Genomic DNA, 111,202 nt, shown 5'->3' with positions numbered 1-111,202 from the left:
GACACCGATCGAGCGGCTCAAGGCGGCGGTCGCCGCATCGCAGGCCGAGCTTGCCGCGGCAGGGCTCGGCCCGCTTCCCGCCGATTTCACGCTGCCGCACGTGGAAGGCCAGCTCGTCGTCAAGCTCGCCGACGCCGCGATGCCGGCGGCGCAGACGCAGGCGCTGATGCAGAGCGTCGGCGCGACGCTGGTCGGCTCGACGGTCGCGCTCGGCGTCCAGCTCTGGCAGTTCGACGGCGTGTCGATCGAGGATGCGGCCGCCCGGCTGACCGCAAGCGGGCAGGTCGCCTACGCCAACCCCAATTACATCGCGCACGCGGCGGACGTGGCGGTCACGCCCGACGATCCGCGCTACGTCCAGCAATACGGCCCCGACCAGATCGACGCGCCGGAGGCATGGGCCTTTGGTACCGGCAGCGCCAAGGTCGTCGTCGCCGACATCGACAGCGGCATGGACATGACCCATCCCGACCTCGCCGGCAATTTGTGGACGAACCCGGGCGAGATCGCGGGAAACGGCAAGGACGACGACGGCAACGGCTATGTCGACGACATCCACGGCTGGGATTTCGTCAATGGCGACAACGATCCCAGCGACGATTACTTCCACGGCACTCATACGGCCGGCACGATCGGCGCGGTCGGCGACAACGGGATCGGCGTCGCGGGCGTGAACTGGGACGTGTCGCTGATGCCGCTCAAGTTCATCGACGCGAACAATTTCGGCACCAGCTTCGATGCGACCCGGGCGGTCGAATATGCGACGATGATGGGCGTCCAGGTCACCAACAACAGCTACGGCGTCGGGCCCGACACCGGGCTGCGCGACGCGATCGCCGCCGGCGGGCTGTTCGTCGCCGCCGCGGGGAACAACGGCAGCGACAACGACGTCCGCGGCTTCTACCCGGCGAGCTTCAAGCTCGACAACATCATCGCCGTGGCGGCGGTGGACGGCTACCAGCGGCTCGCCGATTTCTCGAACTACGGGCTGACCTCGGTCGATCTGGCCGCGCCGGGCGTGAACATCATGAGCACCTATCCGGTCTGGGACGGCTCCTACGGCTCCGCCTACGGCACCTCGATGGCAACGCCGCACGTCGCGGGCGCGGTCGCGCTGCTGATGTCGCTCGCGCCCGATCTGTCGCTTGCCGAGATCAAGGCGGCGCTGCTCGCCGGCGTCACGCCGCTCGCCTCGCTCCAGGGCAAGGTGCTGACCGGCGGCGAACTCAGCATCATGGGCGCGCTCGACGCCATCGCCAGCGCGTCGCGGACCGTCGCGGTCGGGGCTGGCGAGACGGTGACCGTCGACTTTGCCGCTCACGGCGCCGCGACGCGGGGCGGCGACGCGATCATGGGATACGATCTGGCCGAACGGATCACCGGGTTGCGCGGGAGCGACGTCCTGGGCGGCGGGGCGGGCGACGACATTCTGGTCGGCGGCGCCGGCGACGATCGGCTGACGGGCGGGGGCGGCGCGGACACCTTCGTCTTCTCCGCCGCGAGCGGGGCCGACATGATCGTCGACTTCCGCGCGGGTCAGGGCGACCGCATCCTGATCCGCGAGGCGGGCGCGCCGACCTTCGACGATCTCGCGATCGGCGACGACGGGCAGGGCGGCGCCATCGTCGCGTTCGGATCGTCGCGGATCGACGTGGCGGGCGTCAGCCCGGACGCGCTCGGGCCGGACGACTTCGTGTTCGTCGACCGAGCGGGGCCGCTGTTCGCGCCGGACGCCGGGTTCTCGCACCTGCCGCTCGCCTGACCCCGCCGTGGCGGCGATCAGCGGTGCTGACCACCGTCGACCGGAATCACCGCGCCCGTGACGAAGCTCGCACGCGGGCTGAGCAGGAAGGCCGCCATCGCGCCGATCTCCTCGGGCGCGCCGAAGCGCCTCAGCGGCACCTCGCGCCGGATCCAGCGCAGCCAGTTCTCCGCGCGCGGCGCGCCGTCTCGGGTCCGCTCCTCCCAGTCGCCGCCGGGGAACAGGATGTTTCCCGGCGCGATCGTGTTGACCCGCACACCGCTGGGTCCGGCGATCACCGCCAATTCTTTCGCCATGTGGTTCATCGCCGCCTTGGCGGTGCCGTAGGTGAGCGGTGTGCCCTTCGCCGCCAGCCCGGCGATCGAGCTGATCATCAGCAGCGCGCCCTCGCCGCGCGGGACCATCCGCCGCAGCGCCGCGCGGGCGAGGAAGAATGCGGAATCGAGATTCTGCGCGAACGCCCCGCGCCAGGTCGCGTCGTCGATCTCGAACCCCGGGGGGGTCGGATACAGGCCGACGTTGGCGACCGCGCCGTCGATCGGCCCCAGCGCCTCCTCGGCCCAGACGAGGGCGCGCTCGACCGCGGCGGCGTCGGTCATGTCGCCGGCTTGCGCCGCCACGTTCGCCGCGCCGAACCGCGCCGCCAGGTCGGCGCGGGCCGTCTCGAGTCCCTCCGCGCCGCGCGCGGTGATCGCGACCCTAGCCCCCTCGGCAAGGCACGCCTCGACGATGCCCCGCCCGATGCCCCGGCTGCCGCCCGCGACGAACACGACCTTGCCCGCCAGTTCCAGATCCATCCTCTCACCTCACGATCGATCGCGTCCGCGCTCGTGTCGGCGACCCGCGTCGCCGCGGCAAGCGTGCCGGTGCCCATCTAAAACGATCGCTTGAGCGACGCGAGAGAAGTCGACAGGATGCGCGCGACCGTGGGAATCGCCCCGGCCAGGAGAGACGACGATGGAAGCTGCCGTGGCGGTCCGCCCTACTCCCGCCAATCCGCCCTTCCGGCGCCTGCCGCAGAAGGGTCCCGACGTCACCGTCGACCGCCGTGCCGACGGCAGCATCCTGATCCGCTCGAACCACTCGCTCGGCCCCACCGCACGCTCGATCGCGCACCTCTTCGCCGAGCGCGCGGCCGACCATCCCGAACGCCCGTTCCTCATGCAACGTGAGCCGGGGCACGGTCCCTGGCGCGGCGTCACCTACGGCGAGGCGAAGCGCGCGGCCGACGGAATCGCGCAGTGGCTGCTCGACCGCGGGATGGGCGCGGACGACAGCGTGCTGATCCTGTCGGCCAATTCGATCGAGCAGGCGCTGCTGATGCTGGGCTGCTATACCGCGGGCGTCCCCGCCGCACCGATCAGCCCGGCGTACAGCCTGGTCTCGACCGATCACGCCAAGCTCAAGCACGCCTTCGCGACGGTGCGGCCGAGGGTCGTGTTCGCGCAGGAAGCCGGGCCGTTCGCGCGCGCCTTCGTGACGCTCCGCGCGCTCGATCCCGACCTTGCGCTCGTCACCGTCGATGGCGGTGACGCAACGACCCGCTTCGCCGATCTGACCGCGACCGAGCCGACCGCCGCCATCGCCGAGCGCCGCGATACGATCGGGCATGCGACCGTCGCCAAATACCTCTTCACCTCCGGCTCGACGGGCATGCCCAAGGGCGTCCCGCAGACCCACGGCATGATGGTCCACGTCATCGCCGGGCAGGAGGGACTGCGCGACGACGCCGGCGAGGAGCGCGTCCCTCCGACGTCGCTCGACTGGATGCCGTGGAGTCACATCTCGGCGGGCAACATCCACTTCAACGGCAACCTGCATGCCGGCGGCACGCTCTACCTCGACGAGGGGAAGCCAGTGCCGGGGCTGTTCGAGACGACGATCAAGAACCTCTACGAGGTCTCGCCGACCGGGTTCGGCTCGGCGCCGGTCGCCTACGCGATGCTCGCGGACGCGATGGAGCGCGATCCCCGCCTCCGCGCCAGCTTCTTCCGCAACCTCAACTCGATGGGCTACGGTGGCGCGACGCTGTCGAACGACCTGTACGAGCGGATGCAGGCGCTCGCGATCGCCGAGACGGGCGAGCGGCTGCCGTTCCTCACCATGTACGGCGCGACCGAGACGCAAGGAATAACGGTCGTCCATTGGGCGACCGAGCGGGTCGGGTTGATCGGGCTGCCGCTGCCGGGAACGACGCTCAAGCTGGTCCCCTCGGGCGACAAGCTGGAGGTCCGGGTCAAGGGACCGACCGTGACGACCGGTTACCACGGCGATCCCGAGCGGACCGCCGCCGCCTTCGACGAGGAGGGGTTCTACAAGCTCGGCGACGCGGCGCGCTTCCTCGATCCCGACCGGCCCGAGGAGGGTCTCGTGTTCGATGGCCGCGTGACGGAGGACTTCAAGCTCTCGAGCGGGACCTGGGTCTCGGTCGGCACGCTGCGCCCCGACGTCGTCGCCGCCTGTTCGCCCTACCTCCACGATGCGGTGATCGCGGGGCAGGACAAGCCCTTCGTCGGCGTGCTCGCCTGGCCGTCGCCGACGGCGCTCCAGACCCTCGCGCAAGCGGCGCCGGGGAGCGATCCGATCGAGACGCTCACCGCACTGGTCGCCGAGCAGCTGCGGGCGTTCAACGCTTCCGCAGGAGGCGGATCGCGGCGGGTGCGGCGGTTGGTGATCCTGCGCGATCCGCCGTCGATCGACGCGGGCGAGATCACTGACAAGGGCTACGTCAACCAGCGCGCCGCGCTCACCGCGCGCGCCGCGCTGGTCGACAGCCTCTACGCCGAACCACTTGCCGACGGCGTGGTCGACCTGGGGGACGACTGAGGCGGGCTGACCTCGGCCGGCGCGCGGACGAGGGCCGACGTACCGTCCGACGCGAACGTCTGTTGCGAGCGCCGATTTCGTCGGATTGGTTCGCCGGCCACAATCGACGCCGTCGCGGGCAAGCGATTTTCGATGGTGGCGAGGGCGCGCCCGACGGCTATGGGCCGCCACCTTCGTCACCGCTGTCTTGGAGGGCGCGATGCGTTTCATCACCTATTCCGCCGACGGCGCGGAGGGTGTCGGGCTTCGGACCGAGAGAGGGTACCGGGGGGCCTCCGTAGCGACGCTCGGGGCGGACCTGAAGGCGTGTCTCGCGGAGCCCGATGCGCTCGCCGCCTTGGCGCGGACGCTCGCCACGGCGCCGGTGCTCGACGAGTCGGCGATCACGCTTCTCCCGCCGGTGCCGCGTCCCGACAAGATCCTGTGCGTCGGGCTGAACTACGCCCATCATTCGGCGGAAAGCGGGTTCACGCCGCCCGATTATCCGACCGTGTTCGCTCGGTTCGCGACGAGCCTGGTCGGCGCGGGAGCGCCGATCGTCCGCCCGAACGCTTCGGAGATGTTCGACTATGAGGCGGAACTCGTGGTCGTGATCGGCCGCGGCGGACGCCGCATCGCCAGGGCGGACGCGCTGGCGCATGTCGCCGGCTATGCGCTGGGCAACGACGGCTCGATCCGCGACTATCAGCGCAAGTCGCCGCAATGGACGATGGGGAAGACCTGGGACGCGAGCGGCGCGTTCGGCCCCGAACTGGTCACCCCCGACGAGCTTCCGGAAGGCTGTCGCGGGCTGCGGCTCACCACGCGCGTCAACGGCGTCGAACTCCAGAACGGATCGACCGATGACATGATCTTCGACGTGCCGACGCTGATCGCGACCCTTTCCGAGGTGATGACGCTGGCGCCCGGCGACATTATCTTCTCGGGTACTCCCGCCGGGGTCGGCGCGGCGCGTACCCCGCCGGTCTGGCTGAAGCCGGGCGACGAATGCGTCGTCGAGTTGGAGCGACTCGGCCGTCTCGCCAATCCGGTCGTCCAGGAAGGCGCGTGAGCGGCTAGACGACCTCGTCGATCAGGATCGCGCGGAAATCGTTGACGTTGGTCAGCGTCGGCCCGGTGACGACCAGATCGCCGAGCGCTGCGAAGAGCGAATAGGCGTCGTTACGGCGCAGGAACGCTTCCGGATCGAGACCGAGCCTTTCCGCCCGTGCGAGCGAGGTCGGGTCCATCGTCGCCCCGGCATTGTCCTCGGTCCCGTCGATCCCATCGCTGTCGGCGGCGATCGCGTGAACTCCCGCTGCGCCCCGGAGCGCGACCGTCAGCGCGAGCAGGAACTCGGCGTTGCGTCCGCCGCGGCCGTCGCCCCGCACGGTTACGCTGGTCTCTCCTCCGGACAGGATCGCGCACGGCGGCGCGATCGGGCCCTCGCCCGCCAGGATGCGACGGGCGAGCGCCGCCTGCTCCGCTCCGACCGCCGCCGCCTCGCCCTCGATCGCGTCGCCGAGGATCAGCGGCATGTACCCCGCGGTCCGCGCCACCGACGCCGCCGCCGCGAGCGCGACCGCCGCATTGGCGACGATGCGGACGTCGGCGTCGGGCAACGCGCCGGGTTTGGGCGTCTCGCTTTCGGGGTTCGCCAGCCACGCGGCGATGCTGGCGGGAGGCTGGATCGCAGATCGCGACAGGATCGCCATCGCGTCCTCGCGCGTGGTCGGATCGGCGACGGTCGGACCGGAGGCGATCGTCGCCGGATCGTCGCCGGGCACGTCGGAGATGGCCAGCGTCACCAGCCGGGCGGGCCGCGCGGCGAGCGCCAGCCGGCCGCCCTTGATCCGCGAGACGTGCTTGCGGACGCAGTTGATCTCGCCGATCGCGGCTCCGGAGCGCAGCAGCGCCCGCGCCAACGCCTGCTCCTCGGCCAGGGTGACACCGGGCGGCGGCGCGGGCAGCAACGCCGACCCCCCGCCCGACAGCAGGCAGAGCACGAGATCGTCGGCGGTCAGCCCCGACACCGCCTCGAGCATCGCCGCGGTCGCGGCGACGCCGGCGGCGTCCGGCACCGGATGCGCGGCCTCGAGCACGCGGATGCGTCGGCACGGCGCGCGATGGCCGTAGCAGGTGACGACGAGGCCGGAGAGCTCTCCCGGCCAATGTGCCTCGACCGCCTGCGCCATCGCCGCCGCCGCCTTGCCCGCCCCGATCACGACGGTCCGCCCGCGAGGCGGCGAGGGAAGGTGCGGCGGGACCCGGCGGGAGGGGCGCGCGGCATCGACGGCGGCGGCGAACAGATCGAGCAGGAGTCCGCGCGCCGTCGGGTCCGCGGCGGTCATGGTCCGCTCAGTCCGCGGCGGCGTGCGCGGCGCCGTTCGCCGCGGGACGACGGGTGAACCAGACGATCAGCGTCAGCGCGCCCGAGAGCACCGCCGACAGCGCGAACAGGTCGGTCGAGGCGAGCAGATACGCCTGCCCGACGAGCTGACGGGTCACCGCGGCCGCCGCCTGGGTCGAGGTCATGCCCAACGCCTCGAGCTGCTGGCGCGCCATCTGGAACGGCATGCCGCTGCCCACCGCCTCCGCCAGCCGTCCCTGGTGCAGCGCCTCGCGCCGGTCCCAGGCGGTGGTGATGATCGAGGCCGCGAACGAGCCGGCGACGATGCGGGTGAAGTTCGACATGCCGGTCGCCGACGGCAACCGCTGCGGCGCGATACCGTCCAGCGAGATGGTGAGCATCGACAGGAAGAAGGTGCTCATCGCGACCCCCTGCACCATCAGCGGCAGCGTGAAGTCCCAGGCGCTCGCGGTGGCGGTGTAGCCCGCACGCATCCAATAGGAGACGGCGAAGCTCGCGAAGGCGACGGTCGCCAGGATACGCGCATCGATCTTGCCGGAGAGACGCGCGACGAACGGGGTGAGCAGCACCGCCACGATCCCGCTCGGCGCCGCGATCAGCCCGGCCCAGGTCGCGGTGTAGCCGACCTGGGTCTGGAGCCAGAGCGGGAGCAGCAGGATGTTGGCGAAGAACACCGCATAGCCGAGGCAGAAGGCGACCGAGCCGATCGCGAAATTGCGGTTCTTGAAGAGCGTCAGATCGACCGCGGGGTGCTCGTCGGTCAACTCCCAGATCACCCAGGCGACGAAGCCGATCGCGGCGATCACGGACATGACCACGATCGTCGTGTCGTTGAACCAGTCGGCATTCTTGCCGAGATCGAGCATCATCTGGAGCGAACCGACCCACAGGACGAGCAACCCCAGCCCGACGGTGTCGATCGGCAGCTTCCGCGTCGGCGTCTCGCGCGACTTGAGGCCGTTCCAGCAGATCAGCGCGACGAAGATGCCGAAGGGCACGTTGATCAGGAAGATCCAGCTCCAATGGTAATTGTCGCTGATGTAACCGCCCAGGATCGGCCCCATGATCGGCGCGACCAGCGTCGTCATCGACCAGATGCCCAGCGCCGTCGCGCGCTTGTCGGACGGAAAGACCGAGATCAGCAGCGCCTGGCTGCCCGGCATGATCGGCCCCGCCACCGCGCCCTGGAGGATGCGGAAGGCGATCAGCGAGGGCAGGCTCCACGCGATCCCGCACAGGAACGAGGCGACGGTGAACAGCGCCACCGCGACGCAGAAGGTGCGCACCACGCCGAACCGGCCCATCAGCCAGCCGGTCAGCGGCACGAACACGCCGTTGGCGACCGCGAAGGCGGTGACGATCCAGGTCGAATTGTCGCTCGATACGCCCAGATTGCCGGCGATCGTCGGCAGCGAGACGTTGGCGATGGTGGTGTCGAGCACCATCATGAAGGTGCCGAGCGCCAGCGCGAAGGCGATCAGCGCGAGCCGGCCGCCGGTGAGAGGGGCGGGGCCAGCGGGCGCGGACGCCATCAGCGGTTCGCCGAGACGATCTGGCGAATCCGCGCCTCCACCTGCGGATCGAGCGCCGGCGGCAGCGTGCCGGAATAGGGCGCGGCGGCGGTCTCGCCCAGGCGCGCGCCGCCGGTGTTCGCGGTGTCGACCGTCGCCTTGACCGAGAGGCCGATGCGCAGCGGGTGGCTGGCGAGCTCCTTCGGATCGAGCGCGATGCGGACGGGCACGCGCTGGACGATCTTGATCCAGTTGCCGCTGGCGTTCTGCGGCGGCAACAGCGCGAAGGCATTGCCGCTGCCCGCACCGACCCCGACGACGCGGCCGTGGAAGACGGTGTCGTCGCCATAGGTGTCGGCGATGACGGTGGCGGGCTGGCCGATCCGCAGGTCCTTCAGCTGGGTCTCGCGGAAGTTCGCGTCGACCCAGGCGCGGCCGAGCGGGACGACCGCCATCAGCGGGGTGCCCGCCGCGATCTGCTGGCCGAGCTGGACGGTACGCTGCGCCACGACGCCGTCGACCGGCGCGACGATGTGCATGTGGCTGCGGACGATCGCCGCGCGGCGATAGGCGGCGGTGGCGGCGAGCACCGCCGGGTTGGTGTCGACGCTGGTGCCGCCGACCGTGGTGCGCGCCTGCGCCTGCTGCTCGCGCGCGAGCGCGAGATTGGCGCGGGCCACCTTCACCTGATCGGCGGCGTGGCTGAGCTCCTCGCCCGAGACCGCACCCTCGGCCGCGGCGCCGCGGCGGCGGCGAAGGTCATCCTCGGCGCGGGCGAGCTCGGCTTGCGCCTGGACGATCGTCGCGGACCCTTGGGTCACGCGGGTGAAGTCGGCGCGCGTGGCGCGGACGGCCTTCGCCAGATCGGCCTCCGCGGCGGCGAGGTTGACGTCGACGGTGGCGGGATCGAGGTCGATCAGCGGCTGCCCGGCCTTCACCGTCTGGGTGTTGTCGGCGTGGAGCGCCAGCACGGTGCCGGGATCGCGCGCGGTGATCGCGACGACGTCGCCGGCGACATAGGCGTCGTCGGTCTCCTGCTCGGGCTTGGCGAGCAGGAAGGTGAAGACCGCCCAGACGATCAGCCCGATCGCGACGACGACGCCCAGGACCAGGAAGGCGCGGCGGCGGGCGCGCGGCTTTCCAGTGACCGGCGGCGGCGCGGTCTCGCGCGGCTGGACGGTCGCTTGCGGATCGGCGGGCGTATCGGTCATGGGTTCGCGTCCTGGGGAGCGGAGAAGCCGCCGCCGAGCGCCAGCGCCAGCTGGACGCGGGCGAGCGCGGCGTCGAACTGGAGGTTGGCGAGCGTCAGCTGCGCGTCGAGCAGGCGAATGTCGGTGTCGACGAGGTCGAGCCGCGATTCGAGCCCGGAGCGGACGCGGACGCCGTTGAGCCGGCTCGTCTCGGAAAAGCCGCGCACGACCTCGCCCGCCTGCGCCTGCTGCGCGCCGAGCGTCTGGACCGAGGCGACCGCATCCGCGCCCTCGCGCGCGGCGGTGACGACGATCCGGTCATAGTCCGCGATCGCCGCGTCCTGCACCGCGGTTGCGGCGACGAGGTCGGCGCGGAGGCGACCGTGGTCGAAGATCGGCAGGTGGAGCGCGCCGCCGCTGCCGACCTGGGCCGCGTCGAGGTTGAAGAAATTGCCGACGCCGATCGCCTGGAGCCCCACGGTCGCGATCAGATTGACGTTGGGGTAGTAAGCGCGGCGCGCGACCTGTCGACCCGCCGCCGCCGCCGCGATCCGCGCCTGCGCTGCGGCCACGTCGGCGCGGCGGGCGAGCAGGTCGGCGGGGAGCACGTGCGGCAACGCGAGCGCATCGAGCCGCAGCGCGGTCGGCCGGATCGCGGCGGCATAGTCCGCGCCGTGCCCCGCCAGCGCCGCAAGCGCGTTGGCGGCGAGCGCCCGCTGCCCCGTCGCGCGTTCCGCCGCCTGGCGCGCCTGGGCGAGCAAAGTCTGCGCCGCGGTCGCGTCGAGTTTCGAGGCGAGCTGGTTACGAATGCGGACGTTCACGAGGCGCAGCGAGCCTTCGCGCGTGGCGATCGACGCGCGTGCGATCGTCGCCTGGCGCTCGGCCCGGGCCATGTCGAGGTACGATTGGACCACCGCGCCGGCGAGCATCAGCTTCGCCGCCTCGACGTCGAGCCCCGCTGCCTGCGCCGAGGCGCGCGCGCCCTCGATCGCGGCGCGCTGGCGGCCGAACAGGTCGAGGTTCCAGCTGAGGTTGGCAGCGCCGGTGCCGATGTACCGCACGGTTCCCGCATAGGGCGGCGGAATCGTGTAGCGGCCCGACAGGCGTGCGACCTGCGAGTCGGCGTCGAGCGTGACGTTCGGACCGTCGTCGGCACGGCGCTGGCGGAGTGCCGCCTCCGCCTGGCGGACGCGCGCGGTGGCGGCTTCGAGCGTCGGGCTGCCGGCGAGCGCATCTGCGACGAGGCGGTCGAGCTGGGGGTCGCCGAACGCGCGCCACCATTCGCGATCGACCTGCGGGACGACCGGACCGGTCAAGCCGAGCTCGGCGGCGGGCTTGGGGGTCAGCACCGGTCGGATGTCGGGGGCGCAGCCGGCGAGGAGCGCGGCGAGCAGGAGGATGAGCTTCACGCAGCGGTCTCCACCAGATCGGCCTCGATGCGGGTGCGCAGCCTCGTCAGGTTGCCGAGCAGCTGGTGGACGTCCGCTTCGGGCCAGCCTTCGAGCCAGGCGTTCCAGCGCGCGGTGACCTGCTCCTTGCAGCGCATCGCGACGGCGCGTCCCTCGTCGGTCAGCTCGAGGTCGACGCAGCGGCGGTCGTCGGTGTTGCGGGTGCGGGTGAGCAGGCCCTTGCCCTCCAGCGTGTCGAGCAGCCGGGTGACCGCTCCCTTGTCGTAGGCGAGGTCGCGGGCGACCTCGATCCCGGTCGTGGGTCCGTGCACGTGGATGAACACCAACGCCGACCAGTGGATCATGCTGATCCCCTCGGCCGCGAAGATCGGTTCGAGCGCCGCGACCTGCGCCTGGTAGAACCGGCGCGAGAGATAGCCGATCGACGACTCGGGTGTGAAAGGGACGGAGTCGTAGAAGGTCATACGGTTGATCTGGCAACCGTTGCCAAGGCAGTCAAGTGCGGAACCGTTTCGCCGCCGTGCCGTTGCTCGAAACAGTTGCGTGATCCGCACTTAGGAGATGTTCATGACCAGATCGCTGATTGCGCTTGCCGCCGCGCTCGCGTTCGCTGGACCGGCCGTCGCTCAGACGACCGCGCCCAACCCGGCCGACCGGCCGAGCACGCCGCTGCCCTACGATCCCGGGCACGACAGCAACACGCCCCGCAGCAACGCCATCGCCGCGGAGAGCGCCCCCGGCGTCGCCGACGCCAACAACGCGGTCGCCGCGCAAACCTCGCCCAGCGCGATCGACCCGGTCCAGGCGACCAAGGACCGGATGGCGTACCGCGCGGCGATGCGCGCCCGCCACCGCGAGATCGCGACCGACGCCGCGATCCAGGAGCAGCGCGAGGGCGCCTACGCCCAGGCGATGGCCGACTGGCGCGCCCAGGTCGCCGCGTGCGAGCGCGGGCATACCCGCGCATGCAAGCTGCCGACGCCCGACCCGCAGGCTTACATGGGCGAGTGAGCTAGGATTCCGGGCTGTTCGGCGAGATCGCCGGCAGCGCCGTGACCGGCTCGTGGGGGTCCTGCGGCTGCTGCCCGGCGGGCGGCGAGGAGGTCTCCGGCGTCTCCGACGTGCCGGCGCTCGACCCTTTGGAGGCCGCGTTGCCGTTCACGGCGTCGGTCTTCTGGTTGAGCGCTTCGCGCTGCTGGCCCGCAGACTGATCCATGAGCGCCTTCATGCCGAGGAACGAGCACAAGTTGGCGTACCGGAGGATCACCGTCTGTGCGCTGGCGTAATCAGAGGGCACCTTCGCGGTCCCCTGGAGCGAGGTCGCGCGGTAATTGTCCTGCGCGGCGAAGACGAGCGCCTGAACGTTGCTGAGATCGGGCGAAATCACGAACGAGTCGTCGTAGTTGCGCCATGCCGAATCGGCCAGGCCGACCGCGGCGGCCATGCCGGTGACGACGTTTTCTCCGGCGTTCGCAAGCCCCAGTACCGTCGAGACGGCAGTGCCCACGTCGTTCGTCAGCGTCCGCCCGAACCGGCGGCGGCGATACGCCTCGTCGGTCTTCGTGAAGAAGCGGGAACAGTAGATGTCCGACAGGGCGAAGCCCGCGGCGATGTAGCGGCGGATCGCGGCGCTCCCGGAAGCGTCTCGAGACGGAGTGGCTGTCGCATCGGCCGAAGGAAGGGCTCTGGCATCGGCCGGGATCGTCGGGTCCGCCCATAACACGCCGGTGGGGGAGTGCGCTTCCGACAGGACACGGTACAATGGGCCCACCACCTGGTCGAGCGGCGGCTCCTTGCCCTTGGGTGCGCCCGGCGTCGCGAAGACCGGATACGGGTTCTTGGGCGTCCCCAATGCAGCGTTGAGATCGAGCGAGGTGCAGCCCGAAAGCAGGGCAAGAGCGGTCCAAGCCGGCAGTTTGTGCATGTCTGTTCCCCCCGGAGGCGGTCCTCCACCGCCGGGGAGAAGATTACGCCCGAAGGAACCGCGCGGAAGGAGAAGCCGCCGTTCCGGCGACTTACCCCTCCGTTTCGGTGCGAACTTCGGTCAGGCGCTGTAGTACATGTCGTATTCGACCGGGCTCGGCGTCATCTCCCACCGCGCCACGTCGGCCCAGAGCAGTTCGACATAGGCCTCGATCTGGTCCTTGGTGAAGACGTCTCCCTTCAGCAGGAAGTCGTGGTCGGCCGTCAGGCTGTCGAGCGCCTCGCGCAGGCTCGCGCAGACGGTCGGGACCTCGGCGAGTTCGGCCGGGGGCAGATCGTACAGGTTCTTGTCCATCGCCTCACCCGGGTGGATGCGGTTCTGGATGCCGTCGAGCCCGGCCATCATCAGCGCGGCATAGGCGAGGTAGGGGTTCGCCATCGCATCGGGGAAGCGGACCTCGACGCGCTTGCTCTTCGGCCCGGTGCCATAGGGAATGCGGCACGAGGCGGAGCGGTTGCGCGCCGAATAGGCGAGCAGCACCGGCGCCTCGTACCCCGGCACCAGTCGCTTGTAGCTGTTGGTCGTGGGGTTGGTGAAGGCGTTGATCGCCTTGGCGTGCTTGATGATGCCGCCGATGAAGTAGAGGCACATGTCGCTGAGGCCCGCATAGCCGTTGCCCGCGAACGAAGGCTCCTTCCCGTTCCAGATCGAGAAGTGCGTGTGCATCCCCGAGCCGTTGTCCTCCTTGATCGGCTTGGGCATGAACGTCGCCGACTTGCCGTAGGCATGCGCGACCTGGTGCACGACGTATTTGTAGATCTGCATCCGGTCGGCGGTGGTGGTCAGCGTGCCGAAGGTGAGACCGAGCTCGTGCTGCGCGGCGGCGACCTCGTGGTGGTGCTTGTCGCAGGGAAGGCCCATCTCGATCATCGTCGAGACCATCTCGCCGCGGATGTCGACCGCCGAGTCGACCGGCGCGACCGGGAAGTAGCCGCCCTTGGCGCGCGGACGGTGGGCGAGGTTGCCGCCTTCGTATTCGCGGCCGGTGTTGGTCGGCAGCTCGATGTCGTCGATCTTGAAATAGGACTGGTTGTACGACGTGTCGAAGCGGACGTCGTCGAACATGAAGAACTCGGCTTCCGGCCCGACATAGACGGTGTCGCCGATCCCGGTCTCCTTCAGATACGCCTCGGCGCGCTTGGCGGTGGTGCGCGGGTCGCGGGCGTAGCCTTCGCCGGTCGAGGGTTCGACGATGTCGCAGAACACGATCAGCATCGGCGTCGCCGAGAAGGGGTCGGTATAGACCGCGTCGAGATCGGGCTTGAGCACCATGTCGCTCTCGTTGATCGCCTTCCACCCGGCGATCGAGGAGCCGTCGAACATGATGCCGTCGGTGAACTCGTCCTCGCCCATCAGCGACGCGACCATCGTCAGGTGCTGCCACTTGCCCTTGGGGTCGGTGAAGCGGAGGTCGATCCACTCGATCTCCTCGGACTCGATCTTCTTCAGAACGTCTGCGGCCGTGTTCGCCATGATGATATCCCTAGCTTGAAACTGTCGTCGGATCGGGCATGCGCCGTCAGATCGCGTCCTCGTCGCGTTCGCCGGTGCGGATGCGGAGCGCGGTCTCGACCGGGATCACGAAGATCTTGCCGTCGCCGATCCGCCCGGTCTGCGCCGCCTGCGCGATCGCCTCGACCACGCGGGAGGCGAGCGCGTCTTCGACGACGACCTCGAGCTTCACCTTGGGAAGGAAATCGACGACATATTCGGCGCCCCGATACAGCTCGGTATGGCCCTTCTGCCGTCCGAATCCCTTGGCCTCGGTGACGGTGATCCCCGACACTCCGACCTCGTGGAGCGCCTCCTTGACCTCATCGAGCTTGAACGGCTTGATGATCGCTTCGATCTTCTTCACGCCTGAACGCCCACCCCGGATGAACCCCTCGCCCCGTGCGGAGGACTTGCACCGAACGTGCCAGCCGCCGGCCAAGAGGGCAAGCGGAGTCCGGCGGCGTTAACTCCTGCCTAACGTTTGAGCAGTTGCCGTCTTTGGCGGCATCACCGCACCCCGGTCGGCGCCGGGACCTTGGCCGGGCCGTGTTCGCCCGTGTCGCCGGCGAGATGGGTCTTGGCCCAGTTCGCCTCGTCGATAACGTAGAGCCGGATCAGCTGCGCCTGCTCGGGAGTGAGCACCTTGGCGAAGCTGACCATGCCGTTCGCCTTGAGTGCACCGTCGATCAGGATCGACTTCCAGGCGCTCGCGTCGCCGAGCGTTCCCGAGCGCTGGAGGTTGGGCAGTACGCCGCCGCCCGCCGCGCTCGCGCCGTGGCAGACCTGGCAGTAGCGGCCGAACAGCGCCTGGCCCTGCGCGACCTGCGCGGGCGTAGCAGTCGAGGCGGGGATCTGCGAGGGCGTCTGGTCCTGCGCGGGAGAAGGCGGCAACTTCGCCGCGCCGCCGAGTTTGAAGACGAGCAGGCGGGGGACGTTCGGCACGTCGCGCGACGCACCCATCGCATAGCCGAGCGACAGCGGCAGCGCGCCGCCGCGACCGGCGAGGACCGCGATGTACTGGACGCCGTTCACGCGGTAGGTCGCCGCCCCCGCCATCACCCCGGTGCCGGTGGGATAGGCGAACAGCTGCTTGCCGGTGTCGGCGGCATAGGCGCGGAACTCGCCCATGGCAGTGCCCTGGAAGACGAGGTTGCCCGCGGTCGTCATCGTCCCGCCGTTCCACGGCGTCGGGTATTTGACCGTCCAGCGCGGCTTGTTCGCGACCGGGTCCCAGGCGACGAGCATCCCGGTCGCGCCTGCGGTCGCCGCCTTGATGATCGCGGGGTCACGCGGATACATCAGGGCGCCCAGGTTCTCGCCGACGTTGAAGCCGATCGGCTTGGCCTGGTTGAGCGGATCGCTAGCCGCCAGATATCCCGCGCCGACGATCTGCGCGGGGACGAAGGCGAGACCGACCTTGGGGTTGAAGCTCATCGGCTGCCAATTGTGCGCGGCGATCGCGCTCGGCACCGCGAGGAAGGGCTTGCCGGTCTTGTAGTAGCGTGCGGCGGGGTTCTCGATCGGCCGCCCGTTCGCGTCGTAGCCGGTCGCCCAGTTGACGCCGGGGATGAATTGGCCGGCGTTGATCAGCTTCCCGTTGGTACGGTCGACGACGTAGAAAAAACCGTTCTTGGGCGCCTGCATCAGCACCTTGCGCTGTTGGCCGCCGATTGTGAGCGTCGCGAGATTGATCGGCTGGGTCGCGGTGAAGTCCCAGGTTTCGCCGGGGGTCTCCTGATAGTGCCAGAGGTACTGACCCGTCTCGGGCTTGAGCGCGACAATTGACGACAGGAACAAGTTGTCGCCCCGCCCTTCGCTCCGCAGTCCGTGGTTCCAGGGCGAGCCGTTGCCGACGCCGAGGTAGAGCTGGTCGAGCTCGGCGTCGTAGACGATCGAGTCCCACACCGTGCCGCCGCCGCCCGACTGTTTCCACTGGCCGTTGGCCGACCAGGTCGGCGAAACCTTGGCCATCGCCGCGTCGCTCGCCTCATTGTCCTTCGCGCCGGTCGGGTTGGGGACGGTGTAGAAGCGCCACTTCTTCGCGCCCGTCGCTGCGTCATAGGCGGTGACGTAGCCGCGCACCCCGAACTCCGCGCCGCCGTTGCCGATCACCACCATGTCCTTCACCACGCGCGGGGCGCCGGTGATCGTGTAGGGCTTGGAGTTGTCGGTGGTCTGGACCGACCAGTCCTGCTTGCCCGTGCCTGCGTCGAGCGCGATCAGCCGGCCGTCGAGCGTGCCGACATAGACCCGGCCCTTCCACACCGCGACGCCGCGGTTGACGACGTCGCAGCAGGCCTGGACGCCCTTCTCCTTGTCGACGGCGGGATCGAACTCCCAGAGTTTCTTGCCCGTGGTCGCGTCGTAGGCGAACACCTTGGACCAGGGGCCGGTGACGAACATCTGCCCGTCGACGATCACGGGGGTCGCCTCCTGCCCGCGCGCATCGGGTAGGTCGGCGAACCAGGCGAGGCCGAGCTTGGCAACGTTGCCGGCGTTGACCTGATCGAGCGGGGAGTAGCGCTGCTCGGCGTAGTTGAAGCCGGTCATCGCCCAGTCGTCGCCGTCGCCGCCGGTCGTCAGCAGCGCCGCGTCGACCTTGGCCGCGCCGGTCGCGCCGGCCTTGTCGTCGCCCGCGACCTTGACGGTGCATCCGGCCAGCAGAGCCGCCGCCAGCAGCACGGAACCGATCCGCATCCCCAACCCTCCTCGTCGTCCCGCCATCGGGATCGGCGCGGATCGTGGCGCAGAACGGGGAGGGAGGGAAGGGGGTAAGTCGGTGGGCTTAGCCGGAGGGTCGGCCGGGTCGACGATCGTTTGCCTCTCCTGCAAGGTAAGGTGGCGCAAAGCGCCGGAGGGGTGTCGCGGTTAGAGAGGACGCTGCCCTCACTCCTCGTGACACCCCTCCGTCAGCCTTCGGCTGCCACCTTCCCTTGCAGGGGAGGCAAACGGTTACCCGAGCGCCGCCTGCTTCTCTTCGGCCTGGCGGTCGAGCTCGGCGCGGCTCTTCTTCTCAGCCGCGGTCTTGAGCTGGCCGCAGGCGGCGTCGATGTCGCGGCCGCGCGGGGTGCGGACGGGAGCGGAGATGCCGGCCTCGAACACGATGTTCGAGAACGCCCGCACCCGCTCCGGCGTCGAGCATTCGTAGGGGGCGCCCGGCCAGGGATTGAACGGAATCAGATTGACCTTGGCGGGGAGGCGGTACTTGCGGAGCAGCCGCACCAGCTCGCGCGCGTCGTCGTCGCTATCGTTCTTGTCGCGCAGCATGACGTATTCGAACGTGATCCGCCGCGCGTTGTTCGCGCCGGGATAGTCGGCACACGCCTGGAGCAACTCCTCGATCCCGTATTTTCGGTTCAAGGGCACGATCTCGTCGCGCACCTCCTTCGTCACCGCGTGGAGCGAGACGGCGAGATTGACCCCGATCTCCTCGCCCGCGCGCGGCATCATCGGGACGACACCCGAGGTCGAGAGCGTGATCCGGCGCTTCGACAGCGCGAGCCCGTCGCCGTCCATCACGATCTTGAGCGCGTCGCGGACCGCATCGAAATTGTAGAGCGGCTCGCCCATCCCCATCATCACGATGTTGGTGAGCAGCCGCCCCTCGGGCTGCGACGGCCATTCGCCGAGCGCGTCGCGCGCGAGCATCACCTGGCCGACGATCTCGCCCGCGGTCAGGTTGCGGACGAGGCGCATCGTCCCGGTGTGGCAGAAGCGGCAGTTGAGCGTGCAGCCGACCTGGCTCGACACGCACAAGGTGCCCCGATCGGCGTCGGGGATGAACACCATCTCGTAATCCTGCGCGTCGGGTGAGCGGAGCAGCCACTTGCGGGTGCCGTCCGACGACACCTGCGCCTCGATCACCTCCGGCCGCGCGATGACGAACCGCTCCGCGAGCCACGGCTGCATCGTCTTGGCGATGTCGGTCATCAACGCGAAGTCGGTGACGCCGCGGTTATAGATCCAGTGCCACAGCTGCTTGGCGCGCAGCTTGGCCTGACGAGGGTCGAGCCCGGCCTGGGCGAGCGCGTCGCGCAGTTCGTCCTTCGACCGCCCGAGCAGATCGACCCGCCCGTCGGCCCGCGTCGGCGTCGCACGCGCGACCGGCACGGGATCGATGTGCCCGGGAATGGGCATGAGGGCGGCCGAAGCTGTCTGCATGGCGTCCACATAGCGGGAAAGCGCGCCGATTTCCAGCGGGCGAGCAGGCCCGTGCGAGTCGATGCGGATCGAACCACGATGGGGGCGAATGCGATTGCGCTCGGCCGCGGGAACGATATCGACGACGGTCGGGCGCGAGACGCGGTGGACGAGCCGGCCCGACACCGTCCGCCTCGAGGCCGAAGTCCGCGTCGTCGGCATCGTTCGCCACGTCGTCAAACCCGGTAAGAGCGGGACCTTCAAACGCGTGCCCGAGCCGCTCAACGACACCACCTTTCGCCAGGTGGTGCTCCATGACGGTAAGACCCTGATGTGGGAGTTCACCAACGTGCCCACCGCTCAGATCGCCACCGACCCGAACCTGACGATCTACAGCAACATCGATGGGGCGAGCTTCACCGTCTACGACGAGACGACCGGGGCGGTGCTGGACCATGGCGGCGGACGCGAGGCGCGGCTCTCGATCACGACACCGCACACCGTCAGGGTCGTCTTCCACCCGGTGATCGTCGGCGGCGACAAGCCCGTCGCGCTCAAGGCTGCGGAGGCGACCGGCGTCCGGCTCGGATCGGACACGAGGATCGTCGGCAGCTACCTGCCCTAGTTCTGTTCAAGGAGGAACATCGGTGTCTCAAGAAGACGATCAGAAGGTCATCGACCTCGTCTCGAGGCTGATCGCGGAAGGCAAGGCCTTTTCGATCGCGACCGACCGGGACGATTCGATTGTGGATCCTGCCGGTTTCGATGCGGATGAGTCCCGGATTGGTCCGGGCGACGGTGACTGCGTCGAATGGGCTTACGTACCGGGACGCGGGCTGGTCTGCACAAAGCACGCCGGCTAGTCCGACCGCGGCCCACACCCCAACATCGCGGCGTCCACCGCGGTCGCCGCGCCGGTCAGAGCATAGGTGTCGGCGAACGCGCGGCCTCGCGCGCTGACGGTCGAGACGCTCATGCTGCGCCCACCGCGCATCGCCGCCACGATCGCACGGTCGGTCGCCGCGTCCGGGGACCAGGCGGCTCCCGTATCGGCCGACAGGGTGAAGCGGCGTTCGCCGATCGCGAGCGTCACCGGCGCCAGCGGGGAGCGGAGCGCGGAAAGGCGGATGAACACCGCGGCGCGGCGCTCCCGCCCGAAGCGTGCGGCGACGCTGGCGAAGGGCGCGCGCCCGCTCGCTCCGGCCTCGACGGGCGCGGAGATCGCATAGCAGCGCCCGCCGTCGTCGAATGCGCCCCACCGCCCCCACACCCCGATCGCGGCCTTCGCCGCGAGCGCGAGCGCGAGGCTCACGCGGGAGCGTGTCCGGTCCCGAGGTGGACGACCGTCTCCACCCCGCGCGCGATCATCGTCACCGTGCCCTGCGGGTGGCCGGGGAGGACCGGCGCGCCGCAGGGGTCCACCGGCGCGCCGGTCATCACCGCGCGCAATACCCGGCTGGAGATGCCGTGCATCAGGACCAGCCGGTCGCCGTCATCGTCGGCGGTGTCGGCGAGCCACGCGGAGACCCGCGCCGCGATCGCGTCGTAAGGCTCGCCGTCAGGCGCGGAGCGGAGCAATCCGCGCTCGTCCACCACCGGGCCGACCTCCGCGACGACGTCGGCGTAATAGCGCCCGCCCCAGCTGCCCATGCCGATCTCGGTCAGCCGCGGGTCGGTCCGTGCCTCGTGCCAGTCGAGCTCGAGATGCTCGGCGACGATCGCCAGCGTCTGGAGCGCGCGGCCCGCGGGGGAGGACCACATCGTCAGCGCCGGCTTCGCGCCGAGCGCCTCGCGCAGCGCGCGTCCCATCTCGTCCGCCTGGGCGAAGCCGGCGCGGGTCAGCGGGGTGTGCGGGGCGTCGCCCTGGAGCCGTCGGGCGGCGTTGAACACGGTCTCGCCGTGGCGCGCGATGAAGTCGCGCCCCGGCCTCTCGACCAGCGGTCTCGGGGTTGGAAGCATCGGGCGCGACTTCAACCCCGTGTGGCGCAAAAGCAACGGAAAACCGCGTTTATCCGCGGTTCATGCAACCTCGCCGCGCGCCACCCATTTGGCGATCCCCGGCCGTGGCCCCCTTCGGCCGGTGAGTTGAACGGAGTGATACTATGCGTGCTTACCTTCTCGCCGCCGTTTCGGCCGTCGCTTTCGCCACCCCCGCGCTCGCGCAGGATGCGCCGGTCGACGGCCCCTTCAATGGCCCGCGCGTCGGCGCCATCCTGGGCTATGACGCGCTCCAGCCCGGTAGCACCGAGGACTCGGACATCCGCGGCGACAACCAGACCGCGGACGGCCTCGTCTATGGCGGCGACGTCGGCTACGATGTCCAGCGCGGACGGATCGTGTTCGGCATCGAGGGCGAGGTGACCGGCTCCACGGCCAAGGTCAACAACAGCCCCGTCGATCCGAACAGCTTCGGCTACGGTCGCGTCAAGGCGGGTCGCGACCTTTATGCCGGCGCGCGCGTCGGCGCGCTGCTGACCCCGACGACCTTGCTCTACGCCAAGGGCGGCTACACCAACGGCCGGCTCGACCTGAACCGCAACGATACGATCAACGACTTCGACCGGCACTTCAACCTCGACGGCTATCGTGTCGGCGCGGGCGTCGAGGAGGCGATCGGCAGCAAGGCGTACATCAAGGCCGAGTATCGCTACTCGAACTACGGCGATGCCCGGCTCGAGTACGCCAACGGCGCGAACACCGACAATTTCTCGGTGGACACCGATCGCCATCAGGTGGTCGTCGGCGCCGGCGTCCGCTTCTAAGCGGGACCGCCGCGGCGAAAAGAGGGGCGGGGCGCTTGCCCCGCCCCTTTTTCTTTGGCTAGGACTCCGCGCCTTGGTTTGCCCCTGGTGCGAGTCCGGTGGGCCGGGGGGACTGACATGAAGGCGACGATCGAACGCGCGACGCTCCTGAAGGGGCTGAGCCACGTCCAGTCGGTGGTGGAGCGACGCAACACCATCCCGATCCTGTCGAACGTGCTGCTGGAGGCGACCGCCGAGGGCGCGCTCCGGATGATGGCGACCGACCTCGATCTCCAGATCAACGAGAGCGTCGCCGCCGCGGTCGACCAGGCGGGCGCGACCACCGTCTCCGCCCACACCTTGTTCGACATCGCGCGCAAGCTGCCCGAGGGCGCGCAGGTCTCGCTGACCGCCGCCGAAGGACGGATGGCGATCGTCGCGGGCCGCGCGCGCTTCTCGCTCGGCACGCTGCCGCGTGACGACTTCCCGGTGATCGCCGAGGGCGAGCTGCCGGTGAGCTTCGAGATGCCGGCGGAGACGCTGAAGCAGATCATCGACAAGACCCGCTTCGCGATCTCGACCGAGGAGACGCGCTATTATCTGAACGGCATCTACCTCCACGTCTCCGACGAGGGTGGCGCGCCGGTGCTGAAGGCGGCGGCGACCGACGGCCACCGGCTCGCGCGCGTGACGATGCCGCGCCCTGACGGCGCCGAGGCGATGCCGGGGGTGATCGTGCCGAGGAAGTGCATCGCCGAGCTGCGCAAGCTCCTCGACGAGGTCGACGGATCGGTCGGGGTGTCGCTCAGCACGACCAAGATCCGTTTCGACCTGGGACAGGCGATCCTCACCTCCAAGCTGATCGACGGCACCTTTCCCGATTACAGTCGCGTCATTCCGACCGGCAACGACAAGATCCTGAAACTCGATCCGGGCAGCTTCATGGAGGGCGTCGACCGCGTCTCGACGATCGCGACCGAGAAGACCCGCGCGGTCAAGATGGCGCTCGACCGCGACAAGATCACGCTCTCGGTGACGAGCCCGGAGAACGGGACGGCCGCCGAGGAGGTCCCCGGCGACTACACCTCCGCGCCGTTCGAGATCGGGTTCAACAGCCGCTACTTGATGGACATCCTGGGCCAGATCGACGGCGACGTGGTCGAGGTCCATCTCGCCGACGCCGCCGCCCCGACGCTGATCCGCGAGAACGACAAGGCGGTCGCGCTCTACGTGCTGATGCCGATGCGGGTGTGATGGCCGGCTATTGACACCGTTGTAAGTTAAGCGATATCGACACTCCTGTCAGCAAGGAGTCGTCCGATGTCCGCCAAACTCCCCCCGTTTCCGGGTACCGACGGCCGCCGCGACTGGCGGACCGCGTTCGATGCGATCGGCAAACTATTGTCGAACGGCGACGACACGACGCAGGTGTTCCGGATCATGCGCGCGCTCAACGTCGGCAACGCGCCGATGAACTACGCGCGGTTGATCGCGAGCGAGGAGGGCGGGCGGATCGCCTATGACCGGGTCGAGCTGGCCGAGCGCTTCACCGATCCCGCGTTCGTCGCGAGCTTCGCGCCAGGTACGGTCGGCGCGGCGTACCGGCACTTCCTCGAGTCTACGGGCTATTCGGCGGACGGGCTGGTCGCGGTGTCGAAGCTGGAGCCCGACGAGAAGGACTTCGCTCATCCCTACGCCTGGTTCGGGCGGCGCGTGCGCGACACGCATGACATCTGGCACGTGCTGACCGGGTATCAGGCAGACGAGAGCCTGGGCGAGGCGTGTCTGGTGGCGTTCAGCTACGCGCAGGTCGGCGGGCTCGGCTGGGCGTTCATCGCGTCGGCGGCATCGCTCAAGAGCCTCAAGGTCACCCGCGGCCGCCTCTTCGCGAAGGCGGTGTGGGAGGGGTATCGCCACGGCAAGGCGGCCAAATGGATCTCGGGCGAGGATTACCTCAGGCTCCTCCACGAGCCGATCGACGCCGCCCGCGCGCGGCTCGGCATCCGCGAGCCCGTCCGGTACCGGCGCGCGCAGCAGGAGCTCGGGCCGGAGCTGGCCTCGTACCTGAGCGAGCGGCGCGAGGCGGCTGTCGATCGCGCGCCGGAGCGGCTCGCCGCCTGACCCCGCGCCCGCTAGGACGGGCGCGATGCTCACGCGCCTGGTCCTGACCGACGTCCGCAACCACGCCGCGCTGACGCTCGCGCCCGGGCCGGGGTTCGTGGCGCTGACCGGGCCGAACGGCGCGGGCAAGACCAACGTGCTCGAAGCGATCTCGCTGCTCGCGCCCGGTCGCGGGCTGCGCCGTGCCGCCCTGTCCGAGATCGCGCGCGAGGGCGGCGCGGGGGGCTTCGGGGTCGCCGCGACGCTCGGCGACGCGACCGAGCTTGCGACCGGGGCGCTCGCGGCCGCGCCGGAGCGGCGGGTGGTGCGGATCAACGCCGCGGCCGCCAGCAGCAGCGCGCTGGCCGAGCGGGTATCGGTGCTGTGGCTCACCCCTGCGATGGACCGGCTGTTCGTCGAGCCGGCATCCGACCGACGTCGCTTCCTCGACCGGCTGACCTTGGCCCTGACCCCCGGCCATGCCGCTGCGGCGACGCGCTACGAAGCGGCGATGCGGACCCGCAACACGCTTCTCGCCGAGGACGCGCCCGACCGCGGCTGGCTCGCCGCGACCGAGCGACAGATGGCGGAGCATGGCGCGTCGCTCGACGCCGCCCGGCGCGACACCGTCGCGGCACTCGCCGAGCGCCTGGCGAGGGAGGGCGGCGACCTGCCGCGTGCAGCGATCGCGCTCGCGGGATGGCAGGGCGATGCGGCGACGCTGGAACGCAGCCTTAGCGCCGGCCGCGCCCGCGACGCCGCCGCGGGGCGGACGTTGGAGGGGCCGCACCGGCAGGACCTGATCGTGACGCACCGTGACAAGGGACGCGCCGCCGCACTCGCCTCCACGGGCGAGCAGAAGGCGCTGCTGCTCGGACTCATCCTCGCTCATGCCGGATTGGTGACGGAGCGCACCGGCGCCCCGCCGGTGCTGCTGCTCGACGAAGTGGCCGCGCATCTCGATCCCGCGCGCCGCGCGGCGCTGTTCGCGCGGCTGGCCGGGCGGGGGCAGGTGTGGATGACGGGGACCGAGCCGGCGCTCTTCGCCGACGCGCCGGGCGCGCAGCAGGTGGCGCTCGGCTGAACCTCGGCTGTCGGCTCCGCCCATCGCGCGTTCAGTGCGACTCGTCCAGGTCGGGTGCGTTGGACGAGAAAGAACAGAGGAGCTTGATCGATGAAGACCTTTCTAGCCGCGGGCCTGGCGCTCGCTTCGATCGCGACGCCTGCGCTGGCGCAGGGTCCTTGGGACTGGAGCGGCGGTCGCCCGGGTGGACGCGAGTTCCGGCTGGTCGGCGGCGGGGTCCGCCTGCTGATCCCCGAGCTCCGCGCGACCAATCGCGGCCGCGCGTTCGTGATGCGCAATTTCGATCGCAACCGCGACGGCGTGGTTCAGCCGCGTGAGGCCGAGATGGCCAACCGCGCCTTCCTTCAGATCGCCGGTCCGCGCCGCGACCGGTTCGAGTGGGACGGCTACGACCGTGGCTATGCGCGGCCCGATGCCCCCATGCCGCCGCGTGACGGGCCGCGCTGGGATCGCCGCGCGATGCGCGATTACGGCTTTCGCCAGACCCCGCGCGGCGCGACCATGACGATGTCCGACGAAGTGCTGTTCGCGACCGATTCGGCGACCTTGCGCCCCGGCGCCCGCGACAAGCTCCAGCCGCTCGCCGACTATCTGCGCGACAATCCCGGCGTGCGGGTCTCGATCGACGGCTACACCGACTCGCGGGGGAGCGACGCGCACAACCAGGATCTGTCGCAGCGCCGCGCCGACGCGGTGCGGACGGCGTTCGACGAGATGGGCGTGACCCGCGCGCGGTTCAGCGTGACCGGCCACGGCGAGGCCGATCCGGTCGCGCCGAACGATACGGCCGCCAACATGCAGCGCAACCGGCGGGTCGAAGTGACTCTGCTCGGCCAGCGGGCGGATGCGTTCCGCGGCGAATGAAGCCATGGGCTGGTGGGGTTACGCCTCCACCAGCCCCATCAACCGAGTCATCGCGTCGGCGAAGTCCTCCTTGAAGTCCTGCACGACCTGCGCCGCAGGGCGGATCTGGTCGACGAGGCCGACGCCCTGGCCGACGAAATAGGTCACTAGCTCGCGGGCCGCCGGGTCGCCGCCTTCCGCCGCGCGTTCGGCGGCGCGGATCGCGCTTTCGCTGAGCAGGCTCTGGTAGGGCATCGGCATTGCTCCGGGGCTTTCGGGGGCGTCCCATGCCTCCGTCCAGGCCGAGCGGAGCTGACGCGACGGCTTGCCGGTGCGACTGCGCGAACGGACGGTGTCGCGCGACGTGGCGGCGACCATTTTCTCGCGGAACACCGGCGAGCACTCGCTTTCGGGCGTGGCGAGCCAGACCGAGCCGGTCCACGCGCCGTCCGCTCCCATCGTCATCGCCGCCGCCATCTGCGCCCCGGTCATGATCCCGCCCGCCGCCAGCACGGGGGCGCGGCCCTGGGCGGCGCGAACGACCTCGGGGATCAAGACCATCGTCGACACTTCGCCGCAATGGCCTCCAGCCTCCGAGCCTTGCGCCACGAGGATGTCGACCCCGGCATCGAGCTGACGCAGCGCATGTTCCTTCGCGCCTACCAGGGCGGCCACCGGGACGCCGCGCTCGCGCCCCATCGCGATCATCGCCGGCGGCGGAACGCCGAGGGCGTTGGCGATCAACTTGATCGGATGGCGGAACGCCACGTCGAGCATCGCCAGGGCGAGATTGGGATCGAACGGCGCCGCGGCATCGTGCTCCGGCTCGGGCGGGATCATGACGTGGTGGCGCCGCGCGAGATCGGCGACGAACGCACGGTGCTCGGCCGGGACGTTCGCCGCGAGCGAACGGCGGGTCACGTCTTTCGCGCCGCCGGTGGCGAGGTTCTCGGGGATCAGGACGTCGAGACCGTAAGGCTTGCCGTCGACATGCGCGTCGATCCAGGCGAGCTCGGTCTCGAGGCTCTCGAGCGTGTGCCCTGTCGCGCCGAGCACCCCGAAACCGCCGGCGCGACTGACGGCGGCGACGACATCGCGGCAATGGCTGAAGGCGAGGAGAGGAAAATCGATCCCCAGCATCGCGCAGATCGGCGTTTTCATGGTCCTCTCCCCTTTTGCGGGGAGGTTATGCGCGCAAATCCGCCGGTGTCGAGCCGTTCACCGGCTCGCGAGGAAGGTGTCGAGCGACGGCCGCTGCGTCTTGTTCGCCGCCGCCGTTTCCTGCGCGTCGCCGATCGGCGCCATGTCGCCCTCGACATAGGGGAGGTCGGTCACTTCCACGGTCGCCCCCAGCTCGGTCGCGGCGTAGAGCTTCTTGGCGAATTCCGTCGGAACGCGGATGCAGCCGTGCGACGCGGGAAAGCCGGGGTTCCTGCCCGCGTGGATCGCGATCCCGTCCCAGGTCAGTCGCTGCATGAAGGGCATCGGCGCGCCGTCGTAGAGGTTGGAGCGGTTCATCTCCTTCTTCTGGAGGATGGCGAACACGCCCACCGGTGTGTCCTTGCCGTCCTTGCCCGTCGACACGGTCGAGACCGCGACGAGGGTATCGCCGCGATAGACATAGGCCCGCTGGTCGGGGATCGAGACGCGGATGCTGACGGGGCCGAGCGACTCGTCGTCCCCCCATAGGTAACGACCGGGGGCGAGCGTGGCCGCGGCCTGCGCCAGCGACGCCGAAGCGCTTGCGCCGCCGTCGGCGCGGGCGAAGGCGGGCGTCGTGGCGAACAGCATCAGGACGCCGCTAAGCGCGGCGACGCGGGCGAGAACGATCTTCATGGCATGTCCCTGGACCGGGGCCGATCACGTCATCGGCGGTTGTCAAGGAGGAAAACGTCTAACGGTCGATTTGGGTTCATCCGCTGTCGTGAGATTGTCGCGCGACGAACCGTGCAGCTCGTGCGACGGTGACGACCAGCCGTGCGCAAGCCACGGTAAACGTGCGAGGAAATCTTCACGTTCAGCCCTATATGATCGGAAGTTGAATTCGCTTGGGGTACAGCCATTCATGATCGACTCGCGTGACGTGGCACAGTCTCGCCGCGCCCTGCTCAAGACCGGTGGCGTGCTCGCCGGCGCGTTGCTGGTACCGGGAATGGTCTCTGCACGGGTGAAGCGGCTCGCCGTCGCGCCGTCGCCTCCGGTCGACCTGCCGCCGCCGCCGGTCGCGCCGCCGCGGGTGTTCGCCCGGCCGGTCACCTCGCCGCGCGTCATCCGACCGGATCTGTTGCGCCGCGCGATGGCCTCGCTCGACGCGCACACCGCACGGCTCGGCGCGCGGGACCGGATGGCGATCGTCGACTTCGCCGCGCCCTCCTCGCAACCGCGGTTGCACCTCTTGAACCTCACCGACGGGCGCTCGACCTCGCTGCTCGTCGCCCACGGCAAGGGCTCCGACCCGCGCCACACCGGCTGGCTCGAGCGCTTTTCGAACGTCGACGGGTCCGAGGCGTCGTGCGACGGCGCGTTCCTCGCCGCCGATTATTACGTCGGCAAGCACGGCCGGTCGCAGCGGCTGATCGGCCTCGACTCGACCAACTCGAACGCGCTCTCGCGCGCGATCGTGGTGCATGGCGCCTGGTATTCGAACGCGGACATGCTGCGGACGCACGGCATGCTGGGGCGGAGCCAGGGCTGCTTCGCCGTCGGGGAGAACGAGCTGGCGGGGCTGTTCGACAAGCTCGGGACCGGTCGGATGATCTTCGCCGCGAAGGTGTGACGCGCACGATCCGTCGCGCGTCGGGGAGGATCGGTTAGGCGCGCCGCGCTGCGCGCACCGCCCCGATCAGCCGCGACCACGCCAGTTCGTCCAGCCCCGCATGGCCGAGCCCGAGATGGTCCGGTCGCACCGCCACCGCATCCGCCAGCGTGATCGTCCCCGCGCGCAGCGAGGCGCGGACCACGCCGCCCCAGCGACGCGCGGTTTCCCAGCGGATCAACTTGTGGTCGTCGCGCGACAGATCGTGCGTGTCGAAATGCGCGCGCTGGAGCCGCACCAGCACCTCGCCGAGCGTCGCCAGCGCGGCGCGGTCGGGCGCGGGCCTCCGCGTCATCAGATGCGCGACCACCAGCGCCGCGGCGGCTGTGGCGTCCTCGCCGAGCAGCGGCGCATAGGCGCTCGCCAGCACCCGCGTGGCATTGGCCGTCATCATCGTCTCGTACTTGATCGAGGCGTTGTCGCCGTGGAGCCGGTAGAGCACCAACTCGTCGTCGAGCCGCGCGATCTCGCCGAACGGCAGCAGCCGGTGGTAGAGATCGAAATCCTCGGCGTAGCGCCGGTCGGGATCGGTGAACGGCTCCAGCCGTCGGGCCGCGTCGGCGCGCACCATCGCGGTCGACCAGGCGAGCGGATTGCCGATCCGCAAGAGCCAGCGGATCAGGGCGGGGGTGGTATGCGCCGGGTAGTTCGACGGCTCGATCCGCCCGTCCTTCAGCAGCGCGACTGCGGTCCCGAGCAACACGGCGTCCGGGTGCGCGTCGAGCCAGGCGACCTGCTTCGCCAGCCGCTCGGGCAGGCACAGGTCGTCCTGGTCGAGCGCGGCGAGATAGCGGCCGCGCGCCTCCGCGACCGCGCGATTGCGCGCGCGCACCGGCCCGCCGTTCACCTCCGCCTCGATCACCCGGAGCCGCGGGTCGTCCGAGCGACGGAGCACGGCGAGCGTGTCGTCGGTCGACTTGTCGTCGACCACCACGATCTCGAAGTCGGTGAAGGTCTGCGCCTTCAGGCTGGCGAGCGTCTCCTCGATCAGCGCGGCGCCGTTGTACGCCGCCATGATGACGCTGACCGCAGGATCGCTCACGCCGCCGCCCGCGCTTCTTCGGCGAGCAGTTGATCGACGATCATCATGCCGACATCGTTCTGCCACAGCCACAGTCCGTTCGCCTGGCCGGAGAAGCTCGCCTCGCCGCCGAGCCGCCCCCAGGGGACGAAGCCCGCCGCCAGGCCGATGCCGAACACGCCCGGCACCGGCGCGCCGCCCGCATCGACGATCCGGCAGTGGCGATCGACCATCGGCGCGCCGTCGTGCGCCGCCAGCGCGAGCGGCGCACCGGCCGCGGTCTCGAGCGGCAGCGCGCGCGGTCGATAGCCGAGCGCGGCGATCACCAGGTCCGCCTCGGCGATCACGCGCCGCGCCTCGGCGTCGTCGGCGGAGGCGATGCGGTGGAGGCGAACGCGCGGATCGGGCGTGCGGCCGTCGACTCCGAGCATCCGCAGCACCAGATCGCGCGCCTCCAGTCGGAAGCCGGCGAGCCGATAGACGAAGCCCGACACCGGGCATATGTCCTCCGGGCCGAAATCGGTAAAGCCCTCCGCATGCGCCGCCTCGACCGAATGGTAGAAGGGCCGGATCGGGCGCCGATGGAGCAGGGTGATGGCGTCGGCGCCCAGCGCGAGCGGCGGGCGCCCCTTCAGGAGCAGCGCGATCGTGGTCAGCGCGCTCGTCGAGCCGCCGACCACCGCGATCCGCGGCGCGCGCTTCGCCGACAGCAGATCAGCGACCGTGTCGTAGCCGCCGACCGCCAGCACCTCGTCCGACTGGAGCAGCCGGTCGCCGGCCTGTGTCACCAGCGGCTCGCCGGCGACGACCTGCGCCGCGAGGCGGTCGAGCGGTTGGTACCCGCCGGTGGCGATCACGAGATTGCGCGCGAGCCGCTCGCGCTCGCTCCCGTCCGCCAGCGAGCGCAGTCGCACCCGCCACAGCCCGCCTTCGCCCTGCCGCGCCGAGACCACTTCGTGGCCGGTCAGCACCGTGCCGCCGTTCGCGGCGACGATCCCCGCCAGCCGGTCGCCGGTCGCGCGCAGCAGCGGCCCCACATCGACCAGGGGAACGCCGAGCGCATCCTTGTAGCGTTCGACGCCGCGCGCCGAGGGGTGCGTCGCCAACGCGGCGATTTCGGGATGGGGGTTGTTCGCGACTGCGGTCAGGAAGGTCTGCGCGGTGGAGTCGCTGGTGATCGCATAGCGTCCGAGCCGGCCGCCGCCGATCGCGTCGTCGCGCTCGACGATCGTGAGGCCGGCGCGCGCGAGGTCGGCGAGGCGGCCGTGCTTCGACGCCGCGGTGAGCAGCGCGGTGCCGGCCGGGCCGCCGCCGACGATCAGGACATGGTCGACCGCCGGGCGCGTCTCGACGATCGCGGGCCGCGCGGATACGCCGGCGCAGGTGCGGTCGAGCGCCGCGACGGCACGCTGCGCGTCGGCCGGGGTCATCGCATCGGTCAGCGGCAGCGTCAGGATCGCCGCCGACACGCGATCCGCGACCGGCGTCGCCTCGATCTCGGAGACCGATCGCACCCAGGGCTGCTCTCCCAGATGGGGGCTGAAATAGCGCCCGGTCCCGATCCCGTCCGCGTCGAGCGCGGCGCCGATCGCGTCGCGGTGCGGGGTCAGCGCGTCGGGGAGCAGCAGCGGCTGGAAACCCATCGCCTGCACGCCCACGGGTGCGGGCTGCAGTTGGTAGCGATCGCCGATCGCGCCGCGATACGCTTCCGCTACCGCGGTGCGCCGAGCGGTCACGGCGTCGAACCCCGCCAGCTTGGCGCGCGCCATCACCGCCAGCACCTCGGGCAGCTTGGCGTTCAAGCCGGGGAGCGAGGCCGAGCGCGGGCGCTCGAACCCGAAGTTCGCCATCGCCTGCAGTCGCGCGATCGTCGCCGGGTCGCCGCAGTGGATCAGCCCGCCCTCCGCGGTCGCGAACGGCTTGGTCGCGTGCATCGAGAAGACGAGGGGGAAGGGCGCGCCGCTCCCGAAGCCGCGTCCGCGGGCGTCGGCGGTGCCGAGCGAGGCGGCGGCGTCGATCACCACCGCGACGCCGAACGTCTCGGACAGCCAGCGGTAGCGCTCCAGGTCGATCGCGTAGCCGAAGGTCGCATACGGCACCACGACGGCGATCGCCGACCCGCGCTCGCGCAGCAGCCGCTCCTCCTCGGCCGGGCTCGCCGCCCAGGTCTCGGGATCGATGTCGCAGACCAGCGGGGTCAGCCCCGCCCAATAGGCGGCCTCGGCGGTGGCGGCGAAGGTCATCGCCGGCATCAGCGCCAAGCGGCCCGCGGGATCGCCGACCGCATCGCGGATCGCGATCATCAGGCCGAGCGTGGCATTGGCGACCGCCAGGCACGCACCCTCGCCGCCGAACAGCCGCTCGGTCGCTTCCGCTTCGAACGCGCGGACCTCGGGTCCGTTGTTCGAGAACAGACCCGACGCCTCGACCCGCTCGAGCGCCTCGCCGAGCTGGCTCAATCGGGGAGGCTGGGGGGCGATGAGGGGCAGGCGGCGCATGGCGGCTCCGGGAGGCGGGACGATCCCTGCGGCCATGCTCCGCCATCGGCTAAGAAGCGGTTACCCCTGCGGGATCCGCGAGCGATGGCGGTTTCGTCCAATACGCCGCGCCCAGGCGCGCCTAACGCGCGGGAAAACGGGAGGGCGACGGTGGCCAAGTACAAGGGAACCAACGGCAACGACACGATCTTCGGGTCGTCCGGCGACGACTCGATCGTGCCCTTGCTGGGGCAGGACACGGTCGATGGCGGTGGGGGGTACGACACGCTGACGGTCGATTATGCCTCGATCGCCGTCGCCGCCTTCTACAGCCACATGGCGATCCAGGCCGACGGCGGCTGGAGCGGCGTGCTCGCCGGGGGGCACGACGACACGTTGAATTTCGTCGACTTCCAGAACGTCGAACGCATCAAGTTCACCGCCACGCAAGGCGCCGATTACCTGACGATCGACCTCGGCGCGCTGGCGCCGGACAAGTCGCGGCTGAGCCTCGACGGATCGGGCGGCGACGACACGCTGTCGGTGCTCGGCGGCGAGCTGACCAAGCGGCTGACGCTGACGGTCGCGGAGGACGGCAAGGTCAAGTCGAACTTCGCCGCGCTCTCCGGCTGGGAGCATTACGACATCGGCCTCGGGCTGAGCGCGGGGAACGCGCTGGTCCTGGGCGGCGGCGACGACCGCGTGTCCTCCTCGGGCGGGCAGGACACCATCGATTGCGCCGGCGGCGACGATCAATGGGCCGGCTATTACCAGGCGATCGACGCCGACATGACCTTCTTCTTCACCACGGCCACCGCGACGGCGACCGCGACGAGGGACGGCGTCCAGATCGCCGAGGTCAAGAATGCGGAGAGCTTCCTGTTCCAGACCGGCGCCGGCGACGACATCGTCACCGCATATGGCGGGGCCGGCTACTTCGACGGCGGCGACGGAGCGGATCAGATCGCGCTCAATCCGTACGGCGCCGGCGGGCCGATCCGGTACGAGGTCTATCAGGCGAGCGCGGCGGTGCTCGCCGGCGCCGCGACGCCGCTGGGCGGGGGCGATCCGATCACCTTCTACGGATATGAAACCATCGTCGGCGGCGGCAGCGATGGCGCCGACCAGTTCGTGTTCGACGTCTCGCAATTCGCGCTTCCGGATACCGGCTTCGAAATCTATTTCGCGGCGGGCGACGGCGCGGACAGCCTGACGCTGGACCTCGGCGCGCAGGGCGCGGTGTCGATCGCGCGCGACTATATCGGCTCAGGGCATATCGTCGGGCTGGGCGCGTCCACGTCCGTCAGCTGGAACGGGATCGAGGCGGCGACCGTGATGCTGGGCGCGGGCGACGACACGGTGGCGTTCAGTATCGCCGCCACGACGCTGACGGTCGACGGCGGCGGCGGCTTCGACACGGTCGACTTCGGCTATTCGGGATCGGGCGTGACCTTCGATCTCGGCAAGACGATCGCGCAAGCGGTCGACGGCATCCTCGTCACCGCGCAGAACGTCGAGGGCGTGATCGGGAGCGCGAACGACGACCATCTGGTCGACAGCGCCGCCGCCAATTTCGTCCAGGCGGGCGACGGCGACGACATCATCTCATCCGCGGCGGCGAGCAACGCCGGCTTCGACGGGTTCGACGGCGGCGACGGCTTCGACATCATCGATTACGCTTCCGCCGGCGGCGCGGTGTACGTCAGCCTCGCGATCACCACCGCGCAGAACACGGGTGCCGGCGGGTTCGACACCCTGACCGGCTTCGAGGAGCTGGTCGGCAGTGCCTATGCCGATGTGCTGACCGGCAGCGCCGGCGACGACACGCTCGTCGGCTATCTCGGAAACGACCTGCTCGAGGGCGGCGCGGGCGATGACGTGCTGTACGCCGGCGATGGGAACGATACCGTCAGCTACGCGAGCGCCACCGCCGCCGTGACCGTGTCGCTGACCCTCGCCAGCCAGAACACTGGCGGCGCCGGCACGGACTATCTGTCGCTGGTCGAAAATCTGGTCGGGTCCGCCTACGGCGACAAACTCGGCGGGGATGGCGGGGCCAACCGGCTGTCGGGCGGCCGCGGCGCCGATACGTTGACCGGACTCGGCGGCGCGGACGTGTTCGCTTACTCCAGTAAGCTCGATTCGACGAGTTCCGCATACGACACGATCGCGGACTTCAGCCATGCGGCCGGTGACAAGATCGACCTTCAGGCGATCGACGCGAAGGACGGCGTCAGCGACCCGATCCGGATCAACGACGCCTTCACCTGGATCGGATCGGACGCCTTCCACGGCGTCTCGGGCGAACTGCGCGAAGTGGCGGCGCGGGGCGGCGGCTACTTCCTCTACGGCGACACCAACGGGGACAAGACCGCGGACCTGACGATCTTCGTCCAGGCCACCACGGCGCTGCTGCCGAACAGCGACATCGTCCTCTAACGGCGGTCGAACGCCTCGAGCTCGTAAGCGATCGACGCCTCGACCAGCGCGTCCCACAGCCGCGCGATCGCGTCGGCGGGGAGGCCTGCGTCGGCGGCGGCGGCGCGGGCGGCCGCGATGACCTGCGCCTTGCGCGCCTCGTCGCGAACCTGGCCGCGCTCGGGCTTGATCCGCGCGGCGGCGTCCATGTAGGCGAAGCGGCGGGCGAGAAGCGCGATCAGTTCGCGGTCGACCTGGTCGACCCCGGCGCGGACCTCGGCCATGGTGGTGCAGTCTGATCCGGGAAGCGTCATGGCCGCGGGGTAGCGCGGATCGCGGCGCTGTCCAGACTTGACCCACCGCACCTTCGCCGCTACGCGCCCCGCTTCGCAATCGCCCCTGCACCCCGGTGAAGCAGGCGGCCTGCCCGGCATCCGCCGACGCAGCGCGAGACCGGGACCAACGTTGTCCGCAGTTTGCCAAGGAATCACGATGTCGAAGCGCTCCAGCGCCAAGCACAAGCTCGATCGCCGCATGGGCGAGAACATCTGGGGTCGTCCCAAGTCCCCGGTCAACAAGCGTGAATACGGCCCCGGCCAGCACGGTCAGCGTCGTAAGGGCAAGGTGTCGGACTTCGGCATCCAGCTGCGCGCGAAGCAGAAGCTCAAGGGCTATTACGGCGACGTCACCGAGAAGCAGTTCAAGCACTGCTACCAGGAGGCCGCCCGGATGAAGGGCGACACCTCGCAGAACCTGATCGGCCTGCTCGAGCAGCGGCTCGACATGATCGTCTATCGTGCGAAGTTCGCGCCGACGATCTTCGCCGCGCGCCAGCTCGTCAGCCACGGCCACGTGCGGGTGAACGGGGTCAAGTGCAACATCGCGTCGCGGCGCTGCTACGTCGGCGACGAGATCACGCTGGGGTCGAAGGCGCAGGAGATGGCGCTGGTGATGGAGGCGCAGAGCCTCGCCGAGCGCGAGATCCCCGATTATGTCGCGCCCGACGGCGCCGCCAAGATCACCTTCGTCCGCGTGCCGACGCTCGACGAGGTGCCGTATCCGGTGAAGATGGAGCCGAATCTGGTGGTCGAGTTCTACAGCCGCTGACGTCGAGCTCCGGCGCGGCGGGAGCACGGCGCTCGCCAGCGGCTCGGGCGGCCTCGCTCAAGCGAGGTCAACCGCCTCCGTCGCGGTCACGATGAAGCGAAGAAGGGCGGTCTTCCTCCGGGAGGGCCGCCCTTCTCGCGTCACATCCCCAGCGCCGCCCGCAGGAAGGCGTCGGACTTCTCCAGCATCTGCGCGCGCACCGCGCTGTCCTCCAGCTGGTGGTCGAGGCCCTTGAACTCGACGAGTTCGACCGTCTTGCCCGCGCCGCGCAGGCGGCTGGCCATCACGCGCGATTGCTCGATGTCGACGTTCACGTCGAGGTCCCCGTGGAACATCAGCACCGGCGCGGCGATCGCGGCGGCGTTGCGCGCGGGCGAGCCCTGGAGGACGTGCGGTCCGCGCCCGATCATCGCATCGACCTGCGGGAAGTTGACGAACTTCTGCGATTCGGTCCGTAGCAGTTCGAGGTCGGTGACGGGCGCCACCGCGACCACCGCGCGGAACAGTTTGGGATCGAGCACCGCGCCCTGAAGCGCCGCATAGCCGCCGTAGGACCAGCCGACGACCGCAAGCCGGTCGGCCCGGGCGATGCCTTGTCCGACGAGCCACCGCCCTGCGTCATCGACGTCGCCGATCGCCGTCCGCCATGACTGGAAGCCGTTCTTCTGAAACCAGCTGGAGCCGTACCCCGCCGAGCCGCGGAAATTGGGTTGGAGCACCGCAAAGCCGCGCGCGGCGAAGAACTGCGCCCACCAGTCGAAACCCCATTCGTCGCGAGCGAACGGGCCGCCGTGCGGCATCACGATCGCGGGAAGGTTCTTCCCGTCGCTGCCCACGGGCAAGGTCAAATAGCCCGGGATCGGCGTGCCGTCCGCGGCGGGGAAGGTGACGGGCCTGACGCTGGCGAGCTTGACGCCGGCGAGTTCGGGACGATCGGGCAGCACTTCGTCAAGATGGTGCGACGCCTTGTCGAAGACGTAATAGCGTCCCGGCTCGACATCGCTCCCGGCGTGGACCAGCAGCCGCGCTTCGCCGTTGCTGGCGTCGGAGAAGTCGATCAACGGCAGCTTCGGCAGGGCGCGGCCAAGCGACGCCTGGATCCGCTTCAGCTCGGGATCGAAATATTCGACGGCGCGAACCTCGGTCGCATAGCTGACGCCGACCACGCGCCGCCGGCGACCGAGCTGGACGAGATCGTCGACGTCGACGTCGGGCCGAGCGAGCACGAGTTCGCGTTTTCCGCTGCCATCGAGGGCGACCCGGAAAAGCGCCTCGCGCCCAGCCTGGACGTCGAAGCCGTAGGCCGCGTTGCCGTCGCGATCGACGGCGACGGGATTGAAGCCCTTGTCCAGCCCCGACGGGTTGGTCTCGACCCTGCTCAGCGGCTCCCACGCCTGCGACTGCGGCTTGCGGAAGAAATAACTCACGGTGTTGGTGAGATATCCCGTTCCTGCGACCGGTTGCGTTCCCATCAGACGGACGACGCCGTTGCCGTCGGTGAGGTAGCTCGCGGTCTTGTCGCGGACGGGTTCGACGGTGTGGCGCTGAAGCGTCAGCGTGTCGACCGTCTCGGCGGTCAAGCCGCCGACCTTGTTGGCGATATGCGTGCCGATATCGCGCTCCGGCACGACATAGCGCGTCATCATGATCTGCCCGTCGCCCGCCAGCCAGTCGATCACCGTGCCACTACTCTGCACGAAGCCGAGCTCGCGGCTGCTCGCACGCGGAGTCACCAGCTTCACCTGGGTGCCGTCGCTGTTCATCGCGAGCAGCCGGCTCAGCCAGAGGAGTTGCGCGCCGGCCCGCTGGATCGTGTCCACTCGGCAGATCAGGCGGGTGTCGGTGATCCAGCGGCAGTCGCGAACATGCTCGTCGCCTCCATCGGATGCGGAGATCGTCGTCGGCGCGCCGCCCTTTTGCGGATCTGCGATCAGGATCTGCCAGCCGCGCTCCTTGTAAGGCGCGACGAGCGCCACCTTGCTGCCGTCGGGCGAGAGGCTGATCGCGCCGATCAGCGGCCGCGCGCCGAACGCCTTGGCGGCGACGGCGCTGGTCATCGGCTGGCCTTGCGGCTGCGCGGTCTGCGCCTGCGCGCCTCCCGACACCGCGACCAGAGCGGTCGCGCCAAGCAGTGCGATCTTCATGATGCCCCTTTCATGTCCCTTGGCGGCCATCGCTGCCATGCACCCGGCGGCGGCGCAAGCGTGGCGCGCCGCGTCGGAGCGCGCTATCTGATCGGAATGAAACCTCCTCTCCCCGAATGGGCGCGCCACAAGGCGGTCTGGATCGGCTTTCCCAGCCACCCCGAACTCTGGGCCGAGGACCTGGAGCAGGCGCGCGAAGAAGTTGCCGCCTTTGCGCGCGCGGTCCATGCGGACGGGCGTGGCGAGCAGGTGCTGCTGGTCGCCGCCGACGCCGAGGCGGGAGACGCGGCCAAGACGCTGGCGCCGTTCGCGACGGTGATCGTCGAGCCGTTCGGCGATATCTGGCTGCGCGACACCGGCCCGATCATCGCCGGCGACGGCACCGCGCGCGACTTTCTGTTCAACGGCTGGGGCGGGAAATACGATCTTCCCGGCGACGAGGACATCGGCGCGCGCCTTGCCCGTGCCCGCGGCAAGACGGTGAAATGGTGCGACTGGGTGCTGGAGGGCGGCGCGATCGACGGCGACGGCGCGGGCCTCGTGGTCACCACCGAGCAATGCCTGCTCAACCCCAACCGCAACCCGGGGCTGTCCCGCGCCCAGATCGAGGAACGGCTCCGCGCGGACCTCGGCTACGACCGGATGCTGTGGCTGGGCGAGGGCTTGCTGAACGACCATACCGACGGCCATGTCGACAACCTCGCCCGCTTCATCGGCGAGGGGCGGTTGGCGATCCCGGTCGCCGCCGACAACGATCCCAATTGGCGGGTCTACCAGAATGCGGCCGAGCGGGCGCGGGCGGGCGGTGCCACGGTGGTGCCCGTCCCCTCTCCGGGACGGGTGATCCGCGACGACGAGATCGTGCCGGCGAGCTACATGAACTTCTACATCGGCAACGCGGCGGTGGTGGTGCCGATCTACGGGGCGCCGGACGATGACGCGGCGGTCACCCAATTCCGCGCGCTGTTCCCGGACCGCGACGTCGTCGGGTTGCGCGCCGACGCGATCCTGACGGGGGGCGGCAGCTTCCACTGCATCTCGCAGCAGATCCCGGCGTAGCGCGGCGGGGCGGCCGCCCCTACATGCGCGCCCATGACCGAGATCACCGTCGCCGCGCTCCAGCTCGCCTTTTCGGACAATCTGGAGGCGAATATCGCCAAGGTCGCCGACGCGGTGCGTCAGGCGCACGGCCAGGGTGCGCAGGTGATCCTGCCGCCCGAGCTGTTCGAGGGCGAGTATTTCTGCCGCGTCGAGGACGAGGGGCTGTTCGCGCAGGCGAAGCCCGTCGGCGAGCACCGCGCGGTGCTGGCGATGCAGGCGCTGGCCGAGGCGCTGGGCGTCTGGATTCCGACCAGCTTCTTCGAGGCGGACGGACCGCATCACTACAACAGCCTCGCGATGATCGGCCCCGACGGCGAGGTCCGCGGCGTCTATCGCAAGAGCCACATTCCCGACGGCCCGGGTTACGAGGAGAAGTTCTATTTCCGCCCGGGCAACACCGGGTTCAAGGTGTGGGACGGCCCCGCGGCGAAGCTCGGCGTCGGCGTCTGCTGGGACCAATGGTATCCCGAGACCGCGCGCGCGATGATGCTGATGGGGGCGGAGGTGCTGTTCTATCCCACCGCGATTGGCAGCGAGCCGCACGACACCTCGCTCGACACCGCCCGGCTGTGGCGGCGGGCGATGGTCGGCCATGCGGTGTCGAACGTGGTGCCGATCGTCGCCGCGAATCGGGTGGGCACCGAACACGGCCAGACCTTCTACGGCACCAGCTTCATCTGCGACGAGCGCGGCGACATCCTCGCCGAACTGGGCCGCGAGGACGAGGGCGTGATCACCGCCACGATCGACCTGAACATCGTCAAGCGCCACCGCGCCGCGTTCGGCTTCTTCCGCGATCGCCGGCCCGAGCTGTACGGGCGGTTGGTGCAGGACGTGTGACGCGCGGGTGACGGGCTTTTCACTGGCGCCCGCACCGGCGCAGTGCTGAATCCCGGCCATGGAAGTCGAGCTCAGCGCCGAGGCCAAGGACAAGCGGCTGAACCGCGCGGTGGCGGTGACCGTCGTCGCGCTGTCGGTGACGATGGGGCTGGGCAACATCAAGGACGGCAACATCGTCCAGAACATGGCGCAGGCGAAAGCCGATTCGGTCGATCGCTGGGGCGAATATCAGGCGACCAAGACGAAGACCCATATCGCCGAGACCGCGCGCGCCGAGCTCGCGGCGATCGGCACGCCCGCGGCGATGGCGGCGATCCCCGCGATCGACACCGAGATCGGCAAGTACCGGTCCGAAGCGCCCAAGCTGTCGCGCGAGGCGCAGGGATTCGCCGATCGGTACGACGCGCTCAACGTCCACGACGATCAGTTCGACGCCGCCGAGGCGCTGATCTCGACCGCGATCTCGGTGGCGGCGGTGGCGGCACTTGCCGAAAGCGGCTGGCTCCTGGCGGTCGCCTGGGCGTTCGGCGCATTCGGCGTGTTCATGGCGGCGTGCGGCTTCGCGGGTTGGGGGTTCCATCCCGACGTGCTGAGCACGCTGCTGGGCTAACCGTTTCGCAGCGCCAGCGCGCGCGCGAACACCGCCTCGAACATGGCCGGGGTCAGCACCCGCGTGTTCTGATTGTACCGTGAGCAGTGATAGCTGTCGATCAGCGCGCGCCCGCAGGGGGTCGCATGCTCGGCGAGGTGCCCGAACTTCGCGGCCGAGGGCCTGATGCCCAGCGCGCGCGCCGCGCTGTCGTGCGCGATGCTGCCGAGCGCGACGAAGACGCGGACGTTCGCAAGCGCGGCGATCGGCGCTTCGAGGAACGGGCGGCAGGTCCGGATCTCGAGCGGGGTCGGCTTGTTCTCGGGCGGAAGGCAGCGCACCGCGTTGACGATGACCGCGCCTTTCAGCCGAAAGCTATCGGCGGGGTCGGCGGCGTAGGTCCCCTCGCTCAAGCCGAACTTGGCGAGCGTCGCGTAGAGCAGCTCGCCCGCGAAATCGCCGGTGAACGGCCGTCCGGTCCGGTTCGCACCGTGCTTGCCCGGCGCCAAGCCGACGACGGCGAGCCAGGCGTCGGAGTCGCCGAAGGCGGGAACGGGGGCGTTCCACCAGTCGGGATGCTCGACGCGCAGCGCCTCGCGGAACGCGACCAGGCGCGGGCAGAGCGGGCAGTCGTGCGGCGGCTCGGTTGCGGGCAGGGGGGATGCGGTCGCCATGAGCAGCGGGTAGGGGCCGCTCGTGGCGACGACAACCTATCTGATCGCGCTCGGATCCAACCGGCGGGGGCGGCATGGCCGTCCCGGCGCCGAGGTTCTCGCCGCCGCTCATGCGCTGGGCGCGACGCGCGTCTCGCCGGTGATCGCCACGCCGCCGCTCGGACCCTCGATCCGCCGGTTCGCCAATGCGGCGGCGGTGGTCGAGAGCCCGCTGGGTCCGACGGCGATGCTGACGCTGCTGAAGGCGACTGAGCGCCGGTTCGGGCGGCGGCGAGGGCGGCGCTGGGGCGCGCGGGTCCTCGATCTCGATCTCGTCCTCTGGTCGGGCGGCGGGGTCCGGAGCCGGACGCTGACGATCCCGCATCCGGCGTTCCGCGAGCGGGACTTCGTGCTCGGCCCGCTCGCGGCGATCGTCCCGAGGTGGCGCGATCCGGTGACCGGGCACACGATGCGGCAGCTTCACGCGAGGTTGACCCGCCGCCGCCCGCTGCCTAGCTGACCCGAGCCGCCGGTGCGGGTCCGTAGCTCAGTCGGTAGAGCAAGCGACTTTTAATCGAGAGGTCCCGGGTTCGAGCCCCGGCGGACCCACCAGCGGCCTTCAATCCTCGGGATCGAACAGCGGCAGCAACGCGATCCCCTCACGTTCGAGCGCGGCGGCGAGCGCCTTGGCCTTGGCGAGATAGGCGTCAGCGTCGTCCCGCGACGGCGCCCGCCTGGCGTGATCGGCGGACCAGAGCGCGGCCGAAAGCGGCCGGAACAACACGCGGTCGGCGTCGCGCGCGCCGATCAGTTCGGTGGTGAGCATGGCCAGCCGATAGCGCGCGGCACTGGCCGGTGTGGTGACGACGCGATGAAAACGCCGTCACATCGGGCACGCGCTCGCTCGCTCAGTCCTTCCAGGCCCAATACAGCTGCGCCGGCGGCACGTTCCACCATTCCATCTCGTGATCGATGCGCGCGAAGTGCGGGGCCATGAAGTCGCGGCACTTGGGGCTGAACTGATAGACCAGGAACGCTCCGCCGACGTTCAGCACCGCATGCGTCTGTGCGCCGATCTGTTCGCCGACGCCGGGGGGCAGCGTGGAGAAGGGCAGCCCGGAGAGGACGTAATCGGCGTGCTCGTGACCGTGATCGCGCACGATCGCGCCGACGTCGGCGGCGGAGCCGTGGACCGCCGCGAAGCGCGGGTCGGTGATCGTGTGGCGCAGGTAGCGGATGAAATCGGGATTGGTGTCGATCGCGATCAGCTTCGCATCGGGCGCCAGCCGATCGAGGATCGGGCGACAGAAGGTGCCGACGCCGGGACCATATTCGACGAACAGCTTGGTGTTCGCCCAGTCGACCCGCCCCAGCATCTTGGCGATCAGCCGATCCGAGGAGGGGATCACCGATCCGACCATCACTGGGTGCTTCAGGAACCCGCGGAAGAACATGCCCCAGGGAGTCGGCACTCCGGAAGCACGGCTGCGCCTGCGGGGAAGCGCGGTGGTCGATGACGGCATGAAGATCCTGACGTTCTCTGTAACGGTAACAAAGGAGTGACCGTTGCCACGGTTGGCAAACGCCGCGCAAGCGCCCGGGTTGCGTCGCGCGCCGGATCGTTTCATCGCGGCACGGCGATGGGCAGCGAGCGGGAAGGACAGGTCGCGGTGATCTTCACGGCGCGGCGCACCGCGGCGGACGCCGCCGGCTACGCCGACGCGGCTGCGGCGATGGACCGGCTCGCGGCCGAACAGCCGGGCTATCGCGGTGCCGCGAGCGCGCGGGGCGAGGACGGCGTCGGCATCACCATAAGCTACTGGATCGACGAGGCGAGCGCGGTCGCGTGGCGGCGTCACCCGGACCATGCCGCCATCCGCGATCGCGGGCGCGGCCTTTGGTACGACTGGTACACGCTCGAAGTGACGCGGGTGACCCGCGCCTATGACTGGGCGCGCGGATGAGGGCGATCGACCGCCGCTTCACGTTGATGTTCGTGGTCATGCTGACGATCGCCGCGGGCAACACCGCGCTGCAATCGGTGCTGCCCGCGCTCGGTCGTGAGCTGGACGTGCCCGACAGCGCGGTCGCGGCGGCGTTCTCGGTCTCGGCGCTGCTGTGGGTGATCGCCGCGCCGTTCTGGGCGGACCGGTCGGATCGGCACGGGCGGCGGACGATGATCCTGCTCGGCATGGGCGGCTATGCGGTGAGCCTCACCTTGTGCGGACTGTTCCTGGCGGCGGGGATCAACGGCTGGATCGGCGGGACCACCGCCTTCCTGCTCTTCATCGCCGGTCGGCTGGTCTACGGCACGTTCGGCTCGGCCGCCCCGCCTGCGGTGCAGGCGCTGGTCGCGGGCGACACGACACGCGAGGAGCGGACGCGGGCGTTGACGCTGCTCGCCTCCGCCTTCGGGCTGGGGACGATCGCCGGACCGGCGGTGGCGCCCTATCTGCTGCTCGGTCATGTCGGATCGGTCGAACTGGGGCTGGCGGGCCCGGCGTTCGTCTTCGCGCTGTTCGGCGTGGCCGTCTTCGTCGCGATCCGGCGGATGCTCCCCGACGACCGCGGCGAGCCGGGCTTTCACGCGGCGACCGCCGCCTATCCCTCGGTCGGCGGGCAGACCGACGACGAGACGGTGACCGACGCGGTCGCGAGCCATGTCGAGCACGTCGCCTGGCGCGATCCGCGCATTCGCGGCTGGATGATCGCGGGCCTCGTGATGGGCCATGCGCAGGCGATGACCGGTCAGGCGATCGGCTTCCTGGTGATCGACCGGCTCCACCTCGCCCCCGCCGCCGCGCTCGAATCGACCGGCATCGTGCTGATGATGGGCGCGGGCGCGGCACTGCTCGCGCAGTGGGGGATCATCCCCGCACTCAATCTCGCCCCGCGCGGGCTGGTGCTGGTGGGACTGGTGCTGGCGGCGATCGGCACTGCGCTGACCGGGCTCGCGACCTCGCTCTACGGCATCGCCACGGCCTATGCGCTCGCGAGCCTTGGCTTCGGCTTCACTCGGCCCGGGTTCACTGCGGGCTCGTCGCTCGCGGTCGGGGCGGAAGCCCAGGGCAACGTCGCGGGCAAGGTGACGAGCGTGAACGGCGCGAGCTTCGTGCTCGGCCCGTCGATCGGCGTGGGGCTCTACCAGGCGAGCCACTCGCTGCCGTATCTGACGGCGGCGGCAGGGTGCGTGGCGCTGTTCGCCTTGGCCTGGGCGACGCTCGAACGTCGCTGAGAGGGGGCGCGCCACGTCCGTGCGCGCCCCCTTCCGCTGCCGCTACGCCCCCGCGTCCCGCGCGCGGGCGGGGAGGGCGAAGCCGATGGGCTGGAGCGCGGTCGCCTGCTGCTTCAGCTTGGCCGCCATCTGCTCGTATTCGCGTTCGACCTCCGGCGTCACGCTCGCGCGCGATTCCTTCAGCGCCTCGCGGAAGTCCGCCATCGTCACCTCACGCGCGTCCAGCGATCGGCGCAGCGCGATCAACCCGGCGCGGCGGACGACGTCGCCCAGGTCCGCGCCGGTGAATCGATCGGTCTCCGCCGCCACCGCATCGAGGTCGACGTCGTCGGCCAGCGGCATCGCCTCGCTCTGGATGCCGAGGATGCGGCGCCGCCCGGCGCGGTCGGGCAGGCCGACGTAGATCAACTCGTCGAACCGACCTGGCCGCAGCAGCGCCGGATCGATCAGGTTGGGGCGATTGGTCGCGCCGATCACTACCACCGACTGGAGCTCCTCCAGGCCGTCCATCTCGGCGAGGATGGTATTGACGACGCGCTCGGTGACCTGCGGCTCGCCGAGCCCACCGCCGCGTGCCGGAACGAGGCTGTCGAGTTCGTCGATGAAGATCACCGTCGGCGCGACCTGACGCGCGCGGGCGAACAGGCGGGTGATCTGCTGCTCGCTCTCGCCATACCATTTCGACAGCAGGTCGCTCGACTTGGTGGCGATGAAGTTCGCCTGCGCCTCGCGCGCGACCGCCTTCGCCAGCAGCGTCTTGCCGGTGCCGGGCGGTCCGTAGAGCAGGAAGCCCTTGGCCGGGCGGATGCCGAGGCGGCGGAAGGCGTCGGGATCCTTGAGCGGGAGCTCGACCCCCTCCTTCAGCCGCATCTGCGCGTCGTCGAGCCCGCCGACGTCGGACCATTTGGTGGTCGGCGCCTGAACCATCACCTCGCGCATGGCGGAGGGCTGGACGCGCTTGATCGCCTCCATGAAGTCCTCGCGCGTCACCGCGAGCGTGTCGAGCACCTCGGGCGGGACCGTCCGCTCCTCCAGGTTCAGCCGCGGCATGATCCGCCGGACCGCCTCGATCGCCGCCTCGCGGGTCAGCGCCGCCAGATCGGCGCCGACGAAGCCGAAGGTGGTGCGCGCGAGTTCGTCGAGGTCGACCCGGTCGCCCAGCGGCATGCCGCGGGTGTGGATGCCCAGGATCTCGCGCCGGCCGCGCTCGTCGGGGACGCCGACGACGATTTCGCGGTCGAACCGACCGGGACGCCGGAGCGCCTCGTCGATCGCCTCGGGACGGTTGGTGGCGGCGATGACGACGAGGTTCGCGCGCGCCTCCAGCCCGTCCATCAGCGTCAGCAGCTGCGCGACGAGCCTCTTCTCCGCCTCGCCGCTGACCTGCCCGCGCTTGGGCGCGATCGAGTCGATCTCGTCAATGAAGACGATTGAGGGCGCGTTCTTCGCCGCCTCCTCGAACACGCTGCGCAGCCGGCTCTCGGACTCGCCATAGGCCGAGCCCATGATCTCGGGGCCGTTGATGAGGAAGAACTGCGCGTCGCTCTCGTTCGCGACCGCGCGCGCCAGCCGGGTCTTGCCGGTGCCGGGCGGGCCATGGAGCAGCACGCCCTTGGGCGGATCGACGCCCAGGCGTTGGAACAGTTCGGGATAGCGCAGCGGCAGCTCCACCATCTCGCGCAGCTGGTCGATCGTCCCGGCCATCCCGCCGATGTCGTCGTAGGTGACGTCGGCGCGGCGCGCCTCCTGCGGTTCCTCATATTCCGAACGCAGCTCGACCTCGGTGTGCTCGTCGATGTGGACGATGCCCTTCGGTGTCGCGGAGACGACGACGAGGCGGATCTCCTGGAGCGCATAGGCCGGGGCGTTGACGAACTGCTGCATTCCCGGCGGCATGTTGTGAACGCGCTGGTGGCCGGCGGTGGCGACCACGTCGCCCTGGCAGAGCGGGCGCCCGAAGAACACGCGCTTGAGCGCATTGGTGGATCCCTGCAGGCGGAAGTTCTGTTGAGCGGGGGCGAAGACGACGCGGGTCGCCGCGTTCGATTCGGCGCGGCGGATCTCGACGAAATCGCCGGAGCCGACGCCGGCGTTCGCGCGCTGGAGGCCATCGACTCGGATCAGCTCCAGCCCCTCGTCCTCGGCATAGGGGCCGACGGCGCGGGCGGCGGTCGTCTTCTTGCCGACGATCTCGATCACCGCACCGTCACTCAGCGCAAGCGACGCCATCACCGCGCGCGGGAGATGCGCGATCCCGCGCCCGCTATCCTCAGGACGCGCATTGGCGACCTGCAATTTCCGCGTCTGGGCTTCGCCGTCCGCCATCACATCACTCCGCCTGTCTCAGAAGCGCGTGAGATAGGAAGCCGGTTCCGGTTGGCGAGGGGGCGAGAAAAAAGGGCCGACCCGAAGGCCGACCCATGAAAGTTTTTAGGAGAGGATGCCTGAAAGGCCCGCCCTATGTGCTGGCCGGTCGCATCTTGTGCAAGTGCGAAATGATCCACTTCGATTGCGTTTTTTGCAAGTTGATGGGTCGCAGGGCTTGATCCCTGCCGGTGTTCCGACATGATGCGACGCAGCAAGGACGATCGCGATGCGCAGGCTGCCTCCACTGACGGCGATCGAGGCCTTCATCGCGGTGGCGCGCCTGGGTTCGATCAAAGCCGCGGCGCAGGAGCTGGCGCTTTCCGCTCCCGCGCTCAGCCGCCGTGTCCAGACGCTCGAGCGGTATGTCGACCGACCGTTGTTCGAGCGCCGGCACCAGGCGATGACGCTCAACACCGACGGCGAGCGTCTGGTCGACACGCTCGCGCCGCTGATCGATCAACTGTCGGACGCGGTCGAGGAGATGACCAGCGGGGGCGAGGTCCTGCGGCTGCGGCTCGGGGTGCTGCCGCTGTTCGCGTCGCAGCGGCTGTTCCCTCATCTGGGCGAACTGCGCGCGACCCATCCCGAGCTGCACCTCGACATCGACACCGCGAGCCACGGCATCGCCCGGCTGGGGGAGGGGCTCGACGCGGTGATCGCGCTGGCGCGCGAGATCGATCCCGCCCTCTACTCGCGGCGGCTGGACCGCAACAAGGTGTACGCCATCGGCGCGCGCGCGCTCGTCGAGGGAGCCAGGCCGGTGGTCCGGCCCGAGCAGCTCGCGGAACTGACCGTCCTCCTCCACCGCGAGATGAGCGAGAATCTTGCCGCCTGGAAGCAGGATGCGGGGGTGCCCGACATCGAGCCCAAGGCGATCGACCTGTTCGATTCGGGGCCGCTGATGCTCGAGGCGGCGGCGCAGGGCCTGGGCGTCGCCTTCATGCACGAGAGCCATTATCTCGACGCCAACGACCCCCGCCTGGTGCGGCTGTTCGATGTCGAGGTCGAGAGCCCGTACAGCTACTGGTTCGTCTGCCGGCCGCGTGCGCTCCAGCAGAAGCCGGTGCGGATCTTCCGGGACTGGCTGATCGCGACGGTCGGCGCAGCGAGCACGCCGACCGCGTGAGTGCCGGCAAGACGCGCAAGCCCGCCGGCCCTGGCATAACCCGGGGCCGCGCTTGCGCGGGCCCCGGGGCCAACCCGGCTCAGGCGGCGCGGGCGCGCACGATCTTGCCCGGCTCGCGCGGCGGCTCGCCCTTGGGCAGCGCGTCGATCAGCTCCATGCCATCGGTCACCTCGCCCCAGACGGTATATTGGTTGTCCAAGAAGCGGGCGTCGTCGAACACGATGAAGAACTGCGAATTGGCGCTGTTCGGATCGTTGGTCCGCGCCATCGAGCAGATGCCGCGGACGTGCGGCTCCTTCGAGAACTCCTGCTTCAGGTTCGCTTTGGTCGAGCCGCCGGTGCCGTTGTGGTTTCCGCCGTCGCCGCCCTGCGCCATGAAGCCGGGGATCACGCGGTGGAACGGCACGCCGTCGTAGAAGCCCTCATTGGCCAGCTCGGCGATCCGCTGGACGTGGTTCGGCGCGAGGTCCGGGCGCAGCTTGATCGTCACGTCGCCTCCGTCGAGGGTGAGCGTGAGCGTCGAATAATCGGTCATCGAAGGTCCTTTCGTGAACGCCGCGCGAGGTAGGGGCGGGGCGGGACAAACGCAAACCGGCGCCATCGGTTGGCAGTTCGGCATCCCGGCGCTAGGGCCGGACAGCCGCAACCAAGGGAGCGCGTATTGAGCGAGACCGACCTCCCCGAGGCGCCCGTCGAGACCCAGCTCGACGAGGACGACCGGCTCAAGCCCGAATACGTCCAGGCGGTGATCGACGCGGTCGACGCCGACGACGACGAGGGCGCGCATGCGCTGGTCGAGCCGCTCCACCCGGCCGACGTCGCCGACCTGTTCGAGCTGATCCCCGAGGATCGCCGGCGCGGCCTAGCGACCGCGGTCGCCGACCTGCTCGACGCCGACGTGTTCGCCGAGCTCAACGATTACGTCCGCGAGCAGCTGATCGACGCGCTCGACGCCCGCCAGGTCGCCGATATCGCCTCCGAGCTCGACACCGACGACGCCGTCGCGATCATCGAGGACCTCGACGTCGAGGATCAGCGCGAGGTGCTGCGCGCGATGGAGCCCGACGATCGCGCCGCGATCGAGGAGGCGTTGTCCTATCCGGAGGAATCCGCGGGTCGCCTGATGCAGCGCGATCTCGTCGCGGTCCCCGAACATTGGACGGTCGGCGACACGCTCGCCTATCTGCGCCGGCACGACACGCTGACCACCGATTTCTGGGAGGTGTTCGTCGTCGATCCCGCGCACCGCCCGGTCGGCACCTGCGCGCTGTCCTGGATCCTGCGGACGCCGCCGGGGATCGCGGTCGCCGACGTGATGGCGCGGGAACAGACGCTGATCCCGGTCGACATGGACCAGGAGGAGGTGGCGCTGCGCTTCCAGAAATACGCGCTGATCTCGGCTGCGGTGGTCGACGGCGGCGGGCGGCTGGTCGGGATGATCACCGTCGACGACATCGTCCACATCATCCAGGCCGAGGCGGGCGAGGATGCGCTCCGCCTCGCCGGTGCGGGCGAGGGCGACATCAACGAGCCGATCCGGCTGACCGTCAGGACGCGCCTGTTCTGGCTCGTCGTCAATCTCGCGACCGCGATCTTCGCTTCCTCGGTGGTCGGGCTCTTTCAGGGGACGATCGCGTCGTTTGCGCTCTTGGCCGTGCTGATGCCGATCGTGTCGGGGATGGGCGGCAATGCCGGGACGCAGACGCTGGCGGTCGTGGTGCGCGCCCTTGCGACCAATCAGCTGACGAGCTCGAACACCCGTTGGATGATCCTGCGCGAGCTGCGCATCGCGCTCGCCAACGGTCTGATGCTGGGGCTGCTGATCGGGCTCGGAACCTTCGTCATCTTCCGCAATCCCGATCTGTCGGTGGTGATCGGCTGCGCGATGGTGATCAACAATCTGACCGCGGGTCTGGGCGGTGTGCTGGTGCCGATGACGCTCGATCGGTTGAACGTCGATCCGGCGGTCTCCTCCGCGGTGTTCGTCACGACGCTGACCGACACGATGGGGTTCTTCAGCTTCCTGGGGCTCGCGACCTTGTGGGGCCTGCACGGCTGACCCACATCCGCGGGTGATGCTGCACCTCACGAAGGTCGCGTTCGGGGTGACGAGCGTCGACCAGCTCGCCGACCGCCTGCGCCTGCGCGCCGAAGCCGGGCCGGTCCTGCTCACCACCCGGTATCTGCCCAAGCGGCACGAAGAAGTAGCGGGCCGAGGCTCGTTGTTCTGGATCGTCAAGCACATGCTGGTCGCCCGTTCGGCGATCCTGGGGTTCGGAGAGGCCGACGGCGGGCGGGTCGCGATCCAGCTCGATCCCGAGCTGAAGATGGTCGAGGCGCGGCCGAAGCGCGCGCATCAGGGTTGGCGGTACCTCGAGGCGGGTGAGGCGCCCGCCGACCTCGCCGCGGGAGACGCAAGCGGGCTTGCCGCGCTGCCGCCCGCGCTGATCGGTCGTCTCGCCCAATTGGCGCTGATCTGAACCGGATTGTGCGATGCAGCGGGGTGGATTTTTGGAGCGGTTCGCCCTAGCGGAGCGCGCGAACCATGCTCCGGTCGGGGCCAGGCAACGGGGTCAACACATGCGCATCACCATGATCGGGTCCGGCTACGTTGGTCTCGTGTCGGGCGCGTGCTTCGCCGATTTCGGCCATGACGTGACCTGCGTCGACAAGGACGAGCGCAAGATCGAGGCGCTGCTGGCCGGGCGGATGCCGATCTTCGAGCCGGGTCTGGAGCAGCTCGTCTCCTCCAATGTCGCTGCCGGCCGGCTGTCGTTCACCACCGATCTGGCGAAGGGCGTCGCGGGCGCGGACGCGGTGTTCATCGCCGTCGGCACGCCGTCCAGGCGCGGCGACGGTCATGCCGACCTCAGCTACGTCTACGCCGCGACCGAGGAGGTCGCACGCGCGGCGACGGGGCCGTTGGTGGTCGTCACCAAGTCGACGGTCCCGGTCGGGACCGGCGACCGGGTGGAAGCGATCCTGACCGAAACGCGCCCGGAGGTGACGTTTGCGGTCGTCTCCAACCCCGAGTTCCTGCGCGAGGGCGCCGCAATCGGCGACTTCAAGCGCCCCGACCGCATCGTCATCGGCACCGACGACCCGCGCGCGCGCGAGGTGATGCGCGAGATCTACCGGCCGCTTTATCTCAACGAGAGCCCCATCCTCTTCACGGGGCGGCGAACCGCCGAGCTGACGAAATACGCCGCGAACGCCTTCCTCGCGACCAAGATCACCTTCATCAACGAAATCGCCGACCTGTGCGAGGCGGTTGGGGCGGACGTCCAGGACGTGTCGCGCGGCATCGGGCTCGACAACCGGATCGGGCGCAAGTTCCTCCACGCCGGCCCCGGCTATGGCGGGTCGTGCTTCCCCAAGGACACGCTGGCTTTGCTCAAGACCGCCGAGGATCACGAGGCGCCGGTCCGGATCGTCGAGGCGGTGGTCAAGGCCAACGACGCGCGCAAGCGGGCGATGGGACGCAAGGTAATCGCGGCGCTGGGCGGGGGCGAGCCGCGTGGCAAGACGGTCGCGCTGCTCGGGCTGACCTTCAAGCCCAACACCGACGACATGCGTGACGCGCCGTCGATCGCGATCGTGCAGAGCCTGATCGACGCCGGCGTGATGGTCCGCGCCTTCGATCCCGAGGGCGAGGAGATGGCGCGGCAGGTGATGCCCGACATCACCTATTGCACCGACGCCTACGAGGCGGCGACCGGCGCCGATGCGGTCGCGCTGGTGACGGAGTGGGACATCTTCCGCGCGCTCGACCTCAAGCGCCTGTGTTCGCTGATGAAGGCGCCGGTGCTGGTCGACCTGCGCAACGTCTACGATCGCGCCGAAGCGGAGCGGGCAGGGTTCAGCTACACCGCGGTCGGACGCTGAGGCTCACAGGGTCGCGGGTGCGCTCGGCCGAGGCCGCGTCCGAAGCCCGATCAGCGGCCTGAGCGGCGTGATCGCGCGGCCGACCAGGTAGAAGGCGAGGCATCCCGCCACCGTCGCGCCGACGAGGATGCCGAACTCGGCCCCGGCGTCGAGACGATAGGGCAGGAGCCAGTAAGCGACGACCACGATCACCGTCTGATGGACCAGGTAGAAGGGGAAGACCGCCTCGGTCAGCGTGGCGCGGATCGGGCGATCGTGGTTCCACCAGCGCTCCGCCACGCCGATCAGCGCGACGATCACGCCCCATTGCTCCAGCGCGTGCGCCGCGCCGTACGGCGAGTAGATCCAGCGCGGCGCAGGCGTGTCCCCCGGCCAGAACGCCTCCACCGCCATCACCCCGGTAAATCCGATGGTGCCGATCACCGCTGCGGCGATCCACCAGCGCCGGATCGCCGCCATGGTGCGCTCCGAGCCCGCCAGCCCGAACCCGAACAGGAAGGCGGGAACGTACATCGCATGCGCCACCCAGTCCCCGACGAGCGCGTGGGTCTCCGCCGCCATCGGGAACCACCACGAATGAACCGCCACCATCCAGAGCAAGGGGATCAGCAGCACGCCGAACCCGCCGAAGACGCGGTCGAACGCGGCCTGCGTCCAGCCTTTCGGTACGACCGCGACCGCGGCGGCGAGCAGCGCGGTGTAGACCCACAGATAGGCGACGAACCACAGGTGGTTCCAAGTCGGCAGCGAGACCCCGCGCACGGTCTTGAAGTCGAAGTAATCGCGGAGCCAGAAGGTCGCGAACGCCTCGCGCAGCCCGTATTTGACGGTCAGCTCGACCCAGGGCTGCGGCGGGACGATCACCGCCATGCCGAAGACGAGGGGCACCAATAATCGGTAGGTGCGGTTGCCGAAGAAGCCCGCCACCCCGCTGGACCGCGTGAGGAGCGCACGGCTGGCATAGCCGGAGACGACGAACAGCAGGGTCAGCCGCCAGGCGTTGGTCGCGAGCATCGGCAGCGTCGCCCAGTCGATGATCCGCCAGGATTTCACGTGGAAGTTCCACGGCACGAACACCATCCCGACGTGGTAGAGGATCAGCAGCGCGAACGCCCCGATCCTCAGCCAGTCCATGCCGTAATGCCGGGTCACGCGGGTCGCCTACGGACGCGGCCCGCGCGCCGCAACTAGCGTTTGATGCGGAGCTGGCCGATGAAGTCGCGCTTGCCGATCTTGAGGCCCTTCATCCGCAGGATCGCGTAGGCGGTCGTCGCGTGAAAATAGAAGTTGGGCTGCGAGAAGGAGAGGAGGAAGTTCGCGCCGCCGAACGGCAGCGTCGTTTCGCCGAAGACGAACGACGTGTCGGCGTCGGCGAGCGCGTCGAACTCGCGGCGGTCGATCGCGTTCAGCGTGGCGACCGCGTCGCGGACGATGGCGTGGAGCCCGGCGAAATCGGTCGGCCACGGCTTCATGTCGGGCGAGAAGCGCCCGGCGCGGGTGCCCTCGATCCCGCCCACCGAATGGTGCGTGCAGGACTTCACCTGATAACCGAACGGCAGCATGTCGGGCGCGAGCCGCGCGTCGATCAGCTCGGCGGGGGCGATGCCCTGCTCGGTGCAGAACGCCTCCGCCTTGTCGAGCAGCCCGTCGAGCGCGCCGAGGATCTGGATGTTCGACGCGACCACGGCGTCGTAGAGCGAGATGGTCATGGTTCCTCCCCCAGGCGACCGTGGAGTTTGGCCGCGCTTGCCGCTATATCCCTCGCAAAGCCGATAGGAAGCCCTTCCCATGTCCATCCGTCCGTGGCGCGACATCGTGCGCCGCCCCAGCCGTCAGATCATGGTCGGCACCGTGCCCGTCGGCGGCGACGCGCCGGTTACCGTGCAGACGATGACCAACACCCCGACCAGCGATCCGCGCGCGACGATCGACCAGATCCGCCGCTGCGAGGACGCGGGCGTCGACATCATCCGCGTGTCGTGCCCCGATGTGGAGAGCACCGCGGCGCTCAAGCAGATCGTCCGCGCCAGCCGCGTCCCGATCGTCGCCGACATCCATTTCCACTACAAGCGCGCGCTGGAGGCGGCGGACGCGGGCGCGGCGTGCCTCAGGATCAACCCCGGCAACATCGGCTCGGCGGAGCGGGTGAACGAGGTGGTCAATGCCGCCAAGGCCAACGGCTGCGCGATCCGCATCGGGGTCAATGGCGGCAGCCTCGAGCGGCACCTGCTCGAGAAATACGGCGAGCCTTGCCCCGACGCGCTGGTCGAGAGCGCGCTGGACCATATCAAACTGCTTCAGGACCGCGACTTCCACGAGTTCAAGGTCGCGGTGAAGGCGAGCGACTTCTTCCTCGCAGTCGCCGCTTATCAGCAACTTGCCTCGCAGGTCGATTGTCCCCTCCACCTGGGGATCACCGAGGCGGGCGGGTTCGTCGGCGGGACGGTGAAGTCGGCGATCGGGATCGGCTCGCTCTTGTGGTTCGGGATCGGCGATACGATCCGCGTCTCGCTCTCGGCGGAGCCCGAGGAGGAGGTGCGCGTCGGGTTCGAAATCCTGAAGGCGCTGGGCATCCGCAATCGCGGTGTCCGCGTCGTCTCGTGCCCGTCTTGCGCGCGGCAGGGGTTCGACGTGATCCGCACCGTGCAGGCGCTGGAGGAGCGGCTGACCCATATCCGCACGCCGATGTCGCTGTCGGTGCTCGGCTGCGTCGTCAACGGCCCCGGCGAGGCGCGCGAGACCGATATCGGGGTGACCGGGGGCGGCAACGGCAAGCACATGGTGTACCTGTCCGGAGTGACCGACCACCATGTGCAGGACGAGGGGATGATCGACCATATCGTTCGCCTGGTCGAGGCGAAGGCGGCGGAGATCGAGGCGCACGACGAGGCTCAGAAGGTCGCCGCCGAGTAGAGATTTTCGGGTGTCAATGTTGGAGTTCGACTGATAGCCGGTCCCCGGGGGAGGGCCGCGCGATGAGGGTTGACGATCGTTCGCGCCACCTTTCACCGGCAGTGGCGTTCGGGGTGGCGGCGGCCGGGATCGGGCTGTTCAGCGTCATGGATGCGTTCATGAAATCGCTGACGCTGGCGCTGGGCGTCTACAATGCACTGGTCTGGCGGACCGGAACCTCGATCGTCCCCGGCATGATCGCGTGGGTCGCGGCGGGGCGGCCGAAGCCGTCGGTGCGGTCGATGCGGCTCCACGCGATCCGCGCGGCGATCACCGCGGTGATGGCGGTGCTGTTCTTCTGGGGCCTCGCGCGGGTGCCGATGGCGCAGGCGATCACGCTCGCCTACATCGCGCCGATCCTGGCGCTGATCGGCGGCGCGGTGTTCCTGGGCGAGCGGGTCGGCGCGCGGGTCGCGGTCGCCTCGGCGGCGGCGTTCGGGGGCGTGCTGATCGTCCTGCTCGCGCAGCCGGTCGCGCTCGGCCGCGAGGCGCTGCTCGGCTCGGCGGCGGTGCTGGCGTCGGCGGTGCTGTACGCGGGCAACCTGCTGGTCGCGCGGCTGCAATCGCAGGCGGCGGGGCCTGGGGAGATCGCGTTCCTGCAATCGGCGCTCGTCACCGCGTTCCTGCTGACCGCCGCGCCGTGGCTGATCGCGGTGCCGCCGATGGACGAGTGGTGGAAGATCGGCTGCGGCGCGCTGCTCGCGACCGCATCGCTGTTCCTGCTCGGCTGGGCCTATGCACACGGCGAGGCGGGGTATCTGGCGACGACCGAATATACCTCGTTCGTCTATGCCGCGACGCTGGGCTACCTCGTGTTCGGCGAGCGGCTGACCTGGCCGACGGTGGCGGGGGCGCTGGTGATCGTCGCCGCGTGCCTGATCGCGGCGCGGCGTCGCGATGTCGCCGAGCATGCGCTAGAGCCGGTGGCATGACGACAATCCGCCCCGCCGCGCGCACCGACGCGCCCACGATCCTCCGCTTCGTTCGCGAGCTGGCCGAATACGAGCGCGAGCCCGACGCGGTCGAGGCGAGCGAGGAGAGCCTGGCGCTGGCGCTGTTCGGCGAGCATCCCGCGGCCGAGGCGGTGATCGCGGAAAGCGACGGCGAGCCGATCGGGTTCGCCTTGTTCTTCCACAATTTCTCGACCTGGACGGGGCGGCGCGGGCTGTACCTGGAGGATCTTTACGTCACCCCGGAGGCGCGCGGATCGGGCGCGGGGCGCGCGTTGCTGGCGCACCTGGCGGGGATCGCGCTCGATCGAGGGTGCGCGCGGTTCGAGTGGAGCGTGCTCGACTGGAACGCGCCGGCGATCGCATTCTATCGCAAGATCGGCGCGGTGCCGATGGAGGAGTGGACGATCCAGCGGGTGTCGGGCGAGGCGTTGCGGGCGCTGGCGGGGCGGTAGGGGCAGCCGACCGCGGCGCGGGGCGCACCTCTCGTCACCCCGGCCTTGAGCCGGGGACCCGCTTCTTCTTTCGTGGGGCAAGAAGAAGCGGGACCCCTGGTCAAGCCCAGGGTGACGGAAGGGGGCAGGCCGCGGCGAAGCCGGGTCCTCGTCGGCCGGGCTCGGCTGGCGCCGCCCCGCCGTCCGCGCTGGCGCGTCTCGTTTCGAGCTCCGCTCGGCACGTGCGCGCTGGAACTGGTAAAGTTGGAAAACCGCGCAGATAGACTCGCCGATGCGACCCTATTCCCGCGCCAAGGCGCTCGAGAACCGCGCCTTCCTCAAGGCGCTGACCACCACCGGCAACGCGCGCGCCGCGGCGGAGGCGTGCGGGCTGAAGTGGGGGACGATGTACGCGCGCCGCCGGCGCGATCCGGCGCTGGCGGTGGAGTGGGACGCGGCGCTCGCCGTCTCCGCCGCGAGCGCGCGGGACGGCGCGGGGGAAAGCGGCGTCCCTGCCGGGTACCACAAGGTGCGGCTGGCGAACGGGCGGGTGCAGCTGCGGCGGGTCCGCGAGGGCGGGCTGGACTCCGACGGCGAGCAGCGTTTTCTGGCGTCGCTCGCCGCGACCGCCAACGTCCAGCTTTCGGCCAAGGCGGCGGGGTTCTCGCCCGGCTCGATCTACCAGCGCGCGCACGCCGACCCTGGCTTCGCGCGCGAGATGCGGATGGCGCTCCAGGTCGGCTACGAGCGGCTGGAGTTCGCGCTGATCCGCGGCTTCACCGCCGGCAGCCACGAGGACGACGCCTGGCGCCACAACGACCCGCCCGAGATCCCGCCGATGCGCCCCGACCAGGCGCTCCAGCAGCTGACCCTGCACGAGAAGGCCGCGAAGATGTGGTCGACGCGGCCGTGGGAGAAGAAGCGGCGGGGCGAGACGACCGAGCAATGGTCCGCGCGGATGGCGACGATCACCCGCGCCCGCCAGCGCCGCGAATATGAGGACGCCGAAGTGGCGCGGGCGGAAGGGCGGACGCCCGAGCCGAAGTCGCGCTTCGAGGGCGACATGGCGGTGTACGACCTGTCGGAGAAGCTGCGCGCGGAGGTGCTGGCGAGCGCGCCGCCTAAGGCGCAGCCGGCGGTGGGGACGGTGAGGTGGGCGAAGCTGAAGGCGCGGGAGGGGCGGGAGGCGGAGGCTTCGGGCTCGGAGGAGACGGAAGGGCGGGAGGTGCGGATGAAGCGGACGGGGGAGGCGATGTTCGGGGGGTGGCGGTGGGAGAAGGAGTGAGGATCGTTGCGGGCGGCTTCTCCGACCTGTAAAGCCGCGGCGATGGTGGAGGCAGCATTCGGGATCGGCGCATATTCTCCGGCGGAAGCTGGCCGCCTCTTGAACATCCCGCCCGCCACGCTCCGGCACTGGCTGTTCGGATACGGCTATGCTCATCACGGGTCCCCGAGGCGGCAGGCTCCGCTGTGGCAGGCTCAGTACGGAACCGAGCAGGAGGAGCCGCTGCTCGGCTTTCGCGACCTCCTGGAAGCGCGGATCGTGCGGGGACTGCGCGGCGCGGGTCTCGGTCTCCCGACGATCCGCGATTGCCTGAGTCTGGCTCGCGAGGTGGCGGAGGACGACCATCCCTTCTCGACCCGCCGCTTCAGGACCGATGGGCGCACCCTGTTCATCGAGCATGGCGAGGGTGTGCTCGATTTGAAGACCCGGCAGCATCTGTTCCGACGCATCATCGAACCGACGTTCCGCGATCTCGATTTCGACGCGGAGGCCGCGTCGCGGTGGTGGCTCAGTCCGGAGCGGACCCTGGTTGTCGATCCGGCGCGGTCGTTCGGGCAGCCGATCGTGGCTGAGTCAGGCGTGACGACGGCTCGGCTGGCGCAGGCCGTCGAGGCCGAGGGATCGGTGGAGCGCGTGGCACGCCAGTTCGATCTGCCGCCCGCGACGGTGCGTCAGGCGCTCGCGTTCGAGCGGCGGGCGTTGCACTGAGCAAGCGGTGAAGCTGCTGGTCGATCACAACCTGCCGCCTCGCCTTGCCAACGCGCTTCATGTCATCTTCGAACCGGACCACGAGGTCCGCGCGTTGCGCGACAAGTTCGGCCGGTCGGACCTGACCGACGAGGAGTGGATCAGCGCGCTCGGTGGCGAGGGTGGTTGGGCCGTGCTGTCCGCGGACACGAACATCGCGAGGAAGAAGCCGTCGAGAGACGCTTTTTTTCGGGCAAGGTTGGTCGGCTTCTTCTTCAGCCCCTCAATGCAGCGCTGGCCGCTCGCGCGCCAATGCGCGCGCGTGCTGACGATCTGGCCGGATATGGCAGCGGTAGCCGAGCGCTCATCGGCTGGAGTGTTCGAGATGCCGGCGAAGGGCAGCAAGTTCCGCCAAATCGGTCGGTGACGCGCCGTTTTCGCCACTACGCAGGAAAGTCGTTTGAAGTCGTCTTCTTGCGTCGCTTGGGTGTCGATACCTTCACCGGCTCGGTAGATCTCGGCAAAGCGTTGGAGTGACGGGGTGGAGAACGGCCAGCGTTAGCCTCTCTCCGTCACGCCGGTCTCCGAGCCGGGATCCCGCATCTTCTTACCGGCCAGAAGAAGATGCGTCACCCCGGGTCAAGCCCGTGGTGACGAGGAAGAAGACCCCTCCAGAACCGCTTCGTCAGCGTCGCGATCACCTGCCTGCACTGCCCGAAGAAGCACCCCACCGGACCCGTGCAGCGGCCGGCATAGCGCCTGTCGAACAGGTTGCTGCCCTTGACCGAGAACCGCCAACGGCGGAGGTCGGAGTGGAGGGGGCGCCGTCGAATGGGGTCACCGCGGGGCTGGCGGAGATCAGCGGGGTGAAGGCCGAGGGCGTATCGCCCGGGCTGTCGATTGGGGAACCGAGGCGCCGCGGGCAAAGCCCGCGCCGTGACGTCGGACGGGTTCGCTTCGCGACCCGCCGGCCGGTCTCCGCCGTCTCGCAGGGAGCTCCGCTCCCTGCGTGCGGACAGCAAGTAAGGCGACGCCTTACTTGCTTCGTTCGACTTGCTCGAACTCCAGCTCGACCGGCGTCGCGCGGCCGAAGATGCTGACCGACACCTTCACGCGGCTGCGGTCGAAGTCGAGTTCCTCGACGGTGCCGTTGAAGCTCGCGAACGGGCCGTCGAGGACTTTGACCGCGTCGCCGATCTCGTAATCGACCTTGACCTGCGTCTTGGGCGCGGCGGCGGCTTCTTCCTTGGAGTTGAGCATCCGCGCGGCTTCGGTGTCGCTGATCGGCTGCGGCTTGCCCGACGAGCCGAGGAAGCCCGTCACCTTCGGCGTGTTCTTGACGAGGTGATAGACGTCGTCGTTCATGTTCAATTTGGCGAGGACGTAGCCGGGCATGAACTTGCGCTCGACCGCGATCTTCTTGCCGCGGCGCGCCTCGGTGATCGTCTCGGTCGGGACCTCGATCTGCTCGACGAGCTGGTCGAGCCCGAGCCGGGTCGCGTCCGCCATGATCTGATCGCGGACCTTGCCCTCGAAGCCCGAATAGGCGTGGATGATGTACCAGCGCGCCATGTCTCGTGTTCTTTCTATCGGTTACTTGGCGAGGCTGAGCAGGCCCTTGACGATCAGCTCGAAGATCGAGTCGACGCCCAGGAAGAACACCGCCAGCAGCGTCGTCATGACGACGACCATCACCGCGGTCATCAGCGTCTCGCGCCGGGTCGGCCAGACGACCTTCTTGGTCTCGGCCTGGACCTGGTTGATGAACTCGATCGGGGTCGTCTTCGCCACGTCTGTCTCGCCTTCACGCCTTCCAGCGAGGCATGGCCCCGCCACCGCTCCCCTGATGTGGGCAAGCGGTGGTGAACCGTCCTCGCTGTCGGATGGGCCCGTCATCTAGCGAGCCGCCGCCGGAGAGGCAAGGGGCGTGGCCTTGCCGGACGGGGACGGCGGATCTAGGGTGCGCGGCGATGAACGAGGATCTCCCCGATTTCCGGAACGACCCCGATCCGCCGCCCGAGCGGGGGATCAACCACCTCGCGTTCGTCTTCCTGGCGCTGATCGTGATGCTCATCTTCTGGAGAGGCACCTGAGCCGCGGCAGCGGCTGATCGTCCCGGCCGGCTGCGCCGACCTGTTCTCCGGCCACGGCGATCGGCGGCGGGGTCGTGCGCCTTCCCCGACTTTGCGATTGTATCTCCCACCCCAGAGGTGGAGATAGTCGCCGGAGGGAGGCGAATCGTGAAGCCAGCGGATCGTGCCTATTTCAGGCGACGCGCGCGGACCGAGCGGCGGCTGAGCGAACGCGCCGCCTCCGCCCGCGCGGCGCAGCTCCATGCCTGGCTGGCGATCGAATATGAGGACCGGCTGCGCTCGGGCTATGCCGGGCTGCTCATCGCCGGTCACGACGATCCGGCGCTCGCATGACGCTCGCCGGGGGCGGCTGACGCCGCTGCTCCTCGGCGAGGCGGTGGCGAGCGCGCGGCGGGCCGCCCGCGCTCCAGTCCGGCTTAGGCTGCGCGCCCGGGAGAGGGGGGACGTCGGCTACGGCAGCAGCCCGGTCGCGTGGAGGCCGGCGTGGAGCGCCCAGCCATGCAGGTCGTCATGCGCGACCGGGAGCGCGGCGCTGTGGTCGCCGGCCTCGGGGATGGCGGCGGAGACGACGAAGCTCTTCCACGTCAGCGGCGCCTCCGGCGAGAGGGTGGCGAGCAGGATCTGCTTCTGCCCGCCGATCCCGTCCGGGTCGTAATAGAGATGGCCCTGCTGATCGAAGATCAGGAAATCGGTGGAGTCGAAGGCGCTGGCACCCCGGTAGAAATTAGCCTTCGAGACCCCGCCGGCGAGCGGGGCGAAGCCGGCGGGATCGAGCTGGACATGGTCCCGCTTATCGAAATCCAGGACGGTGTCGCCCCCAGCCCGGCGGCTGGACGCCTGGGCGTAGAAGAAGGTGTCCCCGCCCGTCCCGCCCTTCGCACTGACATAAGCGTCGCTCATGACGATGAAGTCCGCGCCACCGCCGCCGAGCGCGTTGACCGCATAGTCGCTGACGTCGTTGGTGCCGTGGATCACGTCATTGCCTTCGCCGCCGTCCAAGGTGACGGGGTCGTATGCCAGCGTGGCGACGATGAGGTCGTCGCCCGCCTCGCCCGACAGCGAATCGCCCCATCGGTTCCCGATCAGCGTATCGTCGCCGGCGAACAGCGCCGAGGTCAGCCCCTTGTTCGATCCGTGCCCGGTGACGTAATCGACCGCGAACGCATCGACCGACACGCCGAAGACGCTGCCTTCCACCTGTGCGCTGGGAATGAATCCGACCTTGCCGTCGGGGCCGATCGTCGTGCGGCCATAGAACAACGCACCGAGCCACTCGCCATCGGCGCCCTCGACCGCGAACATCGTGGAATTGTAGATGTTGGTGGTGGTGAAGAGATAGTCGGTCTCGCCGCTCGTCGCCGCCTGGGTGATGACCTTGCTGACCGGTGGGACATCGGCCAGGTTGAAGATCCCGGAGGCGTCGTTGACCGTGAACATGACCATGCGTCTGTCTCCCTGTCGCTATCGGGGCGTCGCAACCGAAAACGTACGAAGGGCGCGGTCGAACACGGTGCACGCGCCGAGAAGATACGGGGAAGTTGGCAGGGGAGCTCGGACTCGAACCGAGGGCCTTCGGTTTTGGAGACCGACGCTCTAACCAGCTGAGCTACACCCCTACGCCGATTTCGCCCTGCCGCCGTGCCCCGCCCGAGTCAAGATCGGTCACGCGGCGCGGACGTGGCTGCGGGCGCGGGCGGCGATCGCGCGCGCCTCCTCGACCGGCAGCGGGCGACCGAAGTAGTAGCCCTGGACCTTGGTGCAGCCGAGGTCTCGTACCATCGCCAGTTCGCCTTCGGTCTCGACGCCCTCGGCGGTGGTCGCCATCCCCAGGCTGCCCGCGAGCGCGACGACCGCCCGGACGATCGCGAGCGCCTCCGGCACGCCCTTCGACGCCGCGGCAACGAAGCTGCGGTCGATCTTGATCGACGAGAAGCGCGTCCGGCTGAGATAGCCGAGCGAGGAATAGCCGATCCCGAAATCGTCGAGCGAGAGCCGGACGCCGAGATCGAGCACGCGCTCGAGCACCTTGGTCGCGCCCGTCCCCTCCTTCATGAACACGCTCTCGGTCACCTCCAGCTCGAGCCGGTCGGCCGGCAGGCGGCTCTGCGCCAGCGCCGAGGTGACGACCGACACGAAGCTGGGATTGTGGAGCTGCTCGGGGCTGACGTTGACCGCGACGCGGACGCCGTCGGGCCAGCCCGCCGCCTCGGCGCAGGCGCTGCGCACCACCCATTCGCCGATTGGGCCGATCAGCCGCGCCTCTTCGGCCAGTGGGATGAACTTGGCCGGCGGGACCGGGCCGAACTCGGGATGGGTCCAGCGCAGCAGCGCCTCGAACCCGGTCAGCTTGCCGGTGCCGCCGTCGACCACCGGCTGGTAGGCGAGGTGCATCTCGCCCTTCTCCAGCGCCTGGCGGAGCGCGATCTCGAGGACGCGGCGTTCCTCTGCCTGAACGTGGAGCTGCGGCTCGTAGGCATGGAAGACGCCGCCGCCCGCGTCCTTCGACCGATACAGCGCCAGGTCGGCGGACCGGATCAGCGTCTCCGCGGTGCGGCCGTCGCGCGGCGAGGTCGCGATGCCGACGCTTGCGCCGATGAACAGCGTATGCCCGTCGATCTCGTAGGATTGGGAGAGCGACCGGATGATCGCATGGGCGAGATCCTCGACCCGCTTCCCGTCGGTCGCGTCGCGGATCACCACCGCGAACTCGTCGCCCCCCAACCGGCCGATCACGTCGCGACCGGCCAGCACCTGGGCCAGCCGCTCGGACACGCGGCCCAGCAGGCGGTCGCCGATCGGGTGGCCCAAGGTGTCGTTGACCGCCTTGAACCGATCGAGGTCGATCATCATGAAGGCGGCGCGACCGCCCCATTTCTCCGCCTCGGCAAGCGCCCGCGTCAGCGCCTCGTGGACGCAGAGCCGGTTCGGCAGGCCGGTCAGCTGATCGAACCGCGCCATGCGGTTGATCTTGTCGTCCGAGGCCCGCCGCTCGGTCACGTCGGCGGCGACCCCGTGGAAGCCGAGATGCGCGCCGCCATGGTCGAACCGCGGCGATCCCGCGAGGTCCCACCACCGCGTCTCGCCCGCGACGGAGACGGGGACGACGATGTCGCGGAAGCTCTCTCGCGCCTTCAGCTTGTCGGCGAGGAGGCGCAGGCTGGCGGGGAACGCCCCGCTGTCCCACGCCGGGCCGGCGAGGACCTGGAGCAGCGGCAGGCCGTCGATCGCGCCCGGATCGAGCCCGAGCGCATGGCCGAAGCGGGGGCTCGCGCGGACCACCCGGCGGGAGGGATCGGTCTCCCACAGCCAGTCTGACGCGGACTGTTCGTGTTCGTGGAGCAGCAAGCTGACGGTTTCCTCGCGCTCGGCCAACGCGATCTCGGCGGCGCGCAGCGATGCGAGCGCGCGCGAGCGCATCGCGCAGGCGACCATCAGCAGCAGCGTGAAGAGCAGCATCGCGCCCGCCGCGGCATAGCCGCCCGCCAGGATCACCTTGACCGCACCCGCGACGCCGATCGTCGCCAGGAACAGCAGCGTCGCGAGCGTCAGCGGCGCCATCGCCACCGCGGCGGCGGTCATCAGCACGCTGGCGACCATCCAGAAGCCGAACGCGGCGGGCGTGCCCGGATCGGAGAACAACGTCACCGGCACCGACCAGACCGCCGCGAGCGCCAGCCCCTCCAGCGCGGTGTCGCGAAGCTCGCGCAGACTCGCGTCGTCGCCGTCGCGGGAGCGCGTCCGCAGCCGGCGCAAGGCGACCGTCAGGCTGACCACCGCGACCAGCCCGCCCCAGCCGAGCACGAGCTTGAGCGGCACGGCCGCGGCGAACAGGATCGCGGTCAGCGCCGCGCCGACCAGGTTCGCGCCGAGCAGGAACACCGCGAGCTCGCGACCGGCGCGCAGCTGCGCGGCCCGGATCCGGCCGGCGGCGCCGGGATCGGCCCCGTCGCGCAGCCCGATCAGCGCAAGCGTGTCGATCGCGGGCGGGGCAGCGCTCGGCGGGGCGGCGGTGGGTGGGGCGGAGGTCTGGCTCACCCTAGCCGACTAGAGCCGCGGGCGTTGATGGATGGTGTGGCGGGTTGGTTAACGGACCGGCACGGCGCGAAGCGCTACGCCGCGATCGCGTAGGGCTGAATCTCGCCCGAGAGATAGAGCGTGCGCGCCTTGGCGCGGCTGAGCTTGCCCGAGCTGGTGCGGGGCAAGGTCCGCGGCGGGACGAGTTCGATCACGCAGTTCATCCCGGTGACGGCGCGGACGCGCTCGCGGATCTCGTCGTGCAGCCGCCGGCGCTCGGCGGCGTCGGAGGTGCGGCACTGGACCAGCACCGCCGGGGTCTCCTCGCCGCCGGGCGTGGTGATCGCAAAGGCGGCGATATCGCCCTGCTTGAAGCCGGGGAGCTGTTCGACCGCCCACTCGATGTCCTGCGGCCAGTGATTGCGGCCGTTGACGATGATCATGTCCTTGGCGCGGCCGACGATGTAGAGATAGCCGTCGCTGAGATAGCCCATGTCGCCGGTGTCGAGCCAGCCGTCGGCCATGCAGGCGGCGGTTGCCTCCGCGTCGCGAAAATAGCCGGTCATCACCGACGGGCCGGCGCACCAGACCTTGCCGATCGCGCGCTCGGGCAGGACCGCACCGTCCTCCTCGCGGATCTCCACGGCCATGTCGCGCACCGGCCGGCCGCAGTTGACGATCGCGCGGTAGCGCTGCGGCCGGTCCTCGCCCGCGGGGACGCCCGAGAGCTGGGTCTCCTCGACCAGCTCGACGCGGATGCCCTCGCCCGGCGGCATCAGCGTCACCGCGAGCGTCGCCTCGGCGAGGCCGTAGCTCGGCATGAACGCGCTGGGCTTGAAGCCGGCGTCGGCGAAGGCGTCGACGAAATGCTGCATCACGTCGGGCCGGATCATGTCGGCGCCGTTCCCGGCGACACGCCAGCGCGACAGGTCGAAACGCTCCGCCGCCTTGGTCTGCGAGGACATGCGGCGCGCGCAGATGTCGTAGCCGAAGGTCGGCGAATAGCTGAGCGTACGTCCGGGATTGCGCGTGATCAGATCGAGCCAGGCGAGCGGGCGGCGGGCGAAATCCTCGGTCTTCAGATAGTCGACCGAGACCTGGTTGGCGACGGGCGACAGGAAGCAGCCGACCAGCCCCATGTCGTGATACCACGGCAGCCATGAGATGCAGCGGTCGTCGCCGTCGATCTTCATGCCGTGGCTGTGCGCCGCCAGGTTGTTGAGGAGCGCGCGGTGCGTGATCGCGACGCCGTGCGGGAACCGAGTCGAGCCGCTGGAATATTGGAGATAGGCGATATCGTCGCCCGACGCGGCGGGCAGCGGACCCTCGACGACGGGCCGGGCGAGCAGATCGTCCCAGGCCAGGCCGGGCAGGCCCGCGGTCGCGGCGGCCGCCTCGCCGAGCGGGGCGAGCTCGGGCGGATAGACGAACAGCGCGGGGTCGCAGCTGGACAGCTGGACGCGGAGCTGGTCGATGTAGCTGTCGCGACCGCCGAACGAGGTCGGCAGCGGCAGCGGCACCGGCCACGCGCCCGCATAGACGACGCCGAAGAACAGCTGCGCGAACTCGGGGCCGGTCTCCGCCACCAGCGCGACGCGGTCGCCGGGGGCGATCCCCTGCGCCACGAGCCGGTGCGCGGCGGCGAGCGCGTCGGTCCGCAGCTCGCGATAGGGATAGGCACGGGCGAGCGTCCCGCGGGCGTCGTGGAAGTTCAGCCCGCGCGCGCCGTTCGCCGCATAATCGAGCGCCGCGCCCAGCGTCTCGAAATCGGCGTAGCGGCGGGGAAGCCGGTCGACGCTCGGGGTGTAGGCGGACCGATCGGTCGCGTCTGTCATCTCGTCCCTTGTCCTCGTGCGACCCAGCACGCATCGCGAGCGGGCACGATAGCGCGTCGGTAACGTTCAAATTCGTTCGTCAGTGTGGCACAAACAAGGCGTATGGCCACAGGACACCCACGCGACCGCACGCCGCCGCCGCCGCTCGACCAGGGCGCGCTCGAGCGGCTGGCGCTCCGCTACGTCGAGCGGTTCGCGACCAGCCGTGGTCGGCTGACCGACTATCTGACGCGCAAGCTGCGCGAGCGGGGGGCCGAGGGCCCGGTCGATCCGCGCGCGGTCGCCGAGCGGATGGCCGAACGCGGCTATGTCGACGACGCCGCTTACGCGGAGGCGCGCGCGCGGGGGCTGACGCGCCGCGGCCTGGGCGAGCGGCGCGTGACCGAGGCGCTGCGTCAGGCCGGGATCGACGGCGAGGGGATCGCGCGGGCGACCGCGGAGGCCTCGCCCGCTCAGGCCGCCCTCGCCTTTGCGCGCCGGCGGCGAATCGGGCCGTTCTCGCGCGAACCGGCCGACCCGCCGACGCGCGAGAAGCAGATCGCCGCGATGATCCGCGCCGGGCATCGATTTGCGCTGGCGCGCAAGATTGCGTCGCTTCCGCCCGGCTGCGAGACGGAAACGATCGACTTCTCCGGCAATTGACCGTTGTGCGGCGCGTCAACCCTGCTAGCAGTAATGCATCAGGGGGCTGAATGAGTAGTGATCCGCTAAGGAGTGCGGAGCATGATCTCGACGCGGGCGACACGGCTGGCGGCGAGGTCGGTGTTCGCGTCTCGGGCACGGTCAAATGGTTCGACGTGACCAGGGGCTTCGGCTTCCTGGTGCCCGATCCGGGCGCCGGCCCGCCGGAGCCCGGCGACGTGCTCGTCCACTTTTCGGTGCTCCATCCGCTCGGCCGGCGCAGCCTGCCAGAGGGCGCGCGGATCGAGGCCATCGCGATCCGGCGCGACCGCGGCTATCAGGCGCGCGAGATCCTGTCGCTGGACGTCTCCACCGCGGTCGAGCCGGTGCGCGAACCGACGTTCGGCCGGGTCGATCCGGTCGGGCTGATCGATGCGGCCGGCGAGTGGGAAGCGGTCGCGGTGAAGTGGTTCAACCGCCTGAAGGGCTACGGCTTTCTGGTCCGTCGCGAGCGGCCCGACGGCGACATCTTCGTCCATATGGAGACGCTGCGCCGCGCCGGCATCGTCGAGGTCGAGCCCGACGAGCCGCTGCGCGCGCGGATCGCCGCCGGGCCCAAGGGACCGCTGGCGGTGATGGTCGAGCGCGCGTGAAGGCGGCGCCCACGCTGCTGGCGGCGGCGCTCGCGGGCTGCGGCGGCGCTCCGTCCAAGCCTGCGGGGCCGGCGCTCGTCGACGTGACGGTCGGCGCCCACGTCTTCCACGTCGAACGCGCGAGGAGCGAGGCGGAGCAGGCCAAGGGGCTGATGTACCGCACCGACATCCCGGCCGACGGCGGGATGCTGTTCGCGCCCTATCCGCCCGGCGGCGGCGCGCCGCGCGTCGCGACCTTCTGGATGAAGGACACGCCGCGCCCGCTCGACATCGTCTTCATCCGCGCCGACCGGACCGTCGCCCGCATCGCGGAGAACACGACGCCCTTCTCGGAGGCGGTCGTCTCCTCGCAGGAGCCGGTCGTCGCCGTGCTCGAGATCAACGGCGGCCGGGCGGCGGAGCTGGGCTTGCAGGAGGGCGATCCGGTACGCTGGACCGGGGCGTGATCAGCGGCTAAGCGCGCATCTCAAATGGGCATCAACCTCAATCCCTTCACTTGGTGGAACGGCGCCACCATCGGCACCTGGTTCGGGCTGCGCGGCAAGCGGCAGGTCGGCGAGGATTCGCTCGGCAACGTCTATTACGAGGGCGGGCGCGACACCGCGGGCAATCCGCGGCGCTGGGTGATCTATCAGGGCTCGAACGACACCAGTCGGCTGCCGACCGAGTGGTTCAGCTGGCTGCACCATCAGATCGAGGACGTGCCGAGCGTCGCACTGCCGCCCGCGCGCCCCTGGCAGAAGCCCGCGATCCCGAACATGACGGGCACCGCGCTCGCCTATCGCCCGGCCGGCGCGCTCGAGAAGGGCGGCCGCCGCGCCGCCGCGACCGGCGACTACGAAGCGTGGAGCCCGGAGTCCGGGAGCATCGGGGGGTGAGGACACGACGGGTCGCGGCGGCGATCGCCGCCGTCGCGGTCCTGGGTGCGGCCGGCTGGTTCGGCGCCGAATGGTATTCCGGCCAAAAAGCACCGCGCGCCGCCGCGGTCCAGGCGATCCCCGATGGGACCGACGCCAACGGCGATCAGGTCACGGCAGTCGACGCCGCCGCCAAGGCCGATCTCGCCGGCGCGACGCCGATGGCGCAGCGCATCGCGGTGGTCGGCCTTCTCAACAAGCGCAACAGCGTCTCGCGCGACCTGACGCTCAAACCGGGCCAGGCGGTCCGCGTCGGCGACACGATCGTCCGGCTGCGCGCGTGCGAGCGGACCGCCCCCTGGGAGCAGCAGACGCTGACCGGCGCGTTCGTCCAGCTCGACGTCAACGGCGCTGACAAGGTGTGGCGGCGGGTCTTCTCGGGCTGGCTGTTCAAGGAGCGGCCGCAGCTCAACGTCGTCCTCCACCCGGTCTATGACGTCTGGGTCAAGAGCTGCACGATGTCCTTCCCCGCGACCGGCCCGGACACCGTGTCAGTCGCCGCGCCCGCATCGAGCGCGAAGAAGTCCGCCGCGGGCGGCGGACGGCCGAAGAGCGACGACAGCGGCGAGGACGCGCCGACCGCCGGACCCAGCAACGCGACGTAATCGTCGCGGTCGATCTCGATCGCGCCGAGCGTCGCGAGGTGGGCGGTCATGAACTGGCAGTCGAGCAAGGTATAGCCGCCCGCCCGCAGCCGCGCGACCAGCCAGGCGATCGCGACCTTGGACGCATCGGGGGCGCGGCTGACCATGCTCTCGCCGAAGAAGGCGCGGCCCAGCGCCAGTCCGTAGAGGCCGCCGACCAGCCGCTCGCCATCCCAGCATTCGATCGAATGCGCCAGGCCCGTCGCATGGAAGTGCAGGAAGACCCGTTCGATCGGATGGTTGATCCACGTCTCCGGGCGATTGTCGGCGCTTTCGGCGCACAGGCGGATCACCGCGGGGAAATCCGCGTCGGCGGTGACGCGGAAGCGATCGGCGGCGATCGTCTTCCTCAGCGAGCGGGAGAGATGGAAGCCGTCGAGCGGGAGGATGGCGCGGCGGCGCGGCTCGACCCAGTAGACGCCCTCGGCGTCGCGGTGGTCGGCCATCGGGAAGACGCCGACCGAATAGGCGCCCAGCACGAGCTTGGGGTCGAGCGCGGGGAAGCCACGGGTCACACGAGCGGACCCGGGAAGACGGGCCGGCGAGGAGATCGCCGGCCCGGGTGGGAGGTCAGGCGTGGCAGGTGGTCTCGCCCTTGCCGGGGACCGTGACGGTCACCGAGTCGGGGCTGCCCTTCAGCGACCAGCCGCCTTCGGCGGTCAGCGGATCGCCGGCGTTCGCGGCCTTGAGCATCGTGCCCGTGCCGGCCTTGTCGGTCTTCACCACCGCCTGCTTGTCGCCTTCGAAGAAGCTGACGTAGATCAGGCTGTTGTCCTTGCAGCGCAGCGTCTTCTCCGCCTTGATCGCGGGCGGCATCTCGACCGGACCCTTGTTGGCGAGTTCGGTCGCCATCGGGTCCGGGTTCACGTCGAGGACCTTGGGATCCTTCGACTGATTGCAGGCGGCGAGCGCGAGCAGCGACGCCGTGGCGGCGAGGAGGAGGGGGCTCTTCATAGGCGGACAGACTTCGCGCACGCAGCATGGGGCGTCAAGCCGAACAAGATAGGTACGTAGTGTTGCACTAATGGGTCGGCCGCGAGTCCGGCCACTTCGTCTCCGTTCGTGTCGAGCGAAGTCGGGGTACGCCGAGCGGCGTACCCGGCCTCATGCCCCCCGACTAGGCTTGGGTCGAACGGAGATATGGCTTCCGAACGTCAGCGAGGACCGACGACCACGCTCAATTCAAGCTCCGCGAAGCCTGTTCGAACAGGTCCTTCGACAATCCCGGTGTCCGCACGATCCGCTCGAGCTCGGCCCGCATCAGCGCCTGGCGCGCGGGATCGAAGCGCTTCCAGCGATCGAGCGGGGGGAGCAGCTTGGCCGCCGTCTGCGGATTGAGGCGGTCGAGCGCGATCAGCTGGTCGGCGTGGAAGCGGTAGCCGTCGCCGCCGGCGGCATGGAACGCGCGCTGGTTGGCGGCGAACCCGCCGATCAGCGCGCGCGCGCGATTGGGGTTGGCGAGGGTGAAGTCGGGGTGGCGCGCCAGGTCGGCGACGTGTCGCGGCGTGTCGTCGCGCGTGCTCATCGCCTGCGTGCCGAACCATTTGTCGATGACGAGGGCGTTGCCGGCGTAGCGGTTGTAGAAGATGTCGAGCGCCGCCTCGCGCTCGTCCGAGGTGCCGCTGGCGAGCGCGGTGAGTGCGCCCTGCCGGTCTGTCATGTTGTCGGCGCGCTCGAACTGAGCGAACGCCAGCCGGTCGGCATCGGCCGCGCCGCTCGCGGCGAGGTAGCCGAGGGCGACGTTGCGCAGCCGACGCAGGCCCTTCGCCTCGGGCGTGTAGGCGTAGGGACCCGCGGGCGCGCGCGCATAGGCTTCGCGCCACGCCTCCTCGAGCGAGCGGCCGAGTGCGCGGCGCAGGCCCTCGCGCGCGGCGAAGACGGCATCGGGATCGACGAGCGCGAGCTGGTCGCCGATGAAGCTTTCCGACGGCAGCAGCACCGTCTCCGCGAGGAACGCCGGGTCGAGCGCGGGATCGGCGAGCGTATCGCGGACCGCGGCGATCACCGCCTGATGATCCGCGCGCCCCTCGACCGCGGCGGCCACGAGCGTGTCCAGCATGAGCTGCTGGGTCGCCTCGTAGCGGGCGAAGGGATCGTCGTCGCGCCGCGCCAGGAAGGCGAGGTCGGCGGCGGTGCGATCGCTGTCGACGATCACCGGCGCGGAGAAGCCGCGGTTGATCGACAGCACCGGCCGCTCGGCGATGCCGTCGAAGACGATCGTATCGATGGTGTCGTCGAGCAGGACGAGCCGTTCGGGGATGAGATCCCGGCCGGTCTCGGCTCCGAACAGCTTCAGCTTGAGCGGAAGCACCATCGGCTGCTTCTCGGGCTGGCCGGGCGTCGGCGGGACCGACTGGGCGAGGCGGAGCGTGGCGCGCGCAGTGCCCGGCGCATGGTCGATCGACGCGGAGACGCGCGGCGTCCCCGCCTGCGAATACCACAGCCGGAACTGCGACAGATCGACGCCGCCGGCCTCCTCCATGCAGGCGACGAAATCCTCGCAGGTCGCCGCCGTCCCGTCGAAGCGGTCGAAATAGAGGTCGCTGCCGGCGCGGAAGCGTTGCGGGCCGAGAACCTCGGCGATCATCCGGATCACCTCGGCGCCCTTGTTGTAGATCGTCGCGGTGTAGAAGTTGCTGATCTCCTGATACTCGTCCGGGCGGATCGGGTGGGCGAGCGGCCCCGCGTCCTCGGGAAACTGCGCGGCGCGCAGGCCGCGGACATTCTCGATCCGGCGGACGGCGGGGCTGCCCTGGTCGGCGGAGAAACCCTGGTCGCGGAAGACGGTGAAGCCTTCCTTCAAGGATAGCTGGAACCAGTCGCGGCAGGTGACGCGGTTGCCCGACCAATTGTGGAAATATTCGTGCGCGACGACGGCGGCGATCGCGTCGAAATCGTAATCGGTCGCGGTGTCAGGATCGGCGAGGATGTAACGGCTGTTGAAGATGTTCAGCCCCTTGTTTTCCATCGCGCCGAAGTTGAAGTCGTCGACCGCGACGATGTTGAACACGTCGAGGTCGTATTCGCGGCCATAGACCTGCTCGTCCCACGCCATCGCCAGCTTCAAGGCATGCATCGCGTGCCGAGTCTTCTCGAGGTCGCCGTGGCGGACCCAGATGCCGAGCCGGACGTCGCGGCCCGAGCGCGTGGTGAAGCTGTCGCGGTTCTCCGCCAGGTCGCCGGCGACGAGCGCGAACAGGTAGGAGGGCTTGGGGAAGGGATCGTGCCATTCGGCCCAGTGCGTGCCGTCGTCGTTGCGGCCTTCCGCGATCGGATCGCCGTTGGCGAGGAGCACCGGATAGCGCTTCGCGTCGGCGGTCATGCGGACGCGGTAAGTGGAGAGGACGTCGGGACGATCGGGGAAGAAGGTGATCCGGCGGAAGCCTTCGGCCTCGCATTGGGTGCACAGGTTGCCGCCGCTGGCGTAGAGCCCCATCAGCTGGGTGTTGCGTTCGGGCGCGATCTCCACCTCGGTCTCGATCGTGTGCGAGTCGCCGCGCAGGGGTAGGACGAGCTTGCCGTCCTCCAGCCGCCAGTCATTGACCGCGACGCCGTCGACCGTGACCGAGCGCGGCGTCAGCCCCTCGCCGTCGAGGATCAGCGGCGCGCCCGCCTCCTGCCGCCGCACCTCGAGCCGAGCGCGCACCCGCGTCGTCGCCGGATCGAGCGCGAAGTCGAGATCGATCGCGGGCACCGTCCACGCGGGCGGGCGGTAGTCCGCGCGCCGGGTGACTTCGGGGGTGGCGATAGCGGCGGACAGGTCGATCATGGCTGGAGGTATACGCGGGCGGCGCGGAGGTTCCATCCCTTGCGCCCGGCGATCGGTGTGATAGCGTGATAAGACACAAAGAGAGGCGCGGGATGCATCGCTGGCTGGGAATGGGGCTTCTGCTGGCGGGATCGGTTCCGGTCGCCGCCCATGCGCAGGGGTTCGATGTCGAGGCGGCGACGCGCGCGTATCTCGATCTGCTGCAGGGGCCGGCGCGGGCGAAGTCGGACGCCTATTTCGAAGGCGGCTATTGGCTGATCCTGTGGAACGCGCTGGTCTCGGTCGCGATCTGGCTGCTGATCCTCGCGACCGGGTGGTCGGCGCGGTTCCGCGAGATCGCCGTCCGGGTGACGCGGCGGCGCTGGCTGGTCCCGGCGGTGTCGGTCGCGATCCTGTCGCTCGCCGCGTCGCTGCTTCAGCTGCCGTGGGACATCTACACCGGCTTCGTCCGCGAGGCGGAGTACGGGCTGATGAACCAGAGCTTCGGTGCGTGGCTGGGCGACTGGGCGAAGGGCGTGGCGCTGGGACTCGTCTTCAACCCGCTGCTGGCGATGGCGATCTACGCGGTGATCCGCCGCGCGCCCCGGACTTGGTGGCTGTGGGGGACGGGGGTGATGACCGTCTTCGTCGCGATCGGGGCGCTGATCGGGCCGGTGTTCATCGCGCCCTTGTTCAACACCTATTCGGAGATGCCGGCCGGACCGCTGCGCGACCGGATCGTCGCGGTCGCGCGGGCGAACCATATTCCGGCCGAGCACATCTACGTCTCCGATGCCTCGCGGCAGACCAAGCGAATCTCGGCGAACGTCAGCGGGATCGGGCCGACGATCCGGATCACGCTCAACGACAATCTGCTCAAGCGCACCGCGCCCGACGAGGTGCTGGCGGTGATGGGCCACGAGATGGGGCATTACGTGCTAGGGCACGTCTGGCGGCTGATCGGGTTCTTCGTCCTCATCATCGGGCTGGTGCTGTTCGCGATCAGCCGGATCGCGCCGCGGCTGATTGCGCGGCATCCGGGCTGGGGCGTCCGCGACCTCGCCGACCCCGCCTCCGCGCCGGTGCTGCTGCTGCTGGCGAGCGTCGCGGGGGTGATCCTGACGCCGGTGCAGAACAGCATCGTCCGCGGCGGCGAAAGCGAGGCGGACGCCTTCGGCCTGAACGCGGCGCGCCAGCCCGATGGCTTCGCCAAGACCGCGCTCCGGCTGTCGGAGTACCGCAAGCTGGAGCCGGGCGCGTTCGAGGAGGCCGTGTTCTTCGACCACCCCTCGGGCCGGACGCGCATCCGGATGGCGATGCAGTGGAAGAAGGATCACGTGCCGAACGCGACGATGGCGAAGCCCGAGCTGGTCCCGCCGATGTGAGCGCGCTGCTGATCTTCGGCCTGGGCTACACCGCGCGGGTGATCGCTCGCGCTCTGCCCGAATGGACCATCGCGGCGACGGGGCGGGACGGGACGCTCGTCTTCGCCGACGAGTCGGCGGTGCGCCCGGCGCTGGCGGCGGCGACCCACGTTCTGTCTTCGGTGCCGCCCGACGGGGGCGATCCGGTGCTCGCCCGCTACGGCGATGCGCTGGGAGGCAAGTGGCTCGGCTATCTCTCGTCGACGGGGGTGTATGGCGATGCGGGCGGCGCGTGGGTCGATGAGTCCGCCGCGATCGGAACGGGGCGGCGCAGCGAGCGCGCGGCGGCGGATGCGGCGTGGCTGGAGCGGGGCGCGCGGGTGTTCCGCTTGCCGGGCATCTACGGTCCCGGCCGCTCGCCGCTCGAGCGGGTGCGAGAGGGCAAGGCGCATCGGGTCGATGCGCCCAACGTGTTCAGCCGCGTCCATGTCGACGATATCGCGGCGGGGGTGATCGCGGGGTTCGACGCGCCGGCGGGGGCGTACAACCTCGCCGACGACGAACCCTGTTCGCAGAACCTGGTGGTCGAATATGCCGCGGCGCTGCTCGGGATCGCGCCGCCGCCGTTCGTGCCGGTCGCCGGGCTCTCGCCGATGGCGCGGGGCTTCTACGCCGAGAGCCGGCGGGTCGCGAACGGCAAGGCGAAGCGGGTTCTCGGCTGGAGCCCGCGCTATCCCACCTACCGCGAGGGCCTGCGCGCGGTGAGCGCGATCACCAGCCCGACGCCCGCCAGCGCCGCGCCGACGCCGGCGAGCAACGTCCAGCGATAACCCTCGAAGATCGTCGACAGCAGCATCGCGATGACGGGGACGATCACGCTCGAATAGGCCGCCTTCGCTGGGCCGATCGCCCGCAGCACCGAGAAATAGAGCGGGAAGGCGAGCGCCGAGGCGAAGACGCCGAGATAGGCGATGCCCGCGACATAGCCCCAGCGCGGATCGAAGCTCGGCGCGCCGACCGTCGCCAGCGCGTAGAGGCCGTCGACCAGCGCGCCGATCAGCATGGCGACTGCGGTGGTCGACAGCATCGGGTAGCGCTTTGCGGTCGCGGTCGCCTGCATGACGTTGGCGCTCGAGGCCGAGAGGACGCCGAGCAGGGTGAAGCCGATGCCCGTCAGCGCGCGGGCGGGGCCGTGCGGATCGGCGCGGATCTCGTGGAGGAAAAGGAGCGACACGCCGCCGACCGCGACTGCTGACCCCGCGAGCAGCTGCCGCCCCATCCGCTGACCGAGGAAGAGGCGCGACAGGAGCGCGTTGGGGACGAGCAGCAGCGCGAAGACCACCGCGACGACGCCCGACGTGATGAAGCCTTCCGCCCGGTAGACGAAGTTGAAGTTCAGAGTGAACTGCGCGACGCCGAGCGCGGCGGCGAAGCGCCAGCCGGCGGCGTCGAGGCGGAACGACTCCCGCTTGATCGCCGCCCAGCCGCCGAGCGCGGCGGCGGCGAGGAGGAAGCGGTAGGTGACCGACCAGGACGGCGGCACGCCCGCCGCTCCGGCGCCGAGCTGGTCGCGGATGACGAGCCAGGTCGAGCTCCAGATCAGCGTGACGACCGCGAAGGGGATCAGGATCGCCGCGGTGGTCGAGCGCGGAGGCTCGCTCACAGTCGTCGGATCGCGTCGGCGAGGGGGCGGATCGCGTCTTCGGCCTGGTCCCAGGCGACGACGAGCCGGGCCTCGCCGCCGCCCCAGTCGTAGAAGTCGAAGCCGAGCGCGCGCAGCGACGCGGCCTCGTCGGCGGAGAGGCGCAGGAAGACCTCGTTCGCCTCGACCGGGTGGACGAGACGGTCGCCCGCGGCCTCGGCGAGCAGCGCCGCGCCGGCGTTGGCGGCGCGGGCGTTGGCGAGCCACAGGTCGTCGTCGAGCATCGCCAGCACCTGCGCGGCGAGGAAGCGGCCCTTGGAGAAGAGCAGCCCGGCGCGCTTCCTCCGGTAGAGCGTGTCGTGCGCCAGATCGGGGCGGAAGAACACCAGCGCCTCGGCCGACATGCCGCCGTTCTTGACGAAGCCCAAGCTGAGCGCGTCCACCCCGGCGCGCCATGTCACGTCGGCGGGCGAGCAGCCGACGTGCGCGACGGCGTTGGCGAAGCGCGCGCCGTCCATATGGAGGCCGAGACCTCGCGCCTTGGCGACCTCGCCGATCGCGGCGACCTCCGCGGGGGTGTAGGCGCGGCCGTATTCGGTGGCGTTGGTGATTGAGATCGCGTGCGGCTGGACGCGGTGGACGTCGTCGCGGATCGGCGCGAGCACGGCGTGGATCGTCTCCGGCGTCAGCTTCGCGCCGTCGCCGTCGGCAAGGATGAGCTTCGCGCCCGCGGTGTAGAAGCCGGGCGCGCCGCCCTCGTCGTTCTCGATATGCGCGGCGCGGTGGCAAACGACGCCCCCATGCGGCGGGCAGAGCGCGGCGAGCGCGAGGCAGTTTGCGGCGGTGCCTGTTGGGACCCAGAGCGCGGCGACCTCGGTCTCGAACAACTCGGACAGGCGCGCATCGAGCTGCTTCGACCAGCGATCGCCGTCATAGGCGGTGTCCTGGACATTGGCCTCGGCCATCGCGGCGAGGACGCGGGGGTGAACGGGGGCGGCATTGTCGGAGAAGAAGCGCATGGCCCGGGGCCATGCGGGGGCGGCGGGGGCGGGTCAACATCGCGATCGTCGCGCAGAGCGGGCGGGTGGAGGGTGACGCGAGGCGATGTCCACCAGGCAGTCCGGACGGCGCCGCGGACAGCGAAAGTTCCGCGAAAAGCCCTCTTGCGGGACCCTTCGGCGAAGGTGCGGGAAGCTTCCGTGTCGTCGTCCGCACGGGGCGGGGCGCGTTGGGATCGAGAGAGGAAAAGAGCAGAAACGGGAGTAGCAGTGCGTGGGCGTGTAGGACAGCGGCGCGTGAGCCTTATCGCGGGGTCGGCCGCGAAAAGCGGACTGACCGCAAACGCCCACTTGCAGACGTTCGAGCGCGCCCGTTACAGAAGGTTGGTGCCGCAGATCGGTCCTAACGATTGGCTGGAAGCTGACCGGCGTGAGCGACAAGCGACGGAAGCGGGCTTGGCGGGCATGTATCTTGCCGGACCGTGGTTGGCTCTACCGGCGCTGATCTCGCTTCCGATCATGGCCGTGGTGGGAGAAGGCGACTACATCATCGCCGTTTTGGGAGTATTGTGGGCGGCTTTGCTTGTCGGCGCTGTTCGCGCGCGTAGGGGCAGTTCCAAGGGCACAGTGCGGCGGGCTTGCGCTACTTGGGTTGTCGGCTGGTCTGCGATCCTTTCCTTGGGCATGATCGCTATTGCGCTTACGTTCGCCGTTGGCGGTGAGTGGCGCTGACCGCTCGCGGGAACGTCCGCTTTCCCCCAAACTCGGCCATTCACCTCGGTGATGGAGGTCCGTGCTTCCCCCTCACCGGCATGCTCGCCACCCCGTCGCCCCGCGCGCGGCCTGGTCGAGGTGGAGGTGGTCGCGGTGGGCGGCGTTGTAGTCGGGGGAGAGGACGGTCGCGAACAGGCGGCACGCGCCGTCGCGGACGTCGTGGAGGAAGGCTGCGTCCGCCTCGCTCCCGCGCCAGTCGCGGACGATCGTGATGCGGCGACCGTCGGCGAGGACGAAGGCGGCGATGTCGACCGCGTCGGCGGTCGAATGCTCGCTCCACGCGCCGGCGTCGCGGCCGTACATGCGGCGGCAGGAGTAGCTGCCGAAATGCTCGATGCGCGCGACCGGCTGGCCGAAGCGGCGCTCGGCGGCGGGTTGGACGACGTTCCATTCCCACATCGCCAGCGCCGCCGCGACGGGGCAGGCGACGCCGAGGCTCGCCGGTGCGAAACCGATTCGGCGCGCGCCGCCGGGGGTGAAGCGCACCGCATCGTCATAGCCGCATTTACCCTCGCCGCGGCGGGGCGGGAGGACGGTAAAATGAATACCGGATCGGTTCAGCAATGCGCGGCAGGCGGGGAAATCGTCGCCGAGCGCGGCGAGCTTGCGGCCGGTGAACAGGCCGATCGGCTCGCCGAGATCAAGCGGGGTCCAGGGCAGGTCCTGCGGGCGGGCGCGCAGTGTCGCGACGATCAGCAGCACGGCCGTCGCGGCGGCGATCAGCGACAGCGCGGCGGTGATCCCGCGGCGGACCGCGCGCAGGCTCACCCGCGCGCGGCGGCCTCGAGCGGTTCGGAGGTGACGGGATAGCCCGCGTCGTCGGGGATGCAGAGGTGCTCGGCGCCGTCGCGGGTCTCCTGCCACGGCGTGACGACGCGGATCGGGGTGGCGGCGGCGTGGGCGGCGGCCTCGTCGAAGCTCTCGAATTGCGCCAGCCGTTCGAGATTGCGGCGGGTGGGGTAGATGATCTGGAGCTTGCCGGCGTCGGCGTCGTCGAGGACGCTCCGCGCGGTCGCCCAGACGAGGCGGGTGTTCTCGGTCGCGTCGACGGTCGCCTGCGGCGCGCCCTTGGGCAGGCGGGCGAGGTAGAAGCGGGTGTCGAAGATCCGCATGTTGCGGTGTGCCGGCCGCCAGCGCGCGAAGGGGATCAGCTCGCCCGGCGCGAGCGCGGTTCCCGCCTCGTGCAGCGCCTTGCCGAGCGGCTGGCCGGCGTGAAGCGCCGCGCGCAGCCGCACGAGCGCGTCGGCGTTGAGCAGCGGATCGAGCCCGATCGCCAGCCCGGCCTCCTCGATCGTCTCGCGCACCGCGGCGATCCGCGCGGCGAGATCGTCGGCGTCGTCGCTTTCCATCAGCTCGGCGAGCGCATGGTCGCCGGGGTCGATCCGCCCGCCGGGGAAGACCATCGCGCCGCCCGCGAACACCATCGCCTTGGCGCGCTCGACCATCAGCAGTTCGGGCGGGCCGCCGGCGCGCTCGCGGAAGATCACCAGCGTCGCGGCGGGAATCGCAGGGGGGAGATCGTCGTCCATCGCCCGCGACTGTGCCGGAGTCGCGCGGGACGGGGAAGCCGTTGATTTGGAGGGCGGGTGTGGAGGGCACTCCGCCCGCTCGTGTCGAGCGAGGTCGAGACACGTCGGGGTGCGCCATGTCCCTCGACTTCGCTCGGGACGAACGGAGGTTGGGAGCGTGCGCGACGAACGGGTGGGGTTCAGGCGGTGCCGGCCTTGAGCAGATCGTGCATGTGGACGATGCCGACGAGCTTGCCGTCCGCATCGACGGCGAAGACGAGGAGGACGCTTTCGGCCTGCATCCGGCGCAGCGCCTCCGACGCGAACTCGCGCGGGCCGATCGCGCAGGTCTCGCGCGTCATCCATTCGCCGACCGGCGAGCCCATGTGCGCGCCGGCGGCGAAGGTGCGGCGCAGGTCGCCGTCGGTGAACGCGCCGATCAGCCTGCCGGTGAAGTCGATCACTGCGGTGCCGCCGAAGCGCCCGCGCGTCATCTCGACGGTCGCATCGGCGAGGGTCGCATCGGGCAGGACGCGCGGGATGCCGGCGCCCGCGGTCATCACGTCGGCGACCTTCAAGAGCTTCGCGCCGAGCCGGCCGCTGGGGTGGAACTTGTAGAAGTCCTCCTGGCTGAAGCCCCGGCGCGCCATCACCGCGGTCGCGATCGCATCGCCGAAGACGAGCTGGACCGTGGTCGAGGTGGTCGGCGAGAGCCGGACCGGGGCGACTTCGCGGACGCGCGGCATCGTCAGCGTCAGCGCGGCGAAACGGGTGGCGGTGGTCTTCGTCGAAGAGGTGATCATCACCAGCGGGATCGCGAGGCGGCGCGCATAGGAGAGGATCGGCGCCAGCTCGGCCGCGTCGCCCGAGCGCGTGACGACGAGGAGCATGTCCTCGGGCTCGACCATGCAGATGTCGCCCAGCCCCGCGTCGCCGGGGTGGAGGTACACCGCCTGGGTGCCGGTCGCGATGAAGGTGGCCGCGATCTTGCGCGCCACGATCCCGCTCTTGCCGACGCCCGAGAGGACGACGCGGCCGCGGCAGCCGAGCACCATGTCGACCAGCCGCTCGAAATCGGCGGCGAAGGCGGGTTCCAGGATCTGCTCGCCCAATTGCTCCAGCGCGGTCGCCGCCATCGCGACGGCACGGCGGGCTTGTCGGAGGGGTTTTCGGCTGGAGGCGGCGTCGGGCGGAGCGAGCATCGACGCCTGATGCGCCGATCCGCCGCGATCTCGCAAGAGGCGGCGGAGCGAGGAACCGGCACCCGGGCGGTTTGTTGTGGACTGTCGCTACAATACAGCGGGGGGCCAAGCAGTGCAGTTCACCGTCAACGGTGCGTCCCACCAGCTCGAGGTCGACGTGCGGACGTCGCTGCTCGACCTGTTGCGCGAGCACCTGCATCTGTTCGGCGCCAAGAAGGGGTGCAATCAGGGCGCGTGCGGCGCTTGTACGGTGCTGGTCGACGGCGAGCGGATCAATGCCTGCCTCGCGCTCGCGGTCCAGTATCAGGGACGCGACGTCACCACGATCGAAGGCGTCGGGTCGCCGGGTGCGCTGGCGGACATCCAGCGCGCGTTCGTCGAGCATGACGGCTTCCAGTGCGGATATTGCACGCCGGGGCAGATCTGCTCGGCGGTCGGCATGGCGGCGGAGGCGAAGCGCGGCGTGCCGAGCCACGTCAGCGCGGATCTGGGCGCGGACGTGACGCTCGACCATGACGAATTGCGCGAGCGGATGAGCGGCAATCTGTGCCGCTGCGGCGCGTACAACGGCATCATCGACGCGATCCGCGAGACGTTCGTCGACGTCGACGAGAGGGAGCCCGCCTGATGCTCGCCTTCGACTATGCGCGCGCCGAGGGGGCGGCGGATGCGATCGCCCGCGCGCAGGCGGGTGGCGACACCGCCAAGTTCCTCGGCGGCGGGACCAACCTGGTCGATCTGATGCGCGAGACGATCGAGCGCCCGCGCGCGCTGGTCGACGTGACCGGGCTGTCCACCGAGATCGTCGAGCAGGTCGACGGCAGCGTGCTGCTGGGCGCGGGCGCGAAGAACACCGCGGTGGCGGAAAGCCGCGCGGTCCGCGAGCGCTACCCGCTGGTCGCGCGCGCGATCCTGGCGGGGGCGAGCGCGCAGATCCGGAACATGGCGACGGTGGGCGGCAACCTGCTCCAGCGGACGCGCTGTGCCTATTTCTACGACGACGACGGATCGCGCTGCAACAAGCGGGTCCCCGGCCAGGGCTGCGACGCGATCGACGGGTTCAACCGCATCCACGCGATCCTGGGCGCGTCGCCGGCGTGCGTGGCGACACATCCGTCGGACTTCGCGGTGGCGCTGGTGGCGCTCGACGCCCTGGTCCACATCCACGGGCCGGACGGCACGCGGATCGTGCGGCTCGAGGACTTCCACCGGCTGCCCGACGACCAGCCGCAGGTCGAGACGGTGCTGCGCCCGCACGAGCTGATCACCGGCGTGGAGCTACCCGCGGCGAGGGCCAACCTGCGCTCGACCTACCGCAAGGTGCGCGACCGGGCGAGCTACGCCTTCGCGCTCGTCTCGGTGGCGGCGGCGCTGCGCGTCGAAAACGGCGTCATCGCCGAGGCGCGGCTCGGGCTGGGCGGGGTCGCGCACAAGCCGTGGCGCGCGCGGACCGCAGAGGCGGCGCTGATCGGCCAGCCCGCGACCGAGGACGTGTTCGTCGCCTCGGCCGAGCTGGAGCTCGCCGCCGCGCGCGCGCTCAAGGACAACGCCTTCAAGATTCCCCTTGCCAAGCGGACGATCGTCGCCGTGCTGGGCGAGCTTGCCGGAGAGGCCGCATGAACCCGCTCAAGAGCGCCGAACAGGCGGTGAAGGGCGTCGCGCAGACCGTGATGTCGAAGGCGATCCAGCTCGCCCCCGACAGCTGGATTCCCGGCGGCGTCCCCGATCCCTTGATCCGCGAGCAGCACGGCAACGTCGGCAAGCCCGTTTCGCGAATCGACGGTCCGCTCAAGGTCGCGGGCGGCGCGCGCTACGCAGCCGAGTTCCCGCTGGAAGGGATGCTCTACGCCGCGGTCCAGTTCTCGACGATCGCGCGCGGACGGATCACCGCGATCGACACGAGCGCGGCCGAGGCGCTGCCGGGCGTCGCGGGGGTGATGACGCACCGCAACGCGCCGCGGATGAACAAGATTCCGTTGTTCATGTCGCAGCCCAAGGCCGCGGGCGGGGTCGACCTGCCGATCATGCAGGACCCCGAAGTCTATTGGAACGGCCAGCCGATCGCGGTGGTCCTCGCCGATAGCCAGGAGCAGGCGGACCATGCGAAGTCGCTGATCCGCGTGACCTATGAGGAGGATGCGTCGGTCGTCGGTTTCGCAGCGGCGAAGGCCAAGGGCACGGACGTCGCCGAGTTCATGGGTCAGCCGCTCGACCTGTCGATCGGCGACGCCGAAGCGGCGCTGGCCGACGCGGCGTTCAAGGTCGACCATACGTACACGACGCCGCGGCACAGCCACAATGCGATCGAGCTGCACGCCTGCACGGTGGCGTGGGACGGCGATCACCTGCGCGTCCACGACGCCTCGCAGCTGGTCGCGCACACCGCGTGGAGCCTGGGGCAGGTGTTCGGGCTGGCGGAGGATCAGGTTCACGTCACCTCACCATTTGTCGGCGGCGGTTTCGGCGGCAAATGCCTGTGGGACCATCAGGTGCTCGCCGCCGCCGCCGCGAAGTTCGCGGGCAAGCCGGTGCGGCTGATGCTGTCGCGCGAGGGCGTGTACCGCGTCGTCGGCGGGCGCACGCAGACCGAGCAGCGCGTCGCGCTCGGGGCGACCGGCGACGGCCGCCTCACCGCGCTGATCCACACCGGCACGGTGGTGATGAGCCATCACAACCAGATGCCCGAGCCGTTCGTCCTGCCGACGATGAGCGTCTACGGCTCGGAGGCCTTCCGGCTCCAGGTCCGGGTCGGCTATCAGGACATGCTGGCGAACACGTTCATGCGCGCGCCGGGCGAAGCGGTGGGCACCTTCGCGCTCGAATGCGCGGTCGACGAGCTGGCCGAGGCGGTCGGCGTCGACCCGATCGAGTTGCGGCTGAAGAACGAGCCCGACGAGGACCCGATCAAGGGATCGCCCTTCTCGCAGCGCGCGGTCGAGCAGGCGTTTCGCGACGGAGCCGAGGCGTTCGGCTGGTCGCGGCGGCAGGCTCCGGGCGCGCGGCGTGAGGGCGAGTGGCTGATCGGGATGGGGGTCGCGACCGGCACCTATCCTTATTACCGGATGCCCGGCGGCGCGGCGCGGATCACGCTCAAGCGCGACGGGACGGCCGAGGTCGGCGTCGCCGCGCACGACATGGGGATGGGCACCGCGACCGCGCAGACGCAGGTCTGCGCCGACCGGCTCGGCCTGCCGATGGACGCGGTCACGTTCCTCTACGGCGACAGCCAGTTGCCGGGCGTGGTGCTGGCGGGCGGATCGCAGCAGACCGCGTCGATCGGTGCGGCGGTGATCGCGGCGCAGACGAAGCTGGTCGGCGAACTGCTCAAGCTTGCCGGCAACGATTCGCCGCTCGCCGGGCTGTCGGCGGACGAGGTCGGCGGGTATTCGGGCGGGCTCGCCAGCCTGGAGGATTCGGGGCGATACGAGAGCTACGCCTCGATCCTGGCGCGAGCGCAGCGCGACGAGCTGACCGTGACCGCCGAAGGATCGCAGCCGCTCGAGACCGAACATTGGTCGATGCACAGCCATTCGGCGATCTTCGTCGAGGTCGGCGTCAACAGCGTCACCGGCGAGATCCGGGTGCGGCGCGTGCTCGGCTCGTTCGACTGCGGACGCATCCTCAATCCCAAGACCGCGGGCAGCCAGTTCAAGGGCGGGATCATCATGGGGCTGGGCCTGGCGCTGATGGAGGAGACTCAGTTCGACGAGCGCAAGGGCCGGATCATGAACCCCAGCCTCGCCGAATATCACGTGCCGGTGCACATGGACGTGCCCGAGATCGCGGTAATGTGGACCGACATCCCCGATCCGCACTCGCCGATGGGCGCGCGCGGCGTCGGCGAGATCGGCATCACCGGCGTCGGCGCGGCGGTGGCGAACGCGGTCTATAACGCTTGCGGCAAGCGGGTGCGCGACCTGCCGATCACGCTGGACAAGGTGCTCTAGGCGGCCCCGACCGGCTTGCCGACGCCCAGTCGCTCGCCGCGGGTGACGATCACGCGGTCGCCGAGCTTCGTCACCGCGAACAGCCTCTTCGCGAAGTCGTTCGGGACGCCGATGCAGCCGTGGGTCATGTAGCCGTCCTGCACGTTGCTGCCGTGGATCGAGATGCCGTCGTTCGTCAGCCGCAGCATGTACGGCATCGGCGCGCCGCCGTAGATGTTGCTCCGGTGATCGGCGTCCTTCTGGGTGATCGGGTAGACGCCGAGCGGGGTCGGCTTCGCGTCGGCGCCATAGAGGATGGCGGACGCGCCGATCTCATGTCCGTCGCGGAAGACCGATAGGACCTGGGCGGCGAGATCGACGGTGATGACCAGCGTGCCGGTCCTCGGCGCGGCGCTGTCGTCCCAATGCGATTCGCCGATCTTGAGCGGACCGTCGATCGGCAGGACGCTGCGGATGACATAAGGGGAGGCGGGCGGCACGGCGGCGAGTGTCGCGACCGGGGCGGGCTTGCCGCGCACGCGAGGCGGGATGTCCTGCGACGCGAGGATACGCGGGCCGCTCGGGCGGTGGACATAGGCCGAGGTGGCCACCGTCGCGAGCATCGCGACGAGCGTCGCCAGCGTCCACCCCCGGATCGTGCGCGCGATCTGCATGGCGGCGGTCTAGGCCGCGATGGTTAACGAGGCGTGCTCACGCGCCCGCCTCGGTCAGCCGCGCCTGCTGCTCCGGCGAAAGGGTGAGCGTGATCGCGGGCAGCAATTCGCGCAGCTGTTCGACGCTGGTCGCCGACGCGATCGGCGCACAGACGCCCGGCTGCGCCATGAGCCAGGCGAGCGCGACTTGGGCGAGGGTGGCCCCGGTCTCGGCCGCGACGGCGTCCATCGCCGCGAGGACAGCAGGACCCTTGCCGTCGAGCAGGGCCTGCATCCGGCCGCCGCGGACGCTCTTCCCGAGATCGTCGGCGCTCCGGTACTTGCCGGTGAGGAAGCCGGAGGCCAGGCCGTAATAAGGGACGACGCCGATATTGTACTCGATGCAATAATCCTGGAGCTCGCCTTCGAACTTGGCGCGGCTGACCAGATTATATTCGGGCTGGAGCACCTGATAGTGCGGCAGCCCGGCGGCGCGCGCGGCCTCAACGGCCGAGCGCAGGCGCGCGGCGTGGAAGTTGGACGCGCCGAGGACGCGGACCTTGCCCGCCTCGACGAGCCGAGCGAACGCTTCGGCGACCGCCTCCTGCGGGACCGCATCGTCGTCCTGGTGCGCGAAATAGAGGTCGATGCGGTCGGTGCCGAGCCGCGTGAGCGAGGCGTCGCAGGCAGCGGCGATCCGTGCGGGGGCGAGCTTCGCGCCGCCGTCGCCGGGCAGCATCCCGACCTTGGTCGCGATCTGAACGCGGTCGCGCTTGCCGCTCGCGCGGAGCCACTCGCCGATCATCGTCTCCGACTCGCCGCCCTGGTGGCCGGGGACCCAGGCCGAATAGACGTCGGCGGTGTCGATCATCGTGCCGCCGCCCTCGACGAAGGCGTCGAGTACCGCGAAGCTCGCGGTGCGATCGGCGGTCCAGCCGAACACGTTGCCGCCCAGCACCAGCGGCGCGATCTTGAGGTCGGAGGCGCCGAGGCGGCGGAGGGTCATTGCGCGTTGTCCTCAGGATCGTCGGGGGTGGTTAGGTTCGCCTGGAGCGATGCCGCAGCCTCGTTCAGCTGTCGATCCTCGTCGGCGGTGACGGTGCCGGGATCGGCCGGCTGCTGCGCGCATGCGGCGAGCAGCAGCACGGCCACGGCGATGAACCTCCGCCCGATCATCAATCCTCGAGCGCGTTCCCGGCGTTCTTGAGCGCGCGTCCGGTCGCGTCCGCGGCCTTGTCGGCGGTGTTCGAGATCGCGCGACCGGCCTTGTCGGCCCCGTTGGCGACGCTGTCGCCCGCACGATCGGCGGCGGCGCCGGCGCGGTCGCCCGTATTGTCCAACGACTGCTCGGCCGAGCCGAACGCCTGATCGGTGGCGGCGCTCACGTCGCCTGCGGCGTTCGCGGTCGTCGCGGCGGTGTCGGCAGCGACGGCATTGCCCGCCTCGGCGGTCTCGTTCCGGGCGTTCTGGCTGCAGGCCGAAAGCGCGAGGGCCGCGGCGGCGGCGAGGGCGAGCGTGGTCTTCATCATCGGTGACTCCCTGTTACGTCGGGCGCAAGAACGCGGGGAGCGCGGTTCGGGTCCCCGCGGGAATGTCGGACCGCGGCGAACCCGCGCTGCGCGATTGACCTCATATAAAGATATCTTTATGTCTTTACCCGTGACCGCTCCGCTCGACATCTTTCGTGCCCTCGCCGATCCGACCCGGCTGCGCATCCTGGCGCTGCTGCGCTCGATGGAGCTGTCGGTCGGCGAACTGGCGCAGGTGCTGGGGCAGAGCCAGCCGCGTGTGAGCCGCCACGTCAAGATCCTGTGCGACGCCGGGCTGGCCGAGCGGCGCAAGGAAGGGAGCTGGGTGTTCCTGGCGCTGGGCGACGAGCGGGTGGTGACGCCGCTCGCCGCCGCGCTCGACGCCTGGAGCGCGGGCGAGCCCGATCGCTGGGCGATCGCGGATGCGGCGCGGCTGGCGGCGGTGCGTGCAGATCGCGCGGCTTCGGCGGCGCAGTGGTTCGAAAGCCATGCGGGCGAATGGGACGCGATCCGGTCGCTCCATGTCGCCGAGGACCAGGTCGAGGCGGCGATGCGCGCCGTTGTCGGCGGCGAGCCGGTCGCGCGGCTGCTCGACATCGGCACCGGGACCGGTCGGATGCTGGAGCTGTTCGGCGGGCAGGCGCGGGTCGCGCTCGGGATCGACCGCAGTTCGGAGATGCTGCGGCTGGCGCGGGCGAAGCTGTCCGAGGCCGGTCTGGCCAACGCCGAGCTGCGGCAGGCGGACCTCTATGCGCTGCCGCTGGGCGACGGCGAGGCGGATCTGGCAATCCTTCACCACGTGCTCCATTTCGCGCAGCAGCCCGGCGCAGCGATCGTCGAGGCGGCGCGGGCGCTGGGCGCGGGCGGGCGGCTGCTGATCGCCGACTTCGCGCCGCACGACCGCGAGGATCTGCGCGCGCGCGAAGGGCATACGCGGCTCGGCTTCTCCGACGTGCAGGTCGCCGACTGGTTCGAGGCGGCGGGGCTGATGCCGGCGCGGATCGAGACGCTGGAGGGCGGGGAACTGACGGTGAAATTGTGGCTGGGACGAAAAGCGATGGCGCGCGAGGTGAAGGCGGCATGACGACGATGGCTTCGCTGGACGCCGCGCGGACGGTGGACGAGCCCGCGCTGGCGCGGGAGGCGCCGATCTACGCCGATGTCGGCGGCGACGTGGCGGTGAGCTTCGAGTTCTTCCCGCCCAAGACCGAGAAGATGGAACAGACGCTGTGGGCCTCGGTCGCGACGCTGGCACCGCTCGGGCCGCGCTTCGTCTCGGTCACCTACGGCGCGGGCGGATCGACGCGCGAGCGGACCCACGCGACGGTGGCGCGGATCGCGCGCGAGACCGGCATCCCGGCGGCGGCGCACCTGACCTGCGTCGAGGCGAGCCGGGACGAGATCGACGCGGTCGCCGACGCTTATTGGGAGGCGGGCGTGCGCCACGTCGTCGCGTTGCGGGGAGACATGCCGCTGGCGGGTGCTCCCTACGCCCCGCATCCGGGCGGGTACGAGAACGCCGCCGCGCTGGTCGAGGGGCTGCTCCGGCGGCATCCGTTCGAGGTGTCGGTCTCGGCCTATCCCGAATGCCATCCCGATTCGGGCGATGTCGCCGCCGATCTCGACAATCTCAAGCGCAAGATCGACGCCGGGGCGACGCGGGCGATCACGCAATTCTTCTTCGAGGCCGACACCTTCTTCCGCTTCCGCGATGCGGTGGCGGCGGCGGGGATCGACGCGGAGATCGTGCCGGGGATCATGCCGGTCAGCAACTTCGCCGCGGTCCAGCGGATGAGCGCGATGTGCGGGACGGCGGTGCCGGCGTGGATGGGGCGGCTGTTCGAGGGGCTCGACGCGCTGCCCGAGGCGCGGCAGCTGGTGTCGGCGACGCTGGCCGCCGAACTGTGCCGCAAGCTGTATGCGGGCGGGGTGAAGGAGTTCCACTTCTACACGCTCAACCGCGCCGAGCTGAGCTTCGCGATCTGTCACCTGTTGGGGGTGCGCGCCGCTTCTTGAATCCTCCCCGTTCACGGGGAGGGGGACCAGCCGAAGGCTGGTGGAGGGGGCTCTCCACCAGCGAACCGCTTGTGGAGAGCCCCCTCCGTCGCGCTGCGCGCGCCACCTCGCCGTGAACGGGGAGGATTGGAGTTCAAGATGACCAAGAGAGAAGCCTTCCTCGCCGCCGCTGCCGAGCGCATCCTGATCACCGACGGGGCGTTCGGGACCGAGATCCAGAACTGGAAACTCGCCGAGGACGCTTATGCCGGCGACCTCGGCCTCTCTCACGATCAGAAGGGCAACAACGACATCCTCGCGCTGACCGCGCCGCACGTCCCGGAGAGCATCCACCGCGCCTATTTCGCGGCCGGGGCGGACATCGCCGAGACCAACACCTTCTCGGCCAACCGGATCAGCCAGGCGGATTACGGCGCCGAGCATCTGGTGCGCGCGATCAACGTCGAGAGCGCGAGGATGGCGCGCCGCGTCGCCGACGAGTTCGAGGCGAAGGACGGCCGCCCGCGCTTCGTCGCGGGCGCGATCGGGCCGACCAACAAGACGCTGTCGCTCAGCCCCGACGTCAACGATCCGGGCTACCGCGAGATCGACTTCGACACGCTGAAGGACGTGTACCGCGAGCAGATCGACGCTTTGGTCGAGGGCGGGGCGGATTTCGTGCTGATCGAGACAGTGTTCGATACCTTGAACGCGAAGGCCGGGATCATGGCGGCGATCGAGGCGGGGGAGGCACTGGGGCGCGATCTGCCGATCATGCTGTCGATGACGCTGACCGACCTGTCGGGGCGGAACCTGTCGGGGCATACGGTGGAGGCGTTCTGGCATGCGGTGCGGCATGCGCGGCCGCTGACGATCGGGCTGAACTGTTCGTTCGGGGCGGAGCAGCTGCGACCGCATGTGAAGACCTTGAGCGACATCTGTGATGCGCTGATCATGGTCTATCCCAACGCCGGGCTGCCCAACGAGCTGGGGGCTTACGACGAGGCGCCGGCGACGACGGCGGGGCTGGTGGGCGAGTGGGCACAGGCGGGGCAGGTCAACGTGCTCGGCGGGTGCTGCGGGTCGACGCCGGCGCATATCGCGGCGATCGCGGAGGCGGTTCGGGGGTTGGCGCCGCGGAAGGTGCCGACGCCGGCGGTCAGGACGCGGCTCGCGGGGCTGGAGCCGTTCACGATGGCGGCTTAGTTATGCCTCCCCTGTAAGGGGAGGTGGCAGCCGAAGGCTGACGGAGGGGTGTCCCCGCTGGTAGCGGAGTACTCCCTTTCAACTGGTGACACCCCTCCGGCGCTGCGCGCCACCTCCCCTTACAGGGGAGGCATAGGATCGAAAATGACTACGACCACCTCCCCCGCCTCCACCTCTTTCGTCAACATCGGCGAGCGGACCAACGTCACCGGCTCGGCGGCGTTCAAGAAGCTCGTCATGGCGGGCGATTACGCCAAGGCCGTCGAGGTCGCGCGCGCGCAGGTGGAGAACGGCGCGCAGGTAATCGACGTCAACATGGACGAGGGGCTGCTCGACGCGGTCCACGCCATGACGACCTTCCTCAAGCTGATCGCCGCCGAGCCTGACATCGCGCGTGTGCCGGTGATGATCGACAGCTCGAAATGGGAGGTGATCGAGGCGGGGCTGAAGTGCGTCAGCGGCAAGCCGATCGTCAATTCGATCAGCATGAAGGAGGGCGAGGAGAAGTTCCTCGCCGAGGCGCGCAAATGCATGGCGTACGGCGCGGCGGTCGTCGTCATGGCGTTCGACGAGGTCGGTCAGGCGGACACCGAGGACCGCAAGGTCGCGATCTGCGAGCGGGCCTACACGCTGCTGACTGGGATCGGCTTCCCGCCCGAGGACATCATCTTCGACGCGAACGTCTTCGCGGTCGCGACCGGGATCGAGGAGCATAACAATTACGCGGTCGACTTCATCGAGGCGGTGAAGCGGATCCGCGCGTCGTGCCCGCACGTCCATTTCTCGGGCGGGCTGTCGAACCTCTCGTTCAGCTTCCGCGGCAACGAGCCGGTGCGCCGCGCGATGCACTCGGTGTTCCTGTACCATGCGATCCCCGCCGGGCTCGACATGGCGATCGTCAACGCCGGCCAGCTCGACATCTACGACCAGATCGACCCCGAGCTGCGCACCGCCTGCGAGGACGTGATCCTCAACCGCGACCCGCAAGCGGGCGACCGGCTGGTCGCGCTGGCGGAGAGGTTCCGTGGCACCGATGCCGTCGCCGAGAAGGCGGCGGCCGAGTGGCGCTCGTTCGACGTGCGCAAGCGGTTGGAGTACGCGCTGGTCAAGGGCATCGACGCGCATGTCGTCGAGGATACCGAGGAGTGCCGCGTCCAGTTCGCGCGGCCGATCGAGGTGATCGAAGGCCCGCTGATGGACGGGATGAACGTCGTCGGCGACCTGTTCGGATCGGGCAAGATGTTCCTGCCGCAAGTGGTCAAGTCCGCGCGCGTGATGAAGAAGGCGGTGGCGCACCTGCTGCCCTTCATCGAGGCCGCCAAGGAGCCCGGCGCCAAGGGCAAGGGCAAGATCATCATGGCGACCGTCAAGGGCGACGTCCACGATATCGGCAAGAACATCGTCGGGGTCGTGCTCCAGTGTAACGGCTTCGAGGTAGTCGATCTGGGCGTGATGGTGCCCTGGTCGAAGATCATCGCCGCCGCGAACGAGAACGACGCCGACATGATCGGGCTGTCGGGGCTGATCACGCCCTCGCTCGACGAGATGGTGACGGTCGGCGAGGAGATGCAGCGCGCAGGGATGACGATGCCGCTGCTGATCGGCGGCGCGACGACCTCCAAGGTCCATACCGCGCTGCGGATCGCGCCCGCGTACAAGGGGCCGGTGGTGCATGTGCTCGACGCGAGCCGCGCGGTGGGCGTGGCGACGACCTTGGTGTCGGACACGATCCGCGACGACTTCGTGGCGAAGACCGATGCCGATTACGCCGCGGTCCGCGCCGCGCGCGAGGGGAAGGGGCAGAACGAGCTGCTGCCGCTCGCCAGGGCGCGCGCCAATCCGTTCGTCGCCGACATGGCGATGAAGCCGCCCGCGCCCGCGCAGCCCGGCGTCCATGTGTTCCGCAACTGGGACCTCGCCGATCTGCGTGAGCTGATCGACTGGACGCCGTTCTTCCGCGCCTGGGAACTGGCGGGCAATTACCCCGCGATCCTGACCGACACGGTCGTCGGCGAGAGCGCGACCTCGCTGTTCGCCGACGCGCAGGCGATGCTCGACCGGATCGTATCGGAGAAATGGCTGACCGCGCGCGGGGTGGCGGGGCTGTGGCCGTGCGCGCGCTGGGAGGACGACGTCGTCGTCGATCTGAAGGGCGACTTCAACGCGGACGAGCTCCGCGGGTTCGACATGCTGGGGCTGGTCGAGGGGACCGACATCGTCCGGCTGCCGTTCCTGCGCCAGCAGATCGCGAAGCGCGAGGGGCGGGCGAACATGTGCCTGGCCGACTTCATCGACGAGAAGGGCGACTGGATCGGCGGCTTCCAGGTCTCGATCCACGGGATCGAACCGCATCTGGCGCGGTTCAAGGCGGGGATCGACGATTACAGCGACATCCTGCTGAAAGCGCTTGCGGACCGGCTGGCGGAGGCGTTCGCCGAGCGGCTGCACCAGCATGTGCGGACGACGCTGTGGGGTTATGCGCCCGACGAGCAGCTGACCAACGAGGCGCTGATCCGCGAGCAGTACCGCGGCATCCGCCCGGCGCCCGGTTATCCCGCATGCCCGGAGCACAGCCTGAAGACGACGTTGTTCGAGATGCTCGATGCCGAGCACGCGACGGGCGCGCATCTGACCGAGAGTTTCGCGATGCTGCCGACGGCGGCGGTGAGCGGCTTCTACTTCGGGCATCCGCAGGCGGAATATTTCGGGGTGGCGCGAATCGGCGAGGACCAGCTGGCCGATTACGCGCAGCGGCGGGGGGTGGAGCCCGACCTCGCGCGGCGCTGGCTGCGGCCGAACCTCGATTGATGAGAGCGCTACCATCGGTTGGCCGCAACGTGCTGTCGCCTCGTCGCACCACAGCGCATCTTTTTGACACCGATGTCAACGGACGCTTGCGGAATCGTGCGCGCCAGGTAGTCGCATCCGCAACGACATTCCGTCGTTCGGGGAATCATTTATGGCTGTTCAGACAAGGCATCGGCACGCAAGCGCGGCGGACGAGGGCCTGAGCGCGGCGAAGGCCGGGAAGACGCTGCGCTTCGACGAGAGCACGACCTATTTCGACTATCAGACCTTCGGCAAGGCCGACCGGCTGGTGTTCCTAAGCGGGCGCGACAATGCGACGCCGGTCGACAACATTTTCTTCTTCGACCTGAATGACCAGGAATTCGCCGGGCATACCAAGCAGATGACGGTAGACGCGACCGCGCTGGGTGGCCAGCGCAACGGCGAGGGCGGGCTGTACGAGGAGTTCGCGTACGTCGGCACCACCCACGTCACGACCTATACCGTCAAGTTCCTGGGCGGCGACGGCGGCGACCGCTTCCAGTCGGGGATCGGCGGCGATACGCTGCTGATGGGCGGCGGCGACGATTACGTCAGCATCGGCGCGGGCGACGACGTGGTGAAGACCGGCAGCGGCGCCGATTACATCGACAGCACCGATGGCGACTTCACCTCCGGCGACGTGCTCGACGGCGGCAAGGGTGTCGACCAGCTGACCTATTACGGGCAGGGACTGAGCGACGCCGACATGGCGGGGATGAGCTCGATCGAGATCCTGGGTGCGTCGGGCAACGGCCTGCTGGAGCTGGGCGCGAACGCGCAGCGGTCCGGCGTGCGCGAGCTCTACGTCGACGCCTTCCAGCAGCAGGTCATTACCGTCGGCGCGGCGTTCACCAACGACCTGCTGATCCACCACATGGGCGCGGGCCCGAACGCGCTGACCTTCGACGCCTCCGCGTCGAGCGCGACGGTGACGATCGAGGCGGGGTACGATTCGACGGCGTCGGCCCCGACCTACATCGGCGGCAGCGGGGCCGAGGACACGATCAAGGTCTCGAACGGCTTCATCTTCGAAGGCTCGCCCCCGCACGGCGGCGACCTGAGCAACGTCAGCGGCTTCGAACATGTCGTGGTCGAGGACCTCGGCGGCGACTCGGGCGCGTACCTCGTCCTTGCCACCAAAGCGGACGATATCGCCTCCGCCTTCCAGACGGTCGACGCGAGCGGGCTGGGCGAGGGCAAGGGCTTCGACCTGCGTGCAGGCGACGCGCGCGCCGCGCTTCACGTCGTCTCCGGCGCGGGTGACGACCGGCTGGTGACCGGGCGCGGCAGCGACGTGATCGACGGTGGACTCGGCGGCGACACGATCAACGGCGGCGGCGGCAGGGATGTGTTCGTCTATCACGCCGCGGCGGACAGCAACGGCGACGTATTCGACGTGATCCTCGACTTCACCTCGGGCAAGGACACGATCGACGTGACCGGGCTGGGCGCGGACCTGCCCTCGCTGCACGGCGTGACGATCAACTTCCTGGGCAACCAGGCCGACGCCATCGGCCTCGCCGCGACGGCGGGCAACGGCGTGCTCGACGCGGTGTACCGGACCGACACCCACGCCTTGTGGTTCGACGTCAACGACGACGGCACGTTCGACGCTGGCGACCTCCACATCGGCATGGGGCCGACGATGGAGCTGAAGGGCGCCGACGTGCTGAGCGGACACGTCGTGATCTGAACCGATGCCGCCGCGCCGGTCGGGCGCGGCGGTTCGCCTCAGAGCTTGCCGAACGCCGCCTCGAACGCGCGGTCGTCGCCGGCGGCGAGCAGCCGGGCCTGTTCCAGCCAGCGGTCGCGCGCCATGCGGCCGGTGAACGGCCCGAGGCGCGCGTCGATCGCCTCCGCCTGCGCCTCGTCGAGCGCGGCCAGATCGCCGACCGTCGCGACCCCCAGGTCCTCCAGCCGCGCCGCGACTTTCGGGCCGAGCCCCTTCAGCGTGGTCAGCGGGCGTCGGCCGGCGTCGGGCGAGGGGGGCGCGGCGGGTGCGGACTCCGCCTCGACCGCGGGCGCGGCCTCGAACGGGGCGGAGGCGGCGACCGGCTCGTCGGCGACGTCCGGAGACTCGGGCAGCGGATCGGCGGCCGGGGTTCCCGGCGCGGCCCAGCCGTCGAGCGGCGGCGGCGCGGGAGCGACCGGTGGGACCGTGACCATCGGCGGCGGCGGTGCGGCGGGCTCCTCGACCCGCGACCGGGCGAGTCGATCGGTCGGCGCCGGCGCGGGTGCGGTCGACGTCTCGGCCTCGATCCTCGTCTCCTCGATTGAGCGCGCCGCGCGCCGTCTGGCCGCCAGGCGCATCCCGTAGATGATCGCTCCCAGCGTGATCGCGGCGAAGATCAGGATCATCACGAGGCTGGAGGTCGTCAGCCAGCCCAGGTCCGAGGTCGGGCGATAGGTGGGCGAAGTGGCGCTCATGCGTCAGAGCCTACCCGTCCGCGCGATCTCGCGCCAGCCGATGTCGCGGCGGCAGAAGCCGGTCGGGAAGTCGATCCGGTCGACCGCGGCATAGGCCGCGTCGCGCGCGGCGACGATGTCCGCACCGGTCGCGGTCACCGCCAGCACGCGGCCGCCGGCGGCGACGATGCCGCCGTCGGCCGCCTTCGTCCCGGCCTGGAAGACGATCGCCCCGCCGTCCTCCGCCGCCTCGACGCCGCCGATCGCGCCGCCGGCCTCGGGCGTGCCGGGATAGCCGTTGGCGGCCATCACGACGGTCAGCGCGACCTCGTCCGAGAACTTCGGTTCGGGAAGGTCGGCGAGGCGGCCCTGCGCGACCGCGAGCAGCGTCTCGACCAGGTCACCCGCGAACCGCGCCATCAGCACCTGGCATTCGGGATCGCCGAAGCGGACGTTGTATTCGATCAGCTTGGGGCCGTCGGCGGTCAGCATGAGCCCGGCGTAGAGCACCCCGACATAGGGGGTGCCCGCCGCGGCGAGCGCGTCGATCGTCGGGCGGACGATCTCGCCCAGCGCCTGCTCCTCAAGCTCGGGGGTGAGCACGCTCGCCGGGCTGTACGCGCCCATGCCGCCGGTGTTGGGGCCGGTATCGCCGTCGCCGACGCGCTTGTGGTCCTGCGCGCTGCCGAAGCTCGCGGTGCTTCTCCCGTCGCAGAGGACGAACAGGCTGGCCTCCTCGCCGTCCAGGAACTCCTCGATCACCGCTTCGGCGCGGCCGCCTTCGAACAGGTCGGCGATCGCCGCCTCGGCCTCGGCGCGGGACATCGCGACGGTGACACCCTTGCCGGCGGCGAGGCCGTCGGCCTTGATCACGCACCGCTCCCCGAAATCGTCGAGGCAGGCGAGCGCACCGTCGCGCGACGTCACCTTGAAATAGCGCGCGGTGGGGATACCGACGCGGGCGCACAGGTCCTTGGTGAAACCCTTCGACCCCTCCAGCTTCGCGGCCTCGCGGCCCGGCCCGAACACCGGGACGCCGATCGCGCGGACGTTGTCGGCGAGGCCGTCGACCAGCGGCGCCTCGGGACCGATCACGACCAGGCCGATCCGGTGCCGGCGGACGAAGTCGATCACCGCGCGGTGATCCGCCACGTCGAGCGCGACGAGCGTCGCGTGGCGAGCGACGCCGGGGTTGCCCGGCGCGGCGTAGAGCGTATCTAACCGGCTGGACTGCGCGAGCTTCCAGGCGAGCGCGTGCTCACGTCCTCCCGAACCCACCAGCAGGACGTTCATGCCCGATCCCCTTTTTCCTGAGCAGGGCCGGCTGGTAGCCGAGGCTTCCCCCGGCGACAACGCGCCCGCGGTCTCGGTCAGCGAGCTGTCCGGCAAGCTCAAGCGCGTGGTGGAGGGCGAGTTCGGCTATGTCCGCGTCCGCGGCGAGATCTCGGGGTACAAGCGCGTCGCCTCGGGCCATGCCTATCTGTGCCTGAAGGACGATGCGGCGGTAATCGACGGCGTGGTTTGGAAGGGGCAGGCGAACCTGCTCGCCTTCCGCCCCGAGGACGGCGCGGAGGTGATCGCGACGGGGCGGCTGACGACCTATCCTGGACGGTCGAAGTACCAGATCGTGATCGAGCGGATGGAGCTCGCGGGTGCTGGCGCGCTGATGGCGCTGCTCGAGAAACGGCGCCAGGCGCTGGCGGCGGAGGGGCTGTTCGACCAGCACCGCGCGCTGCCCTATCTGCCGCGCGTCATCGGCGTGGTGACCTCGCCGACGGGGGCGGTGATCCGCGACATCCTTCACCGGCTGGAGGACCGCTGCCCCAGCCACGTGCTAGTCTGGCCGGTCAAGGTGCAGGGCGACGGCGCGGCGGAGGAGGTCGCGGCGGCGGTGCGCGGCTTCGGCGCGATCGAGCCGGGCGGCGCGGTGCCGCGCCCCGACCTCATCATCGTCGCGCGCGGCGGCGGCTCGATCGAGGATCTGTGGGCGTTCAACGAGGAGGTGGTGGTGCGCGCGGTCGCCGCCTCGCCGATCCCGACGATCTCTGCGGTCGGGCACGAGACCGACACGACGCTGTGCGATCACGCCGCCGACCGCCGCGCGCCGACCCCGACCGCGGCGGCGGAGATCGCGGTGCCGGTGCTCGCCGAGCTGCGGCTGACGGTCGCGGGCCATGCCCAGCGGACCGAGCGTTGCGCCCGGCGCTACGTCGAGCGTGGGCGCGAGCGGCTGACGGCGTGCGCGCGGCTGCTGCCGACCCGCGACCGGCTGCTCGGGCCGCAGCGCCAGCGGGTCGACGAGGCGGGGGCGCGCGCCGACCGCGCGCTGGAGCGGCGGGTGGCGGCGGCGCGGCGGTCGCTCGACGTCCATGCCGGCGTGCTCCGCCCGGCGATGCTCGCGCGCCAGCTGTCGGCCGCGCGCGCGCGGCTCGACGATCTCGGGCGGGTGCTGGAGGCGGTGAACCCCGACGCGCCGCTGGCGCGCGGCTATGTCCGCGTGACGGCGCGCGACGGCCGGACGCTGACCAGCGCGGCGGCCGCGCGTGGGGCAGGAGCGCTGACCTTGCGGTTCCGGGACGGGGCGGTGGACGCCAAGGTTGAGAAGGCGGGGACGAAGGGTTATCCTCCTCGGCCCGAACAGCCGACCCTGCTTTAGGAATCGCGCCGATGCTGATGTCCAATTCCAACCGCCCGGCGCGGCTCCACTACGGCCCGAACGGTTTTCGCGTGCTGTCGACCGGCGACCATGTTGTCTGCGGCGCGACCGGCGCGCGGATCCCGATCGAGGAGCTGCGCTACTGGGACGTGGTCCGGCAGATGCCGTTCGCGAGCGCGGCGATCGCGATGGAGGCGCTCGCGCCGCGATGAGCCCGCGCCTCGCCGCGTTCGCGGCGATCGTCGCGCTGGGGACCGCGGCCGCGCCGGTCGACACGATCGCGCTCGACGGCGCGGCGCGGCAGGGCGGCGCGGTATTGGGGACCGCGCCGGTCGGGACACGCGCGCTGACGCTCGACGCGACGCCGGTCCCGGTCGCGCCCGACCGGCGGTTCCTCATCGCCTTCGACCGTGACGCGAGTCCGGCGGCGCAGCTCGTCGCGACGCTGGCCGACGGGCGGCAGATCGTCCTGCCGATCGCGGTCGCGCGCGGCGACTGGCGGATCGAGCCGATCGACGCGCCGATCAACGCCGGCAGGACGAGCGAGGAGATCGCGCGGTTGCGCCCCGCCGAGCTGGCGCAGATCGCCGCCGCGCGCGCGGTCGAGAGCGATACGGACGGCTGGCGGCAGCGCTTCGTCTGGCCGGTGATCGGCCGGCGATCGGGGCAGTTCGGATCGCAGCGCGTCTATCAGGGCGTGCCGGGCGCCTATCATTCGGGGACCGACGTCGCGGTCGGCGCGGGGACCCCGGTGCGCGCGCCCGCCGACGGCGTGGTGGTGCTCGCCGCCGATCATCCGTTCACCCTCGAAGGAAATCTGGTCATCCTCGATCACGGCATGGGGCTGACGAGCGCGTTCCTCCACTTCTCCCGCATCCTGGTCGCGGCCGGCCAGCGCGTGCGCCAGGGCGAGGCGATCGGGCTGGTCGGCGCGACCGGGCGTGCGACCGGGCCGCACATGCATTGGGGCATGGTGTGGCGCGGCCGCCGCATCGACCCGGCGCTGCTCGCGGGCGCGATGCGATGAGCGTCAGCGCAGCCGCTTGGCGCGAATCGACGGCCCCTTGTCGAAGGCGGCGAAGAAGCTGCCGAGCATGGCGCGCTTGAGCGTCACCTTTCGTCCCGGCTTGATCGAGCTCAGGGTGAAGTCGTCCGTCTGAACCCAGGTCCCGTTGTCCGCGACCGCGAAGATCAGCCGTCCGCCGGCGTCATATTGCACCGCCGTGACGCTGGAGACGACCTCCTTGATCTCGTCCTCCTGCCCGCCGAAGAGCTTGATGTCGGGGAGCGCGATGCCGAAGAGGGAGCGCTTGGCCGCCGTCACCTCCCCGCGACTGACGACCGCAACCTTCTTCGCCTTGATCGCCTGATCGAAGGTGGCGACCTCGCGATCGAAGCAGGCGAGGCGCTCGGCGTCGGCGGCGATCGTGCTGCATTTCGCGAGCGGCGCGAATGCGGCGCCTCGCTCGTCGGGCGCAGCCGTGACGCTTACAGACGTAGTCAAAAGGGCGAGCGAAATGGTCGAAATCAGGGCCTTGATGGTCGACATGCGTGCTCCCCCGGGTGGCTGTTGCACTTCTGCTACAGAGTGACGGCATCTGTCCATAAACCGATATCGGTCGTTTACTTCTCTTCCGGCACGTTGCAATCGGTGTCCTCTCTGAAGGACACGTGAACCCGCGAACGGGCCGCGCCTTCTGGACTTTAAGGGGAAAGGACTCATCATCGTGGCGATCAAGTCTCGGAGCCTGCTGCTTCTCAGCGCGGCACCTCTCGCGATCGGTCTTCTGGCGCCTGCCATGGCGACCGCGCAGACGGCTGGCACCACCGACGTGGCGAACGCTTCGCCCGACCTGGCTGACCAGCAGGCGCAGTCCACCCAGGACGTCGTCGTCACCGGCTCGCGCATCACCAATCCGGTCCTGACGTCGGTCAGCCCGGTCACGGTCGTGTCGGCCGCCGAAGTCCGCAACCAGGGCAACACTCGGGTCGAGGACCTCCTCAACTCGCTGCCGCAGGTGTTCGCGAACGAAGGTTCGTCGGACGCGAACGGCGCGTCGGGCATCGCGACCGTCGATCTTCGTGATCTCGGCCCGTCGCGGACCCTGGTCCTGATCAACGGGCGCCGCCTCGGCCCGGGCGATCCGACCGACATTGCGTCCGACCTCAACTTCATCCCCGGCGCGCTGATCAAGCGCGTCGACGTGCTGACCGGCGGCGCCTCGGCGACCTATGGCTCGGACGCGTTGGCGGGTGTCGTCAACTTCATCCTCAACGATGATTTCGAGGGCCTGCAGATCGACGCGCAGACGTCGCTCTACAACCATGACAACGGCTTCCACAGCAAGAACTACGACGCTTCGCTCCAGGCGCGCAACTATCTGCCGCCGCGCGGCGTGACCGCCGACGGCCAGATCCACACCATCAACGTCACGATGGGTGCGGGCACCGACGACGGCCGCGGTCACGTGACCGCCTATGCCGGCTGGCGCGAGGTCAATGCCGTCACCCAGGGCGACCGCGACTTCAGCTACTGCGGCTATTCGGCCGAGACGTCGGGCGGCACGCCCTATTACACCTGCGGCGGCTCCTCGACGTCGGCGTTCGGCCGATTCCGCCGCACCCAGAACGTCGGCCTGGGCTCGACCCCGGTGTTCTCGCCGACCGGCACCAGCTTCACCGGCAACCCGGCGGCGACCCCGCTGACCCCGGGCGGCTTCGGCGCCTACAGCTCGGCGCGTGACGGCTACAACTTCAATCCGACCAACTACTTCCAGCGTCCCGACACGCGCTGGACCTTCGGCGCCTTCGCCAATTACGAGGTTTCGAAGGCCTTCCACCCGTACCTCGAAGTCATGTTCATGGACGATCACACCCAGGCGCAGATCGCGGCCTCGGGTGCGTTCTACGGCACCGACTTCTTCGTCAACTGCAACAATCCGTTCCTGACGGCGGGGCAGCAGGGCCAGATCTGCGGCGACAACGCCGGGACGGCCGCGACGCAGTCGCTCTATATCGGGCGCCGCAACGTCGAGGGTGGCGGGCGTGTCGATGACCTGCGTCACACCGACTATCGCATCGTGCTCGGCAGCCGCGGCGAGATCGCCGACGGCGTCACCTACGATGTCTATGGCCAGACCTACAAGGCGCTGCTCACCGAGGAGTATCGGAACGACTTTTCGCGCGTCCGCATCAATCGCGCCCTCAACGTCGTCACCGGACCGAACGGCACCCCGGTGTGCGCCTCGTCCCTGCCCAATGCACAGGGTCAGGTGCTGGACGCGGCCTGCGTTCCGTGGAACATCTTCACGGGCACCACGACCGTGCAGGACAACGTCAACCAGGGCGTGACCCAGGCGGCTCTCAACTACCTTCAGACTCCCGGCTTCCAGCAGGGTCGCAGCACCGAGAACGTCGTCAGCGGCACGCTGTCCGTCGATCTCGGCAAGCACGGCTTCCAGACCCCGTGGTCCGACAACGGTCTCCAGGTGCTGGTCGGCGGCGAGTATCGCGAAGAGAAGATCTACGTCCAGCGGGACGTCGAGTTCCTGACGGGTGATCTCGCCGGACAAGGGACGCCGTTCGGCGTTCCCAACGTCGCGGGCCAGTACAATGTGAAGGAGGGCTTCGTCGAGGCTCAGCTGCCGCTGGTCACGGATCGTCCGGGCTTCGAAACGCTGGGGTTGGTCGGCGGTTATCGCTACTCGGACTATTCGATCCAGGGCCACACCGACACCTACAAGGCGCAGCTTGAATATGCGCCGTTCAAGGCGCTTCGCTTCCGCGGCGGCTACAACCGCGCGGTCCGCGCGCCGAACACGATCGAGCTGTTCAGCGCTCCCAATACGGTGCTGTTCGCCGGCCGCGATCCCTGCGCCGGTGCAGCACCGAGCGCCACTCTCGCAGAGTGCGCTCTGACGGGGGTGACCGAGGCCGAATACGGCACGATCGACGCCAGCCCGGCGAACCAGTACAACCAGCAGACCGCGGGCAACATCAACCTGCGGCCGGAGAAGAGCGACACCTATACCGCCGGCTTCGTCTTCAGCCCGCGGACCAACTTCAACATCTCGGTGGATGCGTTCCGGATCACGGTCGACGACCTGATCTCGACCTATGGTGCGCCGTACATCCTCACCCAGTGCACCACCGCCGGCAAGCTCTGCAATCTGATCCAGCGCGCGCCGGGCGGATCGCTGTTCACCGGCACCGGCCAGGTGCTCAACGGGACGCTGAACCTGGGTTCGGAGAAGACCCAGGGGATCGACGTGACGGCGCTGTATCGCCTGAACGTGGGGGGTGGCTCGTCGGTTACCTTCGACTTCGTCGGGACCTACCTCGACAAGTTCGAGATCACCCCGGTTCCGGGTGATCCCAGCTACGATTGCGCCGGCAAGTTCGGCTTCACCTACTGCGGCACCCCGCTGCCGAAGTGGCGGAGCAAGCTGCGTGCGACCTTCAACATGGACAACGGCATCGGCTTCAGCGCCGCGTGGCGGTTCTTCAGCCAGGTCGCGAACGACACGCGGTCGATCGACGGTCTGGACCTTTGCCCGGCGGACGACTCGAACAACCCCAACGGTTGCGTCAACCGCGAGGTCGCCAAGATCAAGGCGCAGAGCTACTTCGATCTGTCGATGGTCGCTCGGGTCGGCGACAACTACACGCTCCGGGTCGGCGCCCAGAACATCCTCGATCGCGACCCGCCGGTGCTCGACGCGAACTACACCAGCAACGGCTCGAACACCTACGCGCAGGTCTACGACTCGCTTGGTCGTTATCTCTACGCGGCGATCCAGATGAACTTCTAAGGTCTTCTCGAAGATCTGATATCGTGGCGGTCCGTCCTCCGACGGGCCGCCATTTTTTTGCCTGAACGATGAGGAGGACGACGTTGGACGAGGAGATCCACCGTGCGGCCGACGCAGCCCTCGCCCGCGGCGACGCCGCCGGCGCGATCGCGATGCTTGAACGGGGCCTCGCCACCGACCCGGAGGACTTCGCCGGCTGGATGAAGCTTGCCGCCCTTCGCCGTCACGCCGGATCGCCCGATGCGGCGCTCGACGCCGTCAACGCCGCGCTCGCCGTGCACCCCAACGATTTTTTCGGATTGCTGCTCAAGGGGAGCCTCCACGAGCAACTTGGCGACGCGACGCGCGCGGCCGAAGTCTATCGCGCGGTGCTGTTCCACGCGCCCGAGGACGGTGCGATGCCGCCCCCCGTCGCGGCCCAGCTCACGCGCGTGCGCAGCTTCCTCGCTCGGCACCGCGCCGAGCTGGAGGCGCAGTTGACCGACATCGCGCGGCTGGACCCTGTCCACCGCGATCGCGCGCGCCGCTTCGTCGAGAACGTGCTCGATCGACGGCCGGTGTACCGGCAGGAGCCGACCCATTATCGCTATCCGAACCTTCCGGATGTCGAATATTTCGACTTCGCCTACCCCGCGCTGCTCGACCGGCTCCGGGCGGCGGCGACCGACATCGCCGGCGAGTTCCGCCGACTTCTCGAGCGCCACGCCGATCGCCAGCGCCCCTACGTCGACTTCGCGCCGGGACAGCCGGTCGGGCAATGGTCCGCACTCAACCGCTCACCCGATTGGAACGCGCTTCACCTGATCCGCTATGGGCATCCGGACCCGGTCAACGCGGCCGCCTGTCCGAAGACGATGGCGGCGTTCGCCGGGGACGAGCAGGCGACCATCCCGGGGCTCGGCCCGAACCTCATGTTCTCGCTTCTTGCGCCGCACACGCACATTCCCCCGCACCACGGCGTGGCCAACTTCCGGGCGGTCTGCCACCTGCCGCTGATCGTCCCGGCCGGCTGCCGGTTCCGCGTCGGGGCGGAGACCCGTGCGTGGCGGCCAGGCGAGCCGTGGATCTTCGACGACACGATCGAGCATGAAGCGTGGAACGAGTCGGACGAGCTCCGCGTGGTGCTGATCGGCGATCTGTGGCGTCCGGAACTCGACGACCAGGATCGGATTGCGATCCGCGACTTCATGCGGGCGCAAGACGGCGTTGGGCGGCTCGGCGCGCTCTAGCGGACTGGCGAACAAGATCGGGATGTGGTAGCGCCGCCGCATTGCACAAATTAGGTCGAGACTGCTGATGACCTTGCGATTCTTCCTTCTCGTGGCCGCCGTCACCGCTCCCGTGGTCACATCGGCCCAGGCGCCGGTCGCCCCGTCGGCCCAGCCTGCGGCCAAGCCGATCAACAAGACCGATCGCGTCGTTTGTCGCACCGAGGACCAGATCGGCTCGCGGCTGGCCAAGCGCAAGATCTGCATGACCGTGGCCGAGTGGCGCGAGGTCGGCCGCCAATCAGGTGACTGGCTCGAACATAAGTCGACCTATCTCGGCAAGCCCGGCGGCGGCTGACGCGGGCTCAGGCGTAGCCGAGCCGTTCGATCCACGGGGCCAGGATGGGCTCGACCGATGCCAGCTGGCGCGCGTAGCGCCGCCAGCCGCCCGATCCGTCGTACAGTCCACGGCGGACCTGGCTGGTGCTCGCGGTCGAGACGCCCCGCCGTTCCGCGGTGCGGTCGAAGCGGCGCAGGTCTTCGCTCCACGGCACGCCCAGAAAGGCGCAGAGCGCCTGCGTCGTCGCGTCGAACTCGCGCACCAGCGTTTCGTAGCGCAGTTCGAATGCGTCGAGGCGCATGGTGGCGAGCGAACGCTCGATGATCCGCTGGGTGGCCGCATAGTGACGCGCGGTGCTCTGCAGCGTGGTGAAGGCGAGCGTTCCGGCGTTGAAGGCGAAACTGGTATGGAAGCAGCTCCATACGACGTCGCGCGGATCGCGCCGCATCAGCACGACCTTCGCGCCGGGAAACAGCTTCGCGATGGCGGGCAACCGTGCGCCCTTGAACGGATCCATGTCGACGAACAGCCGGCCGGCGAGGTCCGCTCCTGCCGCTTGCCGTGCCTTCGCCCAATAATCGTCGCGCAACGCCGTCAGCGCCGGCCCCTCGAGCGTGGCGAGGCGCGCGACTCCCCCGTCCTGCCCAAGGAACTGGCGATCGACCGAGGCCAGCGTCGGTCGTTCCTCGATCGCCACTGCACCGGGAAGGGTCGCGAGGATGTTCTCGACGAGAGTCGTCCCCGACCGGGGATAGCCGGTGAGGATGACATGGGTTCCGACGGGGGCCGACGCCGACGGAGGCGTGCTCCACAGCGCCGGATCGGTCGCCTCCACGCCGTCCGCGACCCGCTCGACGAAGCCGATCGCGCGCTGGCGCTCGTCGCCGAGGCGGGCGCTGTGGATCGCGTGGAATTGCGTCTGCGCGGCCGCATAGGCGGCGTAAGCGTCGTCGAACCTCTCCACACCCTGATAGGCGTCGCCAAGGAGGGTGCGGATCCCGACCAGCAGGTCCGAGCTCTCGTCGATCCGTCGGGGCACGGGCTCGAGCAGAGCGATCGCGTCATCATAGCGTGCGTCCTCGATCGCGACCAGCGCCAGCGCGCTGACCGCGGGAACGTTCGTCGGGTCGAGCCGCAACGCCTCGCCGGCGGACCGAAGCGCAGCCTCCCGGTCGCCGCGGCGGGCGTGGCCGGTCGCCAGCGCGGCGTGCGCCGCGGCGCTCGCGGGATCGAGCTTGAGCGTGTGCTCGAAGTCTCTCGCCGCGTCGGCCAGCGCGCCGCCCTTCTCGAACGTCGCGCCCCGCTCGAACCAGGCCGCGGCATAGCCGGGATCGAGCTCGATCGCCCGTTCGAACGAGCGGACCGCAGCGCTGAGCTGGCCCTGGCTGCGCTGGACCACGCCCAGCGCGAGATGGAGCGTTGCGTCCCCCTCCCAGCGTGCGAGCGCCCCGCGCAGCACCGCCTCGGCTTCATCGAAACGGCCGTCCTGCTCGTGCCGCCACGAGACGAGATTGTAGAGCAGCGGGTTCTCGACGCCGCGCTCCAGCGCGGTGGCGGCAAGTGCGGCGGCGGCCGGCAGGTCGTTGCGATCGAGCGCGTGTTCGATAGAGGCGAGTGGGTCCGACATGGCGCGGGTCTAGCGAGCGACGGGCGGGGATCAAGCGGCCGCTTCCGCTGCGGGTCTGCGGCCGCTAGGTTTCGATGATGAGCGAGCGCGAACGCCTCAGACGCCAGTTGCGCGATCCGGCGCCGCTGACCGCCGCCGCACTGTCCGACCTCGCGCTCGACGCACTCGACCTCGGCCTGTTCGAGGAGATCGTCGATCGGATCGAGGCGGCGATCGCTGCAGGCGCGGGGGGCGATGCGCGGTTGTGGCAAGTGCTGGGGCTGGCGCGGCGGGCGCTCCTCGACGGGGTAGAGGCGGAGACGGCGTTCGCGCGCGCGGCGGCGCTGGCACCGAACGATGCGCTGATCGCGCAGGGCCTGGCGCAGGCGACCTTAGAAGCCGGGCGTGCGGCGACCGCCGCCTACGCGCGCGCGCGCGCGCTGGCGCCGAACCACGCGGGCGTGATGCTGGGCCACGCCGCCGCGCTGGTCGCCGAGCGGCAGGGGACCGCCGCGGCGCGGTCGATTCGCGAGGTGCTTGAGGCGAACCCCGGCTGGCTCGAGGGCCATTCCGGCTACGCCCGGATCGTCGCGGCGGCGCGGCTGCCGCTCGACGGCACCGCGACGATCCGCGCAGCGCTGTCGCGGTTTCCCCGTGACGCTGCGCTCTGGCGCATGCTGTTGCGGCTTCTGCTCGAAGCGCGGCGTTACGACGAGGCGCGCGAGGCCGCCCGCGCCGCCGCGGCGCAGATCGGCGCGGCGGACGAATGGCGCGTGGCCGAGGCGATCGCGCTGAGCGAGGGTGGGGACGCCGCAGCGGCGCACCGGCTGTTCGCGTCGCTGCCCCCGCCCACGAGCCCGCGGGCCAAGGTCAATCCGCTCCGGACCCTGATCCGGCTCGGTCGGTACGACGAAGCGCTGGCGGTCGCCGGCGAGCCCGGGGCGGGCGTGGACGAAGCGGCGGTGTGGCCGTACCGCGCGTTGCTGTGGAGATTGACCGGCGACCCACGCTGGGCGTGGCTCGAGGGCGATCCGCGTCTGATCGGCGCCTACGACGTTCCGTTCTCCTCGTCCGAGCTCGCCGGGCTCGCACAGGTGCTCCGCGCCCTTCACGAATCCTCAGGCGAACTGACCGACCAATCGGTTCGTGGCGGCAGCCAGACCGACGGCCCGTTGCTGGCGCGGTGCGAGCCCGAGCTGCGCCGGCTGCGCGACGCGCTGCTGGACGCGGTCCGCTCGCACGTCGCGCAGCTGCCGCCACCGGTCGCGGGCCACCCGACCTTGGGCGTGCGCCGCGCGCCGCTGCGAATGGCGGGATCGTGGTCCGTCCGGCTGTCGAGCGCGGGGTTCCACGTAGATCACGTCCACCCGCAAGGTTGGCTCAGCTCGGCCTTCTACGTCGTTCTGCCTGACCATGCTCCAGGACACGAAGGCTGGCTCGCGTTCGGCGAGGCGCGCGATCTCGTCCCGACGCTCGAGGGGTTTAGGCTGGTCCAGCCTCGCGTCGGGCGGCTCGTGCTGTTTCCATCGACGATGTGGCACGGGACCCGCCCGTTCGCGGCGGGCGAGCGGATCACCGTGGCGTTCGACATCGCGCGCGCCTGACCGGCTTGTCCCGCGAGCGCGGGCTAGGCGACGGACAGCGCCAGCTTGCCGTCGCCTTCGTCGACCGTGATGGTCGCGCCGTCCTTGACCTCGCCGCGCAGGATCAGGTCGGCCAGCGGGTCTTGAAGGTAGCGCTGGACCGCACGCTTCAAGGGACGCGCGCCGTAGACCGGATCGTAGCCGACGCGCCCCAGCCACGCGCGCGCCGCATCGGTCAGCGCCAGCGTCACCTTGCGATCGGCGAGCAGGCGACCGACGCGGGCGACCTGGATGTCGACGATCGGCGCCATGTGCGCCTGCCCCAGCCGGTGGAACAGGATGACCTCGTCGAGCCGGTTGAGGAACTCCGGCCGAAAGTGCGCGCGGACGATCTCCATGACCTGCGGCTCGACCGCCTCGACATCCTGCCCCTCGTCGAGATTCGCCAGATATTGCGAGCCGAGGTTCGAGGTGAGGATGATCAGCGTGTTGGTGAAGTCGACCGTCCGCCCCTGGCCGTCGGTCAGCCGCCCGTCGTCGAGCACCTGGAGGAGGACGTTGAACACGTCGCCGTGGGCCTTCTCGACCTCGTCGAACAGCACGACCTGATAGGGCCGCCGCCTGACCGCCTCGGTCAGCACGCCGCCTTCCTCGTAACCGACATAGCCCGGAGGCGCGCCGATCAGCCGCGCGACGGCGTGCTTCTCCATGAACTCGCTCATGTCGATGCGGACCATCGCCGCGGGATCGTCGAACAGGAACTCGGCGAGCGCCTTGGTCAGCTCGGTCTTGCCGACGCCGGTCGGCCCCAGGAACAGGAAGCTGCCGAGCGGGCGGTTGGGGTCCTGCAACCCGGCACGCGCACGGCGGACGGCGGTGGAGACCGCCTTCACCGCGTCGGCCTGGCCGATGACGCGCTTGCCGATCACCTCCTCCATGCGGAGCAGCTTGTCGCGCTCGCCCTCCAGCATCCGGTCGACCGGAATGCCGGTCCAGCGGCTGACCACCCCGGCGATGTCGTCGGGAGTGACCTCCTCGCGGAGCATCGCGCCCTTGGTCGCGCCCTGCGCCTCGGCGAGCTGGCGTTCGAGCGCCGGGATGCGCCCGTAGGACAGCTCGCCCGCCTTGGCGAGATCGCCCGCGCGCTGCGCCTGCTCCAGTTCGAGCCGGGCGGCGTCGAGCTGTTCCTTGAGCTTGGCCTCGCCCGCGATCTTCTCCTTCTCGGCCTGCCAGCGCTGGGTCAGCTCGGCGGACTGCTGTTCGAGGTTCGCAAGCTCGCCCTCGATCTTCTCGAACCGGTCCTGGCTCGCCTCGTCGCTCTCGCGCCGCAGCCCCTCGCGCTCGATCTTGAGGCGCAGGATGCGGCGGTCGAGCGTCTCGATCTCCTCGGGCTTGGACTCGACTTCCATGCGGATGCGGCTCGCGGCCTCGTCCATCAGGTCGATCGCCTTGTCGGGGAGGAAGCGATCGGTGATGTAGCGGTTGCTGAGCGTCGCCGCCGAGACGAGCGCGCCGTCGGTGATGCGGACGCCGTGGTGAAGCTCGTACTTCTCCTTCAGCCCGCGCAGGATCGAGATCGTGTCCTCGACCGTCGGCTCGCCGACGAAGACGGGTTGGAACCGCCGCTGGAGCGCGGGGTCCTTCTCGACGTGCTTGCGATATTCGTCGAGCGTGGTCGCGCCGACGCAGTGAAGCTCGCCGCGCGCGAGCGCGGGCTTCAGGAGGTTGCCCGCATCCATCGCGCCTTCGGATTTGCCCGCGCCGATCAGCGTGTGCATCTCGTCGATGAACAGGATGATCTGGCCTTCCGCGCCCTTCACCTCGTCGATGACGCCCTTGAGCCGCTCCTCGAATTCGCCGCGATATTTCGCGCCCGCGATCAGGCTGCCCATGTCGAGCGCCATCAGCGTCTTGTCCTTGAGCCCGTCGGGCACGTCGCCGTTGGCGATGCGCAGCGCCAGGCCCTCGACGATCGCGGTCTTGCCGACGCCCGGCTCGCCGATCAGGACCGGGTTGTTCTTGGTCCGCCGGGCGAGGACCTGGATCGTGCGACGGATCTCTTCGTCGCGGCCGATCACCGGATCGAGCTTGCCGTCGCGCGCGGCCTCGGTCAGGTCGCGGGCGAACTTCTTGAGCGCGTCGTAGCGGTCCTCGGCGCTGGCGGTGTCTGCGGTGCGGCCGCCGCGCAGCTGGACGATCGCCGCGTTGAGCGCTTCCGCCTTCACGCCCGCAGCGGCGAGCGCACGGCCCGCGGCCGTGGTGGTGGCGAGCGCGAGCGCGAGGAGCAGGCGTTCGACGGTGACGTAGCTGTCGCCGGCCTTTTGCGCGACCTGCTCGGCGGTATCGAGCACGCGGACCGCATCGTTGTTCAGCCCCGGCGTCGACTGCGCGCCCGATCCGGTCACCGCCGGCAGCTTCGCGAGCGCCGCGTCGGTCTCGCTCACCGCCCGGCGCGCGTCGCCGCCCGCGGCCTGGATCAGCCCGGCGGCCATTCCCTGTTCGTCCTCGAGCAGCGCCTTGAGGAGATGCTCCGGCGTGATCTGCTGATGGCTCATGCGGATCGCGACGGTCTGCGCCGATTGGAGGAAGCCCTTGGCGCGATCGGTGAATCGTTCGAGGTTCATGGTCGTCCCTGATTGTCTGCCGCGGAGATGGTGTTGTATTTGGGCAACACAAGGGTCCGCCGTCGACATTGTTGCGCACGACTGGCAAGATGAACGCAGCCATTTTGAGCGCGATTGCTTCGAAAGGCCACGGACCGTCCATGACCATGCCACCTGACTGCGATCCCGCCGTTCTCGGGCGGCTGCGCGCCCTGATCGACGAGGCGCTGTCGCTGTCCGACGCTCAGCAGCTCCACGGCGTCGGCATCGCGCTCGACACCGCGCGGCTGGGTGTCGCATCGGCGCTGTCCCAGGTCCGGGGTGATCGTCTCGCCGATCGATCCCCGCTTGTCGCGCGAGCGGGCGGGCCGACCCCAACCGGCGCCAACCCGCCCGAAGTCGGCTAGGCCGCGGTGGCCATCCTGCCGCCCCATGGTGGAGCGCCGGAGCCCGGTCCGGTCGCCCGAACGCCGCCGCGATTCGACGATCTCACGCCCCGCGAGCGTCAGTGCCTGCGGCTCGTCGCCGAGTTCAAGACGTCGAAGGAGATCGAGCGGGAACTCGGCATCGCCAAGAGCACGGTCGACGGCTACCTCGCGGACGCGGTGCGCAAGCTGGAGGCGCGGGACCGCCGTCACGCGGCGCTATTGCTCACCGGGCACGAGGGGCGGCCCCCCCAAGCAGAATCGGGGGGTGATCCGGCAGGGGTGGCCGCGGTGGCGGTCCACGTCGCAATCCCGCGGTCGCAGGGATGGCCGGACGACTGGCGTTCGGTCCTGCCCCTGCGACGCAAGGACGCCCGTCACAATCCGCTCCCTCCGCAGCAGCGCCTCCTGTGGATCGTGCTGCTGGCCTTGGGGATGATGATCGGCTTCGGCATGCTCGCCACCGGGCTCGCCGCGTTGACCGATGTCGTCCTGACGGCGGTCCGGCTGGTGTGGAGGTGATCCACCGCCCTTGCGTCCCCTTCCACGGAGACGCTTCATGGCCAACACCGACCTCACCGCCGCGGACGACGTCGCCCGCATCCTCCACGACCTCGAGCTCCAGATCGACCTCGCCTACGAGCGCGCGGGCGAGCTCGCCGCCGCGCTGCCCCGCGCCCGCCGCGAGAACAAGCTGTCGGCGGTGGTCGGCCAGCCGGTGTTCGCGCATCTCGCCCAGTCGATGGGCGCGATCGGCGAGGCGCGCGGCCATCTGGTCGCGATGCACCGCTCGATCGAGGCGGTCGCCAAGGCCACCGGCATCGAGGTCCGCGCCTGGGGCGACGAGCATCCCAAGCCGCCGGTCACCAACGCGGACGCCGGCGCACCCCGCCTCAGCGTGGCCGCCTGATCGTGGGGAGGGAGGCGTGCGCCGAAGGGGACGGGGATGAACGTCGTCATCTTCAATCTCGTCCTCGCCCTGGTCTGCGGCTATGCGCTGTGGCGCGGCGGCGCCCCCGAGCGGATCGTCGCGCTGCTGTTCGCGGCGGCGGCGGCGATGACCTATCTGTCGATGTACGGCTACGCCTTCCGCGCGGTGAGCGAATCGTATCTGCTGCTGGATCTTGCGCTGTTCGTGGCGGTGGCGGCACTGTCGCTCTGGGCGGATCGGTTCTGGCCGATGTGGGTGGCGGCGTTGCAGCTGGTGGTGCTGGCGGCGCACGGGGTGCGCGCGTCGCACCCGGAGCTGCTGCCGTTCATCTACTACGTCGCGACCGCCAAGCTTGCCTATCCGATGATCCTGATGCTGGCGGTGGGTACGATCCGGCACCGCGAGCGGCTCGCGCGCTGGGGATCGGACCTCGACTGGAGCCGATGGCATGACCGATCAGCCGCTCCATAGTCGGCGGAGCGACCTGGTCTCGCTGCGGGTCGCGTTCGGCACGGTCCGGCCCGCAGCTCCGGGAGCGGAGGCGCGCGCGCTCGACGCGGCGCGGTTCGAGATCGAGGCCCGTCGCCGCCGCCGCCGCGTGTTCGGCGAAGACGAGGAGCTGCTCGGCGACCCGATCTGGGACGCGCTGCTCGAGCTGTTCGTCGCCCAGGCGGACGGACGCTCGGTCTCGACCACCTCGCTGGTGCTGGCGATGCATCTGCCCGCCTCGACCGGGCTGCGCTGGGTCGATCACATGGAGGAGCGGGGGCTGCTGACCCGGACGGTCGACGAGCGCGACCGCCGACGCTGCCTCATCCTCCCGACCGAGGACGCGCGGTCGCTGGTGATCCAGTCGCTGGAGCCGCTGTGGGGCGCGCGAGTGGGGTGAGCGCGCTCGACAGCCGGTCGACGCAGGTCTAGGCGGCCCCGGCGTAAACCGGGGGGAATCATGGCAGTGTTCA

Annotated in this window: 108 protein-coding genes, 2 tRNA genes and 1 pseudogene (2 of these 111 only partly in view); 62 read left to right on the top strand and 49 right to left on the bottom strand. The window is 70.0% G+C overall.

Translation table 11 applies throughout. From position 1 onward, the window contains the following. Window positions 1-1,762, top strand: partial view of a S8 family serine peptidase gene (locus AC4GYY_RS06555; protein ID WP_491119463.1) — the 3' portion only. It extends 335 nt beyond the left edge of the window; the window shows 1,762 of its 2,097 coding nt (coding positions 336-2,097); its start codon lies off the left edge, out of view; its stop codon occupies window positions 1,760-1,762. 17 nt (window positions 1,763-1,779) lie between these two features. On the opposite strand, the gene AC4GYY_RS06550 is transcribed toward AC4GYY_RS06555, so the two are convergent. After that, window positions 1,780-2,559, bottom strand: a complete 780-nt coding sequence (locus AC4GYY_RS06550; protein ID WP_491119462.1) for an SDR family NAD(P)-dependent oxidoreductase — start codon at window positions 2,557-2,559, stop codon at window positions 1,780-1,782. Between the two features lie 160 nt (window positions 2,560-2,719). On the opposite strand from AC4GYY_RS06550, the gene AC4GYY_RS06545 reads away from it, so the two are divergent. Both AC4GYY_RS06545 and AC4GYY_RS06540 read left to right on the top strand, forming a co-directional pair. Then, complete coding sequence (locus AC4GYY_RS06545; RefSeq protein ID WP_491119461.1) at window positions 2,720-4,588, top strand: AMP-binding protein; 1,869 nt, start codon at window positions 2,720-2,722, stop codon at window positions 4,586-4,588. Window positions 4,589-4,787: 199 nt separating this feature from the next. Then, complete coding sequence (locus AC4GYY_RS06540; protein WP_491119460.1) at window positions 4,788-5,639, top strand: fumarylacetoacetate hydrolase family protein; 852 nt, start codon at window positions 4,788-4,790, stop codon at window positions 5,637-5,639. A 4-nt stretch (window positions 5,640-5,643) separates the two neighbouring features. On the opposite strand, the gene AC4GYY_RS06535 is transcribed toward AC4GYY_RS06540, so the two are convergent. The 5 genes from AC4GYY_RS06535 to AC4GYY_RS06515 are packed head-to-tail and all read right to left on the bottom strand — an operon-like array spanning window position 5,644 to window position 11,512. Continuing rightward, window positions 5,644-6,918, bottom strand: a complete 1,275-nt coding sequence (locus AC4GYY_RS06535) for a glycerate kinase type-2 family protein (RefSeq protein WP_491119459.1) — start codon at window positions 6,916-6,918, stop codon at window positions 5,644-5,646. A 7-nt stretch (window positions 6,919-6,925) separates the two neighbouring features. Continuing rightward, entirely contained in the window at window positions 6,926-8,470 is a 1,545-nt protein-coding gene (locus AC4GYY_RS06530; RefSeq protein WP_491119458.1) for a DHA2 family efflux MFS transporter permease subunit, read from the bottom strand. Further along, complete coding sequence (locus tag AC4GYY_RS06525; protein ID WP_491119457.1) at window positions 8,470-9,660, bottom strand: HlyD family secretion protein; 1,191 nt, start codon at window positions 9,658-9,660, stop codon at window positions 8,470-8,472. The genes AC4GYY_RS06530 and AC4GYY_RS06525 overlap by 1 nt, the downstream gene beginning before the upstream one ends. Further along, entirely contained in the window at window positions 9,657-11,048 is a 1,392-nt protein-coding gene (locus AC4GYY_RS06520; protein ID WP_491119456.1) for an efflux transporter outer membrane subunit, read from the bottom strand. The genes AC4GYY_RS06525 and AC4GYY_RS06520 overlap by 4 nt, the downstream gene beginning before the upstream one ends. After that, complete coding sequence (locus tag AC4GYY_RS06515; protein ID WP_491119455.1) at window positions 11,045-11,512, bottom strand: MarR family winged helix-turn-helix transcriptional regulator; 468 nt, start codon at window positions 11,510-11,512, stop codon at window positions 11,045-11,047. The genes AC4GYY_RS06520 and AC4GYY_RS06515 overlap by 4 nt, the downstream gene beginning before the upstream one ends. Window positions 11,513-11,615: 103 nt before the next feature. On the opposite strand from AC4GYY_RS06515, the gene AC4GYY_RS06510 reads away from it, so the two are divergent. Further along, window positions 11,616-12,059, top strand: a complete 444-nt coding sequence (locus AC4GYY_RS06510; protein ID WP_491119454.1) for a hypothetical protein — start codon at window positions 11,616-11,618, stop codon at window positions 12,057-12,059. A gap of 1 nt (window position 12,060) precedes the next feature. Here the strand turns inward: AC4GYY_RS06510 and AC4GYY_RS06505 are convergent, their stop codons facing one another. The 5 genes from AC4GYY_RS06505 to rlmN form a co-directional block, all read right to left on the bottom strand. Beyond that, a complete protein-coding gene (locus AC4GYY_RS06505; RefSeq protein ID WP_491119453.1) occupies window positions 12,061-12,972 on the bottom strand; it encodes a hypothetical protein in 912 nt (303 codons plus the stop codon). Window positions 12,973-13,092: 120 nt separating this feature from the next. Beyond that, a complete protein-coding gene (gene glnA, locus AC4GYY_RS06500) occupies window positions 13,093-14,505 on the bottom strand; it encodes a type I glutamate--ammonia ligase (RefSeq protein WP_491119452.1) in 1,413 nt (470 codons plus the stop codon). Between the two features lie 46 nt (window positions 14,506-14,551). Then, window positions 14,552-14,890 (bottom strand): P-II family nitrogen regulator, encoded by a 339-nt coding sequence (locus AC4GYY_RS06495; protein ID WP_491119451.1) that lies wholly within the window; start codon window positions 14,888-14,890, stop codon window positions 14,552-14,554. 143 nt (window positions 14,891-15,033) lie between these two features. Next, window positions 15,034-17,223, bottom strand: coding sequence for a PQQ-dependent dehydrogenase, methanol/ethanol family (locus AC4GYY_RS06490; protein WP_491119450.1), 2,190 nt, complete (start codon window positions 17,221-17,223; stop codon window positions 15,034-15,036). Window positions 17,224-17,478: 255 nt separating this feature from the next. Next, complete coding sequence (rlmN, locus tag AC4GYY_RS06485) at window positions 17,479-18,687, bottom strand: dual-specificity RNA methyltransferase RlmN (protein WP_491119449.1); 1,209 nt, start codon at window positions 18,685-18,687, stop codon at window positions 17,479-17,481. Window positions 18,688-18,775: 88 nt separating this feature from the next. On the opposite strand from rlmN, the gene AC4GYY_RS06480 reads away from it, so the two are divergent. Beyond that, complete coding sequence (locus AC4GYY_RS06480; RefSeq protein WP_491119448.1) at window positions 18,776-19,291, top strand: hypothetical protein; 516 nt, start codon at window positions 18,776-18,778, stop codon at window positions 19,289-19,291. A 22-nt stretch (window positions 19,292-19,313) separates the two neighbouring features. Further along, window positions 19,314-19,529, top strand: coding sequence for a hypothetical protein (locus AC4GYY_RS06475; protein WP_491119447.1), 216 nt, complete (start codon window positions 19,314-19,316; stop codon window positions 19,527-19,529). Here AC4GYY_RS06475 and AC4GYY_RS06470 read toward each other — a convergent pair. Together AC4GYY_RS06470 and AC4GYY_RS06465 are read right to left on the bottom strand one after the other, a co-directional pair. After that, the gene (locus AC4GYY_RS06470) at window positions 19,526-19,978 is read right to left on the bottom strand and encodes a hypothetical protein (RefSeq protein WP_491119446.1); all 453 of its coding nucleotides are present in this window, start codon (window positions 19,976-19,978) and stop codon (window positions 19,526-19,528) included. The genes AC4GYY_RS06475 and AC4GYY_RS06470 overlap by 4 nt on opposite strands. Continuing rightward, window positions 19,975-20,625: a histidine phosphatase family protein gene (locus AC4GYY_RS06465; protein ID WP_491119445.1), complete on the bottom strand. Its 651-nt coding sequence runs from the start codon at window positions 20,623-20,625 to the stop codon at window positions 19,975-19,977. The genes AC4GYY_RS06470 and AC4GYY_RS06465 overlap by 4 nt, the downstream gene beginning before the upstream one ends. A 143-nt stretch (window positions 20,626-20,768) precedes the next feature. Between AC4GYY_RS06465 and AC4GYY_RS06460 the strand changes: the two genes are divergently transcribed. The 5 genes from AC4GYY_RS06460 to AC4GYY_RS06440 all read left to right on the top strand — a co-directional run bounded on the left by AC4GYY_RS06460 (window position 20,769) and on the right by AC4GYY_RS06440 (window position 25,455). Continuing rightward, on the top strand, window positions 20,769-21,428 hold the full coding sequence (locus AC4GYY_RS06460; protein WP_491119444.1) for an outer membrane protein: 660 nt from the start codon (window positions 20,769-20,771) through the stop codon (window positions 21,426-21,428). Window positions 21,429-21,545: 117 nt separating this feature from the next. Continuing rightward, window positions 21,546-22,661 carry a DNA polymerase III subunit beta gene (dnaN, locus tag AC4GYY_RS06455; RefSeq protein WP_491119443.1) on the top strand — a complete coding sequence of 372 codons (1,116 nt, stop codon included), beginning with the start codon at window positions 21,546-21,548 and terminating at the stop codon, window positions 22,659-22,661. A 66-nt stretch (window positions 22,662-22,727) separates the two neighbouring features. Beyond that, a complete protein-coding gene (locus AC4GYY_RS06450) occupies window positions 22,728-23,528 on the top strand; it encodes a Coq4 family protein (RefSeq protein WP_491119442.1) in 801 nt (266 codons plus the stop codon). Between the two features lie 25 nt (window positions 23,529-23,553). Then, window positions 23,554-24,591 (top strand): DNA replication/repair protein RecF, encoded by a 1,038-nt coding sequence (recF, locus tag AC4GYY_RS06445; protein ID WP_491119441.1) that lies wholly within the window; start codon window positions 23,554-23,556, stop codon window positions 24,589-24,591. A gap of 90 nt (window positions 24,592-24,681) precedes the next feature. After that, window positions 24,682-25,455, top strand: coding sequence for an OmpA family protein (locus AC4GYY_RS06440; protein ID WP_491119440.1), 774 nt, complete (start codon window positions 24,682-24,684; stop codon window positions 25,453-25,455). A gap of 18 nt (window positions 25,456-25,473) precedes the next feature. Here AC4GYY_RS06440 and AC4GYY_RS06435 read toward each other — a convergent pair whose 3' ends face one another. Continuing rightward, complete coding sequence (locus tag AC4GYY_RS06435) at window positions 25,474-26,595, bottom strand: NAD(P)H-dependent flavin oxidoreductase (protein ID WP_491119439.1); 1,122 nt, start codon at window positions 26,593-26,595, stop codon at window positions 25,474-25,476. Between the two features lie 57 nt (window positions 26,596-26,652). Next, window positions 26,653-27,270: a L,D-transpeptidase family protein gene (locus AC4GYY_RS06430; protein WP_491119438.1), complete on the bottom strand. Its 618-nt coding sequence runs from the start codon at window positions 27,268-27,270 to the stop codon at window positions 26,653-26,655. 229 nt (window positions 27,271-27,499) lie between these two features. On the opposite strand from AC4GYY_RS06430, the gene AC4GYY_RS06425 reads away from it, so the two are divergent. Next, window positions 27,500-28,210 carry a murein L,D-transpeptidase catalytic domain family protein gene (locus AC4GYY_RS06425; RefSeq protein WP_491119437.1) on the top strand — a complete coding sequence of 237 codons (711 nt, stop codon included), beginning with the start codon at window positions 27,500-27,502 and terminating at the stop codon, window positions 28,208-28,210. A gap of 34 nt (window positions 28,211-28,244) precedes the next feature. Here the strand turns inward: AC4GYY_RS06425 and AC4GYY_RS06420 are convergent, their stop codons facing one another. Together AC4GYY_RS06420 and AC4GYY_RS06415 are read right to left on the bottom strand one after the other, a co-directional pair. Next, a complete protein-coding gene (locus AC4GYY_RS06420; protein ID WP_491119436.1) occupies window positions 28,245-29,291 on the bottom strand; it encodes a glycosyltransferase family 2 protein in 1,047 nt (348 codons plus the stop codon). Next, window positions 29,288-31,768, bottom strand: coding sequence for a DegT/DnrJ/EryC1/StrS family aminotransferase (locus AC4GYY_RS06415; protein WP_491119435.1), 2,481 nt, complete (start codon window positions 31,766-31,768; stop codon window positions 29,288-29,290). The genes AC4GYY_RS06420 and AC4GYY_RS06415 overlap by 4 nt, the downstream gene beginning before the upstream one ends. Window positions 31,769-31,918: 150 nt before the next feature. On the opposite strand from AC4GYY_RS06415, the gene AC4GYY_RS06410 reads away from it, so the two are divergent. Further along, complete coding sequence (locus AC4GYY_RS06410; protein ID WP_491119434.1) at window positions 31,919-34,186, top strand: calcium-binding protein; 2,268 nt, start codon at window positions 31,919-31,921, stop codon at window positions 34,184-34,186. On the opposite strand, the gene AC4GYY_RS06405 is transcribed toward AC4GYY_RS06410, so the two are convergent. Continuing rightward, window positions 34,183-34,479 carry a chorismate mutase gene (locus AC4GYY_RS06405; protein WP_491119433.1) on the bottom strand — a complete coding sequence of 99 codons (297 nt, stop codon included), beginning with the start codon at window positions 34,477-34,479 and terminating at the stop codon, window positions 34,183-34,185. The genes AC4GYY_RS06410 and AC4GYY_RS06405 overlap by 4 nt on opposite strands. Window positions 34,480-34,657: 178 nt before the next feature. Here AC4GYY_RS06405 and rpsD point away from each other — a divergent pair, with 178 nt between their 5' ends. Then, window positions 34,658-35,272, top strand: coding sequence for a 30S ribosomal protein S4 (gene rpsD, locus AC4GYY_RS06400; RefSeq protein WP_491119432.1), 615 nt, complete (start codon window positions 34,658-34,660; stop codon window positions 35,270-35,272). Between the two features lie 140 nt (window positions 35,273-35,412). On the opposite strand, the gene AC4GYY_RS06395 is transcribed toward rpsD, so the two are convergent. Beyond that, a complete protein-coding gene (locus AC4GYY_RS06395; protein ID WP_491119431.1) occupies window positions 35,413-37,416 on the bottom strand; it encodes an alpha/beta hydrolase family protein in 2,004 nt (667 codons plus the stop codon). A gap of 96 nt (window positions 37,417-37,512) precedes the next feature. On the opposite strand from AC4GYY_RS06395, the gene AC4GYY_RS06390 reads away from it, so the two are divergent. From AC4GYY_RS06390 to AC4GYY_RS06380, 3 genes are read left to right on the top strand one after another with little or no spacing between them, the layout of a single operon-like run. Then, the gene (locus tag AC4GYY_RS06390; protein WP_491119430.1) at window positions 37,513-38,475 is read left to right on the top strand and encodes an agmatine deiminase family protein; all 963 of its coding nucleotides are present in this window, start codon (window positions 37,513-37,515) and stop codon (window positions 38,473-38,475) included. Window positions 38,476-38,508: 33 nt separating this feature from the next. Next, window positions 38,509-39,357: an N-carbamoylputrescine amidase gene (gene aguB / locus AC4GYY_RS06385; protein ID WP_491119429.1), complete on the top strand. Its 849-nt coding sequence runs from the start codon at window positions 38,509-38,511 to the stop codon at window positions 39,355-39,357. Between the two features lie 58 nt (window positions 39,358-39,415). Further along, window positions 39,416-39,967, top strand: a complete 552-nt coding sequence (locus tag AC4GYY_RS06380) for a DUF4337 domain-containing protein (protein WP_491119428.1) — start codon at window positions 39,416-39,418, stop codon at window positions 39,965-39,967. Here AC4GYY_RS06380 and AC4GYY_RS06375 read toward each other — a convergent pair. Beyond that, a complete protein-coding gene (locus AC4GYY_RS06375) occupies window positions 39,964-40,620 on the bottom strand; it encodes a uracil-DNA glycosylase (RefSeq protein ID WP_491119427.1) in 657 nt (218 codons plus the stop codon). The two genes, AC4GYY_RS06380 and AC4GYY_RS06375, sit on opposite strands and share 4 nt — an antisense overlap. A gap of 22 nt (window positions 40,621-40,642) precedes the next feature. Between AC4GYY_RS06375 and folK the strand changes: the two genes are divergently transcribed. Both folK and AC4GYY_RS06365 read left to right on the top strand, forming a co-directional pair. After that, window positions 40,643-41,119, top strand: coding sequence for a 2-amino-4-hydroxy-6-hydroxymethyldihydropteridine diphosphokinase (gene folK, locus AC4GYY_RS06370; protein ID WP_491119426.1), 477 nt, complete (start codon window positions 40,643-40,645; stop codon window positions 41,117-41,119). Between the two features lie 16 nt (window positions 41,120-41,135). Continuing rightward, a tRNA-Lys gene (locus AC4GYY_RS06365) sits at window positions 41,136-41,211 on the top strand. A 7-nt stretch (window positions 41,212-41,218) separates the two neighbouring features. Here AC4GYY_RS06365 and AC4GYY_RS06360 read toward each other — a convergent pair. Both AC4GYY_RS06360 and AC4GYY_RS06355 read right to left on the bottom strand, forming a co-directional pair. Further along, the gene (locus AC4GYY_RS06360; protein WP_491119425.1) at window positions 41,219-41,425 is read right to left on the bottom strand and encodes a hypothetical protein; all 207 of its coding nucleotides are present in this window, start codon (window positions 41,423-41,425) and stop codon (window positions 41,219-41,221) included. Between the two features lie 82 nt (window positions 41,426-41,507). Next, a complete protein-coding gene (locus tag AC4GYY_RS06355) occupies window positions 41,508-42,122 on the bottom strand; it encodes a class I SAM-dependent methyltransferase (RefSeq protein ID WP_491119424.1) in 615 nt (204 codons plus the stop codon). A 117-nt stretch (window positions 42,123-42,239) separates the two neighbouring features. On the opposite strand from AC4GYY_RS06355, the gene AC4GYY_RS06350 reads away from it, so the two are divergent. After that, window positions 42,240-42,563: an antibiotic biosynthesis monooxygenase family protein gene (locus AC4GYY_RS06350; RefSeq protein ID WP_491119423.1), complete on the top strand. Its 324-nt coding sequence runs from the start codon at window positions 42,240-42,242 to the stop codon at window positions 42,561-42,563. Continuing rightward, window positions 42,560-43,834, top strand: a complete 1,275-nt coding sequence (locus tag AC4GYY_RS06345; RefSeq protein WP_491119422.1) for an MFS transporter — start codon at window positions 42,560-42,562, stop codon at window positions 43,832-43,834. The genes AC4GYY_RS06350 and AC4GYY_RS06345 overlap by 4 nt, the downstream gene beginning before the upstream one ends. A 42-nt stretch (window positions 43,835-43,876) precedes the next feature. On the opposite strand, the gene AC4GYY_RS06340 is transcribed toward AC4GYY_RS06345, so the two are convergent. Continuing rightward, a complete protein-coding gene (locus AC4GYY_RS06340) occupies window positions 43,877-46,159 on the bottom strand; it encodes a CDC48 family AAA ATPase (RefSeq protein ID WP_491119421.1) in 2,283 nt (760 codons plus the stop codon). 268 nt (window positions 46,160-46,427) lie between these two features. Between AC4GYY_RS06340 and AC4GYY_RS06335 the strand changes: the two genes are divergently transcribed. Next, entirely contained in the window at window positions 46,428-47,327 is a 900-nt protein-coding gene (locus AC4GYY_RS06335; RefSeq protein WP_491119420.1) for a LysR substrate-binding domain-containing protein, read from the top strand. Window positions 47,328-47,406: 79 nt separating this feature from the next. Here the strand turns inward: AC4GYY_RS06335 and AC4GYY_RS06330 are convergent, their stop codons facing one another. Then, a complete protein-coding gene (locus AC4GYY_RS06330) occupies window positions 47,407-47,862 on the bottom strand; it encodes a peptidylprolyl isomerase (protein WP_491119419.1) in 456 nt (151 codons plus the stop codon). Between the two features lie 126 nt (window positions 47,863-47,988). On the opposite strand from AC4GYY_RS06330, the gene mgtE reads away from it, so the two are divergent. The 3 genes from mgtE (at window position 47,989) to AC4GYY_RS06315 (ending at window position 51,212) form a co-directional block, all read left to right on the top strand. Further along, window positions 47,989-49,386: a magnesium transporter gene (gene mgtE, locus AC4GYY_RS06325; RefSeq protein WP_491119418.1), complete on the top strand. Its 1,398-nt coding sequence runs from the start codon at window positions 47,989-47,991 to the stop codon at window positions 49,384-49,386. Between the two features lie 16 nt (window positions 49,387-49,402). After that, on the top strand, window positions 49,403-49,807 hold the full coding sequence (locus AC4GYY_RS06320; protein WP_491119417.1) for a DUF1489 family protein: 405 nt from the start codon (window positions 49,403-49,405) through the stop codon (window positions 49,805-49,807). Between the two features lie 100 nt (window positions 49,808-49,907). Then, the gene (locus AC4GYY_RS06315) at window positions 49,908-51,212 is read left to right on the top strand and encodes a UDP-glucose dehydrogenase family protein (protein ID WP_491119416.1); all 1,305 of its coding nucleotides are present in this window, start codon (window positions 49,908-49,910) and stop codon (window positions 51,210-51,212) included. 3 nt (window positions 51,213-51,215) lie between these two features. Here AC4GYY_RS06315 and AC4GYY_RS06310 read toward each other — a convergent pair whose 3' ends face one another. Both AC4GYY_RS06310 and AC4GYY_RS06305 read right to left on the bottom strand, forming a co-directional pair. Beyond that, a complete protein-coding gene (locus AC4GYY_RS06310; RefSeq protein WP_491119415.1) occupies window positions 51,216-52,364 on the bottom strand; it encodes an acyltransferase family protein in 1,149 nt (382 codons plus the stop codon). 35 nt (window positions 52,365-52,399) lie between these two features. Continuing rightward, on the bottom strand, window positions 52,400-52,921 hold the full coding sequence (locus AC4GYY_RS06305) for a DUF1993 domain-containing protein (RefSeq protein WP_491119414.1): 522 nt from the start codon (window positions 52,919-52,921) through the stop codon (window positions 52,400-52,402). 79 nt (window positions 52,922-53,000) lie between these two features. Here AC4GYY_RS06305 and ispG point away from each other — a divergent pair, with 79 nt between their 5' ends. The 6 genes from ispG (at window position 53,001) to AC4GYY_RS06275 (ending at window position 57,947) form a co-directional block, all read left to right on the top strand. Beyond that, a complete protein-coding gene (gene ispG / locus AC4GYY_RS06300; RefSeq protein ID WP_491119413.1) occupies window positions 53,001-54,125 on the top strand; it encodes a flavodoxin-dependent (E)-4-hydroxy-3-methylbut-2-enyl-diphosphate synthase in 1,125 nt (374 codons plus the stop codon). A 62-nt stretch (window positions 54,126-54,187) separates the two neighbouring features. Further along, window positions 54,188-55,096, top strand: a complete 909-nt coding sequence (locus AC4GYY_RS06295) for a DMT family transporter (RefSeq protein ID WP_491119412.1) — start codon at window positions 54,188-54,190, stop codon at window positions 55,094-55,096. Then, window positions 55,093-55,569 (top strand): GNAT family N-acetyltransferase, encoded by a 477-nt coding sequence (locus AC4GYY_RS06290; RefSeq protein WP_491119411.1) that lies wholly within the window; start codon window positions 55,093-55,095, stop codon window positions 55,567-55,569. Before AC4GYY_RS06295 ends, AC4GYY_RS06290 begins: the two co-directional genes overlap by 4 nt. Before the next feature lie 271 nt (window positions 55,570-55,840). Next, window positions 55,841-56,833, top strand: a complete 993-nt coding sequence (locus AC4GYY_RS06285) for a hypothetical protein (protein WP_491119410.1) — start codon at window positions 55,841-55,843, stop codon at window positions 56,831-56,833. 42 nt (window positions 56,834-56,875) lie between these two features. Beyond that, window positions 56,876-57,541 carry a DUF433 domain-containing protein gene (locus AC4GYY_RS06280; protein ID WP_491119409.1) on the top strand — a complete coding sequence of 222 codons (666 nt, stop codon included), beginning with the start codon at window positions 56,876-56,878 and terminating at the stop codon, window positions 57,539-57,541. Window positions 57,542-57,548: 7 nt separating this feature from the next. Further along, on the top strand, window positions 57,549-57,947 hold the full coding sequence (locus tag AC4GYY_RS06275; protein ID WP_491119408.1) for a PIN-like domain-containing protein: 399 nt from the start codon (window positions 57,549-57,551) through the stop codon (window positions 57,945-57,947). A 608-nt stretch (window positions 57,948-58,555) separates the two neighbouring features. Here AC4GYY_RS06275 and nusG read toward each other — a convergent pair. Both nusG and secE read right to left on the bottom strand, forming a co-directional pair. After that, window positions 58,556-59,092: a transcription termination/antitermination protein NusG gene (nusG, locus tag AC4GYY_RS06270; protein ID WP_491119407.1), complete on the bottom strand. Its 537-nt coding sequence runs from the start codon at window positions 59,090-59,092 to the stop codon at window positions 58,556-58,558. A 21-nt stretch (window positions 59,093-59,113) separates the two neighbouring features. Next, window positions 59,114-59,311 (bottom strand): preprotein translocase subunit SecE, encoded by a 198-nt coding sequence (gene secE / locus AC4GYY_RS06265; RefSeq protein ID WP_491119406.1) that lies wholly within the window; start codon window positions 59,309-59,311, stop codon window positions 59,114-59,116. 179 nt (window positions 59,312-59,490) lie between these two features. Between secE and AC4GYY_RS06260 the strand changes: the two genes are divergently transcribed. Together AC4GYY_RS06260 and AC4GYY_RS06255 are read left to right on the top strand one after the other, a co-directional pair. Next, window positions 59,491-59,613, top strand: a complete 123-nt coding sequence (locus AC4GYY_RS06260; RefSeq protein ID WP_491119405.1) for a hypothetical protein — start codon at window positions 59,491-59,493, stop codon at window positions 59,611-59,613. Window positions 59,614-59,760: 147 nt separating this feature from the next. Beyond that, entirely contained in the window at window positions 59,761-59,946 is a 186-nt protein-coding gene (locus AC4GYY_RS06255; protein ID WP_491119404.1) for a hypothetical protein, read from the top strand. Window positions 59,947-60,063: 117 nt separating this feature from the next. Here the strand turns inward: AC4GYY_RS06255 and AC4GYY_RS06250 are convergent, their stop codons facing one another. The 4 genes from AC4GYY_RS06250 to AC4GYY_RS06235 all read right to left on the bottom strand — a co-directional run bounded on the left by AC4GYY_RS06250 (window position 60,064) and on the right by AC4GYY_RS06235 (window position 65,462). Then, complete coding sequence (locus AC4GYY_RS06250) at window positions 60,064-61,056, bottom strand: hypothetical protein (protein WP_491119403.1); 993 nt, start codon at window positions 61,054-61,056, stop codon at window positions 60,064-60,066. A gap of 96 nt (window positions 61,057-61,152) precedes the next feature. Continuing rightward, window positions 61,153-61,229, bottom strand: a tRNA-Trp gene (locus AC4GYY_RS06245). Between the two features lie 46 nt (window positions 61,230-61,275). Continuing rightward, window positions 61,276-63,648: a putative bifunctional diguanylate cyclase/phosphodiesterase gene (locus AC4GYY_RS06240; protein ID WP_491119402.1), complete on the bottom strand. Its 2,373-nt coding sequence runs from the start codon at window positions 63,646-63,648 to the stop codon at window positions 61,276-61,278. Between the two features lie 74 nt (window positions 63,649-63,722). Continuing rightward, window positions 63,723-65,462, bottom strand: a complete 1,740-nt coding sequence (locus tag AC4GYY_RS06235) for a fatty acyl-AMP ligase (protein WP_491119401.1) — start codon at window positions 65,460-65,462, stop codon at window positions 63,723-63,725. A gap of 102 nt (window positions 65,463-65,564) precedes the next feature. On the opposite strand from AC4GYY_RS06235, the gene AC4GYY_RS06230 reads away from it, so the two are divergent. From AC4GYY_RS06230 to AC4GYY_RS06210, 5 genes and pseudogenes are all read left to right on the top strand, one after another. Then, on the top strand, window positions 65,565-66,104 hold the full coding sequence (locus AC4GYY_RS06230) for a regulatory protein RecX (protein WP_491119400.1): 540 nt from the start codon (window positions 65,565-65,567) through the stop codon (window positions 66,102-66,104). A gap of 50 nt (window positions 66,105-66,154) precedes the next feature. Further along, a complete protein-coding gene (locus AC4GYY_RS06225; protein ID WP_491119399.1) occupies window positions 66,155-66,736 on the top strand; it encodes a cold shock domain-containing protein in 582 nt (193 codons plus the stop codon). Next, the gene (locus AC4GYY_RS06220; protein WP_491119398.1) at window positions 66,733-67,182 is read left to right on the top strand and encodes a DUF192 domain-containing protein; all 450 of its coding nucleotides are present in this window, start codon (window positions 66,733-66,735) and stop codon (window positions 67,180-67,182) included. Before AC4GYY_RS06225 ends, AC4GYY_RS06220 begins: the two co-directional genes overlap by 4 nt. 24 nt (window positions 67,183-67,206) lie before the next feature. Further along, on the top strand, window positions 67,207-67,614 hold the full coding sequence (locus tag AC4GYY_RS06215) for an NADH:ubiquinone oxidoreductase subunit NDUFA12 (protein ID WP_491119397.1): 408 nt from the start codon (window positions 67,207-67,209) through the stop codon (window positions 67,612-67,614). A gap of 200 nt (window positions 67,615-67,814) precedes the next feature. Further along, window positions 67,815-68,048 (top strand): annotated as a pseudogene (locus AC4GYY_RS06210) (DUF2155 domain-containing protein); the annotation flags it as partial. Window positions 68,049-68,083: 35 nt separating this feature from the next. On the opposite strand, the gene aat reads toward AC4GYY_RS06210, so the two are convergent. The 3 genes from aat to pepN all read right to left on the bottom strand — a co-directional run bounded on the left by aat (window position 68,084) and on the right by pepN (window position 72,066). Further along, window positions 68,084-68,812 carry a leucyl/phenylalanyl-tRNA--protein transferase gene (gene aat, locus AC4GYY_RS06205; protein ID WP_491119396.1) on the bottom strand — a complete coding sequence of 243 codons (729 nt, stop codon included), beginning with the start codon at window positions 68,810-68,812 and terminating at the stop codon, window positions 68,084-68,086. 55 nt (window positions 68,813-68,867) lie between these two features. Beyond that, window positions 68,868-69,251 (bottom strand): hypothetical protein, encoded by a 384-nt coding sequence (locus AC4GYY_RS06200; RefSeq protein WP_491119395.1) that lies wholly within the window; start codon window positions 69,249-69,251, stop codon window positions 68,868-68,870. A 223-nt stretch (window positions 69,252-69,474) separates the two neighbouring features. Next, window positions 69,475-72,066 carry an aminopeptidase N gene (gene pepN / locus AC4GYY_RS06195; RefSeq protein ID WP_491119394.1) on the bottom strand — a complete coding sequence of 864 codons (2,592 nt, stop codon included), beginning with the start codon at window positions 72,064-72,066 and terminating at the stop codon, window positions 69,475-69,477. A gap of 92 nt (window positions 72,067-72,158) precedes the next feature. On the opposite strand from pepN, the gene AC4GYY_RS06190 reads away from it, so the two are divergent. Next, entirely contained in the window at window positions 72,159-73,430 is a 1,272-nt protein-coding gene (locus tag AC4GYY_RS06190; protein ID WP_491119393.1) for a M48 family metallopeptidase, read from the top strand. Then, window positions 73,427-74,239 carry a Rossmann-fold NAD(P)-binding domain-containing protein gene (locus AC4GYY_RS06185; protein ID WP_491119392.1) on the top strand — a complete coding sequence of 271 codons (813 nt, stop codon included), beginning with the start codon at window positions 73,427-73,429 and terminating at the stop codon, window positions 74,237-74,239. Before AC4GYY_RS06190 ends, AC4GYY_RS06185 begins: the two co-directional genes overlap by 4 nt. On the opposite strand, the gene AC4GYY_RS06180 is transcribed toward AC4GYY_RS06185, so the two are convergent. Beyond that, the gene (locus tag AC4GYY_RS06180) at window positions 74,149-75,072 is read right to left on the bottom strand and encodes a DMT family transporter (protein WP_491119391.1); all 924 of its coding nucleotides are present in this window, start codon (window positions 75,070-75,072) and stop codon (window positions 74,149-74,151) included. The genes AC4GYY_RS06185 and AC4GYY_RS06180 overlap by 91 nt on opposite strands. Further along, entirely contained in the window at window positions 75,069-76,070 is a 1,002-nt protein-coding gene (locus AC4GYY_RS06175; protein WP_491119390.1) for a threonine aldolase family protein, read from the bottom strand. Before AC4GYY_RS06175 ends, AC4GYY_RS06180 begins: the two co-directional genes overlap by 4 nt. Before the next feature lie 276 nt (window positions 76,071-76,346). Here AC4GYY_RS06175 and AC4GYY_RS06170 point away from each other — a divergent pair, with 276 nt between their 5' ends. Then, complete coding sequence (locus tag AC4GYY_RS06170; protein WP_491119389.1) at window positions 76,347-76,781, top strand: hypothetical protein; 435 nt, start codon at window positions 76,347-76,349, stop codon at window positions 76,779-76,781. 72 nt (window positions 76,782-76,853) lie between these two features. Here AC4GYY_RS06170 and AC4GYY_RS06165 read toward each other — a convergent pair whose 3' ends face one another. The 3 genes from AC4GYY_RS06165 to AC4GYY_RS06155 form a co-directional block, all read right to left on the bottom strand. Then, on the bottom strand, window positions 76,854-77,585 hold the full coding sequence (locus AC4GYY_RS06165; protein WP_491120225.1) for an extensin-like domain-containing protein: 732 nt from the start codon (window positions 77,583-77,585) through the stop codon (window positions 76,854-76,856). A 2-nt stretch (window positions 77,586-77,587) separates the two neighbouring features. After that, complete coding sequence (locus AC4GYY_RS06160) at window positions 77,588-78,352, bottom strand: NUDIX hydrolase (protein WP_491119388.1); 765 nt, start codon at window positions 78,350-78,352, stop codon at window positions 77,588-77,590. A gap of 179 nt (window positions 78,353-78,531) precedes the next feature. Further along, entirely contained in the window at window positions 78,532-79,467 is a 936-nt protein-coding gene (locus AC4GYY_RS06155; protein ID WP_491119387.1) for a KpsF/GutQ family sugar-phosphate isomerase, read from the bottom strand. A gap of 178 nt (window positions 79,468-79,645) precedes the next feature. Between AC4GYY_RS06155 and AC4GYY_RS06150 the strand changes: the two genes are divergently transcribed. From AC4GYY_RS06150 to AC4GYY_RS06140, 3 genes are read left to right on the top strand one after another with little or no spacing between them, the layout of a single operon-like run. Further along, window positions 79,646-80,161: a 2Fe-2S iron-sulfur cluster-binding protein gene (locus AC4GYY_RS06150; protein WP_491119386.1), complete on the top strand. Its 516-nt coding sequence runs from the start codon at window positions 79,646-79,648 to the stop codon at window positions 80,159-80,161. After that, window positions 80,161-81,153, top strand: coding sequence for an FAD binding domain-containing protein (locus AC4GYY_RS06145; RefSeq protein WP_491119385.1), 993 nt, complete (start codon window positions 80,161-80,163; stop codon window positions 81,151-81,153). The genes AC4GYY_RS06150 and AC4GYY_RS06145 overlap by 1 nt, the downstream gene beginning before the upstream one ends. Then, window positions 81,150-83,480 (top strand): xanthine dehydrogenase family protein molybdopterin-binding subunit, encoded by a 2,331-nt coding sequence (locus tag AC4GYY_RS06140; protein ID WP_491119384.1) that lies wholly within the window; start codon window positions 81,150-81,152, stop codon window positions 83,478-83,480. Before AC4GYY_RS06145 ends, AC4GYY_RS06140 begins: the two co-directional genes overlap by 4 nt. Here AC4GYY_RS06140 and AC4GYY_RS06135 read toward each other — a convergent pair. Genes AC4GYY_RS06135 through AC4GYY_RS06120 form a run of 4 tightly spaced genes read right to left on the bottom strand, consistent with a single transcriptional unit; the run spans window position 83,477 to window position 85,641 of the window. After that, window positions 83,477-84,133 (bottom strand): L,D-transpeptidase family protein, encoded by a 657-nt coding sequence (locus AC4GYY_RS06135; protein WP_491119383.1) that lies wholly within the window; start codon window positions 84,131-84,133, stop codon window positions 83,477-83,479. The genes AC4GYY_RS06140 and AC4GYY_RS06135 overlap by 4 nt on opposite strands. A 37-nt stretch (window positions 84,134-84,170) precedes the next feature. Next, a complete protein-coding gene (locus tag AC4GYY_RS06130) occupies window positions 84,171-85,118 on the bottom strand; it encodes an aldo/keto reductase (protein WP_491119382.1) in 948 nt (315 codons plus the stop codon). Beyond that, a complete protein-coding gene (locus tag AC4GYY_RS06125; protein ID WP_491119381.1) occupies window positions 85,115-85,288 on the bottom strand; it encodes a hypothetical protein in 174 nt (57 codons plus the stop codon). Before AC4GYY_RS06125 ends, AC4GYY_RS06130 begins: the two co-directional genes overlap by 4 nt. Then, entirely contained in the window at window positions 85,288-85,641 is a 354-nt protein-coding gene (locus AC4GYY_RS06120) for a hypothetical protein (RefSeq protein WP_491119380.1), read from the bottom strand. The genes AC4GYY_RS06125 and AC4GYY_RS06120 overlap by 1 nt, the downstream gene beginning before the upstream one ends. Before the next feature lie 130 nt (window positions 85,642-85,771). Between AC4GYY_RS06120 and AC4GYY_RS06115 the strand changes: the two genes are divergently transcribed. The 5 genes from AC4GYY_RS06115 to AC4GYY_RS06095 all read left to right on the top strand — a co-directional run bounded on the left by AC4GYY_RS06115 (window position 85,772) and on the right by AC4GYY_RS06095 (window position 93,364). After that, window positions 85,772-86,725, top strand: a complete 954-nt coding sequence (locus tag AC4GYY_RS06115; protein ID WP_491119379.1) for an ArsR/SmtB family transcription factor — start codon at window positions 85,772-85,774, stop codon at window positions 86,723-86,725. A 5-nt stretch (window positions 86,726-86,730) separates the two neighbouring features. After that, complete coding sequence (gene metF / locus AC4GYY_RS06110) at window positions 86,731-87,657, top strand: methylenetetrahydrofolate reductase [NAD(P)H] (protein ID WP_491120224.1); 927 nt, start codon at window positions 86,731-86,733, stop codon at window positions 87,655-87,657. A gap of 138 nt (window positions 87,658-87,795) precedes the next feature. Then, window positions 87,796-88,842 carry a homocysteine S-methyltransferase family protein gene (locus tag AC4GYY_RS06105; RefSeq protein WP_491119378.1) on the top strand — a complete coding sequence of 349 codons (1,047 nt, stop codon included), beginning with the start codon at window positions 87,796-87,798 and terminating at the stop codon, window positions 88,840-88,842. 144 nt (window positions 88,843-88,986) lie between these two features. Next, a complete protein-coding gene (gene metH, locus AC4GYY_RS06100; protein WP_491119377.1) occupies window positions 88,987-91,650 on the top strand; it encodes a methionine synthase in 2,664 nt (887 codons plus the stop codon). A gap of 151 nt (window positions 91,651-91,801) precedes the next feature. After that, window positions 91,802-93,364: a M10 family metallopeptidase C-terminal domain-containing protein gene (locus tag AC4GYY_RS06095; protein WP_491119376.1), complete on the top strand. Its 1,563-nt coding sequence runs from the start codon at window positions 91,802-91,804 to the stop codon at window positions 93,362-93,364. 38 nt (window positions 93,365-93,402) lie between these two features. Here AC4GYY_RS06095 and AC4GYY_RS06090 read toward each other — a convergent pair whose 3' ends face one another. After that, entirely contained in the window at window positions 93,403-94,098 is a 696-nt protein-coding gene (locus AC4GYY_RS06090; protein ID WP_491119375.1) for a helix-hairpin-helix domain-containing protein, read from the bottom strand. A gap of 3 nt (window positions 94,099-94,101) precedes the next feature. Then, a complete protein-coding gene (gene purD / locus AC4GYY_RS06085) occupies window positions 94,102-95,370 on the bottom strand; it encodes a phosphoribosylamine--glycine ligase (RefSeq protein ID WP_491119374.1) in 1,269 nt (422 codons plus the stop codon). On the opposite strand from purD, the gene xseA reads away from it, so the two are divergent. Genes xseA through AC4GYY_RS06070 form a run of 3 tightly spaced genes read left to right on the top strand, consistent with a single transcriptional unit; the run spans window position 95,369 to window position 97,760 of the window. Then, a complete protein-coding gene (xseA, locus tag AC4GYY_RS06080) occupies window positions 95,369-96,733 on the top strand; it encodes an exodeoxyribonuclease VII large subunit (protein ID WP_491119373.1) in 1,365 nt (454 codons plus the stop codon). The two genes, purD and xseA, sit on opposite strands and share 2 nt — an antisense overlap. Before the next feature lie 11 nt (window positions 96,734-96,744). Next, the gene (locus AC4GYY_RS06075) at window positions 96,745-96,945 is read left to right on the top strand and encodes a DUF2093 domain-containing protein (protein WP_491119372.1); all 201 of its coding nucleotides are present in this window, start codon (window positions 96,745-96,747) and stop codon (window positions 96,943-96,945) included. Next, window positions 96,942-97,760 (top strand): M23 family metallopeptidase, encoded by an 819-nt coding sequence (locus AC4GYY_RS06070; protein ID WP_491119371.1) that lies wholly within the window; start codon window positions 96,942-96,944, stop codon window positions 97,758-97,760. The genes AC4GYY_RS06075 and AC4GYY_RS06070 overlap by 4 nt, the downstream gene beginning before the upstream one ends. Before the next feature lie 3 nt (window positions 97,761-97,763). Here AC4GYY_RS06070 and AC4GYY_RS06065 read toward each other — a convergent pair whose 3' ends face one another. Then, complete coding sequence (locus AC4GYY_RS06065; protein WP_491119370.1) at window positions 97,764-98,282, bottom strand: hypothetical protein; 519 nt, start codon at window positions 98,280-98,282, stop codon at window positions 97,764-97,766. A gap of 178 nt (window positions 98,283-98,460) precedes the next feature. On the opposite strand from AC4GYY_RS06065, the gene AC4GYY_RS06060 reads away from it, so the two are divergent. The 3 genes from AC4GYY_RS06060 (at window position 98,461) to AC4GYY_RS06050 (ending at window position 103,110) form a co-directional block, all read left to right on the top strand. Then, the gene (locus AC4GYY_RS06060; protein ID WP_491119369.1) at window positions 98,461-101,544 is read left to right on the top strand and encodes a TonB-dependent receptor plug domain-containing protein; all 3,084 of its coding nucleotides are present in this window, start codon (window positions 98,461-98,463) and stop codon (window positions 101,542-101,544) included. A gap of 83 nt (window positions 101,545-101,627) precedes the next feature. Continuing rightward, window positions 101,628-102,773, top strand: coding sequence for an aspartyl/asparaginyl beta-hydroxylase domain-containing protein (locus tag AC4GYY_RS06055; RefSeq protein WP_491119368.1), 1,146 nt, complete (start codon window positions 101,628-101,630; stop codon window positions 102,771-102,773). A 91-nt stretch (window positions 102,774-102,864) separates the two neighbouring features. Continuing rightward, window positions 102,865-103,110 (top strand): hypothetical protein, encoded by a 246-nt coding sequence (locus AC4GYY_RS06050; protein ID WP_491119367.1) that lies wholly within the window; start codon window positions 102,865-102,867, stop codon window positions 103,108-103,110. 7 nt (window positions 103,111-103,117) lie between these two features. On the opposite strand, the gene AC4GYY_RS06045 is transcribed toward AC4GYY_RS06050, so the two are convergent. Continuing rightward, window positions 103,118-104,719, bottom strand: a complete 1,602-nt coding sequence (locus tag AC4GYY_RS06045) for a tetratricopeptide repeat-containing sulfotransferase family protein (protein ID WP_491119366.1) — start codon at window positions 104,717-104,719, stop codon at window positions 103,118-103,120. Window positions 104,720-104,796: 77 nt separating this feature from the next. Here AC4GYY_RS06045 and AC4GYY_RS06040 point away from each other — a divergent pair, with 77 nt between their 5' ends. Then, on the top strand, window positions 104,797-106,302 hold the full coding sequence (locus AC4GYY_RS06040; protein WP_491119365.1) for a putative 2OG-Fe(II) oxygenase: 1,506 nt from the start codon (window positions 104,797-104,799) through the stop codon (window positions 106,300-106,302). A 23-nt stretch (window positions 106,303-106,325) separates the two neighbouring features. Here the strand turns inward: AC4GYY_RS06040 and clpB are convergent, their stop codons facing one another. Further along, window positions 106,326-108,905, bottom strand: a complete 2,580-nt coding sequence (gene clpB, locus AC4GYY_RS06035; RefSeq protein WP_491119364.1) for an ATP-dependent chaperone ClpB — start codon at window positions 108,903-108,905, stop codon at window positions 106,326-106,328. Between the two features lie 140 nt (window positions 108,906-109,045). On the opposite strand from clpB, the gene AC4GYY_RS06030 reads away from it, so the two are divergent. The 6 genes in view from AC4GYY_RS06030 to AC4GYY_RS06005 are tightly spaced (at most 60 nt apart) and all read left to right on the top strand, a layout consistent with a single transcriptional unit that may run on beyond the window. After that, window positions 109,046-109,291: a hypothetical protein gene (locus AC4GYY_RS06030; protein WP_491119363.1), complete on the top strand. Its 246-nt coding sequence runs from the start codon at window positions 109,046-109,048 to the stop codon at window positions 109,289-109,291. Window positions 109,292-109,297: 6 nt separating this feature from the next. Further along, window positions 109,298-109,831, top strand: a complete 534-nt coding sequence (locus AC4GYY_RS06025; protein WP_491119362.1) for a helix-turn-helix domain-containing protein — start codon at window positions 109,298-109,300, stop codon at window positions 109,829-109,831. 37 nt (window positions 109,832-109,868) lie between these two features. Beyond that, window positions 109,869-110,219 (top strand): hypothetical protein, encoded by a 351-nt coding sequence (locus tag AC4GYY_RS06020; RefSeq protein ID WP_491119361.1) that lies wholly within the window; start codon window positions 109,869-109,871, stop codon window positions 110,217-110,219. Window positions 110,220-110,255: 36 nt separating this feature from the next. After that, the gene (locus AC4GYY_RS06015; protein WP_491119360.1) at window positions 110,256-110,711 is read left to right on the top strand and encodes a hypothetical protein; all 456 of its coding nucleotides are present in this window, start codon (window positions 110,256-110,258) and stop codon (window positions 110,709-110,711) included. Then, window positions 110,689-111,129: a hypothetical protein gene (locus tag AC4GYY_RS06010; protein WP_491119359.1), complete on the top strand. Its 441-nt coding sequence runs from the start codon at window positions 110,689-110,691 to the stop codon at window positions 111,127-111,129. The genes AC4GYY_RS06015 and AC4GYY_RS06010 overlap by 23 nt, the downstream gene beginning before the upstream one ends. A gap of 60 nt (window positions 111,130-111,189) precedes the next feature. Beyond that, window positions 111,190-111,202, top strand: the start of a protein-coding gene (locus AC4GYY_RS06005) for a hypothetical protein (RefSeq protein ID WP_491119358.1). It continues 2,288 nt past the right edge of the window; 13 of the gene's 2,301 nt are visible here — the first part of the coding sequence; it begins with the start codon at window positions 111,190-111,192; its stop codon lies off the right edge, out of view.

The organism is Sphingomonas sp. SP6 (assembly GCF_058313435.1).
This window is presented reverse-complemented; position numbering and strand designations above follow the sequence as displayed.

Coding starts and splice junctions, on each gene's coding strand:
- AC4GYY_RS06305 (WP_491119414.1), bottom strand. CDS start 52,921: ATGACCATCTCGCTCTACGACGCCGTGGTCGCGTCGAACATCCAGATC.
- AC4GYY_RS06415 (WP_491119435.1), bottom strand. CDS start 31,768: ATGCGCCGCCTGCCCCTCATCGCCCCCCAGCCTCCCCGATTGAGCCAG.
- AC4GYY_RS06010 (WP_491119359.1), top strand. CDS start 110,689: ATGACCGATCAGCCGCTCCATAGTCGGCGGAGCGACCTGGTCTCGCTG.
- dnaN (WP_491119443.1), top strand. CDS start 21,546: ATGAAGGCGACGATCGAACGCGCGACGCTCCTGAAGGGGCTGAGCCAC.
- AC4GYY_RS06450 (WP_491119442.1), top strand. CDS start 22,728: ATGTCCGCCAAACTCCCCCCGTTTCCGGGTACCGACGGCCGCCGCGAC.
- AC4GYY_RS06070 (WP_491119371.1), top strand. CDS start 96,942: ATGAGCCCGCGCCTCGCCGCGTTCGCGGCGATCGTCGCGCTGGGGACC.
- AC4GYY_RS06480 (WP_491119448.1), top strand. CDS start 18,776: ATGCGATTGCGCTCGGCCGCGGGAACGATATCGACGACGGTCGGGCGC.
- AC4GYY_RS06405 (WP_491119433.1), bottom strand. CDS start 34,479: ATGACGCTTCCCGGATCAGACTGCACCACCATGGCCGAGGTCCGCGCC.
- AC4GYY_RS06315 (WP_491119416.1), top strand. CDS start 49,908: ATGCGCATCACCATGATCGGGTCCGGCTACGTTGGTCTCGTGTCGGGC.
- AC4GYY_RS06360 (WP_491119425.1), bottom strand. CDS start 41,425: ATGCTCACCACCGAACTGATCGGCGCGCGCGACGCCGACCGCGTGTTG.
- AC4GYY_RS06285 (WP_491119410.1), top strand. CDS start 55,841: ATGCGACCCTATTCCCGCGCCAAGGCGCTCGAGAACCGCGCCTTCCTC.
- AC4GYY_RS06465 (WP_491119445.1), bottom strand. CDS start 20,625: ATGCTTCCAACCCCGAGACCGCTGGTCGAGAGGCCGGGGCGCGACTTC.
- AC4GYY_RS06280 (WP_491119409.1), top strand. CDS start 56,876: ATGGTGGAGGCAGCATTCGGGATCGGCGCATATTCTCCGGCGGAAGCT.
- AC4GYY_RS06155 (WP_491119387.1), bottom strand. CDS start 79,467: ATGGCGGCGACCGCGCTGGAGCAATTGGGCGAGCAGATCCTGGAACCC.
- AC4GYY_RS06130 (WP_491119382.1), bottom strand. CDS start 85,118: ATGACCCTCCGCCGCCTCGGCGCCTCCGACCTCAAGATCGCGCCGCTG.
- AC4GYY_RS06200 (WP_491119395.1), bottom strand. CDS start 69,251: ATGAAGAGCCCCCTCCTCCTCGCCGCCACGGCGTCGCTGCTCGCGCTC.
- AC4GYY_RS06390 (WP_491119430.1), top strand. CDS start 37,513: ATGAAACCTCCTCTCCCCGAATGGGCGCGCCACAAGGCGGTCTGGATC.
- rpsD (WP_491119432.1), top strand. CDS start 34,658: ATGTCGAAGCGCTCCAGCGCCAAGCACAAGCTCGATCGCCGCATGGGC.
- AC4GYY_RS06145 (WP_491119385.1), top strand. CDS start 80,161: ATGCTCGCCTTCGACTATGCGCGCGCCGAGGGGGCGGCGGATGCGATC.
- AC4GYY_RS06235 (WP_491119401.1), bottom strand. CDS start 65,462: ATGACAGACGCGACCGATCGGTCCGCCTACACCCCGAGCGTCGACCGG.
- AC4GYY_RS06015 (WP_491119360.1), top strand. CDS start 110,256: ATGAACGTCGTCATCTTCAATCTCGTCCTCGCCCTGGTCTGCGGCTAT.
- xseA (WP_491119373.1), top strand. CDS start 95,369: ATGCCCGATCCCCTTTTTCCTGAGCAGGGCCGGCTGGTAGCCGAGGCT.
- AC4GYY_RS06540 (WP_491119460.1), top strand. CDS start 4,788: ATGCGTTTCATCACCTATTCCGCCGACGGCGCGGAGGGTGTCGGGCTT.
- AC4GYY_RS06380 (WP_491119428.1), top strand. CDS start 39,416: ATGGAAGTCGAGCTCAGCGCCGAGGCCAAGGACAAGCGGCTGAACCGC.
- AC4GYY_RS06535 (WP_491119459.1), bottom strand. CDS start 6,918: ATGACCGCCGCGGACCCGACGGCGCGCGGACTCCTGCTCGATCTGTTC.
- AC4GYY_RS06525 (WP_491119457.1), bottom strand. CDS start 9,660: ATGACCGATACGCCCGCCGATCCGCAAGCGACCGTCCAGCCGCGCGAG.
- purD (WP_491119374.1), bottom strand. CDS start 95,370: ATGAACGTCCTGCTGGTGGGTTCGGGAGGACGTGAGCACGCGCTCGCC.
- AC4GYY_RS06510 (WP_491119454.1), top strand. CDS start 11,616: ATGACCAGATCGCTGATTGCGCTTGCCGCCGCGCTCGCGTTCGCTGGA.
- AC4GYY_RS06095 (WP_491119376.1), top strand. CDS start 91,802: ATGGCTGTTCAGACAAGGCATCGGCACGCAAGCGCGGCGGACGAGGGC.
- recF (WP_491119441.1), top strand. CDS start 23,554: ATGCTCACGCGCCTGGTCCTGACCGACGTCCGCAACCACGCCGCGCTG.
- pepN (WP_491119394.1), bottom strand. CDS start 72,066: ATGATCGACCTGTCCGCCGCTATCGCCACCCCCGAAGTCACCCGGCGC.
- AC4GYY_RS06345 (WP_491119422.1), top strand. CDS start 42,560: ATGAGGGCGATCGACCGCCGCTTCACGTTGATGTTCGTGGTCATGCTG.
- AC4GYY_RS06425 (WP_491119437.1), top strand. CDS start 27,500: ATGATCGACTCGCGTGACGTGGCACAGTCTCGCCGCGCCCTGCTCAAG.
- AC4GYY_RS06395 (WP_491119431.1), bottom strand. CDS start 37,416: ATGAAGATCGCACTGCTTGGCGCGACCGCTCTGGTCGCGGTGTCGGGA.
- AC4GYY_RS06175 (WP_491119390.1), bottom strand. CDS start 76,070: ATGCGCTTCTTCTCCGACAATGCCGCCCCCGTTCACCCCCGCGTCCTC.
- glnA (WP_491119452.1), bottom strand. CDS start 14,505: ATGGCGAACACGGCCGCAGACGTTCTGAAGAAGATCGAGTCCGAGGAG.
- AC4GYY_RS06125 (WP_491119381.1), bottom strand. CDS start 85,288: ATGATCGGGCGGAGGTTCATCGCCGTGGCCGTGCTGCTGCTCGCCGCA.
- AC4GYY_RS06430 (WP_491119438.1), bottom strand. CDS start 27,270: ATGAAGATCGTTCTCGCCCGCGTCGCCGCGCTTAGCGGCGTCCTGATG.
- rlmN (WP_491119449.1), bottom strand. CDS start 18,687: ATGCAGACAGCTTCGGCCGCCCTCATGCCCATTCCCGGGCACATCGAT.
- AC4GYY_RS06290 (WP_491119411.1), top strand. CDS start 55,093: ATGACGACAATCCGCCCCGCCGCGCGCACCGACGCGCCCACGATCCTC.
- AC4GYY_RS06250 (WP_491119403.1), bottom strand. CDS start 61,056: ATGGTCATGTTCACGGTCAACGACGCCTCCGGGATCTTCAACCTGGCC.
- AC4GYY_RS06330 (WP_491119419.1), bottom strand. CDS start 47,862: ATGACCGATTATTCGACGCTCACGCTCACCCTCGACGGAGGCGACGTG.
- AC4GYY_RS06105 (WP_491119378.1), top strand. CDS start 87,796: ATGACCAAGAGAGAAGCCTTCCTCGCCGCCGCTGCCGAGCGCATCCTG.
- AC4GYY_RS06545 (WP_491119461.1), top strand. CDS start 2,720: ATGGAAGCTGCCGTGGCGGTCCGCCCTACTCCCGCCAATCCGCCCTTC.
- clpB (WP_491119364.1), bottom strand. CDS start 108,905: ATGAACCTCGAACGATTCACCGATCGCGCCAAGGGCTTCCTCCAATCG.
- AC4GYY_RS06230 (WP_491119400.1), top strand. CDS start 65,565: ATGGCCACAGGACACCCACGCGACCGCACGCCGCCGCCGCCGCTCGAC.
- AC4GYY_RS06490 (WP_491119450.1), bottom strand. CDS start 17,223: ATGCGGATCGGTTCCGTGCTGCTGGCGGCGGCTCTGCTGGCCGGATGC.
- AC4GYY_RS06350 (WP_491119423.1), top strand. CDS start 42,240: ATGGGCAGCGAGCGGGAAGGACAGGTCGCGGTGATCTTCACGGCGCGG.
- aguB (WP_491119429.1), top strand. CDS start 38,509: ATGACCGAGATCACCGTCGCCGCGCTCCAGCTCGCCTTTTCGGACAAT.
- metF (WP_491120224.1), top strand. CDS start 86,731: ATGGCTTCGCTGGACGCCGCGCGGACGGTGGACGAGCCCGCGCTGGCG.
- AC4GYY_RS06530 (WP_491119458.1), bottom strand. CDS start 8,470: ATGGCGTCCGCGCCCGCTGGCCCCGCCCCTCTCACCGGCGGCCGGCTC.
- AC4GYY_RS06340 (WP_491119421.1), bottom strand. CDS start 46,159: ATGGCGGACGGCGAAGCCCAGACGCGGAAATTGCAGGTCGCCAATGCG.
- AC4GYY_RS06440 (WP_491119440.1), top strand. CDS start 24,682: ATGAAGACCTTTCTAGCCGCGGGCCTGGCGCTCGCTTCGATCGCGACG.
- AC4GYY_RS06375 (WP_491119427.1), bottom strand. CDS start 40,620: ATGGCGACCGCATCCCCCCTGCCCGCAACCGAGCCGCCGCACGACTGC.
- AC4GYY_RS06550 (WP_491119462.1), bottom strand. CDS start 2,559: ATGGATCTGGAACTGGCGGGCAAGGTCGTGTTCGTCGCGGGCGGCAGC.
- AC4GYY_RS06030 (WP_491119363.1), top strand. CDS start 109,046: ATGACCATGCCACCTGACTGCGATCCCGCCGTTCTCGGGCGGCTGCGC.
- AC4GYY_RS06140 (WP_491119384.1), top strand. CDS start 81,150: ATGAACCCGCTCAAGAGCGCCGAACAGGCGGTGAAGGGCGTCGCGCAG.
- AC4GYY_RS06135 (WP_491119383.1), bottom strand. CDS start 84,133: ATGCAGATCGCGCGCACGATCCGGGGGTGGACGCTGGCGACGCTCGTC.
- nusG (WP_491119407.1), bottom strand. CDS start 59,092: ATGGCGCGCTGGTACATCATCCACGCCTATTCGGGCTTCGAGGGCAAG.
- AC4GYY_RS06355 (WP_491119424.1), bottom strand. CDS start 42,122: ATGCCGTCATCGACCACCGCGCTTCCCCGCAGGCGCAGCCGTGCTTCC.
- AC4GYY_RS06225 (WP_491119399.1), top strand. CDS start 66,155: ATGAGTAGTGATCCGCTAAGGAGTGCGGAGCATGATCTCGACGCGGGC.
- AC4GYY_RS06260 (WP_491119405.1), top strand. CDS start 59,491: ATGAACGAGGATCTCCCCGATTTCCGGAACGACCCCGATCCGCCGCCC.
- AC4GYY_RS06215 (WP_491119397.1), top strand. CDS start 67,207: ATGGGCATCAACCTCAATCCCTTCACTTGGTGGAACGGCGCCACCATC.
- AC4GYY_RS06190 (WP_491119393.1), top strand. CDS start 72,159: ATGCATCGCTGGCTGGGAATGGGGCTTCTGCTGGCGGGATCGGTTCCG.
- AC4GYY_RS06295 (WP_491119412.1), top strand. CDS start 54,188: ATGAGGGTTGACGATCGTTCGCGCCACCTTTCACCGGCAGTGGCGTTC.
- AC4GYY_RS06065 (WP_491119370.1), bottom strand. CDS start 98,282: ATGTCGACCATCAAGGCCCTGATTTCGACCATTTCGCTCGCCCTTTTG.
- AC4GYY_RS06040 (WP_491119365.1), top strand. CDS start 104,797: ATGAGCGAGCGCGAACGCCTCAGACGCCAGTTGCGCGATCCGGCGCCG.
- metH (WP_491119377.1), top strand. CDS start 88,987: ATGACTACGACCACCTCCCCCGCCTCCACCTCTTTCGTCAACATCGGC.
- AC4GYY_RS06045 (WP_491119366.1), bottom strand. CDS start 104,719: ATGTCGGACCCACTCGCCTCTATCGAACACGCGCTCGATCGCAACGAC.
- AC4GYY_RS06160 (WP_491119388.1), bottom strand. CDS start 78,352: ATGGACGACGATCTCCCCCCTGCGATTCCCGCCGCGACGCTGGTGATC.
- AC4GYY_RS06120 (WP_491119380.1), bottom strand. CDS start 85,641: ATGATGAAGACCACGCTCGCCCTCGCCGCCGCCGCGGCCCTCGCGCTT.
- AC4GYY_RS06075 (WP_491119372.1), top strand. CDS start 96,745: ATGCTGATGTCCAATTCCAACCGCCCGGCGCGGCTCCACTACGGCCCG.
- AC4GYY_RS06020 (WP_491119361.1), top strand. CDS start 109,869: ATGGCCAACACCGACCTCACCGCCGCGGACGACGTCGCCCGCATCCTC.
- AC4GYY_RS06320 (WP_491119417.1), top strand. CDS start 49,403: ATGCTGCACCTCACGAAGGTCGCGTTCGGGGTGACGAGCGTCGACCAG.
- AC4GYY_RS06515 (WP_491119455.1), bottom strand. CDS start 11,512: ATGACCTTCTACGACTCCGTCCCTTTCACACCCGAGTCGTCGATCGGC.
- AC4GYY_RS06090 (WP_491119375.1), bottom strand. CDS start 94,098: ATGAGCGCCACTTCGCCCACCTATCGCCCGACCTCGGACCTGGGCTGG.
- ispG (WP_491119413.1), top strand. CDS start 53,001: ATGTCCATCCGTCCGTGGCGCGACATCGTGCGCCGCCCCAGCCGTCAG.
- AC4GYY_RS06335 (WP_491119420.1), top strand. CDS start 46,428: ATGCGCAGGCTGCCTCCACTGACGGCGATCGAGGCCTTCATCGCGGTG.
- AC4GYY_RS06460 (WP_491119444.1), top strand. CDS start 20,769: ATGCGTGCTTACCTTCTCGCCGCCGTTTCGGCCGTCGCTTTCGCCACC.
- AC4GYY_RS06435 (WP_491119439.1), bottom strand. CDS start 26,595: ATGAAAACGCCGATCTGCGCGATGCTGGGGATCGATTTTCCTCTCCTC.
- AC4GYY_RS06505 (WP_491119453.1), bottom strand. CDS start 12,972: ATGCACAAACTGCCGGCTTGGACCGCTCTTGCCCTGCTTTCGGGCTGC.